This is a genomic window from Streptomyces sp. NPDC005141, from assembly GCF_053599975.1.
On sequence record NZ_JBSFYW010000025.1, the window covers coordinates 1 to 114,359 of the forward strand.

Genomic DNA, 114,359 nt, shown 5'->3' on the forward strand with positions numbered 1-114,359 from the left:
GGCCCGCCTGGTGGAGGAACTCGGCATCGAGCCGGGACCCGCCGTGCGCAGGGCACACCTGGAGATCTTGCGGGTCGGCCGCTCTCCTCGGCAGGGCACGGCGACCGCGCGAACGGGGGCGGACCCGCTACGGCGTCAGGCGCTGGGCGGCCAGCGACGCGTCCAGGGCGGTGGCGCCCCGCGGCTCCGGGGCATGGCGCAGGCCCGCTTCATGGGCGTACGAACGCAAGTACGTGACCACCGTGTTGGTCACCGCGACCAGCGGCACCGCGACGACGGCTCCGCCGATGCCGGCGATCATGCCGCCCGCGGCGACCGAGAGGACCACCGCGAGGGGGTGGACTCGGACCGCGCGGCCCAGGATGAACGGCTGGAGGATGTGACCCTCGATCTGCTGGACGGCGAGGACCACGGCGAGAGTCATGAGGGCGGTGAAGACGCCCTGCGTCACCAGCGCGACCACCACCGCGAGCGCCCCGGAGATCACCGCGCCCACCAGCGGGATGAACGCGCCGAGGAAGATGAAGACGGCGAGCGGCACGGCCATGGGGACGTCGAGGAAGTAGATGCCCAGGCCGATGAAGATCGCGTCGATCAGAGCGACTATCACCGTGCCGCGGACGTACGCCGTGAGCGTGCGCCACGCGCGCGGACCCGCGCCCGCGACCCCGGTCCGGGCGGCGGCCGGAACGAGCTTGAGCGACCACTCCCAGATCCGCTTGCCGTCGTAGAGCAGGAAGAGGGTCGAGAACATCGTGAGCAGGATGCCGGTGAGGGCCTCGACGATCACCGTCACGCCCTGCAGGCCCGCCGAGGTGATCTGGTCCGTGTTGGCGCCGATCGCCTCGCGGAGGTTCTTCGCGATCTCGTTGATCTGCTTGTCCGTCACATGGAACGGGCCCTTGAGGAGCCACTTGCGCAACTCGTCGATGCCGTCCTGGATCTGACCGGAGAGGTTGTCGATGTTCTCCTGGACCTGCCAGACCACGAACCAGCCGACCAGCCCCATGATGACGAAGCCGAGGATCGCGGTGAGCGCGGTGGCGAGCCCGCGCGGCACCCCGTAGCGCGTCAGCCGGGCCACCGTCGGCTGGAGCAGCGCGGTGATGAGCAGCGCGCTCACGAACGCCAGCACCACCAGTTGTACGGCGCTGATGACCCGCATCAGCACCCAGACGGTGCCCGCGAGGATCAGCAGCCGCCAGCCGGCCTCGGCGGCGACGCGCACCCCCCACGGCACGGCGAGCGCGGGGTCGGGACGCTGGGGCGTCAGCACGTACGCGGCTGTCGTGGCCGTCTCCTCTGAGGGGCGCTGGACCGGCAGCGCGGACGGCTCCGCGTCCGTCACCGGGTCCTCCGGAGGCTCGGGAGCCTCCGGGGCGCCGGATGCGTCGAGGGACTTCCGCCCCTCGGGAACGCCCTCGTCGTCGAGAGAGCCCTGTGACTCCATCTCGACCTCGGCGCGGCGTTCGTCCAACCGCTCCCCCAGCTCGGTGAGTCCGGCGCCGAGCCGGCCGAGCCACCCTGGTACTCGCGACATGATGCGTCCTTTTCCCCCGTTGCTCCCCACCACTCCCCCCAGGAGTCGTCGGATCCGACCGTACATGGCCGAAGCCCCTCCCCCTATGACGGGGAGGGGCTTCGGAAGGTTGAGCGGCCGGCGTACGGCGCGGAGCTCAGTACCAGTTGTTGGCCTGCCAGAACGACCAGGCGTCACACGGGCTGCCGTAGCGGCTGTTCATGTAGTTGAGGCCCCACTTGATCTGCGTGGCCGGGTTCGTCTGCCAGTCGGAGCCGACGGACGACATCTTGGAGCCGGGCAGAGCCTGGAAGAGACCGTAGGCACCCGAGGAGGCGTTGACCGCCTTGTAGTTCCAGCTCGACTCGTGATTCACGATGTTGCTGAAGCACTGGAACTGACCGCTCGGGACCATCGAGCGCGCCATCGCCTGGATCTGGGCGACGGTGTACGAGGACTGGACGGAGAAGCTGGAGGCGTCACGGGTCGCGGAACGGCTGGCCGCTTCCGCGGCGGCCTCCTTGCGCGCCTTGGCGTCCTTCTCGGCCTTCTCCTCCGCAGCCTTCTGCTTCGCGACGGCGTTGTCGGCCGCCTGCTTGCGGGCGGATTCCTCCGCGTCCTTCTTGGCGCTCGCGTCCGCGGCGATGGCCTGGGCATCGGCCTGCTGCGTCAGGGACGCGGTCTGCACCTGGGCCTGCTGGCCCGCAGGTATGTCTGCGAGGAGGGTCGAGTCGCTCGCCGTCGCCTCGGCGTCGTTCGAGGGCTGAGCGGTGCTGCCCGAGGCAACTCCGACGACGCTTCCGACAGCGGTGACCGCGGTGGCCGAAGCCACTGCGAATCCCCGGACCGAAATCCGGCTCACACGGTTTCCTTCCAGCATCGCCCGCTTAGGTGACCCTCGCGGACGCAATCGTGCCCCTCGGCGCTGGCCTCCCAACTGCGGGGTCACAGGGAGGCACGGGCCCGGTGGGCAACTCCCGCTGGGGGAGCGCCGCGTGGTGCGCGGGCGGCATACGACGGCTCTATGGAGTTCTGAGGTTCCGGTGTTGCCGTACCGCTGGGGATACAGCTGTGTCGTATGCGGGGCCTGACAGGAGTGAGACTCTAGCCGTATCCCGACGCCGCAAGGCAATTCCGCGTCGCGTGTGAAAGCTCACATCTCGTTTGCCTCGACTGTTTCCCGGAAACCTGGGCGCAGCAAGACGCCGCCCGGCTAGGCTTTTCGCCTTTGCCGGACGGCGCCAACCAGTGTGTATCCACCACCCTTTGACCAGGTGGGGACAGTCAGGATCAGATCTGCCCGTCCTCCAGCATTTCGGTCACGAGTGCCGCAATCTGGGACCTCTCCGAACGATTCAGCGTGACGTGCGCGAAGAGCGGATGGCCCTTCAACTTCTCCACGACGGCGACCACTCCGTCGTAGCGCCCGACACGCAGATTGTCCCTTTGCGCGACATCGTGGGTCAGAACGACCCGCGAATTGGCGCCGATCCGGGACAGAACCGTCAGCAGGACATTCCGCTCCAGGGACTGGGCCTCGTCCACGATCACGAACGCGTCGTGGAGCGAGCGGCCACGGATGTGCGTGAGCGGCAGAACCTCCAGCATGCCGCGCGCGGTGACCTCCTCGATGACCTCGCGGCTGGTGACCGCGGAGAGCGTGTCGAAGACCGCCTGGGCCCAGGGGCTCATCTTCTCGGACTCGGAGCCGGGCAGATAGCCGAGTTCCTGCCCGCCCACCGCGTACAGCGGCCGGAAGACCATCACCTTCTGGTGCTGGCGGCGTTCGAGGACGGCCTCCAGGCCCGCGCAGAGCGCGAGCGCGGACTTGCCGGTGCCGGCCCGGCCGCCCATCGACACGATCCCGATGTCCGGGTCGAGCAGCAGATCGAGCGCGATGCGCTGCTCGGCGCTGCGGCCCTTGATGCCGAACGCCTCACGGTCCCCGCGTACGAGCCGGACGTTGCCCTCGGAGGTGACACGGCCGAGGGCCTTGCCGCGCTCCGACTGGATCGTCAGGCCCGTGTGCACGGGCAGGTCGGCCGCTTCCGGGACGTACGCGTGTCCCTCCTCGAAGAGGAGGTCCACCTGCTCGCCGGGCAGGGTCAGTTCGGACATTCCGGTCCACCCGGAGGAGCCCGTGATGGCGAGCTCCGCGCGGTACTCCTCGGCGAGGAGACCCACGGAGGACGCCTTGATCCTGAGCGGCAGGTCCTTCGAGACGACGGTGACGTCGTAACCCTCGGCCTGCAGGTTGCGGGCGACCGCGAGGATGCGGGAGTCGTTGTCCCCCAGGCGATACCCGCTGGGCAGGACGCTGGGGTCCGAGTGATTGAGCTCGACGCGTACCGTCCCGCCGAGGTCCCCGACCGGAATCGGGGAATCGAGGCGGCCGTGCCGGACCCGGAACTCGTCGAGCAGGCGCAGCGCCTGCCGGGCGAAGTAGCCGAGTTCGGGATGATGCCGCTTGGCCTCCAGCTCCGTGACCACGACGATCGGGAGCACCACTTCATGCTCGTCGAAGCGGCTCAGGGCATTGGGGTCGGCCAGCAGGACGCTGGTGTCGAGAACATAGGTGCGCCGGTCTGGCATACGGCGCTTTGTGCTGGTCACCACGGAAGGACGTACCCCCTCGGATGAGGTCGGGGAGCGACGAAGGAGATCTGGGCCGGTCTCGGGCACCGATGCGCGGGCCGAAAACCGGCCCTCCGCTTCGTCCGTACTGACCGCACGGTCGGGCTGGTGCAAAGGGCCTCCCGGGCGGACGGCCCCGTGCCGTCCGCTGAGATCCGACACCCGTGGTTCGGGTGTCGACCTGCAAGGCTTATGCCCTCGAACGAGCCAAGCCATGCCAGGGCATATGACGGCGCGTTCGTTAACTCCCGATGACGTACGTCCCCGCAGGGTGCCCCGGGTGACGCGGGGCACCCCGGAATTCAGCCTCCGTAACGGCGGTGTCGCGCGGCGTAGTCACGCAGGGCGCGCAGGAAGTCGACCTTGCGGAAGGCGGGCCAGAAGACTTCGCAGAAGTAGTACTCGGAATGAGCGGTCTGCCAGAGCATGAATCCGGACAGCCGCTGTTCGCCGCTGGTGCGGATCACCAGGTCCGGATCGGGCTGGGCGCCGGTGTAGAGGTGCTTGCCGATGAGGTCGACGTCGACGCGGTCCGCGAGGTCCTCCATCGAGGTGCCCTTGTCGGCGGCGTCGAGGATCATCGAGCGCACGGCGTCGGCGATCTCCTGGCGGCCGCCGTAGCCGATGGCGACGTTGACGACTATCCCCTCGACATGCGCGGTGGCTTCCTCGGCCTCCTTGAGCGCCGACCGCATCGGGGAGGGCAGGATGTCCCGCGTGCCGACGTGGTGCACCCGCCAGCGGCCGTCGGCGGCGAGGGTGCGGACGACGCCCTCGATGATGCCGAGCAGCGGGCCGAGTTCTTCCTGCGGGCGGTCGAAGTTGTCGGTGGACAGCAGCCACAGGGTGACGACCTCGACATCGGTCTCGGAGCACCAGCCGAGGAATTCCCCGATCTTGTCGGCTCCGGCCCGGTGGCCCTGGGCGGTGGTGGAGCCCGCCGCCTTCGCCCAGCGTCGGTTGCCGTCCATGATGACCCCGATGTGCTTGGGCACCTGGTCGTGATCGAGGTGGCCTTCCACCCTGCGTGCATAGAACCTGACCAGCAGGCGGCGCAGGTTGTCGCGCAAGGTCACGTGTTGTCAGCCCCTCCGTGCGAATCGGACAGACGCGCCCGAGCACAGTCCCTGTCCATATGGCGGTCCCCCGGGGCGAAGCCTACCCCCGTGAAACGTGGGGGCTGCCGAGGGGTGCGTGCACCCTGGCATAGGTTCGATCCCATGAACGACCCCTCTCTGTACCGGGCCGCGACGGAGCGGTACGACACGATGGAATACCGGCGCTCGGGCCGCAGCGGCCTCAGGCTGCCCGCGATCTCGCTCGGCCTGTGGCACAACTTCGGCGACGACCGCTCGCTGGACTCCCAGCGCGCGATCCTGCGCCGCGCCTTCGACCTCGGCGTCACACACTTCGACCTCGCCAACAACTACGGGCCGCCGCCCGGCTCGGCGGAGCTCAACTTCGGCAAGCTGCTGAAGCAGGACTTCGCCCCCTACCGGGACGAACTGGTCATCTCGACCAAGGCGGGCTACCTCATGCACCCCGGCCCCTACGGCGAGTGGGGCTCCCGCAAGTATCTGCTGTCCTCCCTGGACGCCTCGCTGCGGCGGATGGGCGTCGACCACGTCGACATCTTCTACTCGCACCGCTTCGACCCGGACACCCCGCTGGAGGAGACGATGGGCGCGCTCGCGTCCGCCGTCCAGCAGGGAAAGGCGCTGTACGTCGGCGTCTCCTCGTACACCAGTGAGCAGACGGCGCAGGCGGCCCGGATCCTCACCTCGATGGGCGTCCGTCCGCTCATCCACCAGCCCTCGTACTCGATGCTCAACCGCTGGACCGAGGAGAGCGAAGCGAGATCGGGGTCCGGAGGAGGACTGCTCGACACGCTGGAGGCGGCCGGCATGGGCTGCATCTCCTTCGCGCCCCTCGCGCAGGGCCTGCTGACGGGCAAGTACCTCCAGGGCATCCCGCAGGGCTCGCGCGCCACCCAGGGCAAGTCACTGGACCCGGATCTGCTGAGCGACGACGTCGTGCGCCGGCTGAACGGGCTGAACGACATCGCGGCCCGGCGCGGCCAGTCCCTCGCCCAGCTCGCGCTCACCTGGGTGCTGCGCGACGAGCGGATGACCTCCGCCCTCATCGGCGCGTCCAGCGTGAAGCAGCTGGAGGAGAACGTGGCGGCACTGTCGGCCCCGAAACTCACGGACGAGGAGCTGAAGGAGATCGACACGTTCGCGGTGTCGACGCCGGGCACGAACATCTGGGCCGGACGCCACTGAGTCACCGGAATCCCCCGCCGCACGAGGCGGCCGGACCGGGGGGCGCACGGGGGCGCCCGCCTGACCGGTCGTCGCGGGCACAAAAAAACGGGCCGGTCCGTGGGGGGGAGACGGACCGGCCCGAGGGGGGGTTTCCACCATAACCCTTCGTAAGTGATGCTGCGTGCATCCGCGTGCCACAACTACTCTCCGAAGTCGCCCGACAACGCCGAGATGAGTGCGGAACCATCGATTCCGGGTGTGATCATGGCCGAATCGCAGCTGATTCAAAGGGAATCGCGGAGGATCGATGGAGATCCAATGGGTCTGCGCCCGCTTGTGGGGCGTGGCGCCGACTTGTCCCGGGGTACTCCGGGAGAGTGACGCGCGTGGCGCGCTCCCCCTTGACGCCGCCGCTAACTTCGCACCCATGGCCACGTTCACGACGGACACGGTGGAGGGGGCGGGCGGGCCGGTGCGGCTGGAGCTCGCCGCGACAGCGCGCTCCCGGCGGCGCGGACTGCTCGGGCGCGAGGGGATCGAGGGCGCGCTGCTGCTGACACCGGCGAACTCGGTACACACGCTGGGGATGCGGTTCGCGATCGACGTCGCCTACCTGGACCGGACGTCGCGGGTCCTGGCGGTGCGCACGATGCGTCCGGGCCGGCTGGGACTGCCGCGACCTCGGGCCCGGCAGATCCTGGAGGCGGAGGCCGGTGCGATGGAGCGGTGGGGCGTGCGACGCGGGGTGCGGATCGCGGTCCAGGACGGCTGACAGCACGTCACCCCGGGGAAGGCAGCACCGCGCAGCCCCCTCCTCTGCGCGGTGCCACACGCGCAGCTTTGCTGACGCGAATTACCTTGGTCTGAACTTACGTGAGCCGAACGGACTAGGCGACCCACCCTCGATAACGATGTGGAAAACGCGTGCAGATATGCGGCAGACCTCCCGCACACCCGCCGGCCCGCGTCCGCCATCCGGGCGGACATCTCACGCCGAGCACCCCTCATTGGGGTGTTTTCGGTCAATCGTCTCGCGCGGGCGCCGAGCACCCCGTCCGCCCGCGTGGCAGCACTCCCGAGACCTCCGCACAGCGGACAGGAACCGACCTCATTCCCGTCTAGCGTCGGCCGCATGACCTTGAGGATCACATGGGACGAGGCGAGCGCCCGGCGCCTGGAACGGCAGTTCCTGTCCCTTCCCGCGCGGGCCGGGACACCGGTCGCCGAGGTGGTCGGCGCGATGCTCGGCGCCCACGCGCAGGTGCTGTCGGCGGCCGAGGTGTCGGTGGGCGTACGGGCCGAGGGCGTGACCCGGGCGGACGTCCGCGCGGCGCTGTGGGAGGAGCGCTCGCTGGTGAAGACGTACGGCCCGCGCGGCACCCTCCATCTGCTGCCGGCCGCCGGACTCTCCTTCTGGACCGCCGCTTTGACGGCGATTCCGACCGGTCCGAGCCCGTTCGCGCAGAATGCGCGGATGACCGCGGCGCAGGCCGACGAGGTCGTCGCCGCGATCGCCGACGCCCTGGCCGGCACCTCGCTGACCATCGACGAGCTGAGCGAGGCGGTCGTGGCGCGCACCGGACCGTGGGCCGGGGACCTGGTGATGCCCGCGTTCCAGGGGATGTGGCCGCGCTGGCGGCAGGTGATGCACCGGGCGGGTCAGCGGGGCGCCCTGTGCCTCGGCCCCAACCGGGGGCGCAAGGTGACGTACACCCGGCCTCCGCGCTTCCGGCCGATGGCCGCCGACGAGGCACTCTCCCTGCTCGTACGCCGGCATCTGCGCGCCTACGGTCCGGCGACGGCGGCGCACTTCGCCCAGTGGGCGGCGGCTCCCCGGGCCTGGGCACGCGACCTGTTCGCCGGGCTCGCCGACGCCGGGGAGATCGAGGAGGTCGACTTCGCGGGCGGACCCGCGTGGGTGGCGGCGGGCGACACCGCCTTCCCGGGTGAACCGGCGCGCGGCGTACGGCTGTTGCCGTACTTCGACGCGTACGGCATCGGCTGCCGCCCGCGTGAACTGCTGTTCCCCGGGGCCGCCTACGAGCGGGCGCTGGCCGGCGGCCAGGCGGGGAACCATCCGGTGCTGCTCGTCGACGGCGTGGTGTCCGGTGTCTGGCACCAGCGGCGCAGCGGACGCCGTACGACGGTCACGGTGGAGCCGCTGATACGGCTGACGGCGGCGCAGGAGAGGGAGTTGGCACGGCAGGTGGACCGGGTGGGCGACATCCTGGAGGCGACACCGGAGTTGGTGGTGGGGAAGGTGACATCGGGACCGCACGCGTGACGACGGAGGGCGCCGCGCGCGCGGCCGGCCGCGCGGTGCTCACGGGGCGGTTCCCGCAATGGTCGCGGGCGACGCTATTTCCCTGGCGGGTGATGTCAGTGGCCGCTGCTACTTTCCGGACATGACGACGAATCCGGGAGCCGCGCCGACGCCGTACACCAGCGGCGAGAGGGAAACCCTGCGCGCCAGTCTCGACCGGCATCGGGACGCCGTGCTGTGGAAGCTCCAGGGCCTGGACGACGAACAGGTCAGACGGGTGATGACCCCGTCCGGCACCAACCTGCTCGGGCTGGTGAAGCACCTCGCGTCCGTCGAGTACGGCTGGTTCTGCTCGGCCTTCGGCCGCGAGGTCGAACCGCTGTGGTTCGACCCCTTCTCAGACGAGGACATGAGCGCGGGCCAGGGCGAGACGACGGAGCGGATCGTCGAGTTCTACGGCCGCGCCCGCACCGCCGCCGACCGGACCGTCACCGAGCTGTCGCTCGACGACGTGGGCACGACGTGGAACGGCCGGACGGTCTCGTTGCGCTGGGTGCTGGTCCACATGATCGAGGAGACGGCACGGCACGCGGGCCACATGGACATCGTGCGGGAGCTGATCGACGGGGGAACGGGAGATCACCGGCCGGGATGACCGGTTGGGCGGACCGGTTGGGCTGACCAACCGGGCTGACCGGTGGGGCTGACCGGTGGGGCAGCCGGCCCGGTTGGGCCGGTCGGGCACCTCCGTCACGACCGGCCGGACGGGTCCCGGGGGAGCAGCGGGCGCACCTGTCCGGCTGCGAACCGGACGAACCCCTCGGGGTCCGGCTCGTCCGCGGTGGGCTGGAGGACCACCGTGTCCGCACCGGCCTCCGCGAGACGCCGGACCGCCTTGGCCACCGTCTCCCCGTCGCCCGCGACACCGTGTTCCGGGACGGGGTTCTCGCCGTTGGCCTCGATCTCGGCGCGCAGCCGGGCGGCCGCGTCGGCCCCGGTGGCGGTGTGCAGATAGACGATCACCCGGTGGTGCCCGGCCGTCCGTCCCGCCGCCTGCCGTCCCTCGTCGATGAGCCGGCGGGCCCGCCGTACCCCGTCGAGGGTGGTCGACGCGGTGAGGACGGTGCCGTCGGCGGCCTCACCGGCGAGCCGGAGCGTGCGGGGCCCGGTGGCGCCGGTGAGGATCTGGGGCACCTCGGCGGGCGGCCAGTCGAGGGCGACGCCGTCGAGCTTCACGTACCGCCCGTCGGTGGTCACACGTTCTCCGCGCAACAGGGCGCGCAGCGCGTCGAGATGCTCACGCAGCAAGGTCACGGGCGACTCGGCCCGCGCCCCGACCTGTTCCATCCACTCCTGTACGCCGTGACCGACCGCGAGGACCGCTCGCCCGGGGAACAGCCGGTGCAGGGTGGCGGCCTCCATCGCGGTGACGGCGACGTTCCGCAGCGGGACGGGCAGCAGGCCCACGCCCACCTTGAGCCGCTCGGTCCAGGCGAGTGCGGCCGCGGCGGCCGAGATGCCACCTTCGAGGAAGCAGTCCTCCCACAGCCACAGTTCCTCGAGACCCGCCTCGTCCGCCTCGCGCGCCAGGGCGCGCAGCCGCTCGGGAGGCAGTTGGGGCCGGAAGACAACACCGAGTGACGTCATGCCGCCTTCCTATCGACGCAGTCGTGCACGGACAACCGCTTTACGCGTCATCGGTGCCTGCGGTGCCGGTGGTCTCGGTCGTGTCGGCGTTGTCGGTGGCGGCGGCGGTGTCGGTGTCGGCGGTTCTGTCCCGCTCGTAGCGCAGGAGCACCACGCCGTTCCCATAGCGCCGGGTCTCGGTGAGGCGGAGATCGGTCGGGGCATCGGACTCCGCGAAGAGCGGCTTGCCCCTCCCGATGAGCACGGGGTGCACGTTCAACCTGATCTGGTCCACGAGGTCGTGCCGCAGGAACTCCGCGGCGAGACCGGCGCCCGAGAGCGCGAGGTCGCCGCCCGACTGGGCCTTGAGCGCCCGGATCTCCTCGGGCACGAACTCCCTGACGACGGTGGTGTGCCAGTCGGCGTGCTGAAGCGTCCGGGAGAACACCACCTTGGGGATGTTCCGCCAGATCCTGGCGAACTCGACCATCTCCGGAGTGCTCTGCGGGTCCTTGTCGGCCGTGGGCCAGAACCCGGCCATGAGCTCGTGCGTCACCCGTCCGGAGAGCAAGGCGCCGTACTCCCTGATCTCCTCGTTGAATTGCCGGAGCATCTCGGCGTCGACCCGGTGCCAGTCGATCTCACGGTTCGGGCCCTCGATGAATCCGTCGAGGGACACCGACGACATCAACACGATCTTCCTCATGACGGACTCCACCGACCTCGTGCGCGACCAATTCGTCGGGGGAATGCTGCCAGGCGGCCCGGCGCCGGAGAAGGTGACGCGCTCGTCAGGCCTTGTCCCCTGTAGCCGATCCCCTCGGGAAGGTCACCTCCACACGGCGGTTCTTGCGACGGCCCTGTTCGGAGGTGTTGTCGGCGATCGGGTAGTCCTCGCTGTAGCCCCGCACCTCGAAGGTGATGTCCGTGGAGCCGAGCGCGGCGGCCAGCCGGTCGTGGACCTGTTCCGCGCGCTTCTTGGAGAGGGTCAGGCCGTGCGCGTACGAGCCGAGGTTGTCGGTGAAGCCGAAGACGCGGACGGTCGTCGCGTTCTGGGCCTTGATCTCGTCCGCGATCGCCTGGATGCGGGACTGGGCGTCCGGGTTCAGTTTCGAGCTGTCCTTCGGGAAGAGAACCTCCGCCTGGAGCGCGAACGTCACATCCGAGTTGGTGTCCTCCCGGCGCTCCTCGCCTCCCAGGTCCTCCACGACCGACTTGATGTCCAGCACCTTGGCGGGCGCCAGCGTCGCGCCGTCGGCGAGCTTGAGCCCGGGGCTGTTGGCGTCGAGGTCGGGGGGCGGGGAGGTGGTGACGCTGCCGGGCGGGGCGCTGGGGTCGTCGTCGTCCGCGTACGCGGGTCCCGGGAGACCGAGGGTGATCAGCACGGCGAGGGCCGTGAACGTCGTCGCGGCGCCGCGGGTCGGGAGGGCCATGGCTCAGCCCTCGGAGATCTCGATGGAGGCGGGAGGCATGGAGCCGACCTGGAAGTCGACGGCCGTGGTGTCGGCGGGGGGTGCGGGGAACTGGGCGAACCAGTCAGCCGCTTGACCGGCCTCCACGCCACCGCCGTTGAACTTGGTGCACAGGCAGCGCCCCTGAGTGTCCCGCAGGACCAGGTACTTCTTCTTGCCCTTGCTGTCGACCAGGGAGGCTCCCGCCAGGGATGCGCCGTTCCTGCTCAACTCGCGCTCGTCCCCACGCCAGTTCGAGGCGACCCAGAACTGGCCGCCGCCGTTGGTCACCTTGCCGCTCACGGTCACGAATCCACCCCCGTCCCGCACGGCCGAGGTGATCGCGAGCGTCACGTCGTCGCCCTTGACCTCGGCCAGCACTTGGTCCTGGCTCGCTGTCGGCGACTCCTGCTTCGCGCCGTCCCCGCCCCCCTTGCCCGACGAGGAGGAGGACGATGTCGTCTTTGGCTTGTCGTCGCCGTCTCCCCCGCCGCACCCGGACACCGTGAGGAGCAATCCAGTCGTGATCGCCACCGCGGTCATTGCCCTGCGGCCCTTCATGGTGTGCCGGAGATCCATCGGTACGGCTTCCTCTCACTCGGCCAGATGCACAGAGAACAGCACGGACGGGTCGGGGAAGTCGTCCAAATTGAAATCTTCGGGATCGATGTCCACGAGGTCCCCGCCACAGTCCAACTGCACGAGCTTCGTGGGATCCGCGTCGTCGGCGAAGGTGCAGCGCGGCTCGATGACCGCCGTCGCCTGGGCCTTGGCATGTCGGTTCTCCGTGCCCGGGATGATCGAATCTCCGACCGTGTAGCGGGTTTCGATCGCCACGTGATACCCGGGATATCCGTTCACAACGGTGCGCTGCGCACCGCCTTGCACCGTCGAGTCGTTCACATCTGCCAGCCGGTCGGCTGCGGCGGATGCCCCCGCTCCGTCGAACTTTTCGCCGTTGAGCCAGTCCAGCCATTGGTCGTCCGTGCCGATGGCTCCCGTGAGCCCGTCCACCAGCTCGTCCCGGGCGTCCTGTGCCGCCGCCAACGCCGCAGCGTCCGCCGCGGATTGAGCTCCATTCCGGGCGGACGCTGCTTGGGCGAAGGCGAAAAAGGCGAACGCGGCGAAGAGCAGAATCCCCGTCAGCCAGATGTAGATGGGGAGGGTCTGCCCACGATCGCCACGGACCTGCCGGCTCAGCCGCCGGTCACCTGGGTGACAGCAGTCCTGATCGCACCCGAGATCAGCCCGTCCAGGCCGATCTGGTCGATCAACGTGAAGATCCCCGCAATGATGATCATCAGGCCCGCGTACTCCACGAACCCCGCTCCCGCGTCCCGGTTCGTGCCCCGCATGCGGGAGACCACGGTTCGTGTCCACACGGTGAACCTGCTCATCAGCACTGCCCTCCCACCAGACGCCACTAACGACCCGAGCACCGTACGTGAGAAGTCGCCTACTCCGGGTGGGCCCAGGGGCCCAACTTCCGGGCCGTGGAGTCATCGGCTCCACCCCCCGTGGGCCGTGCCCAGCCAGTGGGCGATCGCTTCGCTGCGCGAAGAACTGTGCAGCTTCGCGAAGATGCGGTTGATGTGATTCTTGACGGTCTTCTCGGTGATGAAGCAGGTGGCGGCGATCTGGCGGTTGTTCATGCCTGCGGCGATGAGGTCCATCACCTCCACCTCCCTTGAACTCAGGCCGAAATCGGGCTGATGGAGCGCGCGGCGGTGAAGTCCCGCCGCCGGCACGGGCCGAGCCTCCGACGACTGTGCCACAGCTGATTGCAGATGCGAAGAGGAAGAGGGCGGTTGGTACGAAAGTCCGAGTGAATCCGGGACAGTCGGGCGTCCGTGGCGGACGTCCCGCACCGCGGCGATCAGTTCGGCCGCCGTGAACTCGCCATGGACGAGATAGCCGCACGCGCCTTTGCGCAGGGCTTCCGCCACGACCTCGGGTTCGCGGCTGTAGGTCAGCATCATCACCGGGGCGATCCTGGACAGTTCGGGCAGCGCGGTGAGGCCGTCGGTGCCCGGCATGCGAACGTCGAGAAGGACCACGTCCGGGGTGAGGCGGGCGGCGCAGGCCAGCGCCTCCCCGCCGTCCCGCGCCGCCGCGACGACCGTGATGTCGGGGTGCGCGTCCAGCAGCGCGCTCAGGCCGGCCCGTACGACCGGGTTGTCGTCGGCCACGAGAACACGCAGGGGCGGGCCGGAAAGTGCCTGGTCAGGCATGTGCGGCCTCCTCTTGGGGAGTGGGGGAAGAGGGAAGGGCGGCCGATGGGAGCGGGAGGGTCAGACGGACCTCGGTGCCCCCCTGCGGGGATCGGTCCAGCGCGATCAGGCCGCCGATGCACGCGGCCCGTTCCGTCATGCCGAGCAGGCCGAAATGGCCGGATCTCGTCCAGGCGGCCAGCGCGGCGGGAGTCGCCGCCCTCGGCAGTCCCGCTCCGTCGTCCCGTACCCGCAGCGCGAACTCGTCTGCCGACAGGTCGAGTTCCACCGTCACCGCGCTCGCACCCGCGTGGCGGTGGGCGTTCTCCAGCGCCTCGGACACGATCGCCAGGACATGGTGGGCCGTGGTGCAGGGAAGGACGGGGTCCGCGCCCCGGTGCCGTACGACTGCGGGAAGGCGGGTGCGGGTCTCGAAGTCGGATGCCACGCGACGGAGTTCGGGGAGAAGGTCGGTGTCGGGGGCGGTCAGGTCCGTGTGGCGCCGCAGGTCCGTCAGGAGAGTGCGGGACTCCGTGGCGGCGAGGCGCGCCGCGTCGGCCACGGCCGTCGCCTGGCGTTTGAGTGCCTGCGGGTTCGCGCCGTCCGCCGTGGCGGCCAGGGCCTCCGCGGCCAGCGCGAGGCCGTGCAGGGTCTTGGCCACCGAGTCGTGCATCTCCCGTGCCAGACGGGCTCGTTCGGACTCCACGGCCTCCGCGACGGCCAGCCTGCTGGTCGCCTCGGACAGCGCCTGGCTGGCCGTGCCGAAGCGGAACATCAGATTGCGCAGGGTGACGCCGATGATGCCGGCGCCGATGCAGAAGCCCGCGACGAGGAGGGTGTTGGCGCCCGCGCCCGGCCGGTGTTCCCAGGCCCGGAAGACCGTGAGCAGGACGATGAGCTGGAGTCCGGTGAAGACGCCCGCGCCGCGCCAGCCGTACAGCAGGCCCGACAGGAGCGGGGTGCAGACGGTGGCGTAGGCGAGGGGGGAGGCCGGGGACGCGGTCAGGAGCAGGACCGCGCCGAAGGTGAGGTCGAGGGCCATCAGGGTCGGGTGGGCCAGGAGGCGGGGGCCGAAGCGGTCCCAGTCCCTGAGCATGGCGTAGGAGCCCATGACGCCGAGGACGGCCGCGGCGAGGACGGCGTAGCGGGCCAGGCCGTCCGTCGCGTTCGTCATCGCGAAGGGGGCGCCGATCGCGATGGCCGCGAGGCGGACGGCGAAAGCCTGACGGCACAGGGCCTGGAGGGCGTTGAGCTGAAGGCGGATGCCGCCGGGGGCGGGGGCGTCGTCCGCCAGGTAGCCGGTGGGCCGTTCGCGGCTTCGCCCGAGCAGTGAGGACCACCGTCGGACCGTGTCACCGGCGCGCCCCGAGTGGCGCGGGATGGCGTCCATCAGCGCCCCAGGATCGAGCCGAAGTTCGTCCCCGAGCCCAGGAACATGCCCGTCGCGATCAGGATCATCGTCGCCGGGAGCATGAAGACGAGGGTGACCATCGTGGCCTTGGGGATGGTCTTGGCCGCGCGGCGCCGGGCGTTCTGGGCGTCGGTCCGGCGCATGTCCGTGGCCAGCTGGATGAGGGTCTCGGCGATCGGGGAGCCGAGTTCCTCGCCCTGCTGGAGGGCCGAGACGAACTGGGCCACCTGCTCGGAGGAGTTGCGCCTGCGGAGTTCGTCGAAGGCCTGGCGGCGGCTGACGCCCATGTCCATCTGGCGCAGGGTGATGCGCAGTTCGTCCGCCCAGGGGCCCTCGTACTTCTCCGCGACGCGGTCCAGGGCCTGGCGGAAGCCGAGGCCCGCCGAGACGACGACCGCGAGGACGTCGAGGAAGTCGGGCAGGGTGCGGTCGATGACCTCCTTGCGTTCACGGACGGCCTGCCAGATGAGGGCGTCCGCGGCGATCAGGCCGAAGACCAGCGTGAGCGCGGCGAAGAGGAGCTGGCCGTTGGAGAGGAAGACGAGGCCGAGGACGACGCCGAAGATGCCGTACACCGCGCGGCGGGCCGCGTACCGGTTCAGGGTCAGGCCACCGGGGTTGCCCGCCATGTCGATGCGGCGGCGTTTGGCGTCCACGCGCCGGGGGCCCATCAGACGCAGGACGGTCGGCGCGAAGCGCATGCCGAGGCGGTCGACGGCCGAGTCCGCCGTGGAGACCCGGGTGCCGCCGACCTCCAGGGCGAGCTGGAGGTCGCTGGGGAGTTTGACGTCGGCGCGGATCATCCGGACGCCCAGGAGGACGCCCGCGACGGCCGCGCCCATCAGGACGGCGAGCAGCAGCGGCAGCAACGTGACCCCTCCCTCACACTTCGATCTTGCCGAGCCTGCGGATGACGAAGAAGCCCACGGTGTAGAGGCCGAGGGCGAGCAGGACCAGGCCCTGGCCGAGCGGGGAGCCGGTGACGCGGGCGAGGGCCCCCTCGTTCGAGGAGTTGATCAGGACCAGGGAACCGATCCCGAGGAAGGGGACCGTGAAGGCGGTCGCGTTGACCTCGGAGAGCATCGTGCGGACCTCGCGGCGGGTCTCCTTGCGGTCCTCCAGGGTCTGGGTGAGGTTGCGCAGGGAGCTGACCACGGAACCGCCCGCCTTGTTGGCGAGGACGAGGGTGGTGACGAGGACGATCAGCTCGCGGGAGGGCAGGCGCTCGGAGAGCTCGCCGAGGGCGTCGTCGATGGTGCGGCCCAGCATCAACTGGTCAGCCACATGGGCGAGTTCCTCGCCCGCCGGAGCCTCCAGCTCTTCCGCCGCCATGGCGAGTGCCGTACGCAGGGCCAGGCCGGCCGCCGTCGCGTTGGCCAGCAGGCGTGCCACGTCGGGGAGCTGGTTGATGAATGCCTCGATGCGTTTCTGGCGCTGCCAGTTGAGGAAGACGGCCGCGCTCCACACTCCGAGGACGGCGGCGATCGGACCGAAGAACGGAGCGAGCGTCGCGGCGGCGATCAGCCACAGAGCGACGACCACGGCGGTGACATAGGTGAAGAACTCCCCTGCCGTGAGGTCGAGTCCGGTGGCCGACAGCCGCAGGTGGATCGTGCGGCCGAGGCGGGTGCGGCGCAGTCGGCGGTCGACACCCGCGAAGCGGCGTACCCTGCCCGCCGCCGTGCGCAGCGGACCGCCGCCGGAGAGGCGGTCGACGAGTGCCTGCCGCTGGGCGCGGCCCGAGGCGTACGAGTGCACGCCCGCGACGGCGAGTGTGCCGCCGAGGACGGTCCCGCCGAGGGCGAGGAGGGCGGGGTCGTTCACGGCTGCCTCCTTTCGGAGGTGGGCGGCTCGGAGACGGGCGGCTCGGGCGTGGGCGGCGTCATCCGATGGCCTGCCTCGTGTTGAGGACGTCGATGGCCTCGGCGACGCCGAAGGCGGGCGGCGGCGGCTCGTTGGCGACGTACAGCTTCTCGGCGACCGAGCGCGGGAGCGGGAGATGCTCGAAGTGGCCCCGGACGACGCGGTCGGCGCCGACCGGGCGGGGCACGAACCGGGTGACGGGGGCGACGCGGAACTGTTCACGGCCGTGCGAGACGAGCAGCGCGATCTCCGTGACCTTGCGGGATCCGTCGGCGTGCCGGGACAGCTGGACGACGACGTCGACCGCGGAGTTGATCTGGTCCTTGAGCGCCTCGAAGGGGATCTGGACCTCGGACATCGAGCCGAGGGTCTGCAGACGCATGAGGGCGTCCTCGGCGGAGTTCGCGTGGACGGTGGCGAGCGAGCCGTCGTGGCCGGTCGACATCGCCTGGAGCATGTCGAGGGTCTCGCCGCCGCGGACCTCACCGACGATGATGCGGTCGGGGCGCATGCGCAGGGAGTTGCGGACCAGGTCGCGGATGGTGATCTGGCCCTTGCCCTCCACGTTCGGGGGGCGGGACTCGAGGCGGATGACGTGCTCCTGCTGGAGCTGGAGTTCGGCGGAGTCCTCGATGGTGATGATGCGCTCGTGCGACGGGATCAGCCCGGAGAGCGCGTTCAGCAGGGTGGTCTTGCCGCTGCCGGTGCCGCCGCTGACGATGACGTTGAAACGGGCCCGGACGAAGGCCGCGAGGAGCATGAGCATCTGTTCGTCGAGCGAACCGAGGCCGATCAGTTCCGGGAGCGTGTACGCGCGCGGGAAGCGGCGGATGGTGAGGGTGGGGCCGGTCAGGGCGAGCGGCGGGATGATGACGTTGACGCGCTCGCCGGTGGGCAGGCGGGCGTCGACCATCGGGTTGGACTCGTCCACGCGGCGGTTGACCGTCGAGACGATGCGCTCGATGGTCTGCATGAGCTGCTCGCTGGACGCGAAGCGGAGCGGCAGCTGTTCGACGCGGCCGGCTCGTTCCACGAAGATCGAGTCCGGGCCGTTGACCATGATCTCGGTGATCGAGGCGTCGGCGAGGAGCGGTTCGAGGACGCCGAGCCCCAGGGCCTCGTCGACCACCCGGCGGATCAGCTGGGAGCGCTCGGCGGTGGAGAGGACGGGGCCCTCGCGGCTGATGATGTGGCCGAGGACCCGTTCGAGACGGACCCGGCGTTCGGCCGCCGCCAGGCTCGACATCTCGGCGAGGTCGATCTCCTCGAGGAGTTTCGCGCGGTAGACGGCGACGAGGTGTCCATCCTCACGGGCGGGTCCCCCCTCGTCGGGGGCGGCGATACGGGAACGCAGGCTCATGGTCTCGGCTCCTCCCGGTCAGTCGTCGGTGGGCATGGTGGCGTGGCGGGTCACGGTGTAGGGGCCGAGCAGGGGAATGACCCCGGGGACGGTGACCTGGACGGTGGCGGTGGTCAGGTCGGGCCCTTCCCCGGGCGTCACGCTCGGGTTCAGCCATCCGCTCACCGCCGCCTGCCCGGCCGCCGTGCCGTCGCCTCCCTGCGACTGGACCCGCGCGGCGGCCCGCGCCCCGGAACCGGCCTGGTTGACTCCGTACCCGATGAGACCGAGCTGGATGGCCGCCATCCCGATGAGCAGCAGAATGGGCAGGAACCCGGTGAACTCCAGGATGGAGACACCCCGGTCGCCCCGGGGCCGGGGCAGGGCGCGGAACCTGCTCGACGGGCGGAGCCCGCGCCGGAGGAGCGTCCTCATCAGTCGTCCCCCTCCAGTGCCGCGCCCGCGGTGCCCCGTACGTGGAATCCGGCGTCGAATCCCGGGAAGAACAGCGGGACGTCGACCTCGACGGTGGCCCTCATGACGGAGCCTGCCGGACCGCAGTCGATCTCGGCGCCGCTCCAGGCCCCCGGCAGATGCTCGCTCCCCGCCGCCGCGCACGCGCCCGCGACGTCTTCGTCGACCGCGTACGCGGCGGTGGCGGCGCGTGCCGCCTCGTCCGCAGCGTTCCCGGCGAGCGAGTACGAGTAGCCGTACAGCACGCACTGCCACAGGATCGTCATGACGACGAGCAACAGCGGGAACATCCCGGCGAATTCGAGGGTGACCGCTCCCCGGTCGCCGCCCCTGCGCCGCAGCGAGAGCGCGCCCCGGTCCGACGCGGACGCCTTACGACGTCTGCCGCCGCCCCCGCCTTCCTGGGCGACCACGAGACCCAGCTCGCCGGCCAGCGCCCACAGCGCCTGTTTGACGGTCGAGCGGGCGTCCAGGTCCTGCAGCCGTCCGGCGTCGACGACCGACTGGAGTTCCTTGAAGGCGGCGGGGACCGCGGAGCGGGCGACCTTGGTGCCGGTGACACGCTCGACGAGGGACGGCTGGATCTCCGTACCGCGGGCGAAGCGGTTCACGACCGTCGTGGTCTCCTCCGCCTTGCGGATCTGGAGGCGGTCCCACATACGGACCATGCGCTTGGCGGCGCGGACGGCGATGACGTCGGGGGTGACGAGGAGCAGGGCCTGGTCGGCCATCTCGACGGCCGCCGCGGTGGCCGAGTTCATCTGGGAGCCGCAGTCGACGATCACCACGTCGTGGCGGGAGCGCAGCGCGCCGAGGACCTGCCGGGCCACGCGGTCGGTGACCTCCTCGCCCCGTTCGCCCTCGGCGGGGGCGAGGAGCAGGGCGATGCCGCTGTCGTGGGTGTAGACGGCGTCCTGGAGGACGCGCGGGTTGATGTCGCTGATGGCCGCCAGGTCGGCCACCGAGCGGCGGAACTGCACGTCGAGGTACGACGCCACGTCCCCGGACTGGAGGTCGAGGTCGAGCAGCGCCACGTTGCGGCCGGACGCCTGTGCGGCGAGAGCGAGTTGGACCGCTGTCACCGTCGCGCCGACGCCGCCCTTCGCACCGGTCACCGTGACGACGGTGCCGCCGGGGCCCGCGTACAGCTCGGGCGCGCCGCTGTGCAGGTGGCGGCGCATGCCGGCCGACCAGGCGGCGGCGGCCTGCACGCGCTCGGCGAGGGCGTCGTAGCCGAGGGGCAGGCCGATGATGCCGCGGGCACCGGAGTCCATGGCGGCGGTGAGGACGCCGGTGCTGGTGTCGGCGGTGATGAGGACGACTCCGACCGCGGGGAAACGCATGACGAGGTCGCGGATCAGATCCAACGCCGTTACGGGGCCTATGCGTTCATGGACCAGGACCACTTCGGGCAGCTCGTCGAGGGACTCGGCGGCGAGCCGCGCGAGCGTGTCGAGAAGCGCCGTCGAGTCGGGTACGGGCGGAGCGGGTTCGGTGTCGGCGAGCTGGCTCAGCAGGGTGGTGAGCGCGCGGGCCGAGTCGATGTCGCCGACGGCGGGAAGGATGCGGACGGTCATCGGCCCAGCCCCTCTTCCACGCGCCGGGGACCGGCTCCTGGGCCCGGCACCCCGTGGAGGCGCCATCGAGCCCCGGACGACCGGTCCGGCCGCCCGTCCGCCTGCCGCACGCCGGGGCCTCGGCCCGATCCTCCGAGCGTGATCCGCACTTCGGAGCACCGGCCGGGCACCCCGCGGACCCGCCGCCGGGCTCCGGAGCACCGGCCCCGCTCCCCGCGGGACGGCGACTCGACGGGCCCTCCGTCCCGTCCGCCGCGCGTCCGGCGGGGCGACGTCGCCGGCCATCGGTCCTGACCCGTACGCCTCGGCCTCGTACGCGACCCTCGGCACCGCCCCGTGGGCATGGACCTCATGCGCGGCCTCCTACTTGTCCTCGTCGAGGGTGTACGTACGGTCGCCGGGCGCGACGGCCGCGTCGGAGCCGCCCGCGACCAGGGCGAGCCGGACATGTTCGGCGAACGACTCGGCGTACGCGACACGTTGGGCGTCGGCGGTGCCGAGGGCGAACGTGATGGGGACGGCCTGGTTGGCGCTGCTGCGCCGGTCGGAGCTGGACTGGCCGGGGTCCAGGGCGGTGAGCTTGCCGACGTCGATGACGCGCGCGTTCTCGACGATCACCTTGGACTGGTCGGTGCCCTTGTCGTTCTCCGCCTTGAAGGTGGCGTAGATGTTGACCCGCGAGCCGGGGTTGATCTTGCCCGCGACACCGGTGGCCGCGTCGATCATGATGGCGATCTCCTGCTGCCCGGCCGCCAGTCGGGGCCGGTCCACGATCATGTCGGCCTGCAGCAGGGAGCCCTTCTCCAGGCGGGTGACGGCGATCTTGCCGCGGATCCGGGAGAGGCTGGTGACGGCGGTGGACGACAGCCACCGCTCGGGCATCGAGATCTTCTCGAACTGGTCGGCCGACAGCTCCTTGTAGGGCGCGATGTCGTTCTTCAGGCGGTACGCCGTGACCTCCGGGCCGACCTTGGAGTTCACGTCGCGGATCACCGAGAGGACTCCGGCGAAGGCGCCGAGGGCGCACAGGACCGAGAGGACCAGCAGGATGACGCCGCGGCGCTGGCGCGAGTTCACTGAATCTCACCTCGTGGGGCGGTACCGGGGACTGGACCGAGCTGTCTTTCCTGCCGGGGAGCCGGGGGGTGTCCCCCGGGATGATGCAGCATGTTCCGGACAACCTCGATCTACGGCGGACGGCGGGGTCGAGCGGTCGTGCCTGGTGCTGTTCAGATGTGCCCGAGGGGCCTATGTGGCGCCTCGGGGCAGAGCGCGTACCGAAGAGGCTGCCCGGACGACGGTGGCCGGAAGCTCCTGTGCGGAAGGCGGCGGCAAGGGCGCGGCGCAGAACCCGCAGCGGTCACCGATGAGTTCGAGGCCGCACCAGTGGCACTGCTCCCGCCGGACGGACGAGACGAGCTGGTAGAGGACGGAGACGTCGTACAGTCCGGCGGCGAATTCGACGAGCCGTGACGTCCCCCACCAGCGGGCCGATTCCTCGGGCAGCGGGACGGTCGCGACGCCCTGGACGCGCCAGGCGGGTGCGAGTGTCTCGGTGACCCAGTCGGAGGGCGGCTGGCCCGCGGCCCAGAGCAGCCGGGTGCCGAACTCCGGTCCGGGCAGCTCATCCTGGCCGACTCTGATCAGTTCGGGCCGCGGGTTGGCGAGTACGGCGAACTGGGCACTCGGAACCCACGACTTGGCGTGCGACTTCAGCGAGACCGGGACCCGGTCGAGCTTGGCGACGGAGCCGAGCAGGGCGCCGGCGTAGATGTAGTGGGCGAGCAGCCGGGCGGCGGAGGCGAGCACGCCGGGGCTGAAGTCGCAGACGGAGAGCTGGCGCAACTGCTGGGCCAGCAGGGCGACTCCGAGCGGCGGCAGGTCGATGCCGAGCAGTGCGATGCGGTCGCTCTCCAGGACGGAACGGACGGTGTGCAGCCGCTGGGTGACGGCGCCCTCGACGGAGGACGGGTAGAGGGAGATGACATACCCGTGCTGTTCGATGAGCGCGTGCATCCCGGTGAGGGAGTTCTCCAGGGTGTCGAGCGGCTGGACGACCGCCGGCGGGGTCTGCCGGTCGTGCGGTGGGAGCACCAGATCGGGACTGGTGACGGCTATCGCGGTCGGCACGCTGCACACACCCCGTTCGCTGGGGCGGGGTGGTCAACCACCGCCTCAGATCGCCCCTTTTATCGCCATGGAGCATCACGGACGACCACAAACGGCCGCAGATCGTCACTGTGACGTCCTCTTGCATCAGCACCATATCCACGGCGTGGCCCGCTCAACACCGAATCTCCGAGATCATCTCACCGAAGGTGCGGGCGTGATCAACGGAGAGTGAGCCGGGTGATCACAACTCAACGCCCCGGTAAGGCTGTTGAGAACTCCAGAGGTCTTGACAACCCGATTGGTCTGGACCAACTTGTATCCACCGGCGGTGGCCACCGTTCCGTTCCCCCTCCCCCACCTCTCCCCGGAGGACCCAGTGGACCGCGTCACCCGTATGCCCAGGCGGAGATGGGCGGGAGCCCTCGCCGCCGCCGTCACCGCGTCCGTCCTCTCCCTCACCGGCCTGGCCGGCCAGGCCCAGGCCGCCGACGTCAACAACGCCAAGAACGGCGGCTACGAGTCCGGCCTGAGCAACTGGACGTGTTCGGCGAGCAGCGGTGCGACCGTCTCCTCGCCGGTGCACGGCGGCTCGGCCGCGCTGAAGGGCACGCCCGCGGGGCAGGACAACGCCAAGTGCACGCAGTCCGTCGCCGTCAAACCCAACTCGACGTACACGCTGAGTGCTTGGGTGCAGGGCGGCTACACCTACCTCGGGGCGACCGGCACCGGGACGACGGACGTGTCGACATGGACGCCCGACTCCTCCTCCTGGAAGCAGCTGACGACCACCTTCACCACCGGTGCCTCGACGACGTCGGTGACGGTCTACACGCACGGCTGGTACGGACAGACCGCCTACTTCGCCGACGATCTCTCGGTGTTCGGTCCCGACGGCGGCGGTGGCGGCGACCCGGCCCCGACGGTCCCGGCGACCCCGGCCGGACTCTCCGCGCCCTCCACGACCGCCTCGTCCGTCTCCCTCGCCTGGAACACGGTGTCGGGCGCGACCGGCTACAACGTGTACCAGGGCGGTTCCAAGGTCCAGTCGGTGACCGGAACCTCCGCGACCGTCTCGGGACTCGCCGCCTCCACGTCGTACTCGTTCCAGGTCAGCGCGACCAACTCGGCCGGTGAGTCGGCGAAGTCGTCGGCCGTCACCGCGACGACGGCCGCCTCGGGCGGCGGCGGGGGCGGCGGAACCGTGCCCGCGCACGCCGTGACGGGCTACTGGCAGAACTTCAACAACGGCGCGACCGTCCAGAGGATCTCCGCCGTGCAGTCGCAGTACGACATCATCGCCGTCGCCTTCGCCGACGCCACCAGCACGCCGGGCGCCGTGAGCTTCACCCTCGACTCGGCCGGGCTGGGCGGCTACACCGTCGACCAGTTCAAGGCCGACATCAAGGCCAAGCAGGCCGCGGGCAAGAAGGTCATCATCTCCATCGGCGGCCAGAACGGCACCGTCTCGGTGAGCGACTCGGCGTCGGCCACGAACTTCGCCAACTCCGTCCACTCCCTGATGCAGACGTACGGCTTCGACGGCGTCGACATCGACCTGGAGAACGGACTCAACGCGACCTACATGTCACAGGCGCTGCGATCCCTGTCCGCGAAGGCCGGCTCGTCCCTGGTCATCACGATGGCCCCGCAGACGATCGACATGCAGTCCACCTCGAACGCCTACTTCCAGACCGCCCTGAACATCAAGGACATCCTCACCGTCGTCAACATGCAGTACTACAACAGCGGTTCGATGCTCGGCTGCGACGGCAAGGTCTACTCGCAGGGCTCGGTCGACTTCCTGACGGCACTCGCCTGCATCCAGCTGGAGGGCGGTCTCTCCCCGTCCCAGGTCGGCCTCGGCCTCCCCGCCTCCACCAGCGGCGCGGGCAGCGGCTACGTCTCCCCGACGATCGTGAACAACGCCCTCGACTGCCTGACCAAGCTCACCAACTGCGGCTCGTTCAAGCCCTCCAGGACCTACCCGGCCCTGCGCGGCGCGATGACCTGGTCGACGAACTGGGACGCCTCGGCGGGCAACGCCTGGTCGAACGCGGTGGGCCCGAAGGTGCACGGCCTGTAACCCCCGGCTCCCTCCACGATCCGCTCCACCGTCGCTCAGCAAAGGAAGGATCCCGGCCCCGGCTGCCCCGCAGCCGGGGCCGGGCCACGTCCGCCGACGGGACAGGCCACCGAGCGGCCGTTCCCACCCCGGACGGGAGGCCCGACCCAAGGGAACGCGGGGTAGTGCGCCACCCGCGCCCCCGGTCGGGACGCCCTTACGGCCGATTCGCGCCACCGGCTCCCCGACGCGTCTTGACCTGCTCATGCCATGGGCCCACCATGAGCGCCACACCCATACCAGGCACGTCGCCATGGACCACCCCCCGCTCCACTCCCCACCTTCCGGAGATCCCGGAATTCCTGGAGAAACAAGGAGACTTCATGCGACTTCGCATACGCGGCAGCGGCCGCGGCAGCACCGACGGCAAGGGCAGAGGCGGCCGGCGCGGCGCCGCCCTCGCCGTCCTCGCGGCCCTCGCCCTCGCCGCCCCCCTCACCGCCACCGCCACCGACGCCACGGCGAACGGGGCCAAGGCCCCCGCGCCCTCGGCCGACGACATCAGGCAGTACGAGATCCACCAGAGCTCGACTCCCGTGTCCCGTACGGCGATCCAGCAGTCCGGCGTCACCGTGGACGAGGCCGACGAGGAGACCGTCGTCGTCTCGGGCCGCGCGGACCAGATCGGCAAGCTGCGCCGGCAGGGCTACGACGTCTCCCTGCTGGGCTCGGCGCCCGACCGTGCCGCCGGCGCCTCCGACGTGCGCCTCTTCGACTTCCCGACGGCGGACGCGAAGTACCACAACTACGCGGAGACGAACACGGAGATCGACCAGCGGCTGGCCGCCTACCCGAGCATCATGAGCAAGAGGGTGATCGGCAAGTCGTACCAGGGCCGGGACATCGTCGCGATCAAGGTCAGCGACAACGTCGCGACCGACGAGAGCGAACCCGAGGTCCTCCTCACCTTCCACCAGCACGCCCGCGAGCACCTCACGGTGGAGATGGCGCTGTACCTGCTGCGTGAACTCGGGGCGGGCTACGGCAGCGACTCCCGCGTCACCAGCATGGTGAACAACCGCGAGATCTGGCTCGTCCCGGACCTCAACCCGGACGGCGGCGAGTACGACATCGCGAGCGGCTCCTACCGCTCCTGGCGCAAGAACCGCCAGCCCAACTCCGGCTCCTCGTACGTCGGTACGGACCTGAACCGCAACTGGAACTACAAGTGGGGCTGCTGCGGCGGCTCTTCCGGTTCCACGTCCTCGGAGACCTACCGCGGAACGTCGGCCGAGTCGGCCCCCGAGGTGAAGGTGGTCGCCGACTTCGTACGGGGCCGGGTCGTCGGCGGCAAGCAGCAGATCAAGGCCGGCATCGACTTCCACACCTACAGCGAGCTGGTGCTGTGGCCGTTCGGGTACACGTACTCCGACACCGCCACGGGGATGACGGCGGACGACTACAACGCCTTCAAGACCGTCGGCCAGAAGATGGCCGCCAGCAACGGCTACACGGCCGAACAGGCCAGTGACCTGTACATCACGGACGGTTCGATCGACGACTATCTCTGGGGAAGCCAGAAGATCTTCGACTACACCTTCGAGATGTATCCGTCGTCCAGCTCCGGCGGCGGCTTCTACCCGCCCGACGAGGTCATCGAGCGGGAGACGTCCAGGAACCGGGACGCGGTGCTCCAACTCCTGGAGAACGCCGACTGCATGTACCGGTCCATCGGCAAGGCGGCCCAGTACTGCGCCTAGGAGGCCGACCGGTCGGTGACCGGGGAACCGCGCGCCCCGCGTGACCTGGCGCGCGGTTCCCCGTACCGGTTACGGCTTTTCGCCCTTGTCCTTCTTCTCGGACGCGTCGGACTCGGACTCCTCGGGCGCCTCGGACTCGGACTCCTCGGACGCGTCGGAAGCCTCCGTGGCCTCGGACTCGTCGTCGGAAGCGCCGGGCGCCTCGGAGGTCTCGGACACCCCGGCGGACTTGGCGTCCTCGGCGTCCTCCGTGTCGTCCCCGTCCTCGAAGTAGGCGTCCAGGACGGCGTCCAGCTGCTCCTCCCACTCCTTGAAGCGTGACCGGGCGCTCGCCTCGATCTCGAGGGGATACCAGCGGCGGTCCGGCGTGTGCACCGTGATGGTGAACCTCTTGCCGAAGCGCGGCGACTCCGTCTCGACGGCGCCGATCTCGTCCCAGCGGAACTCCGCCTCCTGGTCGTCCAGGCGGAGGCGTACGCCGCTGTGGTCGGCCGTGATCGAGGCGCGCCGGTCGGAGGCCTCGAAGACGGGACCGTCGGGGGCGGGGCCGACTTCCGGTTCCGTCCGGGACTCCTGTTCCGTCCCGGCCTCGGATTCCTCTTCGGACGCGGGCTCCTTCGGGGTCTCGGCGGCGGGCGCCTCGTCGGACGCCGCCTCGTCGGACGCCGCGTCGTCGGAGACCGTCTCGTCGGAGACGGTCCCCTCGGCGGCGGCCTCCTCGGACTTCTCGACCGCGTCCTTCGGCTCCGCCGGCACGGGTGACGTAAGCCCGGGGATGTACGCCGGGTTCACCGCGGCGGCGTCCAGGGGCTGGCTCTTCGAACCTATGCGCTGCTCCACAGCGGGAAGTATGGTCGAAGATCCTGTGTCGGACACAGCCAGCCCCTACTTAGCTATGCCTCTGTTACACGAAGAGGCCCGCCACGGCTAGACGAAGACACTGACCGCGGCGGCCACGACGAACCCCGCGACGGACAGCACCGACTCGAGAACGGTCCAGGTCCTGAGGGTGTCGCGCTCGCTGATGCCGAAGTACTTGGCGACCATCCAGAAGCCGCCGTCGTTGACGTGCGAGGCGAAGATCGAGCCCGCCGAGATCGCCATGATGACCAGGGCTACGAAGGCCTGGGAGTGGTCGCCCTCGACGAGCAGCGGGGCGACGATGCCGGCCGTGGTGACGATCGCGACCGTCGCCGAGCCCTGGGCGACCCGCAGGACCAGGGAGATCAGATAGGCCAGGACGATCACCGGGAGGCCGACGTCGTTGAAGGTGTCCGAGAGGGCCTGGGCGACTCCGCTCGCCTTCAGCACGGCGCCGAAGACGCCGCCCGCACCGACCACCAGCAGAATGTTGCCGACCGGCTTCAGGGACGAAGTCGACACGGTCTCCAGGGACTTGCGGGACCAGCCGCGCCGGATGCCGAGCAGGTAGTAGGCGAGGACCAGGGCGATCGTGAGGGCCACGAAAGGGTGGCCGAAGAACTCGATGACCGAGCGCGGAGTGGAAGGGTCGAGGGCGATCGAGGAGAAGGTGGCCGCGAGGATCAGCACCAGGGGCGTACCGATGATGCCGAGGACCGTGCCGAGCGGCACCGGCTTCTCCCGCGGCTCGGCGCCTTCCTCCGGACTCCCGGCTTCCTCCGGACTCCCGGCTCCGCCCGGCCGGAGGGTGCCCGCGGCGCGCTGTTCCTCGACGACGGCCCGCTTGGCCTCGGCGGCCGCCTCGACCATGTCCTGCGGGACGGGGACGAAGATCCGCTTGCCGATCCAGGCGGCGTAGACCCAGGCGGCCAGTACGGCGGGGACACCGCAGACGATGCCCATGAGGATGACCCAGCCGAGCTGGACGTGCAGCAGTCCCGCGGCGGCGACCGGACCGGGGTGCGGCGGCAGGAAGGCGTGGGTCATCGACAGGCCGGCGAGCAGCGGCAGGCAGTAGAGCAGGATCGACTTGCCGGATCGCTTGGCGGCGGCGTAGACGAGCGGCGCGAGGACGAAGATGCCGACGTCGAAGAAGACCGGGATGCCGAAGATCAGGCCGGTCAGGCCCATGGCGAGCGGGGCCCTCTTCTCACCGAAGAGGTTGAGCAGCCGGGACGCCAACACCTCGGCGCCACCGCTGACTTCGAGGATCGCGCCGAGCATGGTGCCCAGGCCGATGATGATCGCGACATGGCCGAGGATGCCGCCCATGCCGGTCTCGATGACCGACACCGCGGTGGACTTCTGGACCGTGCCGAACAGTTCCGTGACCGAGAGCCCGGCGGCGAGGCCGACGGCTATGGAGACGGCGAGCAGGGCGACGAACGGCTGGAGCCTGATCTTGATGATCAGGAAGAGGAGGAGCGCGATACCGAGGGCGGCGACCGTGAGCAGTCCGGCCGTGCCGTCGAGGAGAAGCAGGAGACCACCGGTGTGGGGTGGGGTCTCCGGGGCCGGGGCTGTCGCTGCGAGCGGGTACGACGACATGTCGGGGGGCCTCGTTTTCGTAGATCCATGGAGCTTTCGGGCAGGGCGGATCGCGGTGCGGCGCCGCAGGGTGGCGGTCGCCGCACCGTGATGACGTACGGGATGCGGGAGTTGAACGGGCGTCAGCCCGGAGGGAGGGCGTCAGCCCGGAGAGCGGACGTCAGCCGAGAACGGCGAGTACGTCGATCTCGACGAGGAGTCCGGCCGGCAGGCCGACGTAGACCGTCGTGCGGGCGGCGGGGGGCGCGGTGAGGCCCTGCTCCTCGAAGTACTGGTTGTAGATCTCGTTCATCTCGGCGAAGTGGCCGGTGTCCGTGAGGTAGACGCGGATCATCATCGCGTCGTCCCAGCCGGAGCCGCCCTCTTCGAGGATCGCCTTGACGTTGGCGAGGGTCTGCAGCGTCTGCTCGCGCAGGGTCGGCCCGGCGGGCGTCGGGGGCCTGCCCTCCTCGGCGGGCAGGAAGCCGACCTGACCGGCGACCTGGAGGATGTTCCCCTTCCTCACGCCGTGCGAGAACTTGGCGGGCGGGGTGGTGTGGGTCTTGGGGATGAGGGCGATCTTGTCGGTCATGCGGTGATCATTCCTTCGTGGGGGCTTTGCCGGAGTAGTCGCGGCTGATGGCGTCCGCCGTACGGCGCACCAGCGGGAGCAGGCTGAGCAGTTCGTCGGCGGTGACGACGACGTTGGGCGCGGAGACCGACATGGCGGCACAGACGCGTCCGTCGGCGCCGCGGATGGGGGCGGCGACGCAGTTGATGGATTCCTCGTGACCACCGAGGTCGGTGGCCCAGCCCTGTTCGCGCACCGTCGCCAGCTCCTTCAGGAAGGCGGGGGCGCTGGGGATCGAACGGGCCGTGTACATGGGGTAGTCGAGCTTGTCGGCGAGGGCGCGGCGCTCGGCCTCGGGCAGGTCGGCGAGGAGCAGTTTGGCCACCGCCGCGACGGTGATGGCGACGGGCTTGCCGATCCGCGAGTACATGCGCACCGGGTAGCGGCTCTCCACCTTGTCGATGTAGAGGACCTCGTTCTCCTCGTGGACGGCGAGGTGGACGGTGTGTCCGCACTGTTCGTTGAGGCGGACGAGGTGGGGGTGGGCGATCTCGCGGACGTCGAGGTTCTCGACGGCCTCCTGCGCGAGGGCGAAGAGGCGGGCGCCGAGACGGTAGCGCTGGTCGGACTGGCGGTGGACCAGGCCGTGCTCGTGCAGGGTGCGCAGCAGGCGGAGCGCGGTGGACTTGTGGACGCCGAGGCGGTCGGCGACCTGTCCGAGGTCGGCGGGGCCCTCGGCGAGCAGGGGCAGAATGCTCAGCGCTCGGTCGACGGTCTGACTCATGGCGTACGAACCTCCTCCGCGGCCCGTGCGTCGGCTTCGGTCCAGCCGGGGCCGAGACGAAGTGTCTCCCACGCACGGTCGTCGAGAGCGGCTAGCCGGTCGGCGTGCCCGCGGGCGGGCGGCTCGGCGAGGTCGCCCGGGACGGTGAGTGCGGCGGCGGCCATCAGGTGGCCGTGGCGCAGCCGGTCGCGGACGGGGAGGCCGCGGAGGGTGGCGGAGAGGAACCCGGCGGCGAAGGCGTCGCCGGCGCCGACGGCCGCGACGACGTCGACCCGCAGGGCACGGACGAAGGTGGCGGTGCCGGTGGCGTCCTCGGTCCCCTCGGGGGCGTCCTTGTCGAACACGACGGCTCCGCCCTTGCCGTACTTGACGACCAGGACGTCCGGTTCGGGCAGTGCCTCGCGGATCGCGCGCGCCCCGCGCAGCCCCCAGGCCTCGCGGGCCTCGTCGTCCCCGACGAAGACGATGTCGGCGCCGCGCGCGAGGTCGAGCAGGACGCGCGGCGCTTCGGGGTCGCGCCACAGCCCCGGGCGGTGGTTGACGTCGAAGGAGACCAGGGGGCGGCCGGGCCGCGGGGCGGTCAGTTCGCGCATCAGCGCGAGGCAGCCGTCGGACAGCGCGGCGGTGATGCCGGACAGGTGCAGCACGCGGCCCGAGCGGGCGGCGGCCAGGTCCACGTTCCGTGCGGTCATCGCGGAGGCGGCGGATCCGGCACGGTAGTAGGCGACTTCGTGGGCGTCGGTCGCCCGGTCGCCCGCGGTGCGGAAGTAGACGCCGGTCGGGCGGTCGGGGTCCCGGCGTACGGCGGAGGTGTCGACGCCGTACGCGGCGATCGCCTCCAGCAGGTGATCGCCGAACCCGTCGGCGCCGACCCTGCCGACCCAGCGGGCGGAGTGACCGGCACGGGCGAGCACGCACGCCACGTTGGACTCGGCGCCGCCGATGCCCCGCTCGAACGACGGCACGTCGGCGAGGCGCCCGGCCCGGGTGGGCAGGAAGGTGACCATGGACTCGCCGAGCGCCACCACCTCGACGGTGTCGAGGTCGGCGTCGGAGGACGCGGCGCCTGCGGGTCCGTTGCTGGTCACGATGGTCGGGGCTCCTCGCTCTGGCGGCCGACGGCGGCGAACGGCACCGTTGACCCTGCGTTGGCTGGGATGTTAGACAGCAGTGCGCGACATACGCAATGAGCGTTGCGCAGTGTGCAACGCATCCGGGAAGTCCAAGGAGGCCCCATGAGTGCCGACACCGCCGCCGCACCGCTGGCCGCTCTCGCGGCGGACCGCGTCGACCACCGATTCAAGGGCCTCCCCCCGGACGCGGACGGCCTGAGCGTCGGCGAGTTGGCCGCCCAGCACCGCAACCTCTTCACGGACGGCTTCACCACCCCCGTCCTCGCTCTCTCCGCCGAGCGCCTGACCCACAACCTCGAACTCATGGAGACGTACGCCACCCGGCACGGCCTCGCGTTCGCCCCGCACGGCAAGACGTCCATGGCTCCGCAGCTGTTCTGGAGGCAGATCGAGCACGGCGCCTGGGGCATCACCCTCGCGGTCCCCCACCAGGTGCGCGTGGCGCGGAAGTTCGGCATCGACCGGATCTTCCTGGCGAACGAACTCGTCGACGCGGCGGCGCTGCGGTGGATCGCCACCGAGCTGGCCGGGGACCCGGACTTCCGGTTCATCTGTTACGTCGACTCGGTGCGCGGTGTGGAGCTGATGGACGCCGCGCTGCGCGGGAGCGCCCGCCCGGTGGACGTCGTCGTCGAACTCGCCGCCGGCGAGGGCGCCCGTACCGGCGTGCGTACGGAGGCGCAGTGCGCGGCGGTCGCGGACGCGGTGGCGGCGACGGCGACGCTCCGGCTGGTCGGCGTCGCGGGGTACGAGGGCGAGGTCCCGGACGCGAATCCCGGACGGGTGCACGCCTGGCTGCGGCGGCTGACCGCGCTCGCGGCGGAGTTCGACGGCGCCGGACGCTTCAAGGGCGTCGACGAGGTCGTCGTCAGCGCGGGAGGCAGCGCCTGGTTCGACGCGGTCGCCGACGTCTTCGCGGAGATCCCGGAACTCTCCCTCCCCGTGCTGAAGTTGCTGCGTTCGGGCGCGTACGTCTCGCACGACGACGGCCACTACCGCAAGCTGACCCCGTTCGCCCGCGTCCCGGAGGAGGGCGCCCTGCACCCGGCGTTCCGCCTCTGGTCGCAGGTCGTCTCCCGGCCCTCGGCCGAGCAGGCCTTCAGCAACGCGGGCAAGCGGGACGCGGCCCACGACCTCGACCTCCCCTTCGCCCAGGTCGTGCGCCGGGACGGCGCCGAGCGCCCAGCGGTCGGCATCGAGGTCAGCGGACTCTCCGACCAGCACGCCTGGCTGCGTACGGCACCGGAGGCGGATCTGGAGGTCGGCGACTGGCTCGGCATGGGCCTGTCCCATCCGTGCACGTCCTTCGACAAGTGGCAGCTGATCCCGCTGGTCGAGGCGGACGGCACGGTCGTCGACTACATCCGCACGTTCTTCTAGAAGCCGGAGACGCCCCATGGATCACGCCGACCTGGTCATCCAGGACGTGGACGTCGCCGACGGCAGCGGCGCCGCCACCTACCGCGCCGACGTGGCCGTCAAGGGCGGCCGGATCGTCGCGATCGTCAAGGAGGCCGCGGCGGCCGGCTGTCAGCGGCCGCGCGGCACACGCGAGCTGGACGCCGAGGGTCTCGTCCTCTCCCCCGGCTTCATCGACATGCACGCGCACAGCGACCTCGCGCTGCTGCGGGACCCGGACCACAGCGCGAAGGCCGCCCAGGGGGTGACCCTCGAAGTCATCGGCCAGGACGGCCTGTCGTACGCCCCGGTCGACGACCGTACGCTCGCCGAGGTCCGCCGGACGATCACCGGCTGGAACGGCCACGGCGACGACATCGACTTCACCTGGCGTTCCGTGGGCGAGTACCTGGACCGTCTCGACCACGGCTTCGACGGCGAGGGCATCGCCGTGAACGCCGCCTACCTCGTCCCCCAGGGCACCGTCCGCATGCTCGCCGTCGGCTGGGAGGACCGCGAGGCGACGCCGCGGGAGCTGGACCGGATGCGGCGGCTGGTGGCGGACGGGCTGCGGGAGGGCGCGGTCGGCATGTCCTCCGGACTGACCTACACCCCCGGGATGTACGCCAAGGACGCCGAACTCACCGCCCTGTGCCGGGTGGTGGCGGAGCACGGCGGCTACTACTGCCCGCATCACCGCTCCTACGGGGCGGGCGCCCTGGAGGCGTACGCGGAGATGGTGACCCTCACCCGCGAGGCGGGCTGCCCGCTCCATCTCGCCCACGCCACCATGAACTTCGGCGTGAACGAGGGGAAGGCGCCGGACCTCCTCGCCCTGCTGGACAAGGCGCTGGCGGAGGGTGCGGACATCACCCTGGACACCTATCCCTACACCCCCGGATGCACCACCCTCGTGGCGATGCTGCCGAGCTGGGCGGGCGAGGGCGGGCCGGAGGCGGTTCTCACCCGGCTGCGGGACGACGCGACCGCCGAACGCGTCCGGCACCACATGGAGGTCGTGGGCGCGGACGGCTGCCACGGTGTCCCCATCGAGTGGGACACGATCGAGATCTCGGGGGTGAGCGACCCGGGGCTCGGCCGGTACGTCGGCCGCACCGTCCAGGAGTCCGCCGACCTGCACGGCGAGGCCCCCTGGACCACCGCCCGCCGTCTGCTGGTCGAGGACCGTCTCGGCCCGACGATCCTGCAGCACGTCGGTCACGAGGAGAACGTCCGGGCGATCATGCGGCACCCCGTGCACACCGGCGGCTCCGACGGCATCCTGCGCGGCGACAAACCGCACCCGCGCGCCTACGGCACCTTCCCGCACTATCTCGGCCGGTACGCGAGGGAGTTGGGCGTCCTCTCGCTGGAGGAGTGCGTCGCCCATCTCACCGGCCGCCCGGCAGCCCGGCTGCGGCTGCCCGACCGCGGTCTCGTCCGCGAGGGGTACCGCGCCGATCTGGTTCTCTTCGACCCGGCCACGGTCGCGGCGGGCTCGACGTTCGCGGCGCCGCGCACTCTGCCGACCGGCATCCCGCACGTCCTGATCGACGGCCGTTTCGTCGTCGAGGACGGGCGCAGGACGGACGTACTGGCGGGACGGGCGGTCCGCCGCGCGGCGTGACCGCCCGCCCTCCCGCGGCACTACGGCTTGGGCAGGACGCACCCGCTCGCGCTCAGATCGAGCTTGTTGCCGGTCGTGAAGCAGGCCGGTATCTGATAGGTCTCCTCGGCGTAGTTGATGCCCTGCCGGACGGTGACGTTGCCGCTCGCGTCGACCTCGCACGGGTTGTTGACCGTGCAGCGCTCGCCGTCCTCGTTGCCGGTGTTGTTGACGGCGACGACCTTGCCGGTGGACTGGTCGACGACCGGCGAGCCCGAGGTGCCGCCGATGGTGCTGCAGGCGGAGGTGTAGCGGACCGAGTCCTTCCAGGTCCAGCCGCCCTCCTTGAGGCGGTACGCGAAGCCGTCGATGCTGCAGTTGTAGAGCCGCTTCCAGTAGCCGGAGGCCACGGTGATCGCGGTTCCGGCGGTCGGGTGCGTGTTCTGCACGGTCAGCGCGCTGATGCCGTACGAGTTCTTGATGGTCGTGTAGGTGCTGGTGAGCTGGTAGATCGTGATGTCCGTGTCGGTCATCGTCGAGTACGCGACCTTGTTGGCGCGCAGGGTCGCGACCCTGGTGCCCGCAGAGTTGAGCAGACCGAAGGTCCGGCTGGAGGCCTGGCCGACGATCACTTCACCGGGGTCCGGGAAGCCGGTCTCCAGGCAGTGGCCGTTGGAGAGCACGAGCGCCGGGTCGGTGTCCGCCGAGTTGGGGAAGCGGATGACCGAGCCGGAGCAGTTGCTGAGCGCGACGGTCCCGGCCAGGCTGACGGCCTGGAGCGTGGGCGCCGCCGCCTTGGTGTCCGCAGGAACGGCTCTGGCCGACAGGTGCGTGGGGGCGGACTCGGGCGCGGGTGCCGCGACCGCGGGTGCCGCGCCCGCCCCGGCGATCACCAGGGCGAACAGAGCGGCGACGAGAGGCTTTCTCATGTGGGGGTCCCCTCTTGCGACTTGGGGCGACCGAAGGTCATCCGGTCACCTTCCGTTGACCGGAGGTCTTCCGGCCATCCTTTTGTCATGTGCATTGTGAGGGGGGAGGGAAAGACGGACAAGGAGCGGTTTCCGGCCTAGGGCGTGCCCGCGAAGTCCCGTCGTCCGCGCGGAGGACGGGCCCTTGGTCGTGTCCTGGGGCGTGTCCTGGAGCGTGTCCTCTGGCGCGTCCTGGGGCGTGTCCTAGAGGGCGGCCTGTTCGTAGGCTTCCTCGGCGTAGCGGAAGAGCAGCGCGCCGCTCGTGGCGACCCGCGCGTCGAGCGCCCCGGCGCGGGTCTCGCGGTTCGGGGTGGTGCGGCTGGTGAAGAAGACGGCGGGTCCGAGATACCGCTCGCTCTCGCGCCAGCCGCGCAGATCGGTGAGTCCCGCCTCCCGGTCCAGCCCGCGCTGCACATCGGAGATGAGCAGGTCGATCCGGGTGACACCGAGGACGTGCTCGGCACGGTCCCGGTCCGTGGCCACCCAGACGCGGGCCCCCTGCGCCTCCAGCAGTTCGGCGAACTGGGTGTTGCGCTCGGGGTGGTCGTCGATCCAGAGAACCTGCATCCCGGCGTACGGCGGGCGGGCGGCGCCGGGCGGCACCGGACCGGGCTCCGGCGGCTCGTCCGGCCGAGCCGCCGCGAGCAGGGGCGCCCCCTGCTGCAACTGCCCCACCAGGTCGTCCACCTCGGTCAGCGCCATCAGCTCCTCGATGAGCCGGCCGAAGTTCTGGTCGAGCGCCAACTCCGGGAAACCGGTGGGCAGATACTCCTCCAGCCGGGCGAGCAGCGTGCCCCAGTCCTCGGGCCGGTCCGGCTCCGGCACGACCAGGTCGTACGCGAGCAGACAGCTCACCGCGACCGGCCAGGCCCCCTCCGCGGGCTGGGCGAAGGGCTGGCTCAGCACCCGCCGGGCCGAGCGGTAGCGGAGGAACTCCCGGGCCGCGTGCACATCGGCGCCGTCGCGGGCGAGCAGCACCCGGTAGAAGTCGGGGTACAGCTGCTGGAGCAGCAGGACCCGGATCACCGCCTCCGCGCTGAACGACTCCCAGACGGGGTTGAGCGCGCACTCCAGGCCGAAGCCGTTGATGAGCCTTTTGATGCGGCGCGGGTTGCGGGCGGAGCGCAGGGCGATCAGCTCGGCGAGGTGGTCGCCGAGCAGGTCCTGGATGCCGGAGCGCTCCGCGCACTCGTCGACGTACGCCCGGATCCTGGCGACCGCCGGGACCGGCACCCGGTAGCTGGTCTGGAAGATCTTCTCCATGAACGCCGACCCGGCCGGCGACAGATCCCGCAGCAGCCCGCTCGGCCCCAGCGCCGACCGGTCGCACCCGACGACGAAGGCGAGCCCCGGCACGTCCAGGTACACCTTCACCGCCTCGCACACCGCGAGCACGGTCTCCTCGGAGCAGCGGTCCAGGTCGTCGATGAAGACGACGAGCAGGCGCCGGGTGTCGTACGGCGCGGACTCGACCCAGTCCGCCGTCAGCTCGCGCAGCGCGTCACGCATGGCGTTGCGGGACTGGGCGTCGACGGAGAGGTCCCGCCAGAGCCGGTCGACGAGGGCGGCGATCCCGAGCGGGCCGGCCACGAGCGTCAGCGCCGCCCGGAACACGCCGACGAGTGCCCGCTGCTCCGACACCCGGTGCAGCGCCCGTCGCAGCACTCGCCGGTCGAACCGCATCAGGACGGACTTGATCAGGCCTTCCAGCGCGTCGGCACCCGTCGAGGTCCAGGCGTTGTACCAGACGGTGTGCACGCCCTCCTTGGTCCGCAACTCCGCGTCCACGAGCCGCATCAGGCTGCTCTTGCCCATGCCCCACCCGGCGTCCACCGCGAGGGTGAGGGGGGTCGCGGCGCGCGAGTCGTGCAGCAGCCTGGCGAGTTCGCGGGCGGCCCGGCCGGTGCCCAGCAGATCGTCACCCGGTCCGGCCACCGGCTCGTCGTTCAACAGCGAGAATTCCATGCCCTGCCTCCCCCGTGCGGCAGGGCCAACCTACTGGGACCGGCTGCCGGTCGGGCCGCCTTCAGCCTCCTCGCCCGTGCCCGTGCCCAGGCCCGTGCCCATGGCCGCCGCTGGTGCCACCGGTCGCCGAGGCGGTCGCGGTGGGGGACGCGGAGGACGGGGGCGCGGTGGACGCGGGGGGCGTGGAGGGGGCGGACGGCGCCGGGGCCGTGGAAGAGCCCCCCGCGGTCGTGGTCGCGCCCGGCGAGGCGGCGCCCGTGCTCCCGGACGCGGTGGCCGAGGCGGCGGCCGACGCCGCCGCGGACGTGGTCGCCGGCCCGGTGGCCTGCGGCTGGGCCGACGTGGCCGCGGTGGATCCCTCGGCCGACTGCGCGGGTCCCGTCGCGAGGTGGGCGGGCCCGGCCGTCCTCACGGGCGTGCCGCCCGTCCCGTCGGCCGCCCCGGAGTCGAACGCCCCCACGACGACGACGCCGAGGACCACGACGCACGCCGCGCCCCCGGCCACGGCCAGCCGCCGGGTCAGCCGGGCACGTCTGCGGCGCCGCAGACGCTCGTGCCGCCCCGCCGGGTCACCGGGCACGATGTCCAGGACCGCGGTCTCGTCTCCGTCCGCGTACGCCTTCCGCCAGCCGTGCGCCTCGGCCGGATCGGTGTACGTCTCATAGGCCGGAGGAGTCTCCCCGTCGCCCTGTGGGAGGTACACCTTCGGCCGGGCTTCGGGATCTCCGGTCTGCCAGGACATGATCGCGCATTGTAGGGACCACCAGGGCTTACGGAGTAGCGAGCGGACAAAGAGACCCGAACCGTCACGTCTCACGTGGTGAAAAACACGCCCCGATGTGCGTTACACGGCCGTAAGCTCACGGACATGCAGGTGATCCAGTCCACGAAGCTCGCCAACGTCTGCTACGAGATCCGGGGTCCGGTTCTTGAGGAGGCGATGCGGCTCGAAGCGGCCGGTCACCGCATCCTCAAGCTCAACACGGGCAACCCGGCGGCCTTCGGGTTCGAGTGTCCGCCCGAGATCCTCGAGGACATCCTCCGCAACGTCTCCTCGGCGCACGGCTACGGCGACGCCAAGGGGCTGCTCGCCGCCCGCCGCGCGGTCGTGATGCACAACCAGACCCTCGGCATCGAGACGGACGTCGAGCACGTCTTCATCGGCAACGGCGTCTCCGAGCTCATCGTGATGGCGATGCAGGGCCTGCTGGACGACGGCGACGAGGTCCTCGTACCGGCCCCGGACTACCCCTTGTGGACCGCGGCGGTCTCCCTGTCCGGCGGCACGGCCGTGCACTACCGCTGCGACGAGCAGTCCGACTGGATGCCGGACCTCGCGGACGTGGAGCGGAAGGTCACCGACCGCACCAAGGCGATCGTCATCATCAACCCGAACAACCCGACCGGCGCGGTGTACGACGAAGCCATGCTCCGGGGACTCACGGACATCGCCCGGCGGCACAACCTGCTGGTCTGCTCCGACGAGATCTACGACAAGATCCTCTACGACGACGCCACGCACACCGCGACCGCCAAGATCGCCCCGGATCTACTCACCCTCACCTTCAACGGCATGTCGAAGGCGTACCGGGTGGCGGGCTACCGGGTCGGCTGGATGTCGGTCTCGGGACCGCGCGCGCACGCGGAGTCCTACATCGAGGGACTGACGATCCTCGCGAACATGCGCCTGTGCGCGAACATGCCGGGGCAGCACGGGGTGGTGGCGGCGCTCAGCGGGCGGCAGACGATCAGCGACCTGGTCCTGCCGGGCGGGCGCCTGAAGGAGCAGCGGGACGTCGCGCACGAGCTGCTGACACAGATCCCCGGCGTGACCTGCGTGAAGCCGAAGGGGGCGCTGTACCTCTTCCCGCGTCTCGACCCGAAGGTCTTCAAGATCAAGGACGACCGGCAGATGGTGCTCGACCTGCTGCGCCGCGAGAAGATCATGGTCGTCCAGGGGACGGGCTTCAACTGGCCCGAGGCGGACCACTTCCGCGTGGTCACCCTGCCGACGGTCGGGGACCTGACGGACGCGGTGACCCGGATCGGCACGTTCCTGGACGGCTACAGCCAGCCGTGACGCCCTCGGGTGACGCGGCGCGCGCTCACCCTGCGTACGCGCCGCGCCCCATTTCACGAACCGGCTCAACTTTAGACGAAATCCAAGCTAGGATGGCTTCCTGTCAGGCACAGGAGGCCATCCCATGTACGAACCGATCCGCACGAAGTCGGTCCACACGATGGCCGGCGCCCCTTCCTCCGACTTCCCCCACCGGTCGCGCGAGGAGGAGCTGGACATCCAGCTCGCCGGTCACCTCGCGGCACTGCTCGCCGTGACGGACGAGATCCGCGCGCTCGCGCCGTCCGCGGACCTGGACGCCGGCGCCGACCGGCTCACCGAGCAGGTGACACGACTGCGCGGCGGTACCGCGCCGGTCCGCGCCCAGGCCGCCGCGGCGCCTCACACATCCCGCCTCGTGACCCTTCACCGTCGCGCCCACGCCCTCGCGGGGCGCGCCCTCGTCGTGGCGGCCTCCCGCGCCGACACGGCCGCCGCGATCCTCTCCGCCGAGCGCATGGACGCGCACGCCCTGGCCGTCGAACCCCGCGAGCTGGCCACCCACTGAGCCCCGGGCTCCCCGAGCCCGAGGCCCCCTTGTACGGCCCCGGTCCGCGCGCTCCCGCAGCGACGCGCGGACCGGTGCCACAGCCGCCGCAACCGGCCCTCCACGCCCCGGACGTGCCCTGCGAGCGCCCTGCACGCGCTCTGCACGCGCCCGCGTAGCGGCGGTCCTCCCTCCGGTTGCGTACCGGGACCCGGTGGTCACCCCGTGTTCACCCCCCGAGACCGGGAACGTTGGATTCCGAGGTGCACGCTCCAGGCGTGAGACGCATCGCAGGAATCGTCCTGGCGGTCCTGTTGATCGGCGGAGTGGCAGCAGCCGTCGTCGCAGGCCGCACTGGTCAGGACAAGGGCACGGCAACGAAGACCGTGCAAGGAGTGATCGGTTCGGAGAAGGCGGAGTTCTTCGCCGACCCCGACGTGGTGAAGGCCCTCGCTGCCAAGGGCTACACCGTGAAGACGGAGACCTCGGGGTCCTGGGCCATGGAGGGCCTCGACCTCAAGGGGTACGACTTCGCCTTCCCCTCCAGCCAGGCACCGGCGGACGAGCTCGCGGACAAGTACCACGTGCGCCAGCCGCTGCCCCGGCCCTTCTACTCGCCCCTCGTCGTGGTGGCCCACCGGAGCGCGGCCCAGGTCCTCGCCGCCAATGGACTCGCCACCCTCGACGAGCACAGCGGGACGCTGAGGATGGCCGCCTATCTGGACGCGGCCCGGCACGACCGGACCTGGCAGCAGCTCAAGGGCGCCAAGGCGCACGGTGAACTGACCGGCACGCTGTACATCGCCAGCACCGACCCGGAGACCTCCAACTCCGGTGCCCTCTACCTCGCCGCCGCCTCCTACGTCGCCGACGGCGGGCGCGTCGCCGCCGACGACGCCGCCGTCGACCGCACCGCACCCCTGATGCACCAGCTCGTCAGCGTCCAGGGCGCCCAGCAGTCCAGCACCGACGCGGAGTTCCGGGACTTCGTCAGCGGCGCCGGCAATCCGCTCGTCCTCGTCTACGAGTCGCAGATCGCCGCCCTCCTCGCCGAGGGCCAGGACACCGGCGACCTCACGGTCCTCTACCCGGACACCACCGCGAACAGCGACCACACGGTCGTACCGCTCACGCCCGAGGGCCGCGCGCTGGGCGAACTCCTCAGCAACGAGCCGGCGTTGCGCAAGCTCGCCGTCCGGCACGGGTTCCGGCCGCAGGGCGCCACCGGCGAGTTCACGGCGGCGACCGCCGCCCACGCCACGTATCTCAATCAGAAGCTGACCGGCGTCCGGCAGGCGCCCGTGCCCGCCTCCAAGGTGCTGCACGAGATGGCGCGCCGGGCCGGGAACCAGGGGGAGAGCAAGTGACCACTGAAGACACCTTCACCCTCACACCGCCAGAGGCCGTCGCGCCCGTGCCCCGTGAGAAGGCCGGCGGACTCGTCCCCGTCGACCCCGGTGTGCGGGACGAGATGGCGCGACGCGCCGCGGAGTACGTCGGCGGACTCGCCCACCTGGACGCCCGCTCACCCGAATTCGCGGGCAAGGTCGGGGAGATCACCGGTCTGGGGTCGAGCGAGATGCGCGGCGCCGCCGCCCAGTCCAACCGCATGCTGGAACGGACGATCCGCAGCCTGCCCTCCAAGGGCGAGGACGCCCAGTCGCACGTCGCGGGCTCGCTCGTCGAACTGCGGCGCGTGGTCGAGGACCTGGACCCGCGGGACCTGTCCGCGAGCAAGGGGCGGAAGTTCCTGTCCAAGCTGCCGGGCGGCAACAGGCTGCGCGACCACGTCGCCAAGTACGCCTCCGCGCAGGGCACGTTGAACAAGATCGTCGGCTCGCTGCGCGGCGGCCAGGACGAACTGCGCCGGGACAGCGCGGCGCTGCAGACCGAACGCGTCCGGCTCTGGGAGACGATGGGAAAGCTCCAGGAGTACGTCGTCCTGGCCCAGGCCCTGGACACCGCGGTCGAGGACCACATCGCGGGCGCCGAGGCCGCGGACCCCGCGCAGGCGGACACGCTCCGGTCCGACGTGCTCTTCCCGGTCCGGCAGAAGCACCAGGACCTGCTCACCCAGCTCGCGGTGTGCGCCCAGGGCTATCTGGCGATGGACGTGGTCAGGCGCAACAACGAGGAACTCATCAAGGGCGTCGACCGCGCGGCCACCACCACCGTCTCCGCGCTGCGCATCTCCGTGATGCTCGCCTCCGCGCTCGACAACCAGCGCAAGGTCGTCGACCAGGTCAACGCCCTGCGCGGCACGACCGAGGACCTGATCCGGGGCAACGCCGAGATGCTCGCCGGCCAGAGCGGCGAGATCCAGCGCATCGCCGCCGACCCGGCCGTCGGCGCCGAGACCCTCCGCAACGCCTTCCAGCAGATCTACCGCACCCTGGACGCGATCGACACGTACAAGGCGCGGGCGACCGAGACGATGGCCGCGACCGTGGAGTCCCTGACCACCGAACTCCAGCAAGCCGGTGCCCACTTGGAGCGCAGCCGCTCACAGGGCGCCTTGGAGGACGGGTTCTGATGAGAACCGTCCGACGGGCGGCCTGCGCCGTCGTGGCCCTGCTCGCGGTCACCGCGTGCACGGCCCAGGAAGAACGGAAGCCCGGAGCCGACGCCGCCCCCGAGCCCGGCACCCTCCGTGTCCTCGCCTCCAGCGAACTCGGCGACATGAAGCCGGTGCTGGACCGGATCGAGCGGGACACCGGCATCACGGTCAAGCCCGCCTACATGGGCACCCTCGCCGCCGTGGACCTGATCGCTCGGGGCACGGCGGACGACAGGTTCGACGCCCTGTGGCTCTCCTCCAACGCCTATCTGCACCTGCGCCCCGACGCCGCGAAGAAGGTCGTCTCGGAGACACCGGTCATGTCGAGCCCGGTGGCCATCGGCGTCAAGGCGACGACGGTGAGCAGCCTCGGCTGGAAGCCGGACGACGTCACCTGGTCGCAGGTGGAGAAGGCCGTGGCGGACGGGAAGCTGACGTACGGCATGACCGATCCGGCGCGCTCCAACTCCGGTTTCTCCACGCTGATCTCGGTGGCCTCCGGACTGTCCGGCGCCCAGTCGGCGCTCACGGACGCCGATGTGGACAGGGCGACGCCCCAACTGCGGGAATTCTTCGAGGGGCAGCGGCTGACGTCGGGTTCGTCGGGCTGGCTGGCCACCGCCTACCAGCGCCGGGGCACCGTGGACGCCCTGCTCAACTACGAGTCCGTCCTCAAGGGCGTGCGGGGCCTGACGGTCATCCGCCCGCGCGACGGCGTGGTGACCGCCGACTATCCGCTCTCCTCCCTCGCCGCGTCCTCCAAGGACACCCGCGAGACCGTCCGGCGCCTCGCCGAGGCACTGCGCGCGCCGGCCACCCAGAAGCGGATCACCGAGTTGACGCACCGCCGCCCGGTCGTCGCCTCGGTCGCCCCTGCGGCCGGCCTCGACACCGGACGACGGCGTGAACTCCCCTTCCCGGGAACCCGGTCCGTCGCAGACCGGCTCCTCGACTCCTACGAGAACAAGCTGCGCCGACCGTCCAGGACGGTCTACGTCCTCGACACCTCGGGCTCGATGGACGGCGACCGCCTCGACCGGCTGAAGAAGGCACTCGGCGATCTGACCGGCGACTTCCGCGACCGCGAGGAAGTGACCCTGATGCCGTTCGGCTCACAGGTCAAGAGCGTCCGCACGCACGTCGTCCGCCCCGGGAACCCGAAGGCCGGGCTCGACGCCATCCGCGAGGACACCCGCGCGCTGAGCGCCGAAGGCGACACCGCCATCTACACCTCGCTGGAGAAGGCGTACGAGCATCTGGGCGCCGACGACGACACGTTCACCTCGATCGTGCTGATGACGGACGGCGAGAACACCAAGGGCGCGGGCCCGTCCGACTTCGACGACTTCTACGGCCGGCTGCCCGGCGGGCAGCGGCAGATCCCCGTCTTCCCCATCCTGTTCGGCGACTCCGACCGCGGCGAACTCCAGCACATCGCCGACCTGACCGGCGGCCGTCTCTTCGATGCCCGGAAGGGCTCGCTCGACGGCGCCTTCGAGGAGATCCGTGGCTACCAGTAGGCTCGTCGGCTTCCTCGAGTCCCGCAAGAACCTCACCGGCAGCGCGTGCGGGATCGCCGGACTCGCGCTGACCTTCGCCGGGGTCGCGGGCCCTGACTGGCCGGTCGTCGTCGCGGGCCTGTACGGCGCGGGCGCGCTGATCGCCCCGCCGGAACGCCCGGCCCTTCCCGACTTCCCGGACCCGTCGGCTCAACTGGAGGAACTCCGTGCCGACTTCGGCACACTGCGGACGTACCTGGACGGGGTCGAGCTGCCCCCGGCGGCCGCGGGCCGGCTCACCGAGCTGACCGAGGTCCTCGCCGCCCTGCTCGATCCCGGCTGGGTCGCCGAGGTCCTAGCCCAGGACCCGGAAGGCGTGCACGCCCTGTCGCGCGCCGTACGGCAGGACATCCCCGAGGCGGTCGACACCTTCGTCCGCACCCGGTGGTGGACCCGCCTGACCCCGGGCACGGAACCCCCGGAGCGCCACCTGGAACGTCAGCTCGGCCTGCTGCACGAGGAGTCGGAGCGGCTCGCGACGGCCCTGCGGGAGACGGAGGCACGCCGCCAGGAGTCGCACACGCGGTACCTGGAGGAGCGCGGCCGCTCGCAGTGACCGCGGCTCACGCGTTCGCCGCGATCACCACCAGGATCACGACCACCAGGATGAGCAGCGCCACCTTCAGCGCCGCGGGCCAGGGCTCACCCGGCGTCGGTGCCTGCGGCGGCGCGCTCCGCGCCGGCACCGCGGCGGGCCCGTTGAACACGTCGTGCCCGGTGAGCGCCGCCCGGGTGCACCAGGGGCACGCGGTCAGATGCGAGCCGAACGCGTGCAGCGGGCGGCCCGGGCAGACCCGTACCAGCGCGCGCTCCTTGTCCAGGGCGCGCAGCCACGCCTCCGCCGGGGGCCGCGTGGCGGGGTCGTGCACGCCGGCACCGAAGGCGGAGCGGGCCAGGGCGAGGAGTTCGGGCGGGAGCACGGAGGGGTCGATGGTGCCGCGCGGGATGACGACCCGCTCGGGGCGCACCACGTACGAGCAGCTCGCGGCGATGTTGTCCTTGACGGTCGACTCGGAAGCACTGTCGTGCGGGACGCCGCCGAAGGGGTGGTTGCCCGCGGTCAGCAGCTGGTAGACGAGGACCGCGAGCGCGAAGTCGTCGGTGGCGCGGGTGGCGGGGCCGCCTGCCTGCCGCTCGGGGGACGAGTAGTCGGTGGTGTGCATCAGGCAGGGGAAGAGCTCCCCGGTCACCGGGTCGTCGAAGGCGATGGAGTCGCAGTCGAGGAAGGTGACGAAGCCGTTGGCGTCGACGACGACGTTGCTGCTGGAGAAGTCGCCGATGACGAGGTTGTCGTAGTGCATACGGGCGGTCATGAACGCGAGGTTCCAGGCGACGCCGAGCAGAAAGCGCCAGTCGGCCCGGTCGGCGAAGAGCTTGAGGCGCTGGGCCCGGGTGAACAGGCCGATCAGCTGGACGTGCTGGGGTTCGCCGAAGCGGCGCATGGCGTAGCCGAGGAACTCGCCCTGGGGACCGCGGGCGAGGGCGGTCGGCCAGGCCAGTTCGGGCGGCTGGGAGGCGTCGGTGGGGCGGGCCGCGAGCGGGGACATGGTCAGCATCCGCGTCAGCCGGCGCTCCTGCTCGGGGCCCGGGGGTTCGCGGTACAGCTTGACGACGATGCCGTCGTCGCCGACGACGGGGAAGACGGCCGCCTGGCCGCCGCCCTTGAGGGGCAGCTCGGCGAGGGTGACCGGCTTGCCGTCCAGGAACACGGTGAGGCCGCTCATGGGCGCGCCTTGAGCACGGCCCGCAGCAGGGTCTTGTCGTCGGCGTTGAGGGCGGTGAGCCGGTCCGACCGGAGCAGGGTCGCGAGGCCCTCGTGGGCGCTGTCGCTCACCGGACCGGGAACGTCGAGGGAGCGGAAGACGGCCTCGGCGAACGACGCGTTCGGGGACAGCGCGCCGCCTCCGGAACGATTGAGCGCGGCCTGCGCCAGTCCGTCGGTGGACAGCAGCACCCCGTCGATCCCCTCGTCGGACACACAGTCGGTGTGCACCCAGCGAGCCGCGTCCGGCGACGTCAGGAAGACCGTCTCGTTGCTGTACTCGCTGGCCGCCGCCGGCTGCGGCAGCAGATGGAACTGCCGCTCCCCGTCCTCCGTACCGGCCCGCAGGACGACGAAGCCGTCGCCCACGGTCAGATGGCCGAGCCAGCCCCGCGCGAGCACGACCACGGTGAGCGTGGTCGCGAAGTCCGCCGCGTCGGCACCCGTCCGGTCCAGGAACACCTTGCAGACGTCGTGGAAGGCGTCCTCCAGAAGCTCGTGCACGGCCTCGCCGGGACGGCGGTCCGCCGCGGTGGCGGCCCGGCGCGCGAAGTGCTCGGCGGCCAGCTCGACCGCGAGGCGCGAGCCCTCCTCGGAGCGCGGTCTGCTGCCCGCGCCGTCCGCGACCGCGAGGACCGCCACGGACGCGGTCACCGCGTACGCGCAGGCGTCCTGGCAGGGCAGTCCCTGCCGGCGGTGCCGGTAGCCCTCGACACTCATGCCGTGGATCCGCCACGGCGTCTCCCGCTCGTCGACTCCGGTCATCAGTCAGGAATCCCATCCGGTCATCGGTCACGATTCCCAGGCCGGGCGCTGCGTCTTGAACTGGCTGAAGATCTTCTCGAAGACCTCGTCGCCCGCGCCCTTCTGCTCGGCGTTGGCACTCGCGGACATCATCTGGAGCAGCTCGCGGAACGGGAATCCCTGCAGCCGGGCGTTGAACTTCGGCGCGAACGCCTGGAGCACCTGCTCGCCCCTGTCCGTGATGCCGCCGACGCCGATCGCGTACAGCCGGAAGCGACGGGCACGCTGCTCGTCCGCGAGCACCGGGATCAACCGGTGCCAGGTGTCGGTGAGATGGCCGGTGGCGTCGGTCGGCAGTCCGTCGGTGACCAGACAGATCTGCGGCCGGTAGTACTGGAGTCCGGAGGCGCGCAGCTCGGCCTTGCGGGCGGCGACGATGTGCATGGACAGTTCGAGGGCCTCGGTCATCAGGGTGACCCCGGCGGCGGCGAGCTGCGGCGGCTGGAACATGTGCGCGGGCACGAAGGGACTCACCGGGGCGCGCGGGGCGAGGAGTTGGGGCCCGCGCCAGGCCGCGACGCCGTTGCCGCCGAAGGTGACCACGGCGACCTCGACGCTGTAGCTGAGGCTGACGTCGTCGTGCAGTTCCCGGGTCCACTCCGCGAGCGCGTTGTTGAGCGTCTGGATGGGCTGACCCGCCATGGAGCTCGAGATGTCGAGGCAGAGCACGAGCGGCAGTCGCTGCGCGTTGTTCTCGAACTCGATGTCGGCGTACTCCGCCGGCAGGGTGGGCGGGTATTCGCTGTACATGGGGATCTCTCCTGGTCTCAGGGCCGGCCGGCTTTGGCGTGCCGTCCGGCGGTCGGCGGAAACGCGTAGAGGACGTCGGAGTCCCGCTCCCGTGCGTCGGTGACGTCGACGAGTCCGCCGGGTGCGGGCGGCGGGCGGCCCGGCTCGGCCCACACCGCCCGGTACAGCACGTGGTCGACCTCGACATAGCCCTGCGGGTGCAGTTCGCTGCGGACGACGGCGGACCGGGCGGGTCCCGGTACGTTGCCGACCCGCCGTCCGTGGCGGGGCGTCGGCGTGACCCTGAGGCGGGTGGTGGCCTCGTCGGGCGCCCGGGTGCGCGGCGCCGCGACGGTCGTCGGTACGGCACCGACGCCCGGCACGGCGAGCGCGCGCCGGGACAGGGTGCCGACGGCGTGGGAGGAACGGCGGATCAGGAAGAGGAGCAGCCCGAGGAGGAGGACGAGCACGGCGCAGAGGACGGCGAGCACCTGGGTGGCGGTGTCCCAGCCGGAATCGGCGACGGGGTCGGGGCCGGGTCCCGGATCGGGGGGGACGACCTTCCCGGTCTTCTCGTTCCGGTCGTCCTTGCCGGAGGTGGTGGTCCCGGTGGGAGCGGGCGTGCCGGCCGAGGTGCCCGCGGGGCCGCTGATGGCGTACGTGTGCCGTGAGAGGTCGACGGCCATGTCGGCGGCGACGAATTCACCGCCGCTCAGGGGGCGGCCCTGACGGAGCGGGGCGCAGAGGTCCTTGCCGTCCTTGCCGCTCCTGCCGTCCTTGTTTTCGCAGGCCCCGAGGGAATCCAGCTCGGCCAGGACGTCGTCCGGCAGCGCGTCGATGGTGGCGTCCTTCGCGACGAGCCTCGCCTTCGGGTCCGCCAGCATCAGGAGTGCTGTTCCACCCGCTCCGGTGTGCACGCCCCGCGGCACCTCGACCACGAGTCCCGGGTGCCCGGCCAGCAGGGTCCGTTCGAAGCCCTCGCGGTTCTCGGCGGTGCCGTCGAACCGCACCTCCTGGTCGAGGGTGACGTGAACCGTCCCCTCGCCGACCGACCGGGCCCAGCACCGGAGCCGCTCGTCGAAGTGCGGGCCGCACGATTCCTCGGCCGCCACCGGCCCCGCCGGAGCGAGTGCGACCAGCAGTCCGGCAAACACCATCAAAGAAAGCCAACGCCGCATCGACAACCCCCCGTGGCCCAAAGCAGCACCCCCGCGGCCCTGAAAAGCACTTGCCCATAGTGGCGGAAACCGGCGCGCGTTTGTAAGGGTTTGAGTCACGCAACAGGCATATCTTCTACAACTCGAACACCTGATTGCAGCGGGTGAACATCTGTCTCGCCCGTTCCACCCAATCGCTGGCCAAAGCATCGAAATCCGTTTGCGTCATTCGACAGGTCAGGGGAAGATCGCACACCCCTGCGAGACAGGGGCGCGGCCCCCGCACGTCCCACACGGACAGCATGGGGTTCAGTTGTTCGGTATTCCACGCGTTCGACGCGGCCGCGGCGACGGCGAGTTGATCCCGGCGCAGAAAATGACCGTCGGTCGCGAAGGCGACCAGCAGTCTCTTGGTCGTCATGAATCGCACCGTGATCATCCGGCCCGTTTCCTCCAGGTCGAATTGCATGGAGACGGAAACGGTGTCGGTCGCGGTGTGGAAATTCCGTCTGGCCACCCAGTTCTGCACCAGCTGCCGCCAGTGCGTACCGATTTCCAGGATCTCGTGCCCGCGGCCGGAAACGGACTCAGGCGTCGCCACGGGCCACCGCCTCGGCGACCATCGCATCGGTCAGCCCGGCGTCGAGCAGCGCCTGGGCGTGCGACAGCAGACAGGAGGGTACGGACACGCTGCTGCTCTCCTTGCGGCGTTTCATCAGATCCCGGGTGCGCGCCTTGATGCTGTGGGCCACCGTGGGCGGCGGCCAGACCGCCTGCCGGGGTTCCTGCTCCAGCAACCCGGCGAGAAGATCGTCCAGTTGGGGCCGGTCCTCGGGCCGCTTGGCCAGACAGCGCGCGACCAGTTCCCGCATCGGCCCGGATATGCCGTCGAGTTCGGGTTCGGCGAGGACGACCCGGTAGCGCACCGCCTCTCCGCTGCCGTGCGGAGGGCGCCCGGTGAGGGCGTACACCAGGACCCCGCCGAGAGAGAAGACGTCGCTGGGCGGGCCCACCGCGGCTCCCTTGATCTGCTCGGGCGACATGAAGGGCGGAGTACCGACGACGACGCCGACCTGGGTGAGGCCGGGCGCGCCGTCGACGCGGGAGATCCCGAAGTCGATGACGCGCGGCCCGTCGGAGGCGAGGAGCACGTTCGCCGGTTTGAGGTCGCGGTGCACCACGCGTGCGGCGTGGATGGCCTGGAGCGCCTCGACCAGGCCCGCGCCGAGCCGTCGTACCTGCGGCTCGGGCAGGGGCCCGTCGGCGTGGACCGCCTCGGCGAGCGAGGGGCCGGGCACGTACAGGGTGGCCAGCCAGGGCAGTTCGGCCTCGGTGTCGGCGTCGACGACGGCCGCGGTGTAGGCGCCGCTGACCACGCGCGCCGCCGCGACCTCGCGCGCGAAGCGCTCCCGGAACTCGCCCTCCGCCGCGAGTTCGGGCCGCACCACCTTCACCGCCACCTCGCGCCCGGCGGGCGAGCGGCCGAGATACACCCATCCCATGCCACCGGAGCCGAGCCGCCCCACGATGCGGTACGGACCGATCTTCATGGGGTCACTGACAGGCGTGCGCACCCCGCCCACCTCATTTCGGGGTTCACCGGAAGATGTCAGGAGTGTCCCGCGAAATCCTCGCTTTTTCAGCCGTTCCGGCGCGGGCAGGGGTGGAGGGGACGAAAAAGCCGGGGTCCCGCACAGGTGTGCGCGGGACCCCGGCGGGGTGCTGTCACCGCGGCCGACCTCCGCAACGGTCGCAGGTCAGGGCAACTCGGTCGGCCGCGGAGTCACAGGGGGTGTCAGCCCAGGCGCTGCACCAGCGCGCGGTACTCGTCCCACAGTTCCTTCGGCGTGTGCTCGCCGAAGGTGTTGAGGTGCTCGGGGACCAGGGCGGCCTCCTCGCGCCAGACCTCCTTGTCGACCGTGAGCAGGAAGTCGAGGTCGGCGTCGGCCAGTTCGAGACCGTCGGTGTCGAGGGACTCCCGGGTCGGCAGGACGCCGATCGGGGTCTCGACGCCCTCGGCCTTGCCGTCGAGGCGCTCGACGATCCACTTCAGGACGCGGCTGTTCTCGCCGAAGCCGGGCCACACGAACTTGCCCGCGTCGTTCTTGCGGAACCAGTTCACGTAGTAGATCTTCGGGAGCTTCGCCTGGTCCTTGTCCTTGGCGACGTCGACCCAGTGGCCCATGTAGTCGCCCATGTTGTAGCCGCAGAACGGCAGCATGGCGAAGGGGTCGCGGCGCAGCTCGCCGACCTTGCCCTCGGCGGCGGCGGTCTTCTCGGAGGCGACGTTCGCGCCGAGGAAGACACCGTGGTTCCAGTCGAAGGACTCCGTCACCAGCGGCACGGCCGTGGCGCGGCGGCCGCCGAAGAGGATCGCCGAGATCGGCACGCCCTTGGGGTCCTCCCACTCGGGCGCGATGATCGGGCACTGCGAGGCGGGCACCGTGAAGCGGGCGTTGGGGTGCGCGGCGGGCGCGGCGGACTCCGGCGTCCAGTCGTTGCCCTTCCAGTCGGTCAGGTGTGCCGGGGTCTCCTCCGTCATGCCCTCCCACCAGATGTCGTTGTCGTCGGTGAGCGCGACGTTGGTGAAGACGGAGTTGCCCCACAGGGTCTTCATCGCGTTGGCGTTGGTGTGCTCACCGGTGCCGGGCGCGACGCCGAAGAAGCCGGCCTCGGGGTTGATCGCGTACAGCTGGCCGTCCTCGCCGAACCGCATCCAGGCGATGTCGTCACCGATCGTCTCGACCGTCCAGCCGGAGATCGTGGGCTCCAGCATGGCGAGGTTGGTCTTGCCGCAGGCGCTCGGGAAGGCGGCGGCGACGTACTTCGACTCGCCGTGCGGCGGCGTCAGTTTGAGGATCAGCATGTGCTCGGCGAGCCAGCCCTCGTCCCGCGCCATGACGGAGGCTATGCGCAGGGCGTAGCACTTCTTGCCGAGGAGCGCGTTGCCGCCGTAGCCGGAGCCGTACGACCAGATCTCGCGGGTCTCCGGGAAGTGCGAGATGTACTTCGTGGAGTTGCACGGCCACGGCACGTCCGTCTCGCCCTCGGCCAGCGGTGCTCCGAGCGTGTGCACTGCACGCACGAAGAAGCCGTCGTTGCCGAGTTCGTCCAGGACGGGCTGTCCCATGCGGGTCATGGTGCGCATCGACACGGCGACGTAGGCGGAGTCGGTGATCTCGACGCCGATCGCGGAGAGGTCCGAGCCGAGCGGGCCCATGCAGAACGGGACGACGTACATCGTCCGGCCGCGCATCGAGCCGCGGAAGACGCCACCCTCACCGCCCTGGCCCTGGAAGATCTCCCGCATCTCGGCGGGGGCCTTCCAGTGGTTGGTCGGGCCCGCGTCCTCTTCCTTCTCGGAGCAGATGAACGTACGGTCCTCGACCCGCGCGACATCGGTCGGGTCGGAAGCGGCGTAGTACGAGTTGGGGCGCTTGATCGGGTCGAGCTTCTTGAAGGTGCCCTTACGGACGAGCTCCTCGCTCAGTCGCTCGTACTCGGCCTCGGATCCGTCACACCAGACCACACTGTCCGGCTCGGTCAGTTCGGCGATCTCGTTGACCCACGAGATCAGTTCTTTGTGGTTGGTCGGGACGGGAGCCGCGATGTCGCGCGCCACGATTGCTCCTAAATGAGGGGTTTTGTTGTTGTGCCCCGTGGGGGCTGCGACCCGGATGCTTCACGGTGATTGAACCCCTGGCGCTCATCCGGTGCCGACCGCACTCATTTGATGATCCGACTGAGCCGCGCATATGTCCAGAGGGCCTCACACCTGAGCGGAGTGAGCATCACCACTCGCCGGAGGGTTTCCCCCCGCTCGCTCCGGGTTCACCGCAAGCGCCCCCGCGACGCCCGGCCATCCGCGTGAGATCATGGCCACTATTGCGGTTCACTTACGCGGTACTGACGCGTAACTTACGGTTCCGTAGGTACGATTCGGCCCATGACTGCGTCCGTCCCCGACGCGCCCACGGACACGCCGGCCGCCGGCCCCGCGTCTGTCGCGCACTCACTGTCGGAAGAGATCAAGCCCAAGCTCCGCGGCTGGCTGCACCTCGGCATGTTCCCGGCCGCCCTCGTCTCCGGACTGGTCCTCACCGCGCTGGCGGACTCGACCCGTGGCCGCATCGCCTGCGGAATCTTCGCCCTGACGGCCTGCCTCCTGTTCGGGGTGAGCGCCCTCTACCACCGCGGCAACTGGAGCCCGCGGATGGACGGCGTCCTGCGCAGACTCGACCACGCGAACATCTTCCTGATCATCGCGGGCACCTACACGCCGCTGACCATGCTGCTGCTGCCGGAGGCCAAGGGGCAGTGGCTCCTGTGGAGCATCTGGGCGGCCGCGACGGCGGGCATCATCTTCCGGGTCTTCTGGGTCGGCGCCCCGCGCTGGCTCTACACGCCCTGCTACATCGCGATGGGCTGGGCGGCCGTCTTCTTCCTTCCCGACTTCATGCGGACGGGAGGCATCGCCGTCCTCGTCCTGGTGATCGTCGGCGGTCTGCTCTACAGCGCGGGCGGAGTGATCTACGGGATCAAGCGCCCCAACCCGTCACCGCGCTGGTTCGGATTCCACGAGGTCTTCCACTCCCTCACCCTCGCGGCGTTCATCGTGCACTACGTCGGCATCTCGCTGGTGGCCTACCGGCACGGCTGACCCACCCCTCCCCCCTCCTCTTCAGTGGCCGCGGCTCCCAAGCCGCGGCCACTGCGCGTTTCCGGCACCGCGAACGCCGCCTCAGCCACCCCTTCCCGCGAACTGATAGTCCCGATGAATTGACAGCATTTATCTTTTGATAGTTACTTTCAATTTATGGAGACTTCCACGCACGACGACGCCGCTCGGCGCGACCCCCGCCGCTGGTGGGCCCTCGGGGCCCTGGTCGCGAGCATGCTCGTACTCGGCTTCGACATGACGATCCTCAATGTGGCGCTGCCGACGATGGCCCGGGACCTGGGCGCGTCCACCGGGGCGCAGCAGTGGATGGCGGACGCGTACGTCGTCGTCTTCGCCTCCCTGATGCTCCCGGCGGGCCTGCTCGGCGACCGCTTCGGACGGCGCCGCATGCTCATCACCGGCCTCGGCGTCTTCCTCGCCGGCTCCCTGGTCGGCGCCCTCGTCGACGACGTCACCTGGGTGATCGCCGCCCGCGCCCTGATGGGTGTCGGCGGCGCGCTGGTGATGCCGCTCGCGCTCGCCGTCCTGCCCTCGCTGTTCGGACCCGACGAGCGCACCAAGGCCGTCGGAGCCGTCTCCGCGGCCTCGGCGCTCGGCCTGCCGCTGGGCCCGATCATCGGTGGCTGGCTGCTGGACCACTTCTGGTGGGGCTCGGTCTTCCTGGTCAACGTGCCGATGGCCGCCATCGGCATCACCGCCTGCGTCCTCCTGCTCCCCGAGACCCGAGACCCGGCAGCGCCCAAGGTCGACGCGGTCTCCACCGCGCTCACCGCGGTCGGCCTCAGCGTCCTGATCTACGCCATCATCGAGGCTCCGACCCACGGCTGGGGCGACCCGCTCGTCCTCGGCTGCTTCGCCGCCTCCGTCCTCCTGATCGCGCTGCTCGTCGTCCGCGAACGCCGCAGCCCCCGCCCGATGCTGGACCTCTCCCTGCTCGCCCAGCGCGGCTTCCTGCTCAACACACTCGCCGCGACGCTCGTCATGTTCGTGCTGTCCGGCCTGATGTTCGTACTGCCGCAGTACCTCCAGGCGGTGCTCGGACACGACGCGCTCGCGACCGGCGTGCGGATGCTGCCGATGATGGGCGGCCTGCTGATCGCCTCCCGGGGCGCTCAGCCGCTGCTCGCCCGGTTCGGGGCGCGCGCGGTGATCAGCGCGGGTCTCGTCGTCCTCTCCTTCGCCGCGTTCCTCGGCAGCCGTACGACCGTCGACGACGGGTACGGCGTCACCGCCCTGTGGCTGTCCATCGCCGGGCTCGGTTTCGGCTTCGCCGTGGTGCCCGCGATGTCCGCCGCCCTCGGCGCACTCCCCCGCGACCGGGCCGGCAGCGGCTCCGGACTGCTGATGACCGTGCGCCAGGTGGGCAGCGCGATCGGCATCGCCCTGCTCGGCTCACTGCTGGCGAGCACCTACGCCGACCGCCTCGGCACCTCCGCGCTGCCGCGCGCCGCCGCGGACGTCGCCGCCGACTCGGTGGTCGGCGCCCATGTGGTCGCCGACCGGCTCGGCGACCCCGCCCTCGCCGCCTCCGCGAACGCCGCGTACATCCACGGCATGGACCTGGTCCTGCTGGTCAGTGGGGTCGCGTCCCTGCTCACCGCCCTGCTGGCGGCGGCCCTGCTGCCGAACCCCCGGCGGTCCGCCCCCGTACCGGAGGAGGACACCGACATGGCCCCGGCCCCGGCTGATGCCGGACAATGAGGACCATGGCCGCCACCGCACAGAGTTCCACTCCCGCCACGGAGCCCCAGCCCGGGCTCCGTGAGCGGAAGAAGATCAAGACCCGCATCGCGATCCGCGAGGCGACGTACCGGCTGATCGAGGAGCAGGGGTACGACGCGACGACGATCGAGCAGATCGCGGAGGCGGCCGAGGTCTCCCCGTCCACGGTGTTCCGCTACTTCCCGACCAAGGAGGACATCGTCCTCACGGACGAGTACGACCCGCTCCTGGAACAGGAGCTGCGGGAGCGCCCCGCGGACGAACCGTGGTTCGAGTCCCTGCGCCATGTGCTCAGGAAGGCCATCGGCATCAGCAACTCCGAGGACCCCGAGGTCACCCGGCTCCGGACGCGGCTGATGGTCGAGGTCCCCGCCGTGCGTTCCCGGATGATGGAGAGCATGTCCGTCACCGGGCGGCTGCTGAGCCGGGCCATCGGGGAGCGCGTCGGGCGGGACCCGGACAGCCTGGAGGTCCGTGTCTTCGCGATGTCGCTGATCGGCGGTCTGATGGAGACCTCCCTGTACTGGGCCGAGACCGGCCAGGGGGACGACTTCGCGGACCTCGTCGAGCGCGCCGTGAACGTCCTGGAACACGGTCTGCAGCCGGGAAACCCGGAGGCCGCGGGTGCGCCCCGCATGACATCCTGACCGCGTGAACGGACCGGAGATCCACATCGAATTCGCCCCCGAACTGGGGCTGTTCGTCCCGCAGACACGCCGCACGGGAGTCACCCCCGTCGGCACCGACGGCTCCTCCACCCTCGGTCATGTCGTCGAGTCGCTCGGCGTCCCGCTGACGGAGGTCGGCACCCTGGTCGTGGACGGGCGTGACGTGCCCTTCTCGCACATCCCGGCCGCGGGCGAGTCCGTGCGGGTCCGCCCGGTCGAACGCCCGCAGCGGGTCCCCGGCGCCCCCCTGCGCTTCCTCCTCGACGTCCATCTCGGCACCCTCGCCCGCCGGATGCGCCTCCTCGGCGTCGACACCGCGTACGAGTCCACCGACATCGGCGACCCGGCTCTCGCCGCCCGTTCGGCGGCCGAGCGGCGCGTGCTGCTCAGCCGCGACCGCGGACTGCTGCGGCGCCGCGAACTGTGGGCGGGCGGCTTCGTCTACAGCACCCGCCCCGACGACCAACTCCGCGACGTACTGGGCCGGTTCGCACCCGAACTGAAGCCCTGGACACGCTGCACCGCGTGCAACGGCCTGCTCGGGAGGGCCACCAAGGAGCAGGTCGCGGACCAGCTGGAGAGCGGCACCGAGCGGTCGTACGACGTCTTCGCCCAGTGCGAGGAGTGCGGGCGCGCCTACTGGAAGGGCGCGCACCACGACCGGCTGGAATCGGTCGTGGAGCGCGCCCTCGCGGAGTTCGGGACCGGTCGGTGAGCTCCGCGAGTACGGGACCGGCCATCCGACCTGACGGGCCGCCGGCCGGGGTCGTCCCCCGGCCCCGGCCCCGGCCCCCGCTCCCGCTCTAGCGCCTGATCAGATCCTTCGCGCCGCAGGCCAGTCCGTCCCTGCTGGGATCGAGTCCGAGCGGATCGTCCTTTCCGTTGATCCTCAGCCGTCCGTAGTCGTTCTTCTTCAGCCACGCGCAACGGGAGGCCGTCGTCTTCCGCACCCCGTCCGGGAAGGCCGTCGGCACACAGACGTTGACGGTGCCGTAGTGGCGGTCGCAGCCGGAGATGGTGGTGGACACCTTCTGGGAGGTCCGCTTCCTGCCCGGCTCCGTGACCGTTCCCTCCAGGGAATCGGCGAAGGAGTGGACATGCGCCGAGGCGGTGTCCGCGGCGAGTGCGGACGGCCCCTGGAGGTGCACCCACTTGGCCACCGACGGAACCCCGTTGGCGTCGACCGCGAAGAGCATGTACCAGCCGGGCGGCGCCATGTTGGGGTTGCTCGTCACATTGAGGTCGATGTTGTTGCCGTCCACGCTCAGCGGCAGGTCCACGAACCGCTGATTGGGGTCGGACGAGTGCGTCACCGCGGCGGGCCGGATCAACTCCGCCTTCACGATGGGCCGGTCGACGGTGATGCGCTGCGTGTCCCCGTACACCCACTCGCTGTCGATCACCGAAGTGATCGTCGGGCGGGCGCCCTTGAGGAGGTACGGCGGGGTGTAGATGGACACGTTGTGGTTCCAGGTGCCGTTGCCCGGGTTGTCACCGGTGGCCATCACCCGGCCGTCGGGCAGCAGGAACGCGGAGGAGTGATAGCCCCGCGCCTCCGGGTCGGCGGTCACCGGGTCGAACGTCGAGGTCGCCGGGTCGAAGACCGACGCCTCGTAGACGGGGTCGGCTCGGTTGTGCAGTCCGCCGCCCGTCTCCAGGACCTTGCCGTCGGGCAGCAGTACGGCGGAGACGTACATCTTCCCCTGGGCGCCGGTCTGCGCCACCTTGCCGTTGCCGAGGTCCACCGTGCCCTGCGGGATCTGCGGGCCCACCGTGTACGCGGGGCCGGCGGCCTTGAGGTCGATGATGTCGGTGAGCCGGTTGGCGGCCGGGTTCGAGTCGATGTTGCCGCCGCCGATGGTCAGGACCTTCTGGTCCTGTGCGGGAGGCAGCAGCACGCTCGCGGACTGGTCGCGTTCGTCCTTGTTCTGCAGACCGGGGACCGCGGTCGTGGTGTTGGCGTCGTAGTCGTAGATCGCCGAGCCGGTGCCCGGGGTGCCGTTGCCGAAGACATGGCTGCCCGAGTAGAAGAGCCGGCCGTCCTGCATCAGGATCATCGACGGGTACAGACCCCAGAACGACCACGTCTGGTTGACCTGCCACAGCGGCAGCCACTGCTGCTGGGCGTTCGACCACCGCTCGGCGGTCACCGAACCCGAGGAGTCCTCGCGCAGACCGCCGAACGAGATGATGTCACCGTTGCCCAGCTCGGTGGCCGACGGATACCAGTGACCGTCGTTCAGGTCGTTCGTCCTGCTGTACGTCTCGGTGACCGGGTCGAAGATGTACGAGTCCTTGTAGCCCTCGTACCCGTGCCCGCCCGCGACCGGGAAGGCCTTGTTGCCGCTCATCACCAGCACCCGCCCGTCGGCGAGCTGGACGTGCCCGGCACAGAACATGTCCTTGGGCGTGGGGATCACCTTGTACGAGCCGGTCGCCGGGTTGTAGACCGCCGACGTGAACGTGCCCGCGTCGAAGTTCTCCTCGCTGTTCCCGGAACCCGCGATCAGCAGCACCTTGCCGTTCTTGAGGACGACGGAGTGCATGGAGCGCACGGGGTTCTGCGTCGGCAGGACCGTCCACTTCCCGTTCGCGCACTCCTCGGCCGTACTCGTGCAGGTGGCCGGCGGAACGGGGTCGGCGACCTGCTCCATCGTGTAGTCGTCGGTCGTCGCGGAACCCGTGCCGTACACGGACACGCCCCAGGTGATGCGGTCGGTGCCCGCCGGGACGGCCGGAGTGCGCACCGTCGCCTGCGTCCAGGCCGCCGCCATGTCCAGGGTCTTGAGATCGGTCCAGTACTGCCAGCCCGCCGTCGTGTCGTGCCGGAAGAGCGTGATGGCCGCGTCGGGGGTGGTCGTCTTGTAGTAGAGCCCGAGGTCGTACTGCTTGCCCGCGGTGACCACCGGCGCGCACGCGGCGGACTCGGTGATCAGCGCCTTGCGGTCGCCGTCGACCCGGCGGGTCAGCGTGACCTTCATGGCCTTGGAGCCGGAATGGGCGTCGCTCACGGTCGCGAAACTGAAGTCGTTGTCGCCCCAGCCGGACTTCTCCCAGCAGGACGGCATGCCGTCCGTTCCGCCGGTCTCGAAGCCCGGGTTGGTGACGAGGTTGGCGGCCGACGCGGGCTGCGGTGACACGAGCAGCAGCCCGGCCGCGAGGCCCGTCACGGCCAGCAGTGCGGTTCTCCGACGTGGTCTCACCCGGAATTTCACGCGGTTCTCCTTGCTGTGCGTTCGCGGCCGCGGCTCCCGCGTCCGCTCGGGCTGCTGCGGCGCGGCAGATAGACCAGCGCTTCGGTCCCGACGAAGCGCAGAACGAAGGTCGTCACCAGAGCCAGCGCCGTGGCGGACAGGGCGCTCATGCCGAAGCGGTGGACGAAGAGCGCGATCAGCGGGATGCGCAGCACCAGATCGGCGTTGGCGAGCAGCGCGAACCGGCCCAGGCGGTCCCACCGGTTGCGGTGCTTGCGGCGCTCGCGGAACAGCAGATGCTCGATGAGCAGGAAGTTCCAGGCCACGCCCAGCTGGTTGGCCAGGATCTCCGCCGGAACGTAGTGCACTCCGGCGGCGGTGAGCGCGTACAGGCCGAGCAGGTTCGGCACGAAGCCGGTGGCGCCGATCAGCCCGAAGACCACCATGCGGGCGACCGGCGAGGCGGTGCGCAGCCCGACGAGGTGGCGCAGGAACCGGAAGCCCTCCTGGGCGCTCGACTTGGACTCGCCCGCGAACCGGTCCTGGAAGACGAAGGGCACCTCGGTGACCTGGCGGGGGCGGCTGCGCACGGCCAGTTCGAGAAGGATCTTGTAGCCGAGCGGCTGCAGGACCTCGGCGGTGACCGCGCTGCGGCGGATCGCGAAGAATCCGCTCATCGGGTCGCTGATGCCGCGCAGCTTGCGCGGGAAGAGCGTCTTGGTCAGCCAGGTCGCACCCCGCGACACGGCGATGCGGTAGCCGCCCGCGAGTCCTTCCCTGCTGCCGCCCTTGATGTAGCGGCTGGCGACCACCAGGCCCGCGTTCGCCCGCTCACCGGAGGCCACCAACTCCGGTATCAGGGACGCCGGATGCTGGCAGTCCCCGTCCATGACGACGATCCACTGGGAGCTCGCCGCCTTGAGTCCCTCGACGACCGCGCCGCCGAGGCCGCCCTCGGGCACGTCGCGGTGCAGCAGGGTCACCGGGAACGGGCAGTCCTGCGCGGCCTGGAGAATCACCTCGGGGGTGTCGTCCGTGGAGTCGTCCACGAAGAGCACCTCGCAGGGCAGTCGGGCCGGCACCGACTCGGCGATCTGGCGCAGCAACTGCCGTATGTTCGCCGACTCGTTGAAGGTCGGTACGACGATGGTGACGGCACCGGGTTCCGCGACCTCGGCGGCGCGTACCGCCGGGTCGCCCAGTTCGCCCGGGACAGTGCTCTCGAAGCTGCTCATCGACTGCCTCCGGAACGGGCCGTGGTGGTGGTCTCGTTGCTGTCGTCGATCCGCCGGATCTCGATGCGGTCCTCGCCCCTGCCGAAGGTGGCGACCGCCGTGGAGTGCTCGATCGCGGCCTTCACCGTGGGCAGGTCGACCGCGTCGCGCCGTACCGTCGGGGAGGCGACCACGTAGTCGAGGTCCTTCCAGCCGTGCGGCATCGTCCTGGTGACCGCGGGGTCGAGGTCGGCCTTGTAGAACCAGATGGCGCCGAGGCCCGGCCGGTAGCCGTCGTGCACGAGGTCGAGCCAGAGCGCGTCGTCGACCAGGACCCGGGTGTCCTCCGGGTTCCTCACCTCGGTCCTCAGCCATGAAGAGGCCGCCCGGTAGGGGGCGTTGGCGTCGGCGGTCACGGCCGTGCGATCACCGTCGTACCAGCGGGGCACGACATAGGCACCGGCGGCCACCACGAGCACCGCCGCCAGCCCGCGGCGCCCCCACGTCACGTACGTCTTCTCCTCGGCGGTGCGCCGTCTGCGCAGCACCGCGTGGGCGACGCTCGCGGTGCCTCCGGCGAGGACGAGGGCGAGGAAGGGAAGTGCCTGGATGACGTACATCGCGGGCAGGTAGCCGTTCGGGCGCAGGGCCACCAGGGCGAGGATCGCCACGGTGAGCGCGGGTCCGGCCAGGGCGCGCGCGGTCACCGACCAGCGGAAGGTGACCAGGAGGAGCAGCGCGCCCGCGAGTCCGCCGAGCGGCAGGACACGGTCGTAGTACAGCCAGGACTGCAGGACGCCGTACGAGCCGGTACCTCGCTCCAGGATGAACCCGGAGCCGGGGCGGCTCATCTGGTAGGTGATGCCCTCCCAGAGCGAGACGTGTCCGCCCCCCGGGAACAACTCGCCCTTCAGCAGGGCGAAGAGCGGGTACGCGGTGCCGATCAGGACGCACGCGGTGACGGCGCCGGTCAGTGCGAACTTGCGGGTGTCACGGTGGCTGTGCCGCCACATCGTGATGAACAGCGCGGGCAGGATGACCAGCATCGTCTCCTTGGTCAGCACCGCGGTGGCGGCCGCGAGGCCCGCTCCGAAGTGGTGCCAGAGATGACGGCTCGGCGAGGCGGCCAGGCAGAACGCGAGCAATGTCCACATGACCGCGATGTTGTCGAGGAAGATCTCCCGCTGGAGCACGACCGAGAGCGGGGAGAGCCCGAAGAGGACCATCGCGAGGCCGGCCGCCCACCGCGGCAGCGACAGACGGCGCGCGAGGACGTACAGCAGGACCGCGCTCACCGCGCTGACCACGAGCATCGCGAAGCGCATCGAGCCGACGGTCATCAGCGACGGGCTGATGTGCGCGGGAATCCAGGTCAGCAGGGCGATCTGGATCCAGCCGAGCGGCGGGTGGTCGTACCAGTACGTGTAGTGGGCCAGGCCCTTGCCCTGCTGGACGGCCCAGGCCTGGGCGAGGTAGGTGCCCTCGTCGTCGCTGAGGGTCGGGTAGGCGGCGATGTTCCAGCCCTGCACGACGAGGATCGCCGCGAGCAGCACCGCGCACAGGATCAGATCGGAGCGCGAGCTGCGAAAACGCGGGTCACGAAGGGACGCCGGGACGATTTTGGGCGCAGGAGGCCGCTGCGCGGGGACCGTGGGTGTGGTCGCCGCGGGAAGGGTGGAGGTCACGCAGGAACGTCCTCTCGGATCACTTCGGTGAGATGCGCACCGACATGACTGGTCAACTCCCAGTCGTTGCGCCCCCGTTGCTCGCGCCAGACGGCGCGCACGGCGGCACCCGCGAGCAGCACCTGATAGAAGGGACCGCCGACGATGAGCTTCAGGTAGTGCACGAAGCGGACGCGAAGCCCGTACTGCTTACCGAAGTCGTGCAGTCCGACGAGTTCGAAGACGAAGGTGACCAGAGCGGTCACGGCCGGCAGGAACGTGATGAAGGCGATCCCGACGGGCACGTCGAGGAGGAGCGCGACCGCCACGTTGAGCGGGATGATCACACCTGAGATCGCCTGGAGGTACGGCGTCATCAGCGTGTAGCGGGCGAGCAACCGCTGCCCGAATCCCGGCAGTTGCTTCCAGTCGCGCTTGCGGTAGACCTGCAGGAAGCCCTGGTTCCACCGGGTGCGCTGCTTGAGCAGCGACATCAGGGAGCCGGGCGTCTCCTCCTTGGTCACCATGTCGGAGTCGTACGCGACGACGACCTTCTTGCCGACACTGGACAGCCGGACGCCCAGGTCGCAGTCCTCCGCGAGACAGTCGGGGTCCCAGCCGTCGGCCTCCCGCAGGACCGTCGTCCGTACGAAGACGGTGTTGCCGCCGAGCGGGATGAACCCTTTCTGCGCATGCAGATGGAGGCGCGAGCGGAACCAGAAGAAGTACTCCAGGCAGTTGCGCAGGCTGTACCAGCTGGAGTGGAAGTTGATGAGCTGCACCCCGCCCTGGACGACGTCCGCCCGTGTCGTGCGGAACGCGTGGTCGACGTGGGCGAGCAGCTCCGGATGCACCTGGTCCTCGGCGTCGAAGACCCCGACCACATCGCCGCGGCAGTGCGGCAGGGCCGTGTTCATGGCCTTCGGCTTGTTCTTCTTCTCGTGATGGTCGACGACGACACGCACACGTGGATCGCGCGCCTCCGCACTCCGGGCCACCGCGGTGGTCTCCGGGTCGTCGTGCCCCACGATCACGATGATCTCGAAGTCGGTGTGGCTGGATTCCAGCAGTCGCTGGATGGTGTGGTCGAGCACCGCCTGCTCGTGCCGCGCGGGCAGCAGCAGCGAGAAGGACAGGCTCTCACCCCCGTCCGGACGGCTGAAGCGGGTGGAAGCGAGCACTTCGGGCGTACGCCACGCGTGCATCTGCCACCACAAGGTGAAGGCCGCCATCCAGAAGAGCGCCAGTGAAACGGCAGCGATGAAGACAGACGTGAGCAACGGATCCCCCCAGATCACCAAAAACCCCCAGTCGCGACAGCGCGTCACTGCTGCCGCGGCACCGTCCAGAGGCTATGGGTGAACTGTGAAGCACACGGGTTGTCCTGGTGAAGAGCGTGTTTCATCACGCTCGGTCGGCTTCCTGGACAATCGGCACGCTAGGGGCGTTTGGGCCGGTTGAGGGTCACACGTTTCGGCCGTTCAGAGCCGTGCGAAGTCGGTCAGGATCGGTCGTCGGGGCGTCACACGCGAAGTTACGGCAGACGTACGCGGCCGGCTTGCCGTCCACCAGAGGTCGGCCGGAAAGCAGCGGGAGCTCGTCACTCTCCGGCACCCCCACCGCCACGACGGCACCCGGCGCGGTCCCCAGAAGTGCCGCCCGCCGCAGGGCCCTTGTCGCCGGGTCGGCCCCCTCTCCCACCACCGCGACCTCCCGCGGACCGTCGAGCAGCGCCTCGGCCACCGCGAGCCCCCACCCGATGAAGCGGGGCGCCCGCGGCCCCAGCGCCTTCACGACACCCAACGCCGTTTCTGCGGCGGTGCGATGGGGCTCCGCACCGGTCTGCGCGGAGTACGACAGCAGCGCTCCGGCCGCCGCGCTCCATCCCGAGGGCGTGGCGTTGTCGGTGGGGTCCTGCGGACGGCGGATCAACCGTTCGGCGTCGGCCGCCGTGTCGTACAGCGCACCCGACTCGGCGTCCGTGAACTGCGCCAGGACATGGTCGAGCAGGAACCCGGCGAATTCCAGCCAGACTCCTTCCCCGGTGACGGAGGTCAGCGCGAGGAAGCCCTCGGCGACGTCCGCGTAGTCCTCCAGCACCCCGGCATGGGCGCCGACCCGGCCGTCCTTGCTGGTACGGGCCAGCCGCGCCCGGTCGTCCATGTGCAGCCGTACGAGGAGGTCGGCGGCGCCGATCGCGGCCTCCACCAGGTCGGGGCGGTCGAAGTAGGCGCCGGTCTCCGCGAGAGCGGCCACCGCGAGGCCGTTCCAGGCGGCGACCACCTTGTCGTCGCGTCCTGGGGCAGGCCGCCCGGCCCGCACCGCGAGCAGCCGCTCCCGCAGGGAGGTGACCTGCGCCGCGTCGAACACCTCTTCCTGCCGGGGAAGTTGGAGTACGGAGGCCCCTTCCTCGAAGGTGCCCTCCTCGGTGACCCCGAAGTACTGGACCGCGAGTTCGGCGTCCGCGTCCCCGAGCACCTCACGCAACTGCGCGGGTGTCCACACGTAGTACGCGCCCTCGACATGCCGGCCGGTGCCGTCGTCACTGTCCGCGTCGAGGGCGGAGGCGAACCCGCCCTCGTTGGTCCGGAGTTCGCGCACCATGAAGTCGGCGGTCTCCAGAGCGACCCGCCGGCCGAGCTCGGATCCGGTGGAACGCCAGAGGTGGGCGTAGACGCGGCAGAGGAGGGCGTTGTCGTAGAGCATTTTTTCGAAGTGGGGTACGACGAACTCACGGTCGACGGAGTACCGGGCGAAACCGCCGCCGAGCTGGTCGTAGAGGCCGCCGCGCGCCATCCGCTCGCAGGTGTCGACAGCCATCTGCAGAGCGCCCTCGGAGCCGGTCCGCGCGTGGTGGCGCAGCAGGAACTCGATCACCATGGACGGCGGGAACTTGGGCGCCCCGCCGAATCCGCCGTGCGCGGCGTCGTACTCACGGGTGAGTCCGAGCAGTGCTCCGGCCAGCTCCTCCTCGCCCGGCACCTGGCTGTCCCCGAAGGAGATCTCCCGCTCGGCGAGATCCCGCGTGATCTTCCCCGCGACCTCGGCCACCTCGTCCCGCCGGTCGGTCCAGGCGCCGGACACCCCCTCCAGCACCTGCCGGAAGGACGGCATGCCGTGACGGGGCTCGGGCGGGAAGTAGGTGCCGAAGTAGAAGGGCTCGGCGTCGGGGGTGAGGAACACGGTCATCGGCCAGCCACCCTGACCGGTGGCCGCCTGGACCGCCTCCATGTAGACGGCGTCGACGTCGGGCCGTTCCTCCCGGTCGACCTTGATGCTGACGAAGTGCTCGTTCAGATACGCGGCTGTCGCGTCGTCCTCGAAGGATTCGTGGGCCATGACATGGCACCAGTGGCAACTGCTGTACCCGACGCTCAGCAGAACGGGCCGGTTGCTCGCACGGGCCTCGTCGAAGGCCTCGGCCGACCAGGGCCACCAGTGGACGGGGTTGTCGGCGTGCTGGAGCAGGTACGGGGACGTCTCATGGGCCAGTCGGTTCACCTTTCCACTCTCCCACGGCGTCCGGGACGGCGGAGAAGCGCAGAGCGCCGGGCGTGCCCCCTCGGGGCATCTTCACGAGGGTGGCCGTACGGTCGAGCGGGACGCGGTCCTCCCGCGGGGCGCCGGCGGAGGCTCCGCTCGTCCGCGGGGGCGGGAGTGCGTCGAGCGGCCCGGGAGCCCGCGGGTCTCCCGGCGGGGAGCGGCCCGCCGGGTCCGTCGCGTGTGAGCCCCGGCGGGATTGATCGTCGGCCCTCTCGCGTTCGCGTCCTCCCCGAAGGACACTCATAGGCCAGGGAGTTGCTGCCGGAGGGGGACCTGACATGCGGGACAGCCATCGGGCGGAGGCCGAGCGGCTGTTGGCCCGGGCCGTCGAGGAGGAGGTGCGCCGCTCCGGAGGGCGCGTGGACGGCGGCGTGGTGCTGTCGCGGGCGCGGGCCGCGCTCGACGCGATGGCGGAGACGGCCGCCGAGGAGTACACGGCGTACACCCGCGCCCTGGACGAGTCGGAAGAGGGCCGGCAGACCTTCGGGCAGCGGTATGCGCGCGAGGGGGCCGGAACTCCCCTGCTGGTGGCAGCCGTTGGCGCGCTCGCCGCCGTCGTCGCCGACCTGGCCCTCGGCACCGGCGCGGGCACGGCCGTCGGCACCGGCGCGACGGTGGCCGTGGCGGGCGCCGCGGCCACCGTCCTGAAGGTGACGGCCTCGCACGTGCCCGCCGCGAGCCGCCGGGCCGGCGCCCTGGGGCAGCCCGGCGGTCCCGAGCAACTGCGTCTGCAGTGGCTGACGGCCCTGGAGGTACGGGGCATCCGTCCGTTCCTCGACCAGCAGCGCGTCCTCAACGCCTCCACCGGGGCCAAGAAGGGTGCGCCCCAGCTGCGGCGTACCGACAAGAGCGCGGCGGCCCGTCGGCGCAGCGTCCTTGAGCAGTCGTTCGGTCAACTGCCTGAGCCGGACGGCCCGTTCACCGGAAGGAGAGCCGAGCTGTCGCGGGTCGCGCAGTGGGTCCACGCGGCTCGGGCGAGCACGGAGACGAAGCCGACGGTCGTGGTGCTGCACGGCGCGCCCGGCTCCGGCCGCAGCTCGCTCGCGGTCCGGGCGGCGCACGCGCTCAAGGACCAGTTCCGCGGCGCGTGCGTGGTGGACCTGCGCGGCGACAGCCCGGACGACTCGCCGCTCACCACCCGTGACGCGCTGCTCCACCTGCTGAACCGGCTCGGCGCCCCCCGCGAACAGCTTCTCTTCCGCGAGCGATCCTCGCAGGACCAGCAGGTCAGACGGCTGAGCGAGCTGTATCACCAGCATCTGACGGGCTTGCCGGTGACGATCGTGCTGGACGACGCGAGCGACGTCGAGCAGGTGCGCACCCTGGTCCCCGAGCGCTCGGAGAGCCTGGTCCTGGTCACCGCGCGCAAGCCCCTCGAACTGCCCGCCGAACTCGCCGCCTGGGTGCACCAGCTCCCTGTCGAGGCGCTGGACCCGGCGGGCTCCGAGGAGCTGCTGACCGCGGCGGCGCAGGACGCGTCCGGCCCGTACGACGCCGAATCCACCGACCAGGTGCGGGAGTTGTGCGGCGGCCTGCCGCTGGCCCTGCGCGTCGCGGGCTCCTCGCTCGGCCCCCGCACCCCCCGTCAGCTGGCCACCGACCTCGCGGCGTACGGCCCGGTGGAACCCGTGGAGCGGGTGCTGTGGCTGCGCTACACGGACCAGTCGGACATGGCACGCCGGCTGCTGCGCCGGCTGGCCCTGGCCGGCCGTGCCTCGCTGGGCGCGGCCGCGGCGGCGTCGCTGCTCGCGACGGACGAGCCCGAGGCCGTCCGTCATCTGACCGCGCTCTCCCGGGCGGGCCTGATCGACCACGTGCGCGGCAGCCGCTACCGCCTGCACGATCTCGTGCGGGCCTTCGCCGCGGCACGCCTCCTCGACGAGGAGGAGCCCTCGGAGCGCACGGCGGCGCAGGAACGCCTGATCGTGAACTACGCGGAGCTCGCCGACTCGGTGATCCGTCTGGTGGACGGCAAAACGTCGACCCGCGCCGACCAGTTCGGGCCGCACGGCTTCACCTCCCTCGACGCCGCGCTCCGCTGGCTGGATGACGAGTCGAGCTTCATCACCGCGGCTCTGCGGCACGCGGAGGGGGTGAACCAGGCGGCGGTACTGCACCTGCTGGGCGCTCTGTGCGACTACTGCCTGCTGCGCGGGGACCTCTACCGCCTGGGCGAGATCAGCGAGTTGACGCAGGCCGTCGACCAGGGCCTTCTTGTCCGCTCGGTGCAGTGGCGTACCGGCATCGCGGCCCGCCAGCTGGGCGAGCTGGACAAGGCGCGGACGACCCTGGCCTCGGTGGTGGACCTGTATTTCGAGGCCCATCACGACGCGGGGGCGGCCAGGGCGCTCTGCTCCCTCGGCATCACGCTGCACCATCAGGGCAACCTCGTCGAGGCCGCGGCCAAGCTCCAGGAGGCGATGGACCTCCAGGCATCTCCCGAGCTGGCGGCCGACCGTGCCTGGACGATGCACGCGCTCGCGGCGGTCGAGCGCGACAGGTCCCGGCTCGGCCAGGCCCTCGACCTCCTCACCCGGTCGCTGGTCCTGCACCGCGAGAGCGAGTCGGTGCACGGCGAGGCCTGGGCCCACTTCCAGCTCGGTCAGCTGGGCCTGCGGATGGGCGACGTGCCGCGCGCCGAGCGTGAGCTGCGCGAGGCACTCGACCTGTACGGCCGTACGCGCGACGCCCGGGGCGAGGCGTGGGCGCTCACCCAGCTGGCCCGCGCCCGGCTCGTCGAGGGCGATCCGTCCTCCGCGGTCGACGGGCTGCGCCAGGCGTCCTCCCGTCACCGCGAGAACGAGGACGCGCGCGGCGAGGCCTGGACGGTCTACTACCTGGGGCAGGCCCTGGAGGAGACCGGCGATCTGAACCAGGCGGTGCGCGAGCTGGAGCGCTCCCGGACGATGTTCTCCCGTATGCGGGACGTCTACGGCCTGGCCTGTGCCCGCCACCACTCGGCCCGCGTGACCCGCGACCAGCGCGCCGCGCAGACGGGCTCGCTGAGGAATTCGGGCTTCGCCCGTCAGCTCCTCGTGGACGCGCGCGCGGACTTCCAGCGCATCGGGGTGGCCCACGGCGAGGCGTGGACGTGCCTGGAGCTCGCCGTCGTCGACGCGGGAAACGCCCGTACCCAGCAGGCTCTGTCCCTGTGCGACGAGGCCGCCGGGCTGTTCGCCTCGTACGGCGACCATCGCGGGGAGGACTGGGCCCGTTTCCTGCGGTGCACCCTGCTCCCGTACGCGGCCCCGGGGGGCTACGAGGTGGGCGCCGCGGTGGCCCAGGAGGAACTGTCGCAGCTCTCCCGCACCGGCCACTCGACCCGCGACGGCAGGCTCGACGACTTCATCGAGGCGTATCAGCTGCTGCTGGAGCGGGGAGTGGACCTGGACGCCGGGTGGCAGGCCTGGCGCCTGGGCATGGTGCCGGGACGGCACGCGCGCGATGTGATGGGCGTGACGGTGGTGGCGTGAGGTGGTGGCGTGAGGGCTGGTGGGGGTCCTCACGCCGGGGCGCCGGCCACGGGACGGAGGTCCGGCGGTGGCCGGCCATGGCTGAAGCGCCCGTGGCGGCGCCCGCCGGCGACCGCCACGGCTGGCGCTTCCGGGGGCTCCGGCCACGGCGGAAAGTCCCGCGGGGCCGGTGACCCCGCGGGTGCGGGGTCAGCCCTTCGCGGGTGCGGCCTTCCCCCCGGAGCCGGAGCCGGTCCGCTCCGCGCCCCCGGAGCCCGCCGCCTTGTCCTCGGGGTCCTGCTCGAAGGTGACCTTGCCCATGTGGCGGTTCATGGACTTCATCAGGCCCCAGACGGCCAGGGCCATCACCGCGAAGACGATGAAGCCGAGGACGCCGGGGGTGACCTTGTTCTCGTCGACCTCCTTGGCGAGGGGGACGAGGTGCGTCAGTGCCAGGCTTGCGCTCATGTCAGGCATTGTCGCGGATGCCCGCAAAGAGGTCGTCCTCGGGGAGGGATGTATCGACGAGGGACTTCGCGAGCTCGTACTCCTCGGTCGGCCAGACCTCCCGCTGGATGTGCATGGGGACCTTGAACCAGCCGCCGTCGGGGTCGATCTGCGTGGCGTGCGCGATCAGCGCCTTGTCACGGATCTCGAAGAAGTCCGCGCACGGAACGTGCGTGGTCAGCGTGCGCTCGGTGCGCTCGAACTCGCTCCAGCGCTTCAGCCAGTCCCCGTACGGCGACTCCAGGCCGCGGTCCAGGAGCGCGTTGTGCAGCGCCTCGGTGCGCGGGCGGTTGAAGCCCTGGTTGTAGTAGAGCTTCTGCGGCTGGAACGCCGGTCCGAACTCGGACTCCGGGTACTTCTCGGTGTCCGTCGCGCCCTCGAACGCCACCATCGAGATCTTGTGGGTCATGATGTGGTCGGGGTGCGGGTAACCACCGTTCTCGTCGTACGTGGTGATCACCTGCGGGCGGAACGAGCGGATCTGCTTGACCAGCTCACCGGCCGCCTTGTCGATGTCCTCCAGGGCGAAGCAGCCCTCGGGGAGCGGCGGCAGCGGGTCGCCCTCGGGCAGGCCCGAGTCGACGAAGCCGAGCCACTCCTGCTCGACGCCGAGGATCTCGCGGGCCTCGTCCATCTCCTTCTTGCGTACCTCGTGGATGTGCTCCTCGATGTACTTGTCGCCCTGAAGCTTGGGATTGAGGATGGAGCCGCGCTCCCCGCCCGTGCAGGTCACGACCAGCACGTCCACCCCCTCGGACACGTACTTCGCCATGGTGGCCGCGCCCTTGCTCGACTCGTCGTCGGGGTGGGCGTGCACGGCCATCAGTCGCAGCTGGTCAGTCAAGACTCAATCCTCGGTCAGTCGGCTGTCGCCTGAGTAGGTCGGCTGTCGGCGCCCGGCGTGAATCAGCGCTGTGGGCGGCTTCTATAGTGACGGAATCGGGGGGCGAATAATTCCGGGGTCCTCCCTCACGGACCTCAGCCGAGAGGACGATCATGAGCACGGCGAGCACGCAGCTGCCCGAGGGCCGGTACGGCCGCTCCGCGGACGAGCGCGCCGACCGGAAGCTCAAGATCATCGGTGGTGTCCTGGGCGTCGCCCTCATCGCCGTGGTCGGCTGGTTCGGCTACGACTACATCGGCGGGACCGAGATCAGCGCTCAGGTGATCAGCTTCAAGCCGGTCTCGGACAGCGCGGTCGAGGCACACCTGGAAGTACGCAAGGACGCGGGCGTGAGCGGCTACTGCACGCTGCGTTCGCAGAGCGCCGAGGGCGTCGAGGTGGGCCGCGCCGACTTCCGCTTCGACCAGGACTCCTCACGCGTCGACAAGGTGGTTACCCTGCGTACGACGGCCCGGGGCTCCACGGCGGAACTCCTCGGCTGTCACTCGGGCTGAGCGGCACCGCCCACCCGCATCCGACGGCATCGACACAGGTCGGCATCACTCCCGGCAACCAGTGACTGACCTGCATCGATGTAATTCTGATGTCTTATGTCCTCCCCTCCGAGCCACTGAATTGTTAGGCTCGTGGTTTCGCCCACCCGTGAGAGAACATGCTTCAGGGTAGGGCGATGCTTTGTATTCCCAGTACCTACGAGGAGCACCTGTGACCCAGACCAGCGAGAACGTCACCTGGCTGACCCAGGAGGCGTACAACCAGCTCAGGGCCGAGCTGGATCACCTGTCTGGTCCTGCGCGCACGGAGATCGCCGCCAAGATCGCGGCCGCGCGCGAGGAGGGCGACCTGCGCGAGAACGGCGGGTACCACGCGGCCAAGGAAGAGCAGGGCAAGCAGGAGCTCCGTGTGCGCCAGCTGACCCAGCTCCTGGAGAACGCCAAGGTCGGCGAGGCTCCCGCGGCGGACGGCGTGGTCGCACCGGGCATGGTCGTGACCATCGCCTTCGACGGCGACGAGGACGACACCCTGGACTTCCTGCTCGGCTCGCGCGAGTACGCGAGTTCCGCCATCGAGACGTACTCTCCGCAGTCCCCGCTGGGCTCCGGTGTGAACGGCAAGAAGGTCGGCGAGGACGCCCAGTACGAGCTGCCGAACGGCAAGCTCGCCTCGGTGAAGATCCTCAAGGCCGTGCCGTACCAGGGCTGAGCCCAGGACCAGAGACGACGACGGTGCCCCCGGCCGCACGCCGGGGGCACCGTCATGTCTGTGCCTGTGTCCGTGCCGGCGTTACGCCGTCGTCGAGCGGTACTTGCGGACCGCGAGCGTCCGGAAGATCAGCACGATCAGGACCGAGTAGATCACCGAGGCCCAGATCGAGTGCCGCATGGGCCAGGCGTCGGACGGCGACACCCCGGGGTTGGCGAACAGGATGCGGCACGCCTGCACGGTGGCGCTGAACGGGTTCCAGTCCGCGACATGCCGCAGCCAGGGCGTCATGTTGGTGGTGTCCACGAACGCGTTCGAGATGAACGTGACCGGGAAGAGCCAGATCAGTCCGCCGGAGGTGGCCGCCTCGGGCGTCCGCACGGACAGGCCGATGAGCGCGCCGATCCAGGTGAACGCGTATCCCAGCAGGAGCAGCAGCCCGAAGGCTCCGAGGACACGGAACGCGTTGGTGCTGCCGTACGAGCCGACCCGCCAGCCGACCATCAGGGCGACCACCGCGAGGACCAGCAGGGTCAGCGCGGTCTGCACGAGGTCGGCCAGGGTGCGGCCGGTCAGCACCGCGCCGCGCGCCATGGGCAGCGAGCGGAAGCGGTCGATGAGGCCCTTGTGCATGTCGTCGGCGATACCCGCGCCGGCACCCGCGGTGGCGAAGGTGACCGTCTGCGCGAAGATGCCCGCCATCAGGAAGTTGGTGTAGGCGTCGGCGCTGGTGCTGCCGCCGATCTTCATGGAACCGCCGAACACATAGGTGAACAGCACCACGAACATGATCGGCTGGATCAGTCCGAAGATCACCATCTCGGGGATGCGGGACATCCTGATCAGGTTCCGCTTGGCGATGACCAGGGAATCCCGGATCGACTGGCTCACCGGGTTCGAGGGCGCCGTTACATGCACGGCGTCGGTGACGGCGCTCACTTCGTGGCCTCCTTCTTGCGCTTGTCGGTCTTGCCGTCCGCCGGCAGGCCGTTCTCCTCGGCCTTCTCCTCCGCCACGTGGCCGGTGAGGGAGAGGAAGACGTCGTCGAGGGTGGGGCGGCGCAGACCGATGTCGTCGATCTCGATGCCGCGGGAATCCAGCTCGCGGATCACCTCCGCGAGGAGCTTCGCGCCGCCGGCGACAGGCACGGTGAGCTTGCGGGTGTGCTCCTCGACCGTGGTCTCGCCCTTGCCGAAGCCGCGCAGCACCTCGGATGCGGTCTCGATGCGCTCGCGCTCGTGCACGACGACCTCGACGCGCTCGCCGCCGGTCTGCGCCTTGAGCTCGTCGGCGGTGCCACGGGCGATGACGCGGCCGTGGTCGACCACACAGATGTCGTGCGCGAGGTGGTCGGCCTCTTCGAGGTACTGGGTGGTCAGCAGCAGCGTCGTACCGCCGGAGACCAGCTTCTTGATGACGTCCCACAGCTGCTGGCGGTTGCGCGGGTCGAGGCCGGTCGTCGGCTCGTCCATGAACATCACCGGAGGTGACACGACCAGGGCCGCCGCGAGGTCGAGGCGCCGGCGCATACCGCCCGAGTACGTCTTCGCGGTGCGGTCGGCGGCGTCGGTGAGGTTGAACTGCTCCAGGAGCTCGTCCGCGCGGGCCTTCGCGGCCTTCGCCTTCATCTGGTAGAGCTGACCGACCATCTGAATGTTCTCGCGGCCGGTCAGATACTCGTCGACCGCCGCGAACTGCCCGGAGAGGCCGACCCTGCGCCGTACCGCGTCGGGGTCCTTGAGCACGTCGATGCCCGCGACGACGGCCTTGCCGCTGTCGGGGCGGAGCAAGGTGGTGAGACAGCGGACCGCGGTCGTCTTGCCCGCGCCGTTCGGCCCGAGCAGACCGAGCACGGTGCCTTCCGGAACATCGAGGTCGACGCCGTCCAGAGCCCTTACGTCACCGAAGGTCTTCACCAGGCCTTCGGCGTAGATGGCGCCCGGCATGAGAGTTCTCCACGTCGTTGGGGATTTTCGGTCTTTTTACGCAATGAGCATATTTTGCCGGTTCGACCCCACTCGGGCGCCGACCGAGACGCGCACACCCTAACGCGATGTATCGCGTCGTTCAATGGATTTTCCCTACACGGGACGACCGGGACCGTGACGGCGGATCCGGCCTCAGCCGATGACCGTGTAACCCGCCTCGCGCAGCGCCAGAGTCACCTCGGCGCAGTGCTCGGGCCCCTTCGTCTCCAGGTGCAGTTCGACCTCCACCTCCGTGAGCCCGAGCCGTGGATCGGTCCGTACGTGGCTCACATCGAGGACGTTAGCGTCCGCCACTGACAACACCCCGAGAAGTGTCGCCAGGGCGCCGGGCCGGTCGGTGAGCCGCAGGGTGACCGCCAGATAGCGGCCACCCGCCGCCATGCCGTGCCGCAGGATGCGCTGCATCAGCAGCGGATCCACGTTCCCACCCGACAGCAGCGCCACCACCGGGCCCTCGAAGGTCCCCGGAGCGCGCAGCAGCGCAGCGACGGAGCTCGCGCCGGCGGGTTCGACGACCAGTTTGGCGCGCTCCAGGCACAGCAGCAGCGCGCTGGAGAGGTTGTTCTCGGAGACCGTACGGACCTCGTCGACCAGCTCCTCGACGAGGCGGAACGGCACGTCGCCGGGACGGCCGACCTTGATGCCGTCGGCCATCGTGGCCGGGTTCTCGATCGCCACCGGCCGTCCGGCCGCCAGCGAGGGCGGGTACGCCGCCGCGCCCTCCGCCTGCACCCCGATGATCCGTACGTCCGGACGCAGCGACTTCACCGCGAGGGCGACGCCCGCCGCCAGCCCGCCGCCGCCGATCCCCAGGACGATCGTGCGCACCTCGGGGCACTGCTCCAGGATCTCCAGGCCGACCGTGCCCTGGCCCGCGATGACGTCGGGGTGGTCGAAGGGATGGATGAACACGGCGCCCGTCTTCGCCGCGTACTCCTGCGCGGCGGCCAGTGTCTCGTCGACCACCTGCCCGTGCAGCCTGACCTCGGCGCCGTAGTCACGGGTCGCCGCGACCTTCGGCAGCGGGGCACCGGTCGGCATGAACACGGTGGACCGCACCCCGAGCAGGGAGGACGCGAGCGCGACGCCCTGCGCGTGGTTGCCGGCGCTCGCGGCGACGACACCCGCGGCGCGCTCCTCCGGAAGCAGGCCCGCGATCCGCACGTACGCGCCGCGCAGCTTGAACGATCCGGTCCGCTGAAGGTTCTCGCACTTGAACTGCACCGGTGCGCCCACCAGCTGGGACAGGTACCGGCTGCCCTCCATCGCGGTCACCCGCGACACACCCGTGAGCATCTTCTGCGCGCCGCGTACGTCGTCGAGGGTCACGCTGGGAAAGGAGTCAGCCGTGCTGTAGCTCATGACCACCAGTCTCCCAGTTCACGCGGGCGCACTCCCGTGGTGACCACGCTCCGAGACCAGGTTTGCGCAGCCCCGGTACGGCCCGCGCCCCGGCCGCGTAACCTGTCCCCCAACCCAGCTCCCCACGCATGAATTGAGCCCCCGGCCATGCCCACAACACCAGAAATGTCGATGGACATGACGACCGTCGGTGACACCGGTCTTCTCGAAGCCCTTCAGCACGAGGTCGCGGTCTTCGCGCGCCGTGCGGAACAGACCCGGCTCGGCGGGGTGGGGCAGGTGCGCAACTCCATGGACCGTGCCGCGTACCTGCTGCTCAACCGCCTCGACAAGGAAGGCCCGATGGGCGTCAAGGCGCTCGCGGCAAGCATGGGGATCGACTCCTCGACCGTCACCCGGCAGGTCGCCCCGCTGGTCGACACGGGGCTCGTCAAGCGCACCTCGCACCCCGAGGACGGACGCGCCGTGGTGCTCCAGCTGTCCCCGCGCGGCCAGTCCCGCCTGGACGAAGTGCGCACCTCCCGGCGTCAGTTGATGGCCGAGCTGACACACGAATGGGCGCCGGAGGAGCGCGAGGCGTTCTGCGCGCTCCTGACGCGCTTCAACAGCGCGCTCTCCGCCCGCCAGGCGGCCCAGGGCATGCCGGCGCCGGAGTCCGAGCCCGCCTCCTGAACCACGCGGGAACTGTCTGCCGGACCCGGTGACCTCGGGCCTCCGTGCCCTCCGCGTCCTTCCACGCGCGCGTGCATGTGCGCCGGACCCTTGACCGGAAGGCGGCACCTGGCCTCATATGAGACCGGGTCCTCGTCGTACGCGGTGCGGCGGGTCGCACGCGGCCGCGGACCCGTTTCCTCAGGTCACCCTCAGGGGGGAGGCGTGGTGCGAGAACGGCGTGCCTCCCAAGGCGTCCGCCGGGCCCGGGAGTTCAAGGCATTCGTCGCGGGCGCGGCCGGGCGGCTGCTGCACGCCGCCACGCTGCTCACGGCGGAACCCCGGGACGCCAACCCGCGCGCGCGGAAGCTGCTGACGCTGGCCCTCGCCCACACCTACGCCTCCTGGGACCGGCTGCACGGTGAGGACCCCTACGACAGCGCCCGCCGGCAACTGGCGGTGCGCTTCCAGCGCACCGCCTGGCACCAGTACGGCGGCTTCGGGCGACTGCGCCCCTCCCCCGACAGCGTCCTGGCCCGCCTCACCCCCCAGGAACGGCTGGTCCTCGTCCTCAGGCTGTACGAGGGGGTCGCCGAGGAGCAGACGGCGGCCCTGCTCGGCCTCCCCACAGAACGTGTCCGGGTGATCTGCGCCCGGGCGATGGCGACGCTGCTGCACCCGCCGAGCGGCCCGGCGCCCACCAGGGTGGAGGTGGCATCGTCATGAACCTGCCGGAGCGCGAAGCGGCCGTACGACGGATGCTGGAGCAGACCCCGCCCCCGGTGCCGCACGACCTGTACGGCGAAGCCGTACGCCGCGGAGGGCGCATGCTGCGCCGCAGGACGGCGGCCCGGCGGCTGCTGTGGCTGCTGCTGTGCACGGCAGCCGTCGCCTTCGTCGTCTGGGCGACGATGGCCCGTCCCTGGGTGGAGCCGCCGTCCGAGACGACTCCACCGCTGACGGGCTGGTGACCCTCCGGCCGGACGATCGCCCGCTCCTAGCCCAGAGCCTGCTGAAGGTCCTCGAGCAGGTCGTCGATGTTCTCGATGCCCACGGAGATGCGGACGAGGTCGGCGGGGACCTCCAGCGCCGAACCTGCCACCGAGGCGTGCGTCATGCGTCCCGGGTGCTCGATCAGCGACTCCACACCGCCCAGGGACTCACCGAGAGTGAACACCTTGGCGCGGTTGCAGACCTCGACGGCCGCCTCCTCGCCGCCCTCGACCTGGAACGAGACCATGCCGCCGAACGCCTTCATCTGCTTGGCCGCGATCTCGTGACCGGGGTGCTCCGGGAGGCCCGGGTACAGAACACGCGTCACACGCGCGTGCCGGGTGAGCATCTCGGCGACCCGGCCCGCGTTCTCGCTGTGCCGGTCCATGCGCACGGAGAGCGTCTTGGTGCCGCGCAGCACCAGCCAGGAGTCGAAGGGCCCGGCGACCGCGCCCATCGCGTTCTGGTGGTACGCCAGCTCCTCACCGAGTTCCTGGTCGCCGACGATCAGCGCACCGCCCACGACGTCCGAGTGGCCGCCCATGTACTTGGTCAGGGAGTGCACGACGACGTCCGCGCCGAGCGCCAGCGGCTGCTGGAGGTAGGGCGTCGCGAAGGTGTTGTCGACGACGAGACGGGCGCCCGCCTCGCGCGCGATCTGCGCGACCGCGGCGATGTCCGTGATGCCGAGGAGGGGGTTGGAGGGCGTCTCGACCCAGACCGCCTTGGTCTTCGGGGTGAGGGCGGCCCGCACCGAATCCGGGTCGCTGGTGTCGGCCACCGACCACTCCACGCCCCACCGGGAGACGACCTTCGCGAACAGCCGGAAGGTCCCGCCGTACGCGTCGTTCGGAATGACCACGTGATCGCCGGGGCTCAGCAGCGTACGCAACAGGCAGTCCTCGGCCGCCAGTCCTGACGCGAACGCGAGGCCGCGGCGGCCGCCCTCGAGGGCGGCAAGGTTCTCCTCCAGGGCGGTCCTGGTCGGGTTGGCGCTGCGGCTGTACTCGTAACCGCCGCGCAGCCCGCCGACGCCGTCCTGCTTGTAGGTCGAGACCTGGTAGATCGGCGGGACGACCGCGCCGGTGAGGGGATCCGCGGTGTTGCCCGCGTGGATCGCGAGGGTCTCGAAATGCTGACTGATGTGCCTGTCGCTCATGAGTCCCGAGCGTAGTGCTCCCCCGGGGCTCATGACGGCGTACACCCCTCCGGCGACGGCCCGCCCTGCCTGGAGCGGGCCGCGGGCCGCTCCGGATGACCGATGCCGAGGCCGTGGCGGGAGAACGGGAGTGATGACAGGACCGATGCCGAGGCCGTGGTGGGAGCGGCGACAGACCGATGCCGAGGCCGTGACGGGAGCGGTTGCGAGACCCGTTGTGGGACCGGTTGGCCAATTGTCGGACCCGTCTGGTTCGCTTGAGCCATGGAGATTCTCTGGATCCTGATGGCGCTGGCCCTGTTCAGCCTGGTCCTGCTGCCGGTGTTCCGGCGCAGGCGCACCGGTGTACAGCTGGTCTCGCCCGGGGACCCGGACGCCGCGGACCCGGCGAACTACGGGTTCCTGCGGCAGGAGGAGCTGGACATCCGCATGCCGGGCCCGGACGCGGATCTGCTGAACGTCCTGGACGTGGTGCAGCAGACCCAGGACTACCGCGCGGCCTCGCAGCTGCTGGCCGGCACGGAGATCGAGGGCGAGACCCGCTGGCAGCGGATCCAGGCCTTCGCGGGAGCCGCGTCGCTGGAGCTTCAGCAGCGCCCCGGCGGGGTCAGCGAGACACCCGGCGGGCAGTGGCTGCGGGTGTGGCGCGCCGAGGCCCCCAAGGACGCGGGCGGTGCGGCGGTGCACGCCGAGTTCCTGGTGCAGCAGGCCTGGCGGACGTCGACGCCGGGGACCGACGACTTCCGGATCATCATGGAGGAGGCGCGGGCCGCGTGCGGCGAGGCGGCGCTGCTGTCCCCCGGTGACCCGGTCCCGTACATCGTCGAGCTGTCGGTGGCCCGTGGACTGGCCTACTCCCAGCCGGAGTTCGAGAAGCTCTGGATGAAGATCCTGGACCGCGCGCCCTCCCACATGGGCGCGCATCTGGCGGCCCTGCACTACTGGTGCGAGAAGTGGCACGGCTCGCGGGAGACGGCGTACGCGTTCGCGGAGGCCGCGGCGGCACGCGCGCCGCAGGGCTCCCTCCTCGCGGCGATGCCGCTCTTCGCGGTCTTCGAGCACCTCCCCGAGGTGAACCTGGTCCGCAGCTTCTACCAGAGCGAGGTCGTGACCAAGGCCGTCCACGGCGCGCTGTACGCGGTCCACGCGGCCCGCCCCGACGACCCGATGCTCGCCCACGTCCGCCACCTGCTGGTCTTCTTCCTCGTCCGCGGCGAGCGCTGGTCCGAGGCGATGAACCAGCTGGTGCACGTCGACGGCCACGTCGGCGCCCTGCCCTGGACCCTGACCCACGATCCGGCCGCGGACTACGCGATATACCGCGCCCTGGCGGTGGCGGGCTACGAGGCGAACGGCGGAAACCCGGCGACGCTGTCGCACTGAGCGAGCGACGAAGGCATTCCGCGGGGCGCCCCTGGCCGGCGGGACGTGAGAGCGGGCGCCCCGCGGAATGCCCGTCCACGCACAAGCGTTGGACTGACCGACGCCCCGCCCGCCCTGCGACCGTGACCCCATGTCGTGGTGCCCCGGGTCCTGGTGTCCCCGAGCCTCTGGCCCCGAGGCCCGGGCCCTGTGTCCTCACACCCCGTGGAGAGCGCATGTTCCCGGAAAGCCGTACGCCTCGGCTCCCGACCGCCGAGGAGGCGCTGCGCGGCCGCCCCGAACCGTTCTTCACACTCCCCGACCGGCACACCGTCCTCGGTACGCCGCTGCGGGGTCCCTACCCCGACGGCCTGGAGATCGCCGATTTCGGCATGGGCTGTTTCTGGGGCGCCGAGCGCGCGTTCTGGCGGCTCCCGGAGGGTGTGTACACGACGCTGGTCGGCTACCAGGGCGGCTTCACCGAGCACCCCGCGTACGAAGAGGTCTGCTCCGGCCTGACCGGCCACACCGAGGTGGTCCGCGTGGTCCACGACCCCGGGCTGATCACGTACGAGAGGCTCCTCCAGGTCTTCTGGGAGTCCCACAACCCGACCCAGGGTTTCCGCCAGGGCAACGACGTGGGCACCCAGTACCGCTCCGCCATCCACACCCACACCCCGGCCCAGGCCGAGACGGCGACCGCCTCCCGCGAGGCCTACCAGAAGCTCCTCACAAGGTCCGGCCACCGCACGATCACCACAGAAATCCTCCCCGCGAAAACCCGCCCCTTCTACCCGGCAGAGGGCTACCACCAGCAGTACCTGGACAAAAACCCGGGAGGTTACTGCGGAATCGGCGGGACTGGAGTGTCCTGCCCGATCGGTGTCGCGAAGGCGGATGGGTGAGCCCCGCCCCCGCCCTGCTGGCAAGGCTGTGGCAGGAGCGACGGCCGTCGGGTGCTCCCGTAGCCCACATGTTCCGCGGTACATACGCGGACCGCTGCGACACGGAACCACGACGCATCCAACATCCCTACGACGGCGGCGCGGACGTCATCCTCACCACGCCCGCAGAGCGAGACCGACTGCGCGGGCAGTGCACCGAATGGCTCCCCCAGCAACCCAGCCGGCCTCTGAAAGAGAAATTGACCGTGTCAGCCGTCGAACTGGGCCCACTCCACCGCGGCCTCGGCCAGCGGGGCGAGAGCGCTGCGGTCGGTGGCGCCGGCCCAAATGCTGAAGCTGTCGTCACCTTCGTCCGAGATGTGCAGGACAAGCCCTGGGGCGACGTAACGCGTGGGGGCCCACGGCCGGAAGGGGCGCAGCGGCACGGGTGAAGTCCTTCGGTGAACCGGTCCACCTGCTGTGCGGTATGTCGGCCGGACAGCGCCACATGGCCGGCGCCCATCGCAGCCTGACCACCACACCGATGGTGTCCGTCAAAGCGGGGATCAAGCTCACCTCGGAGCCCTGCCGGCGCAAGCATATGGTCCCGGCCCCGGGCCTGAGGCCCGGGGCCGGGACCATCTATCGGCCGGCGACTTCGCGTCGGCCAGGACTTCAGAAGGCGCTGTTGTTGCAGCCCATGGTGGAGCCGATGTCGGTGGACTGGGCACCAGGGTTGCCCTCGCCGCCCAGCAGGTTGCCGCCCAGGCCGTTGAGCAGGCCGACCTGGCCGAGGACGTCCACGTTCAGGTCGTGCGACTTGCAGGTGGAGTGCTGCTTGATGTCGAACTCGTCACCGTGGCCGCCGGCGTGGGCCGTGCCGCCCACGAGTCCGATGCTGCCGATCGCGGCGATCAGGACGGCCACGTTGCGAAGCTTGCGCATGTCATCTCCGATGGAGTGAGTGGGTGCGATCTGCGGAAGATCGACTTTTACAATTCCGGGAGATTAGTTCGGAATATGCCGAAACGGGCAGTGGCGCGCCGGGTCTCATGATCGCGCAGCAGAAGCACCCGAAAGCCTTAGCGCATGCGAACGGGCCCGTCCGTGGCCACCGGGCCGGCAGGCGGTGGCGGCCGGTGCTCACGATCCGCACGGCAACAGAGAACAACCGCAGGCCGCAAGGGCCTTCGGGCCGGAAGCGCGGAGCGCGTCGACGAGACGGGAGACCGTCGGATCGGAAGCCACCGGGCCGGACACGCCCGGCTCGGCCCGCAGCACGCCGATGCCGGCCAGGCAGTCTCCGCCGAGCGCTACGGCCAGGGCGAGGGACATCCTGGAAATGGAGAGGTCTGTGAGCGAGGGCCGACATGGATCATCATGCCGCGTTCACAGACGAAGTGGTCCCGAGCCGTGGGCACCCCCTTCGCTGCAGGCGTCTGCCTTCACACGCCGAGCGCCGCCATGTCACTCCTGTCGAACCGCCGAGCCGAGAGGAACGGGAGAGTCGCGGACGGAGACCGGGAGGAGGAACATCGGAGTCACGGAGGCAAAGTGGTGCTTATGGGGATGCCGTCGATGCATTTCAGTGAGAGTCCGGAGGATCCGTTCGCCCTGGGGCATGCCGCTTCGGCCGTGCTCGACGATCACGGCACAGTGGTCGGCTGGAGCGCACGTGCGCAGGAGCTGCTGGGCTACCGCGCCAAGGAAGTGATCGGACGGGCGTGGCGGGACCTCCTGGTCGATGCCCGTGACCTGCCTGTCGCGCGGTCCGTCGTCGTGGACGCCATGAGGGCAGAGGGCTGGTTCGGAGTCCTGCCCGTCCGGCACCACGACGGACGGCGTGTGGAGATGGGTTTCCGGGCCCGTGCGATCACCCGCGACGGAGATCGTCAAGAGTGGTTCCTGGTCGGCGCCCCTGCCACGGAAGTCGTTGCCTGGCAGCGGGACCGTGCGCTGCTGGACGGCCTGTACCGCCGGTCCCCGATCGGTCTGGCCATCCACGGCCCGGACAGGAAGGTGATCCGGGTCAACCGTGCGATCGAGAAGGCAAGCGGCATCACGGCCGAGGCGCTGGTGGGCCGTAGTTCCGGTGAATTCCTGGTCGACGAGGACGCGGGTCCGGCCGAGGAGCGGGTACGACACGTCTTGGAGACCGGCGAGCCGTTGATCTTCACGGAGCAGTCGGCGCGCACACGCCATGCTCCGGGGCGGGAACGGATGGTGTCCGTCTCCGCGTTCCGGATGGAAGACTCCTCGGGCCGGGTTCTCGGCGTGGCGGAGACGATCGAGGACGTGACCCAGCGCCACCGAGCCCGCCGCAGGCTCACTCTGCTGAACGAGGCGAGCGCCCGGATCGGAACCTCGCTGGACGTGACGCAGACGGCCCGGGAGCTGGCCGAGGTGGCCGTCTCCGGCTTGGCCGACTACTGCTCGGTGGACCTCCTGAAGCCGGTGGCACTTGGTGACGAACTGCCCTTGGACATGGCTGGTGCGCTACTGCGAGTGGCCTTTTCGCCCCCAGAACCACGGGTCCCGTTCCAGGAGGGCGACGTGGTCCCGCTCCTTCCGGAGTCTCCGCAGGCGCGGTGCCTGGCCGAGCGTCGCCCGATTCTCGAGCGGCTGCTGTCCCTCCGCCCCGAGTGGTACGCCATGGACCGGCGGCGGATCGAGGTCGCCCTGGGTCTCGGCGTTCATTCCCTGATCGCGGTGCCCCTGATGGCACGCGGCCTGGTACTGGGCGTAGTGAGCCTGTGGCGGGTGCGCCATTCGGAGCCTTTCGAGGACGACGATGCCGCAGTGGCCCATGAGTTTTCCTCGCGTGCGGCCGTCTGTATCGACAACGCGCGCCGCTTCACCCAGCAACAGAGCGCCGCTCTGACTCTGCAGCGCAGTCTGCTGCCGGGCACGGTGTCCGACCTGCCGGCCGTCGAGGTGGCCTGCCGGTACCTGCCGGCGAGCGGTGAACCGGGCATCGGTGGTGACTGGTTCGACGTGATCCCGTTGTCAGGGGCCCGAGTCGCCCTCGTCGTGGGAGACGTGGTCGGCCACGGAATCCACGCTGCGGCCTCGATGGGGCGCCTGCGCGCCGCTGTGCGCACCCTGGCCAGCCTCGACCTGGAACCGGACGAGGTGGTGGCCCGGCTGGACGATCTGGTCAGTCTGCTGGCCGCCGAGGTGGAGGCGAACGCCGAGGGCAACCAGTCGGCGATCGAGCAGGTGCTCGGGGCCACGTGCCTCTACGCGGTCTACGATCCGGTCTCCCGGCAATGCTCCCTGGCACGCGCCGGCCACCCTGCACCCTTGGTGTCCACACCGGACGGCCAGGTGACCGTGCTCGACCTGCCCGCGGGTCCACCGCTCGGCCTGGGCGGACTGCCGTTCGAGATGTACCACCTGGACCTCCCTGAGGGCAGCCTGCTCGCGCTCTACACCGACGGCCTCCTGGAGGCGCGCGACGGCGACATCGATGCCGCGCTGGAGAGCCTGGAGGAATGTCTCGCCCACAGTGCCGACGCTCTGGAGCGCACGTGCGACGGGGTGGTCGAAGCGCTGCTGCCCACGGACCGCCGCCCCACCGACGACATCGCGCTGCTCATGGCCCGTACCCGGGTACTGCCGCCGGAGAACTTCGCCACCTGGCACCTGCCTCTGGAGGTGACCGCTGCTGGCCGCGCCAGGGAGCTGACCACGGCGAAACTGGCCGAATGGGGGCTGCCGGAAATGGCCTTCACCACCGAGCTGGTCGCCAGCGAGCTCGTGACCAACGCCTACCGGTACGCGGACGGCCCCGTCACCCTGCGCCTCATCCGTACACACAGTCTGATCTGTGAGGTGTCCGACGCCAGCCACACGTCCCCTCACCTCCGAAGGGCCCTCAGCACGGACGAGGGCGGACGCGGGCTCTTCCTGGTCGCGCAGCTCACGGAGCGGTGGGGTACGCGCTACACCCACGACGGCAAGACAGTCTGGACGGAGCAGCCTCTGCCGCCCTCCTGACCACCCGCGGCCTCCACGACTTCCACGTCTTCCACGACTTCCACGTCTTCCACGACCACGGCCCACCGCGACAGCCGACTGGCCGGCGGAAGGGGCCGCAGCGACGGCCCCGCCGTAGTTCGCGGGTACGGGCGATGCCGAAGCGGATGGCGAGCGATGGGCGTTGAACGCCTCAACTCGCCCCCAGGGTTGGGAACGGGCCGGCTGACCCGGAACCGTGGCGGTCCGGTCAGGTCCGGGTCGCCGAACCGTGTGGCCCCGATCGAGTGGACTCGCCGGAACGCGGATCGGGCAGGGGGTCTCGCCGAGGGGCCGGGTGGTCGTGTTGCCGCCTGCTCCCCTGACCCGGAAGAGGCGCCCCGACATGCGACGTACCACCTACCGCCGTCCGTTCGCCGCAGCCCTGATGGTGGCGTCCGTGCTGGCCCCGTTGACAGCGACCCCCGCCGCGGCCGTCCACACACCGGCCGTCCACACACCGGGCGCCCCCACAGCGGCCCTCCGCACAGCGGGCGCCGACCGGTACGGCGAGGACGACCGTCCCCGGCACGGTCTCGGCCCCGAGCTGACCGCCCGGCTCGACAAGGCGATCGAGGACGTCCGCCGCGAGGCGAACATCCCCGGTGTGGTCGCCGGACTGTGGATGCCGGGCAAGGGGAGCTACGTCCGCGCGACCGGTGTCGCGAACACCGCCACCCGCGAGCCGATGGCGGCCGACTCCTACGTCCGGATCGGCAGCGAGACCAAGACCTTCACCGTCACCGCGCTGCTCGAGCTCGTCGACGACCATCGGATCGGGCTGGACGACCCGATCTCCGACTACATCCAGGGCGTGCCGAACGGCCGCCACATCACGCTGCGTCAGCTCGCCGAGATGCGCAGCGGCCTGTTCCCGTACACCGCCGACCCGGACTTCATCCATGACCTGCTGAGCAATCCGCGGCGCACCTTCACCCCGCGGGAAGTGCTCGCGTACGGCTTCAGGCATCCGAACACCTCCGCGCCCGGCGCGGAGTTCCAGTACTCCAACTCCAACCTCATCCTGCTCGGCCTGGTGATCGAGAAGGTCAGCGGCCACAAGCTCGCCGACTTCATCGACAAGCGGGTCCTCCGCCCGGCTCACCTGCGCCACACGCTGTTCCCGAAGGGGAACGAGTTCCCCGAGCCGCACCCGCAGGGCTACACCGACCAGACGCTGACCGGCGGTATCGCGAACGCCACCGACTGGAACCCCAGCTGGGCCTGGGCGGCCGGAGCGATGATCTCGAACCTGCACGACCTGCGCCGCTGGGCCAAGGTCGTCGCCACCGGCACACTGCTCAGCCCCGAGACCCAGGCACAGCGCCTCAAGACGCTGCCGACCGGCTTCCCCGGAACGAGCTACGGCCTCGGCATCTTCAACGCCGGCGGATGGATCGGGCACAACGGCTCTCTGCCGGGATACGAGACCGTGACCGTCTACCTGCCGTCGAAGAAGGCCACCCTCGTACTCATGCTCAACACCGAAGCCTCGCACGACGGCCAGGAGCCGTCCACGCTGCTCGCCAGGGCCATCACAGAGATCGTCACCCCGAACAACGTCTACGCCGGGAACATCACCCCGAACTAGGCACCCCGTCCGGAGAGGCCGGAGCACGGCCGGAGAGCCGGCGGCCGGAGCACGGCAGGGGATACAGGGGCGCGGCAGGGGCTGTCACCCGCTCCCGGTCGTGCCCCTGCCGCGTCGGCTGCCGACCGTTCAGAATCCCGCGACCATCCCCGCCACTCCCCCGGCGAGCGCGCTGAGCAGCATCGCAGCGCTCAGCGCGCCGAACAGCACCAGCAGGCCACGGGGTGTCCGACGCTCACCCGACCTGCCGCGGGCGCCCAGAAAACCCAGGAACAGCACCATCAGGCCGAGCAGGGAGATCGCCAGCCACCCGCACGAGGCGGCGACACCCGGGTGCTCGTATCCGGCGGAAGCCGTCCGCTGCAACGCGACCGAGGTGCCGACGGGCAGCCTCGCGTCGATCGTGGCATCCGCGTCCACGACGGTCCCGTCGGAGGAGCGGAAGACGCCGATGCAGTGCCGATAGCGGTGGCCGCCTCCGGCAGGGTCCCAGACGCATCTCTCGACCCGGAGATGCCCCGGCGTGCCCGCCAGACCCGTGGCATAGCCGAGATGGGTCGCCGCGAGCCAGGTCACGACGGCGCCCGCGGCGAACAGGCCGGCGATCAGGAGCAGCGGCAGGCGCCCCGCCGGCCCTCCCGCCCGGCGCCGGCCCCAGCGACTCACCCGTCCCTCCGACGTTCTCCGACGTTCTCCGGCGATCTCCGGCGATCCCTGACCGATCCCCGACCGGGACGCCGGCTCGGCTCCCGAGCAGGATGGCCGACCCGGCTCCCGCTCGGGACGCTGACCCGGCTCCCGCTCGGCGTCGTTCATGCCCCGGCAAAGAACGCGTGCGGGAGTCCGCCTACTCCACCACGATGCCGAAGTCCCGCACGAGTTCCTCCAGACCGCCCGGGTAGCCCTTGCCGCCGAGGACGAACTTCCAGTCGCCGTTGGCCCGTCGGCGGAAGGAGCCGAGTACCAGGGCGGTCTCGCGCGGCCGGCCGTCGGAGACGTCGAGCCGGTCCAGTTCGGCCAGGCCCGGATCGAGCAGCCGGATGCCGGCGTCCGTGAAACCGGAGAGGTCGGCGTCCGGGTTGATCTCGGGGTCGACGGCGGCCACGAGTACGAACCGGTCGGCCTCCGCCGGCAGCCTGTCGAAGGAGACGCGGATCGCGGCCTTGTCGGGCGCCGCCGCAGCCAGTGCGCGCACCGAACCGTCCGGTGTCCGGGGGTTGTTGAAGAAGACGAAGTGATCGTCGCTGAGGACACGGTCGCCCCGGCAGACGAGCGCGCAGATGTCCAGGGCGACGTTTCCGGTCCACGACATTCCCAGGATGTTGTAGACGTCGGGCAGCCGGGGATCCGGCTCCGCCGACGGAACCGACGGAACCGACGGTGCCGACGGTGCCGACGGCGCCGCGGCCGGACGGCCGCCCTCGCCCAGTCGCCCGCGCAGTCCGTGCCGGTGCAGCAGGTCGACGAGTTCAGGGCCCGGTATGAGCTCCAGGGGCTTGCCGTTGGCGAAGGCGTGCGAGCCGGGACCGAACGCCGACGTCGTCACGAGCACCCCCTTGTTGGCGCCGGCGTCCTGCACCGTCCCGTACAAGTCGCGTACGGCGGTGGGCGGCACGGTGTTGCGGTAGCGCTTCACCTGCACGACGATCTTGCCGCCCCGGATCGGGGTCGGGTCCAGCGCGTCGACGTCCACGCCGCCGTCGTTCGAGCGCTGGGTCGTCACCGCCTGCATCCCCATGGCCCGGAAGAGATCGGCGACGAGCTCCTCGAACGCGATCGGATCCATGGCGTACAGGTCCGGATCCTCGTCGCCGCCGTGGGCGACGACGCGGTTCCCGACATCCTGCGGACGCCGGCTCGGCCGTACGGGAGTGAGCTGGCCCGGCCGGGCCGAGAGCTGCCCGCGCAGTCCGTCGGCCAGGCAGCTGCCCGCGTCCACCTGCGCCAGGTGCAGTTCGAGGAACGAGGAGCGGGAGGCCATGACCGTCGTGAGGAAGATGTGGCCCGGCCTGCCGGTCGTGGGGTCGTGTCCGTCCACGAAGCCGTTCAGGACCACCGACTCGAGCGCGCCCTGTTCATCCGCCGAGAAGATCTCGTGCAGCACGAGCAGGGCGCACTGCGCGAGAACCTCCCGGTACAGGCTCCGGCGCTGGGTCACCGGACGCGGCGTCTCCTTGTCCTGATCGGTCCCGGACAGGTACCGGACGGACTTCACCTCGGGGACGACGCTGTAGGCGGGCAGTTCCCAGTCCAGCACCAACTGCCGGGACGCGGCGTCGTAGGCGGCGGCCATCTGCCGCGGAAATCCCTCCGGCCATGCGGACGAGGAGTACAGGGCGGCGGAGAAGTACTCGATCACGGAGTCGGGGTCCTTGCGGCGAACCCCTTCGGACACTTCGGCGACACCGGCGTTGTGCCGTCGTACGTCCGCCAGCTGGGCATCGGCCCACTGCTGGTACTCCCGCTGGTAGGACGCCAGTTGCCGCAGCCGGTGCGCCTCCGCGGCCTGGGCCGCGTGCCAGTCCCGCTCGAAGCGCGCCTGCGCCTCGGCCTGCGTGTGTGCCCGGCGGCTCGCGGTCCAGCCGCTCTGCGTCTGGTACTGGCCGATGTCCGGCATGGCCACCGGCTGCGCCAACGGCCCGGGGGCGAACGGCTGGATCTGCTCCGGGCGCATGAGCGAGGCGGCCCGGAAGGCGGGAGCCCGGCACCCCGAGGCGAGAAGACCCTGCAGCGAGGCGACCTGTGCGTCCAGTTCCTCGGTACGGTGTTGCGCCTCCGCCTGCCGGTACTCCCGGTACTCCTGGGCGGCCCGCCGCTGGTGGGCCCGCGCCTGTTGAGCTTCCTGTCTCCGCCGTCTGGCCTCGAGCTCCTGCTGGCGCTGCTGTTGCCGTTGCACCTCGGCCCAGACGCCGACAAAACCGGCAGAGCGACGACTCATGTGCTGCAGGCCCTCCCCAGGTGTCGGCAGCCGAACGGCCCCTTGGTTGTCCCCACAACCATGTGTAAGGAGGCGACTCTATCCAGTAATCGACGTCCCGCACATCCACTCTGCGAGGCCCGTCCACGCGGGGCATCGACGCAGGTCACATGACTCGGACGGCGCGCGCCCGCGCCGGAAGCACGAAGGCGCCGTTCCGGTCGTACGACGGGAACGGCGCCCGGAGGCCATGCGTATCCGGCCGGTCAGGACTGCAAGGTCGATCAGTTGACTGCCAGAGCTGCCAGGCCGGTCAGGACTGCCAGATCGGCCAGATCGATCAGGACTGCTAGATCGTGGCAGTGTCGATCACGAAGCGGTAGCGGACGTCGCTCGCGAGCACCCGCTCGTAGGCCTCGTTGATCTCGGACGCGCTGATCAGCTCGATCTCGGCGCCGAAGCCGTGCTCGGCGCAGAAGTCCAGCATCTCCTGGGTCTCCTGGATGCCACCGATGCCGGAGCCCGCGAGGGTCTTGCGGCCGCCGATCACCGAGAAGAGGTTGAGCCGGACGGGCTCCTCGGGCGCGCCCACGTTCACGAAGGCGCCGTCCGTGCGCAGCAGGGCGAGGTAGGCGTCCAGGTCCAGCGGGGCGGAGACGGTGGACAGGATCAGGTCGAAGGTGCCGCGCAGCTCCTCGAAGGTCTTCGGGTCGCTGGTCGCGTAGTAGTGGTCGGCGCCGAGCTTCAGCCCGTCGTCCTTCTTGCGCAGCGACTGGGAGAGGACCGTGACCTCGGCGCCGAGCGCGTGCGCGATCTTGACGCCCATGTGGCCGAGACCGCCCATGCCGAGGACGGCGACCTTCTTGCCGGGGCCCGCGTTCCAGTGCTTGAGCGGGGAGTACGTGGTGATGCCGGCGCAGAGCAGCGGCGCGGCCACGTCGAGGGAGATGCCGTCGGGAATGTGGAGGGTGTAGTTCTCGTCGACGACGATCTTCTCGGAGTAGCCGCCGTAGGTGGGCTCGCCGTCCTTGCCGACGGCGTTGTACGTGCCCACGCCGCCGCCGGTGCAGTACTGCTCCAGTCCGGCCTTGCAGTTGTCGCACTCGCGGCAGGAGTCGACCAGGCAGCCGACGCCCACCCGGTCGCCGACCTTGAACCTGGTGACGCCGGAGCCGACCTCGGAGACGATGCCGGCGATCTCGTGGCCCGGCACCATCGGGAAGATGGCCTCTCCCCAGCCCTCGCGGGCCTGGTGGATGTCCGAGTGGCAGATGCCGGCGAACTTGATGTCGATCAGGACGTCGTGCTCTCGGACCTCACGACGCTCGATGGTGGTGCGCTCCAGCGGAGCCTTGGCGGCGGGAGCGGCGTACGCGGCGACAGTGGTCATGCCGGGGTTCTCCTCGGGAGGGGGGTGGACCGTGCCCGGCTGTCTTCCGTCGGGCACGGCATTCAGCCTGCCCGATCCCTCGGCGTTCACCCAGGTCACGGCTCTGCGTATGTCCGCTGGTCCTACTACTGGCGGGGTCAGGCTCGGCAGCGTACGACCGTGAATACTGGATGGATGGATGAACAGCCCTCTGTGGGGCCCGCCGGTGAGGCGGCCCACCCGCTGGACCGGCGCGCCGAGCTCAGCGAGTTCCTGCGCAGCCGCCGCGCCCGGCTGAAGCCGGAGGACGTCGGCATGCCGGATTTCGGGCGGCACCGCCGGGTGCCCGGGCTGCGCCGCGAGGAGCTGGCCCAGCTGGCCGGGGTGTCCGTCGCCTACTACACGCGCCTCGAGCAGGGCAATGGACGCAATGTGTCGGCGGAGGTGCTGGACGCGATCGCGCGGGCGCTGCGCCTGACGGATGCCGAGCACAACCACCTCACGCACCTCGCGAAGCCCAAGCAGCACAAGAAGAAGCAGGCGGCCCGGCCGCAGCAGGTGCGGGGTGCCCTGCGTCAGCTGCTCGACACGTTCGACGGCGTTCCCGCGTACATCACCGGGCGGCGCTCGGACGTGCTCGTCTGGAACCGGATGGCCGCGGCCGTCTTCGGGGACTGGTCGGAGCTGCCGCCGCAGGAGCGGAACTGGGCGCGGATGGTCTTCCTCAGGCCCGAGTACCGGGACCTGTTCGTGGAGTGGGAGCAGAAGGCGATCGACATCGTCTGTCTGCTGCGCATGGACGCGGGCTGCCATCCGGACGATCCGCGGCTGGCCGCGCTGGTCGGTGAGCTGTCCGTGAAGAGCGAGGACTTCCGGCGGCTGTGGGCCACGCACGACGTGAAGGAGAAGAGCCACGGGGTGAAGCTGCTGAGGCATCCGCTGGTGGGCGACCTCGCGCTGCAGTTCGAGTCGTTCCGGCTGGTCGGCGATGCCGAGCTGGCACTGGTCACCTATCACGCGGAGCCGGGGTCGAGTTCGGCGGAGGCACTGCGGCTGCTGGCCTCATGGGGGACCGACGCGACCCGCGCGGGCACTTCCTCACCGCAGTAGACGTCACCCCCGGCAGACGTCACCCTCGGCAGACGACACCCCCAAGTGACGTCACCCCCGCGTCAGCCCGGCAGGCCTCACCCCGGTACGCGTCACCCCGGCAGGTCTCACCGGGTACGCGTCACCCCGTGGCCGTGCCCCGGCGGCCGTCGTCCCGCCGCCGCGCCGGGTGGGGCGGGCCGTGGCCCGGCGGTCGCCCCGCCGCACCGGTGAGGGGCGACGGGGCAGACGCCGGGGCCCGGGCTGGGGGTCACGGCTGGTACGGCGGCGCGGCCCCCCAGGTCCACTTCGGTACCGGCTGCTCCGCCGGCGGCTTCGCGTCCGGGCCGGAGAAGTAGACGGCCAGGCGCGTGCCCCACTCGGTGTACGCGAGGAAGGCGGAGCGGAACTCGGCGTCGGTGGGAAGTCCCGCGTCGTCGGCTGCGTCCTGGAGCAGATTGACCCAGCGGCGGCGCTGCACCTCCGTGATGCCCTTGCCCAGGTGCTTGGCGACCATGTGGCCGTGGCCCCCCTGGGTCTCGGAGTAGGCCGGCGGTCCGCCGAAGACCTCGCCGAGCCAGAGGGCGACATGAGCGGCGTGCTCGGGGGCGAGGCCCGCGAACACAGGCGCGAGGAGGTCGTCCTTGAGGACCTTGTCGTAGAACGCCTCGGTGAGGCGGGTGAAGGCCTCGGCGCCGCCCGCCCAGGCGTAGAGCGTGGGCACGGAGGCGCCCCGGCCGCGCACCGACGTCGGCTTGTAGTGGCGCATCTCCTCGATGTCGCCGATGAAGGGGCGGATCTCGGCGAGGAAGTCGGGGAAGAGCTCGGAGTTGCGGAAACCCTCGACGTGGTCCTCCGTCGAGGTCCAGGTGATCCTCAGGATGAAGTGCTCGAAATCTTCCTCGCAGCGCGCGAGTTCGTAGTCGACGCACTGCGGGGCCGCGGCGAGCTGGACCGCGGCCCGGGTATAGGCGGCGAGGAACTCCGCCGACTGCTGCTCGGAAATCCGGTAGCGGATGTATTCGACTGTCGAAACGGTCATGCCCCACACAAACACGAACGGGCCACCGGAAGCCTTCTTTCCGGTGGCCCGTTCGCTCCTGGCACATCTCCCCCGCCCGCGTCGCGGACGGAGGGGATCGGCCCGTCCCGGCTACGCTCCCGCGTTCTCCTTGACGGTGATCTTCCCCTTGCGGATGGTCGCGACGCGCGGGGCCTTCTTCGCGATCGAGGAGTCGTGCGTGACCATGATGAAGGTGAGCCCGTGCTCCTTCCACATGGCTTCGAGTACGTCCATGATCTCGTCGCGCATGGACTCGTCGAGGTTTCCGGTGGGCTCGTCGGCGAGCAGCACCTTGGGCTGCTTGACCAGGGCGCGGGCGATCGCCACACGCTGCTGCTGGCCGCCCGACAGTTCGGCGGGCAGATGTCCGAGCCGCTCGGCGAGCCCCACGGACTCCAGTGCCGCGGCGGCCCGTTCACGCCGTTCCTTCGCCTTCACACCGAGCGGTACGAGCGCGGTCTCGACATTCTCCTTGGCCGTGAGCGTGGGGATCAGGTTGAAGCTCTGGAAGACGAAGCCGATGTTCTCGCTGCGCACCCTGGTGAGTTTCGCCTCGGACAGCTTCGCCATGTCGGTGCCGTCGAGTTCGACGCTGCCCGCGGTGGGACGGTCGAGCCCGCCGAGCATCTGGAGCAGGGTGGACTTGCCGCCACCGGTGGGGCCCTGGATGACGAGCCGGTCGCCGTCGCCGATCGTCAGGTCGATCCCGGCGAGCGCGTCGATCGTTTCCTTGCCCCGGGTATAGCGCTTGGTGACGCCTCTGAGTTCGTACATGGTGCAACTCCTGGGATACGTAAGTACGTAAGGGGCGGGGCTTATTCGACGCGGCGCAGGGCGTCCGCGGGGCGCAGCCGGGAGGCGCGCCAGCCGCCGAAGGCGCCGGCGATCAGGCCGCCGGCGACGGCCAGGGCGACCGCGACGACGATGGTGTTGACGCTGACGGGCGCGGTGAGCGCGACGTCGAGGGCCTTGGACGCGGTCTGCCGCGCCGGGCCGCCGAAGCCGCCGCCGCCTGGACCGCCGCCGCCCGGGCCGCCGCCTCCCGTGTTCCCCAGCTGTGCCTGGAGGTTGGGGCTGATCTCGGTGACGACGTAGGCGCCCGCGAGGCCGAGGGCGATGCCGAGGGCGCCGCCGACCAGGCCGTTGACGATGGCCTCGCCGACCACCTGGCGGGTCACCCGGCTCGACTTCCAGCCGAGCGCCTTGAGGGTGCCGAACTCGCGCACCCGGCGGGAGACGGCGGAGGAGGTGAGCAGGCCGGCGACCAGGAACGCGGCCACGAGCACCGCGATCGACAGCCACTTGCCGACGTTCGAGGCGAGGTCGGAGGCGGTGGACAGAGAACCGGAGACGGTGTCCGCGAGGTCGGCGGAGGTGGTGACCGTCGTGCCCGAGATGTTCTTCTGGATGGTGCTCTTGACGCCGGCGATCTGCTGCGAGTCGGACGCCTTGACGTAGATCGTGGTGACCTTGTTCTTGGAGTCGCTGAGCGTCTGCGCCTGCTTGAGCGGGATGTAGAGGTTGGCCGCCGCGTCACCGCTGTCGGGCGTCGCGATCCCGATGATCTTGTACTTGACGCTCTTGACGGTGACGGTGCCACCGAGCTTGAGCTTCTTCTCCTTGGCGTACGACTTGTCCGCGACGACGACCTTGGCGTTCGTCTCGGAGGTCTTGAACGTACGACCGCTGGTGATCTTCGACGAAGTCAGCGGGCCCAGGGCGGGCTTGGTGACGTCGGTGCCGTAGACCGAGTAGTTGTTGACGTCGAAGTCGGCGCCGCCGCCCTTGACGGTGCCCTGCGGCGAGGGCTGGGCACCGCCGCCGCCCCGACCGCCCTGCTGGTTACCGCTGCTGGGGTCCTGCTGGAACTGACCGCGGGTGAACTGGCCGTTGACCCGGATGACTTGGAGGCTCAGTCCGCCGACGGAGTCGGCGACGCCCTTCTGGGAGTCGACCTTGGCGACGGTCGAGGACGCCAGGGTCTGGAAGCCCTGGACCATGACCCGGTCGCTGCTCTGCTCCTTGTCGGAACCGCTCTCCCTCGCGTCGAAGTTGAAGCGCGGGCGCTCGCTGGTGCTGGTGGCCGGCGCGGCGGCCTTGGTGACCGTCATGTCGGTCCCCAGTCCGTACAGCGACTGGAGGACCTTGCCCTGGGCCTTCTCCATGCCCGAGGACACGGAACTGACCACGATGACCAGGGCTATGCCCAGGGCGAGCCCGGAGGCGACGACGAGGGCCGCCTTTCTGCGGCGGCGCAGTTCGCGCCTCAGGTAGGTGAAGAACATGGCCGCAAGCTAGGTACGGCGCGTGATGAAGGCATAAGGCCGAAATAAGAGAATGATGAGAAGGCTGTGGCCGGGCCCAGAAATCTTTGAGAAACGCCGATGCGGCGGCGGCCCGTGGGGGCCACCGCCGCATCGGCGTCGGGTCGTATCTCGGTCTCGGACCGTCAGATCGAGTCTCGGTCCCGGACCGTCAGGTCGTGCGTCGGTCTCAGACGGCCGAACCGGCCTTCCAGGCCGCCCAGTCGAGGTTCCAGCCGTTGAGGCCGTTGTCCGGGGCGATGGTCTTGTCGCCGGTGTTCTTGACGACCACGACGTCACCGAGCAGCGTGTTGTTGTAGAACCACGCGGCGGGCGTGTTGGCGTCGTTGGCACCCTTGGTGTCGGACAGGCCGACACAGCCGTGGCTGGTGTTGACGGAGCCGAAGATGGACTTCGCGCCCCAGTAGTTGCCGTGGATGAAGGTGCCGGAGTTCGACAGCCGCATGGCGTGCGGCACGTCCTTGATGTCGTACTCGCCCTTGCCGTCGTCCTTCTTGAAGCCGACCGTCGAGCCGTCCATCCGGGTCTCCTTGAACTTCTCGGAGATCACCATCTGACCCTGGTAGGTCTTGTTCTCGGGCGAACCGGCGGAGATCGGGATGGTCTTGATCGTCTTGCCGTCCTGCGTGACCTTCATCGTCTTGGTCTGGGCGTCGACGATGGAGACCTGGTTGCGGCCGATCTTGAACGTGACCGTCTTCTGCTGCACCCCGTACACGCCGTTCGCGCCCTCGACACCGTCGAGGTTCAGCTTCAGGGTGACGGTGGAGCCGCCGGTCCAGTAGCTCTCGGGCCGGAAGTCCAGGCGGTTGGCGTTGAACCAGTGCCCGACGACCTCCTGGCCGCTGCTGGAGGAGACGGAGATCCCCTTCTGCACCGCGGCCTTGTCGGTGATCGCCTTGTCGAAGTTGATCGAGACCGGCATGCCGACACCGACGGTGGAACCGTCCTCCGGCGTGAAGTTGCCGATGAAGCTGTTGGACGGGGAGACCGTGGTGAACGACGCGTTCTCGTGGGCGGTGCGGCCCTCGGAGTCGGCGGCCTCGGCGGCGATCTTGTACGCGGTGGCGCGTTCCAGTCGGTTGAGGGGCTTCCAGCTCTTCTTGTCCGCTGATATCTGACCGGCGACGGCGGTGCCGGTCGCGGTCTTCATCGTGACGGACGTGAGCGAACCCTTGCTGACCGTGACCGCGGTGCCGTTGTTGATGGAGGCGTTGTCGGAGCCGTCCTTGGGCGTGATCTTGATCTGGGCTTCGGAGGTCTTCTTGGCCGCGGCCTCGTCGACCTTGGCCTGCGACGTGCTGTCGCCGCCGTCCGATGCGCTGGACTTGTCGTCGCCTCCGCCGCACGCAGAGAGCACCAGCACCCCGCCGAGCAGTGCGGACGCGGTCATCAGACGCTTGCGCCGCTTACTGTTCGTCATCACACGCTTCTCCATCGTTGCCGAATCCCGAAAAGACACGAGAGCCCCGTAAGGATCTCCAACGCCAGGACCGGTTCGTCCCGTTCCACTTCTCGCGAAAGTGTGGTCCACGCCACGTCCGGGCGAACGGGACGGGAGTGACGCGAGGCGGCCTGTGCGTCTCATGAGACGAGGAAACCCCGGCGACGGTTGCCGACCGGGGTCACGAATTTCCCAGGCCGCGTCAGCCGCGTACGTCTTCCTCGTCGTCCTCGTCGGCATCATCCTCGTCGAGGTCCCATTCCGGCGAATCGGGGTCGTAGTCGATGGGCTCGCTGCTCCAGGACGCCTGGGCGAGCTCGATCCCCGGCACCTCGCTGACCAGGTCGAACGGGTCGACGAGATAGGCGAGGGCCTCGGCCGTGTCTTCCGTCACTGCGCCCTCGGCGTGCGACCGCTCGTCGGCCGGCATGGCCGCGTCGTCGCCGATCCGGCGCAGTGCCGCCTTGGTGACGGCGTCGGCGTCGTCGATCTCCAGCACCAGTTCGACCCGAAGTCGGACAAACCGTGATGTCTCAGAGGTACTCATGAGAGGGAGCGTACGGCCCACGCGATGCGCGACTTTCCCACGACCCGCGCCTTTCATTAGCATCGCCCCACACGGCCAATTCGCCAGCGCCACAAGGGGATCGATATTTCGTGTCCGCCGCACGTCGATCGTTGCTGACCGCCACCGCAGCGGGGACCCTCCTGGGTGCCCTGTGGTTCGTCCCGTCCGCCAACGCGACCCAGGACGTACCCGCTCCGAGCGGGTCGGCGCCTGCGTCCGCACCGGCGGGTACCACCGCGACACGGATCTCCACCGAGTCGGACACCGCGCCGGACACGGAGTCCGACGGTGATCAGACCCTGCTCGCCGACACCGGCAGCATAGATACGACGCCGTATCTCGTCGGCGGCACGCTCTTCCTCGGCCTCGGCGCGGGATTCGTGACGTATTCCGTGCGCCGTGAGCGCACGATGGCCTACTGAGCGCACCGACCGCACTCCGGACAGACAACCCACAGCACAGGGAAGCCATGCGAGAGCTGAGCGAGCTGACCGACGTCGAGGAACCTGCCTGGCCCCTGCTGTCGAAGGCACTCGCCGCCAGCGGCGTGTCCATGGAAGTACTTCCGGTGGACCCCGATCTGGGCCGCGCCAGCCTGCTGCAGCTCCAGATCACCGCACGGTCCTGGCTGGGCGGGATGGTGCTCAACTGCGGTGGGGTGGTGCTGGACAGCGGGTGGCTGCGGATCTACGGCAGTCCGGCCGAGGACCTGTCCGCGGGGCTGCCCGGTGGCTCGACGGACCTTCCCTCGCTGGCCGAGGTCAACGAATTCCCCGAGCGGTTCGATCCGGCCTGGCGCCCCCGGGACGGCGGGCTCGTCGTCGGTCACGACGTGCTGGGCGGGGTGTTCGTGCTCAACGGCGCCGACCCGGAGTCGGTGGGGCGCCCCGGACATCCCGGCGAGGTCGTGTACTTCGCGCCGGACTCACTGAAGTGGGAAGCGCTCGAAGTGGGCCACGGGGCCTGGCTCCAGTGGCTCCTCAGGGAGGGCACGGACCACTTCTACGACACGCTGCGATGGCCCGGCTGGCGGGCGGAGTCCGGCGCCCTGACAGGCACGCAGGGGCTGTCCGTGATGCCCTTCCTGTGGTCGGCGGAGGCACGGCGCGACCTCATGTCGACGAGCCGCCGCGCGGTGCCGCTGGCCGAACTCCTCGCCCTGCACCGCGACTTCGGCCTGAAACTGGACAAGGTGGACCCGGGGTTCCTCGGCGACATCTGAACCCACCGGGTGGCACGGCGTCCACGCACGGCGACCGTCGGGTCACATGCCGCGACCGGACACCCGTAGCGCTCTGACGTCTTCGGGCGCTCCCGCCCCGCCCTGTGCCCCGGGACGCCCACGCGGCACGCTCGGCACGTCACCGACAGCGATCGGGAGGCCGGACCGCACGCGCCGCCCCGGGTGCTGAGTCTTGTCCACGCCCCGCGTCTCGCGCCCCGCGCCCCACGCCCCGCGACGGGACCACCGTGTGTCGCCCCGCGGAGGGGACCGACGACGGACGGGCGCCGGGCCGGACATGCCGCGGCCCCGCGCCCCGAAAGGGGTGCGGGGCCGCGGCGAGGCCGATCGGGTCGTGCTTACGCGGCCCTGCGGCCGCCACCGCTCTGGCCGCCGTTCTGTCCGCCGCGCTGCGGAGCGCGCCCACGCCCGCCGGAGCGACCGGTGCCCGCGCCGCCGCCGGCTTCCGTACGACGCCCCGCGCCACCGCCGCCTTCCGTGCGACGGCTCGCGCCGCCGCCTTCCGTACGTCGGCCGGCGACCGCTCCGCCGGTGCCCGTGCCCGTGCGGCGGCCGGTGGCCGCGCCACCCGCCGCGCCACCCGTGACCGGACGTCCGCCGCGCTGCTGGCGCCCCTGGCCGTCCGACCCGCCGCCCGTGCGCGTGCCGGTGGCGGCGACCGACGGCCGCCTGGCCCCGCCCCCGGTGGCACGGCGCGCCTTGGGCCGCGACTTCGGCTGCTCGGCCTGCTGCGGGACCTCGATGACGACCGGCACGCCGGAGGGCTCGCGGGCGCCGGTGAGGCGGGCGAGCTCCTCGTCGCTGGACTTGACGCGGGCGGTGTTCGGCGTGATGCCGGCGTCCGCCATCAGACGGGTCATCTCACGCTTCTGCTCGGGGAGCACCAGGGTGACGACGCTGCCCGACTCTCCGGCGCGGGCGGTACGGCCGCCGCGGTGGAGGTAGTCCTTGTGGTCGGTCGGCGGGTCGACGTTGACCACGAGGTCGAGGTCGTCGATGTGGATGCCGCGGGCCGCCACGTTCGTGGCGACGAGCGCGGTGACCTGACCGTTCTTGAACTGGTCGAGGGTGCGGTTGCGCTGCGGCTGGCTGCGCCCGCCGTGCAGGGCCGAGGCCCGGACACCGCTGGCGAGCAGCCGCTTGGTGAAGCGGTCGGCGCCGCGCTTGGTGTCGACGAAGAGGATGACCCGGCCGTCGCGGGCGGCGATCCGCAGAGCGACCGCCTTCTTGTCCGTCTCGTCGGCGACGTGCAGCACGTGGTGCTCCATGGTCGTCACCGCGCCCGCGGACGGGTCGACGGAGTGCACCACGGGGTCGGTGAGGAACATCCGGACGAGCCGGTCGATGTTCTTGTCGAGCGTCGCGGAGAACAGCAGTCGCTGGCCGCCCGGCTCGACCTGGTTGAGCAGAGCGACGACCTGCGGCATGAAGCCCATGTCGGCCATCTGGTCGGCCTCGTCGAGCACGGTGATCGCGACCTGGCCGAGGGCGCAGTCGCCCCGCTCGATGAGGTCCTTGAGCCGCCCGGGGGTGGCCACGAGCACCTCGACGCCGCGGCGCAGCGAACCGGCCTGCCTGCCGATCGACATCCCGCCGACGGCCGTGGCGACGCGGAGGTTCACGGCGGTGGCGTACGGCGTCAACGCGTCGTCGACCTGCTGCGCGAGTTCGCGCGTGGGGACGAGGACGAGGGCGAGCGGGTTCCTCGGCTCGGCGCGGCGACCGGCCGTGCGGGCCAGGAGGGCGAGCCCGAAGGCCAGCGTCTTGCCCGAACCGGTGCGGCCCCGGCCGAGCACGTCGCGCCCGGCGAGGGAGTTGGGCAGGGTGGCGCCCTGGATCGGGAAGGGCTCGGTGACGCCCTGGGCCGCGAGGGTCTTCGTCAGGGCGGCCGGCATGTCCAGCGCGTCGAAGGACTCGACGGCGGGCAGCGCGGGTGTAATGGTCTCGGGCAGGGAGAACTCCTGCGGCGGGGCGACCTTGCGGGCGCCACCGCGGCCCGCGCCCCGGCCGGTGTTGCGGCCGGCGCTCTGCGCGGAGCCGCCGGTCTGTGCGGCGCGTGCGTTTGCCGGCCGCTTACGGACGGGACGTTCGGATCGAGTCATGCTGGATCTGGATTTCCTTCCTGGGCCCCACGGACTGCACACACAGCGCTCACCACCTGCATGAGCTGTCACAGCGCGAGCCGGGCCCGCACCCGAAGGCGCGGGACCCGGCTCTGGAAAAGCGCGCTCGAACTAGGCGGGGAGAATGTTCTCCGCCTGCAGGCCCTTCTGGCCCTGCGTGACCTCGAAGGAGACCTTCTGGCCCTCGACGAGCTCACGGAAGCCGGAGCTGGCGATGTTCGAGTAGTGGGCGAAGACGTCGGGGCCGCCGCCGTCCTGCTCGATGAAGCCGAAGCCCTTTTCCGAGTTGAACCACTTCACGGTGCCAGTAGCCATGTTGTTCTCCTGAACAGGTAGTGGGCCCCCATCCGGAGATGCACCGGGTAATGCCGGAGATGCCGGTAAAACAAAACGCGCCTGCGGAGGATTCCGATCAGGCGCACAAAGTAAATGGGTACCAAAAACGTATCAATGAGACAGTAGCACACCCTGGGACGGGGGTGCGAGGCGGGATACGTGGGCCGGGGTTGCCCGGCCCACGTACGACGCCATGCTGTCGGGACAGGTCCTAGGCGAGCGGGCCGGTCACCGGTTCCACCGCGGCCACCACACGGCCCGCGCGCACGAACGCGTCCGCCGCCTCCAGGTCGGGAGCGAGGAAGCGGTCCGGGCCGGGGCCCTGGACGCCGGCCGCGCGCACGGCGTCGATTACGGCCCGCGACGCCGGGGCCGGGGTCAGGCCCTCGCGCAGTTCGATCGCGCGCGTGGCGGCATACAGCTCGATCGCCACGATGCGGGTCAGGTTGTCCACGGCGGTGCGCAGCTTGCGCGCGGCCGACCAGCCCATGGAGACGTGGTCCTCCTGCATGGCGGAGGAGGGGATGGAGTCCGCGGACGCCGGTACGGCGAGCCGCTTCATCTCGCTGACCAGCGCGGCCTGCGTGTACTGGGCGATCATCAGGCCCGAGTCGACGCCGGCGTCGTCCGCGAGGAACGGCGGCAGACCGTGCGAACGGTTCTTGTCGAGCAGCCGGTCGGTGCGGCGCTCGGCGATCGAGCCGAGGTCGGCGGCGGCGATGGCGAGGAAGTCGAGGACGTAGGCGACCGGGGCGCCGTGGAAGTTGCCGTTCGACTCGACGCGGCCGTCGGGCAGCACGACCGGGTTGTCGACGGCGGAGGCCAGCTCGCGCTCGGCGACCGTTCGGGCGTGCGCGAGGGTGTCCCGGCCGGCGCCGGCGACCTGCGGGGCACAGCGCACGGAGTAGGCGTCCTGGACGCGCGGGGCGTCGTCCTGGTGGTGGCCCGTGAGCTCCGAACCCTTCAGTACGGCCAGCATGTTGGCGGCGCTGGCACCCTGGCCCGGGTGCGGGCGGATGGCGTGCAGCTCGGGGGCGAGGACCTTGTCCGTGCCGAGCAGCGCCTCGAGGGAGAGCGCGGCGGTGACGTCGGCCGACTTGTAGAGCGTCTCCAGGTCGGCGAGGGCCATGACCAGCATGCCGAGCATGCCGTCGGTGCCGTTGAGAAGGGCGAGGCCCTCCTTCTCGCGCAGCTCGACGGGGGTGATCCCGGCCTCGGCGAGCAGTTCGCCCGCGGGCCGCACGACACCGTCGGGACCCTCGGCGTTCCCCTCGCCCATCAGAGTCAGGGCGCAGTGGGAAAGGGGTGCCAGGTCACCGGAGCAGCCGAGCGAGCCGTACTCGTGGACGACCGGGGTGATGCCGGCGTTCAGGATGTCCGCCATGGTCTGCGCGACCTCGGGCCGTACACCGGTGTGCCCGGAGCAGACGGTCTTGAGCCGCAGGAACATCAGCGCGCGGACGACCTCGCGCTCCACCCGCGGGCCCATGCCGGCGGCGTGCGAGCGGACGATATTGCGCTGCAGCTGGGCACGCAGCTCCGGGCTGATGTGCCGGCTCGCCAGGGCGCCGAAGCCGGTGGAGACGCCGTAGACGGGCTCCGGCTTGGCGGCCAGCGCGTCCACGATCGCGCGGGCCGCGGCGAGGGCCGTCACCGCCTGGTCGGAGAGCTCGATCCGGGCGCCGTCGCGCGCCACGGCGAGAACGTCGGACGCGGTCACTCCGGACGTCCCCACCACCACAGTGTGCATATCCATATTCAGGAGCGTACGCAGTGAATTCGATGATGTCACTAGCGGGTGGCCGGTTGACCCCTTACCTCGGCCTACGTCACAGCGGACACCCGTGCGGCCTCACGGGCGGGCCGCCCGCGCCGTCTCACGGGCCGGGCCGCCCGTGCCGCCCCCGGAACCTGCGGCGTTCGCCCGCCGCGGGGGACGGCGCGTCCGCGAGGCGTACGACGGGATCGTCGGGGCCCTCGCGCCCGGCGACCACGGGTTTCGCGGCCCGGACGGCCTTCGCCCGGTACTGGGCCGCGTCCGCCAGCCGGAACAGCCGGCGCGCCGACCGCACGGGGCCGATCGGGTCCTCGGTCGAGGCGACCCCGCACGCCACCCCCTCCCCCAGCTCCAACTCGGCCGCGCGGCGGCAGAGTTCGTCGGCGATGCGGACCACCTCGTCGGCCGGCGGACCCACCGCCACCAGACAGAACTCGTCGCCGCCCAGCCGCGCGGCGAGGGTGCCGGGAAGCATGGCCCCGCACAGCGAGAGCACCGACCCGAACCGTTCCAGGAGCCGGTCTCCGACGGCGTGCCCCCGGGTGTCGTTGACGCGCTTGAGCCCGTTGAGGTCGCAGACGACGAGGCTGACCACGGACGCGTCGCTCTTGTGCCGCTCGACGGCCTCGTCGAGCCGTACGTCCACGGCCCGGCGGTTGGCGAGTCCGGTCAGGGCGTCGGTGTAGGCGAGGCGCCGGGCTTCCTCCAGGCGCTCGGTCTGGGCGATCCCGGCGGCGACGACGGAGGCGAGGACGGTCGCGAAGTCGGCGTCGGCCGGGCCGAAGACGGGGGCGCCGGCCGAACGGGCCACGTAGAGCTCGCCCCACGCCCGCCCGTGCAGCACGATCGGCGCGACGACGCAGCAGCCGCGCCCGCGTCTGCGCAGGGCGGCCACGCGCTGGTGGCAGTACCCGGCGGGGCCGGCCGCCGGGCCGTCGGCGGTCTCGACCCAGGCGTTGGGCTCGCCGCCGCCCGCCCACCGCTCATGGAGGAACTCGGTGATCTCCGGGAACTGGTGCACCGGGTAGGCCTCCCCGTCGGGGAACTCGTCCTCGTCCGGGGCGCGGTCGCCCACGTTGGCGAGCACCCGCAGCCGGCCGAGTTCACGCTCCCACACGGAGAGCGCGGCGAAGCTCCCGGTCAGCGCGTGACACGCGCCGAGCGCCGCGGCCCGCCACGACTCCCGCGGAGTGTGCGCCGCCGCCATCCCCTGAGCCAGCGCCACCACGGCCCTCAGCCGACTGTCCTCACCCATCACCCCAGGCTAGGGATATTTGCCCATATTTGGGACATTGGCATGGCGAACAGGGGTCCGGACCCGGAGGGCCGGAAGGGCCGGGCCGGGGACGGCGCGGCGCGAGGCCTACTCCCCCGGCCACTCCGGCTTGCGCTTCTCGTTGAAGGCGGCGACGCCCTCGGCCCGGTCCCCGGAGAAGGCGACGGACCGCCAGGCGGCGTCCTCGACCTCCAGGCCGGCCCGCAGGTCGAGTCCATGACCGAGACGCAGGGCACGCTTGGCCGCGCGCAGCCCGACCGGGGAGTTCGCGGCGATCCGGGCGGCCAGGGCGAGTGCCTCGGCCCGGTCCTGCCCCGCCTCCACCAGCTCGTCGACCAGCCCCAACTCCCGCGCCTCGCCCGCCTCCAGACGCCGCGCCGAGAAGATGAGCTCGGCTGCGCGCGCGGCACCGACCCGGCGCGGCAGCAGCTGCGTACCGCCGCCGCCGGGGATCACGCCGACGGACACCTCGGGCAGCCCGACGACCGCCGTGCGGTCGGCCACGATCAGATCGCAGGACAGCGCGAGCTCGAACCCGCCGCCCAGCGCGAACCCGTGAACAGCGGCGACGGTCGGCATCGGCAGCTCCAGGACACCGGTGTACGCGGCTCGCGCGACCGGCCGCTGACGCACCAGCTCGGCATCGGTGAAGGAGTTCCGCTCCTTCAGGTCGGCGCCGACGCAGAAGGCGCGCTCATGGGTGGACGTCAGCACGACCACCCGGACGTCCCGGTCGGCGGCGAGGGCGTCGCAGGCACCGGCGATCGAACGTGCCATGTCCGTGGACACGGCGTTCATGGCCTTGGGCCGGTCGAGGACGAGCTCGGCGACGTACCCGTGCCGCCGTACGGCGACGAACTCCCCGAACCTCCGCTCGCCCGGCTCCGTCCCCTGCTCCGCGCCTCGCTCCGCCCCTTGCTGCGCCATGACACCCTCCCGGTTAACGCGGGTTAACAATCGACGCCCCGATCATCGCAGCCGAGGCCGTTCGACGAAACCCGCCCCCTCGCCCCGTACCTCCTCGTTCGAGTGACATCCCGCCCAACTCCGGTTCGCGGCCCTCAAAGCGCGCATAACCTGCGCACCGCCACAGCGCATTCGGGACGCCGGCACACCGGGGAGGGACGACCATGACGAACCGCGAGACACCGCAGGCCGGCAGCACCCGGCCGGACCCACGAGCCACAGCCATCGCCACGCGGCCGATGGCCCCGAGACAGTCCGGGGCGACTCCGCCCGACACCTCGCCCGGCTGCCCGCCCCCGGCCGGCACGGCGGGTTCGGCGCCGTCCCTCTCCACGAAGGTGGGCCCTCCGCGGTCCGGCTCCAGGACGACCGGGGCCACGGCGACCGGGGCCGCCGCGGCAGCCGCCGCACCGGCCGGTTCCCGGTGGGTCCGCGTCAAGCCGCTCAGCAAGGCGATGCCCGCCCCCACGCCGTTCAGCGCCACCGCGTACGGCGCGCTGAACGCGGGCGCCGTGACGACAGCCACCGTGGCGACGGGAGCCGCCGGGGCCGCCGCCCCGAAGGACGGCGTGACGCCGGCGCGGTCCGCGACGGCCGACTCCGCGAAAGCGAGCGGTGCCGACGCCGGGGCCACGACGGCCGCACCCGCAGGGACCGGGCACGTGGCCCCCGGAGCCGAGGCGACAGGGTCCACCCCGTCGGCGGCCACGAAGACCGGGCCCACGGGGACCCGGCCGACACCGGCCGCGGACGCCGGCAGCGCCACGTCCGCGACCGTCGGCAACGGGAAGAAGGACGGGAGCGCGAACGCGGAGGCCGCCCCGCCCGGAGCCACAGGGACCGCCGGTACCGGGAGGATCGGACCCACGGCCGTCGGTGTCGCGAGGACCAGTGCTCCGGACACCCTCGCCGCGGCGGCCGGAGTCACGGAGCCCGGCTCTGTGGCGGCCGGGTCCGTGGCGGCCGCCTCCGCGAACGCCGGGGCCGTACCCCACAGGGCCGCGAAGATCTGGGGCACCGCACCAGGGGTGGTGACGCCCGAGGGCGCGGCGGGCACCAGGACACGGGGAGGCGGGGCCGCGGCAGGCGCCCGAACGCGCGGAGCCGAGGCCACGGCGGGCGTTCAGGTGCCGGAGGGCGGGGGGAATCCCGCTGCTCAGGCGCGAGGGATCGTTCCGGCGCCGCGGTCGGCCGGCGTCCACGGGCCCGTGGACGCACCCGGCGACAACGACCCCGCTCCCGTCCGGCTCCGTACGGTCCGGGGGAGGCACCGCCGGCCCCGGCCGCGACGCGTGCTCTTCGCCGTCGGGGGATTCGCGCTCGCGGCGGGAGTGCTGAGCTTCGCCCGGATGACACCGGAGTCGATGATCGGGGGCGGCGGAACCCCGGAGACGGAGCCGGCCGCGACGGCCACGGACACGGCGGGCGACGCCGTCAACGCCGTCGAGACCGCGCCCCCCTCCGGACACCCCGGGACCGCCCAGGGGAGCGCCACGGGCGCCACGGGGAGCGCCGTGATGGGCGGGGAGAGCCTGGCACCCACCTCGGGCGTGAGCGTGAACCCGACGCCGTTCCCGACGGCACCCGCCGCGATCCCGGCGGCCCGCGGCGACGCCCCCGTCACCACCGCGCCGGACACCACCGGTATCCCCACGGCCGCCATGACGACTCCACCGCCACCGGCGCCGACGTCCGCCCCCACCACCACGGCCCCGCGGCACACCACCCCGTCCCCGACGGCCCCCGCACCGGCGCCGTCGCACCAGCCGCCGAACGTGTGCGTACCGATCGTCGGCATCTGCGTGAACGGGCTGCTGTCACCCGGCCACCAGTGACGACCCGGGCAGGGCGGCACCGGGCAGACGCGCGCCGGCCGTGTGCGCACGGCCCGGCTCGCCCGGCCCCGGATCGGCCGGGCGCGGGGTCCCGCTAGGTCTGGTTGTCGCGGCGGGCCAGCAGCCACGGTTCGATGACGCCGAGTCCGCGGACCGGCCGCTGCCACATCGGCTGGAGCGCGAAGCGGTACGAGGGCGGTTCCTCGCCCTCCTTCTCCGCGGTGGCCGCGGCCTCGGCGGCCTCCGCCTCGGAGGCCGGAGCGTCGCCGGTACGGGTCAGCTCCTCCGCCAGGGCGCCGTCGACGAGGACGGCGTCGCGCGGAGCTATCGACGTGAGGCGGCTCGCCAGATTCACGGTCGTACCGAACACGTCGCCCATGCGGGTGGTCACCGTGCCGAAGGCGATGCCGACGCGCAGCTCCGGCATCGTCTCGTCGTTCGCCATCGTCTCGATGAGCCGCAGCGCGATCTCGGCGGCGACACCGGCGTCGTCCGCGGAGTAGAGCACTTCGTCGCCCAGGGTCTTGATGAGCCGTCCCCCGTGGGCCGCCACCAGGTCCGCCGCCGTGGTCTCGAAGGCCTCGACGAGCTCGCCGAGCTCCTCCTCCTCCATGCGGCGTGTCAGCCGGGTGAAGCCGACCAGGTCGGCGAAGCCGACAGCGAGACGGCGGTCGACCATCTCCTCGTCGTCGGCGGCCTGCACGACCCGGCCGGTGGCGGCGGCGAGCTGGCGGCGCCAGACGTAGACGAGGAACTCCTCCAGCTCGGGCAGGAGCAGTTCGATCAGCGGGTACGTGACCTCGGTGCGCGTCATCCCCGGTTCGGGGGGCTCGGTCAGACCCTCCAGGAAGGAATCGATCTGCCATTCGGCCAGACGGGCGGTGGTCTGCCCGGTGGACCGGGCGACCTGGACGGCCATGGCCTCGCTCAGCAGGCCCGCCTCGACGAGACCGGCGAGGCGTCGCAGAGCGAGCACGTCCGCCTCGGTCAGCGCCTTGGCCTGGCCGATGTCGGCGAACCCCATCGCCCGCCAGAAGCGGGAGGCCAGCTCCATGGAGACGCCGGCGCTGCGGGCCGCCTGGAACGGGGTGTAGCGGCGCTCCGCGCCGAGGATGAGCCCCTCCAGACGCAGCGCGAGCGGGTCCTCCCCGGAGTCCGGCTCGGCCTGCGGGTCCACCCGGCCGTTCGCCTCGTGCCGAGCGTCGGGCCGGACGTCCGGTCGTGCGTCGGGCCGGTCGTCCCTGTGGATGTCGCTCCCCACGTCGGAGTGGTCGTCCCTGCGGATGCCGGTTCCCGCGTCCGAGCGGTCTTCCGGGCGGAGGTCCGGGCGGTGCTCCGGGCCGGTGCCGGTCCCGGTGTCGGGACGGTCGTCCTGCCGGGTGTCGCCGTCCGCGGCGGCCCGTGCGGGTGTCGCGTCCGTGACCGGCCCGGCGGTACGGCCCGGCTCGCCGTCGGGGGCGGGGTGGGCACCCGTGCCGGAGCCGGTGTCGTCGACGGTCACGCCTGCTGCCCTTCCGATCTGCCGTGGTCAGGTATCGACCGCGCTCAACTCTACGGCAGGTGTGCGCTGGCTCACTCCCGATGCCGGGACCGAGGTCGGGGACGGTGCCGAGGTCGAGTGCACCACGTCGTTCCGCCCTCCGGCACACCATGTCGCACCGCCGGCGGACGCACCACGTCACACCACCCTCGGCCCCGTCGCGTCACACCGCCCGCCGGCCCGTCGCCTCGCACCTCCGCCGGCCCGTCACGTCACTCCGCCCGCGGACCCATCGCGTCGCTCCGCCCGCGGACCCACCTCACACCGCCCGAAGGTGCACCACGTCTCCGGCGCCCACCGGCTCCTGCACGCCTTCCTCCGTGGCGATGACGAGCCGCCCGTCCCCGTCCACGGCCACCGCCTCCCCGACGATCGACCGGCCTCCGGGCAGCTCGGCCCGCACCTCGCGCCCGAGGGTCGCGCACCCGGCCGCGTACGTCTCCTGCAGGCCGGAGGCTGCGGGGTCGCCGCCCACGGCGCGCCAGCGCTCGTACCACTGCTCCAGGGAGCGCAGCACGGCCCGCAGCACGGTGTCACGGTCCGTGGTCGTCGCGCCCGCCAGCGCCAGCGATCCGGCGCCCGGCACAGGCAGTTCGTCCTCGCGCAGCGAGACGTTGATGCCGATGCCGACGACGACCGCGTCGGTGCCCGCGCGCTCGGCGAGGATGCCGCCGGCCTTGCGCTCCTCGCCGTCCACGGTGACCAGCAGGTCGTTGGGCCACTTGAGTGCCGTGTCGACCCCGGCGGAGCGTGAGAGCGCCGTCGCGACGGCGACGCCGGTGAGCAGCGGCAGCCAGCCCCAGCGTTCGACGGGAACACCGGTGGGCTTCAGCACCACGGAGAAGAAGAGGCCGGAGCGGGCCGGCGCCGTCCACTGGCGGTCCAGACGGCCGCGCCCGGCGTTCTGTTCCTCGGCGACGAGGACCGCGCCCTCCTCCGCCCGTTCCTTGGTCACGAGGCCGACCAGATCGGAGTTGGTGGACCCGGTGCGCTCCACCACCTCCACGTCGCTCCACAAGCCGTCGTCACGGACCAGTGCCCGGCGCAGGGCGGCCCCGTTCAGCGGCGGACGGTCCAGGTCGGACCACCGATTGTCGTTCGCGTCTGCTGCATCTCGCGGCGTCATGCAACCCACCCTAGGTGTGGTAAACGCCGCACTGCCGATCGGTAGGCACACCACTACGCTACGGATGAGTAGCAAGCCCCCCTTCTGAGCACCTCACTCTTACGTCCCCTTAGAGCAGGCAGGGAGCCGCACCCCGATGTCCGAGCCGGAAGAGCTGCAACACCCCGACATCCACACCACCGCGGGCAAGCTCGCGGATCTGCAGCGCCGCATCCAAGAGGCGACGCACGCCGGCTCGGAACGCGCCGTCGAAAAGCAGCACGCCAAGGGCAAGTTGACGGCTCGTGAGCGCATCGAACTGCTGATGGACGAGGGTTCCTTCGTCGAGTTCGACGAGTTCGCGCGGCACCGGTCGACCGACTTCGGGCTGGAGCAGAACCGCCCGTACGGCGACGGCGTGGTCACCGGCTACGGCACGGTCGACGGCCGCCCGATCGCCGTGTTCTCCCAGGACTTCACCGTTTTCGGCGGTGCCCTCGGCGAGGTCTTCGGCCAGAAGATCATGAAGGCGATGGACTTCGCGCTGAAGACCGGCTGCCCGGTCATCGGCATCAACGACTCGGGCGGCGCGCGGATCCAGGAGGGCGTCAGCGCTCTCGGCATGTACGGCGAGATCTTCCGCCGGAACACGCACGCGTCGGGCGTCATCCCGCAGATCAGCCTGGTCGTCGGACCGTGCGCGGGCGGCGCGGTGTACTCCCCCGCCATCACCGACTTCACGGTCATGGTCGACCAGACCTCGCACATGTTCATCACAGGTCCGGACGTCATCAAGACGGTGACGGGCGAGGACGTCGGCTTCGAGGAGCTGGGCGGCGCCCGCACGCACAACGCCGTGTCGGGCGTGGCCCATCACATGGCGGGCGACGAGAAGGACGCCATCGAGTACGTCAAGCAGCTGTTGTCGTACCTGCCGTCCAACAACCTCAGCGAGCCCCCGGTGTTCGCGGAGGAGGCGGACCTCGCCCTCACGGACGAGGACCGCGAGCTGGACACGATCGTGCCGGACAGCGCGAACCAGCCGTACGACATGCACCGGGTGATCGAACACGTCCTGGACGACGCCGAGTTCTTCGAGACGCAGGCGCTGTTCGCGCCGAACATCCTCACCGGCTTCGGCCGGGTCGAGGGCCACCCGGTGGGCATCGTCGCCAACCAGCCGATGCAGTTCGCCGGCTGTCTGGACATCGACGCGAGCGAGAAGGCCGCGCGCTTCGTGCGGACGTGCGACGCGTTCAACGTGCCCGTCCTCACCTTCGTGGACGTGCCCGGCTTCCTCCCGGGCGTCGACCAGGAGCACACGGGCATCATCCGCCGCGGCGCCAAGCTGATCTACGCCTACGCCGAGGCGACGGTCCCGCTGATCACGATCATCACCCGCAAGGCCTTCGGTGGCGCGTACGACGTCATGGGCTCCAAGCACCTGGGCGCCGACCTCAACCTCGCCTGGCCCACCGCGCAGATCGCCGTGATGGGCGCGCAGGGCGCGGTGAACATCCTGCACCGCCGCACCATCGCGGCCGCCGAGGACCAGGAGGCCACCCGGGCCCGGCTGATCCAGGAGTACGAGGACGCGCTGCTGAACCCGTACGCGGCGGCCGAGCGCGGCTACATCGACGGCGTGATCATGCCGTCGCAGACCCGCTCCCACGTCGTGCGCGGACTGCGTCAGCTGCGCACGAAGCGGGCATCACTGCCCCCGAAGAAGCACGGCAACATTCCGCTCTAGTCCCCGCAGACCCGGATCCTGGGAGCAGACATGACGATCAAGGTCGTACGGGGCAATCCGACCCCGGAGGAGCTGGCCGCCGCACTGGCGGTGGTCCGCGTACGCGCCGCGGCGGCGGCATCCGCCCCGTCCGGCGCGTCCGGGTCGCGCGACTCCTGGTCCGACCCCGCCCGCATCGCCGCGCACCGGCTCCCGCGGCCGGGGCCGACGACCTGGGGCCGCAGCTACTGGCCCGGCTAGGGCGTGACCGGGGCCGACAGGCCCTGAAGCACCGTCGCGACGGCTTCGGCCATCACCGCGTACCCGGCGTCGTCGGGGTGCAGGTGGTCGCCGAAGTCGTACGCCGGGTGCAGCCCGTCCGGGTCCGCCGGATCGGCCAGGGCGCGGTTCAGGTCCACGACCGCGTCCCATTCCCCCCGCGCCGGGTCGCGGATCCACGCGTTCACCTCGTGGCTCACCTTCGCCGCGTGCTCGCCCCAGTGGTCGGAGCCGCCGAAGGGCAGCAGAGTCGCGCCGATCACCCGGAGCCCACGGGCGCGGGCCGCGTGTATCAACGTCCGGTATCCGGCGATGAGTTCATCGGCCTCGACCACCGGAGCCGGCCGGTAGGTCGGCTGTTCGTCCGTCTCGCTGAAGCCGATGTCGTTGACGCCCTGGAGTACGACCAGTGTGTCCACGCCCGGGTGGCCGAGGACGTCGCGGGCGAGCCGGTGGACGCCCTTCTCGCCGTACCAGGCGGAGTCGTTGAGCAGCAGGTTCCCGCCGATGCCGGCGTTGAGGACGGGCCTTCCGGTGCGTTCGGCGAGCGCGTCGGTCCAGCGCCGGTCCGCGCCCGGGGTGGAGCCGAAGCCGTCGGCGATGGAGTCGCCGAAGAGCGCGATCCCGTCCCCGCGTCCGCCCGCGTCGACCTCGACGGCGGACAGGAAGTACCAGGATTCGGTGTCCTGCGTGAAGCCGTGCCCTTCGAGGTCGTGGAGGCGGTCCCCGGCGCCCCGGTAACTGGTCGCGAAGGCCTGTGCGTGAAACGTCGCGGGCCCCGTGACGGCGTCGAAGTGCAGGGTGACGGTCACTGATTCCAGTGATTCCAGGGGAAGTTCGGCGGGATCACTGACGAGATGGCCGTGCGCCGGGATCTCGGCGGAGGCGGACCCTCGAAAGGTGAGCCGCCGCACCGAGCCCGCCTCGACGGCCGCCCCGCGCGCCGTACGGGCGACGGTGGCGCCCGCGATGCGCAGCGGCGAGGTGCCGTACGCGTTGGAGAGCCGGACGCGGAGCCGGTCGCCGCCCGCGGTGAGGCGGACGACCTGGCGGAGCGACTGGCGCCAGAAGCCCTCGCGCGACCAGTTGGGGGTGAAGCCTTCGCTGGGGAGCTGGGGCGATGCGGTCCAGGCGGTGGTGAACATGGCGATTCCCTCTCCTGCCACTCAAACGGGACTAGAGTTCCTTTAGTGACACCCATGACCGTAGCAGGCCCTGTCGCACTAAAGAAACCCCAGACCCGTTTACACAGGATGCCCGCAAGTTGAGTACGCGTACTCAGGCGCCCGGCCGTCCCGCCGTCGCACGATCGAGGACATGCTGTGGTCCGATCCGGAGAACGAACCTCCCAAGGAACTCCGCGACATGCAGGACATGTTGCGGCGCCTGGGCGTTCTCATGGCGCTGGCCATGGTGGTCGCGATGATCCTTCTGGGCGTCCGCTGACCCCGTCGGCATCCGCGGCGCTACCCCGCGTCCGACGGTCGGCCGACCGGGATTCCCGCCGGTCCGGTCCGCAGTCGGCATCGGACGGTCCCGAACCGCCCGCATGGAGCGAACGGCGGCCGAGGCAAGGGCCGATCGGCGCCGATACCCTGACCCCATGACCGATCAGCCGCGCCGCCGTCTCGTGCTCGCCTCGCAGTCCCCCGCCCGACTCAACCTGCTGCGGCAGGCCGGACTCGCCCCCGAGGTGATCGTGAGCGGGGTCGACGAGGACGCCGTATCCGCACCCACCCCCGCCGAACTCGCCCTCGCGCTCGCCGAGGCGAAGGCCTCCGTCGTGGCGGCACGCCCCGAGGTCCAGGGCGCGCTGGTGATCGGCTGCGACTCGGTGCTGGACCTGGACGGCGAGGCCCTCGGCAAGCCCGCGGACGCCGAGGAGGCCACCGCGCGCTGGAAGGCGATGCGGGGCAGGGCGGGCACACTCCAGACGGGACACTGCGTCTGGGACACGACACAGAAGCGGTGGGAGTCCGCCACCGCCTCGACCGTGGTCCGCTTCGGCGAGCCGACCGACGCGGAGATCGCCGCTTACGTCGCCTCGGGCGAACCCCTCCACGTGGCGGGCGCGTTCACCCTCGACGGCCGCTCGGCTCCCTTCATCGAGGGCATCGACGGCGACCACGGCAATGTCATCGGCATCTCGCTGCCGATGGTGCGCAGGCTGCTGGGCAAACTGGGCGTCGGCATCACGGAGTTGTGGACGCCCCGGGAGAAGTGAGAACCGCGGGGGCGACCGGGAGGCCGAGGGAACACCCGAACGGCCGGGGTAACGAGCCCTCAGCCGGGACGCGTTGACGGCCGCACGACCGGAACGGGAACGCCCGGCCGACCGGGAACCCTCGGGCCGACCGGAAGACCGACCGGCCGGACGAGAGGGCCGGGCGGCCAACAGGGCTCCGCCGACCGACCCGGAGGGCTCAGCAGGTCGGAGCACCGGTCGGTCGGCACGAAGGGCTCACCGGCCATGAAGACGGCCAGCCGGGCGAGGAGGCTCGACCGACCGAGAGCGCCTGGCCGACCGACCCGGAAAGCGCAGCCGACCGAGAGGCCGACCGGACGGACGAGAGGGCCGGCCGGGGCGTCGCTCGACCGGCCCGGAAGGCTCGGCCGGCCGGTCGGGGCGTCGGTCGATCCGCTCGGTGAGTTCGGCTCGCCGGGAGGGGCGTCAGGTGGTCGAGGGGGCGGGCGGCGGCGTGACGGCGGCTTCCCCTTCACCGACCCTCTTCGCGTCGGCACCCTTCCCCAGGTCGGCACCCTTCCCCAGGTCGACACTCTTCCCCTCGTCGGCACGATGGCCCTCGACAGGTTGACCCGCGTCGACGGGCCGGCTCGCGTCGACGGGCTCCCCCTCGTCGACACCCTCCCCTTCACCGTCGCCGTTCCCGACACCCTGCGGCGCGGCGTCGACGGGCCCGGTCTCCCGGCGGTCGTACGCCAGAAGGGTGAACACGATCAGGCCGAGCACGACCATCATGAAGGCGAAGGCGCCCCAGCCCACCAGACCGACCGTGAAGGCGCCGAGCAGGGCGTGCACCACGGCCGCGCTGACCAGCAGGACACGCCCGAGGAGACCCGGCGCTCGATCGCGGAGCGCGACCAGCAGTGCGGACACCGCACACGCCGCGAAGTAGAGCCCGAAGACCAGTCCGCCGACCTTCGAGGACACCGACATCATGTCGGAGTCGAGCCCCGCCAGGGACATGTCCTGGCGGTCGACGACCACTCCCAGGAACCAGTTGAGGAGTGCGATACCTATCGCCTCCACGAAGAGCACGATCGCCGCCACCCATGCCACCGGTCTGCGCACCACCGGCCCCACCCACTTCCGCGTGCTGTTACCCCAAGTACGTTCGAGACATCCCGAACGCTACTAACGGGTAAACCCCGGGACAAGGGTTCTGCCGAGGGCAAAGAATCGTTGGGCCATTCGTAGGGACTCGACAAAGAATCGTTGTGGGCCGCAGCACGGAGTCACAGAGACCTTGGCCACACCGGAGGGCTAGGGTTCAGGGAGGGATTCCCGCGTGCCTTGGCACGACAAGGGATTTCGCGGGTAGGGCGAGCCTCGTATCACGCTCCGTGTGGGCAAGCTCACCACTGGGGACGGGTCGAAACGTCGTGTTGGCTGTCCCTAAACTCGGCTTGTTTCAAGGAGGGAGCCATCGTGCGCAAGGTGCTCATCGCCAACCGTGGCGAAATCGCTGTCCGCGTGGCCCGGGCGTGCCGGGATGCCGGGATCGCGAGCGTTGCCGTGTATGCGGAACCGGACCGGGACGCTCTGCATGTCCGTGCGGCGGACGAAGCGTTCGCATTGGGCGGTGACACCCCGGCCACCAGTTACCTGGACATCGCCAAGGTGCTGCAGGCCGCCAAGGACTCGGGCGCGGATTCCATTCATCCGGGCTACGGCTTTCTTTCGGAGAACGCGGACTTCGCGCAGGCCGTTCTCGACGCGGGGCTGATCTGGATCGGTCCGCCGCCGCAGGCGATCCGGGACCT

General features: G+C 70.8%; 100 protein-coding genes and 3 pseudogenes. 38 read left to right on the plus strand and 65 right to left on the minus strand.

Annotated features, from left to right (window positions below; translation table 11 throughout):
- Positions 1-127 precede the first annotated feature (127 nt).
- The 4 genes from ACWD68_RS20710 to ACWD68_RS20725 form a co-directional block, all read right to left on the minus strand.
- Positions 128-1,540: an AI-2E family transporter gene (locus ACWD68_RS20710; RefSeq protein WP_451807877.1), complete on the minus strand. Its 1,413-nt coding sequence runs from the start codon at positions 1,538-1,540 to the stop codon at positions 128-130.
- Positions 1,541-1,676: 136 nt separating this feature from the next.
- Positions 1,677-2,399: an aggregation-promoting factor C-terminal-like domain-containing protein gene (locus ACWD68_RS20715; protein WP_451807878.1), complete on the minus strand. Its 723-nt coding sequence runs from the start codon at positions 2,397-2,399 to the stop codon at positions 1,677-1,679.
- A 410-nt stretch (positions 2,400-2,809) separates the two neighbouring features.
- The gene (locus ACWD68_RS20720; protein ID WP_451807879.1) at positions 2,810-4,135 is read right to left on the minus strand and encodes a PhoH family protein; all 1,326 of its coding nucleotides are present in this window, start codon (positions 4,133-4,135) and stop codon (positions 2,810-2,812) included.
- Positions 4,136-4,455: 320 nt separating this feature from the next.
- Complete coding sequence (locus tag ACWD68_RS20725; protein ID WP_451807880.1) at positions 4,456-5,229, minus strand: isoprenyl transferase; 774 nt, start codon at positions 5,227-5,229, stop codon at positions 4,456-4,458.
- Positions 5,230-5,373: 144 nt separating this feature from the next.
- Here ACWD68_RS20725 and mgrA point away from each other — a divergent pair, with 144 nt between their 5' ends.
- From mgrA to ACWD68_RS20745, 4 genes are all read left to right on the plus strand, one after another.
- Complete coding sequence (gene mgrA / locus ACWD68_RS20730; protein ID WP_451807881.1) at positions 5,374-6,435, plus strand: L-glyceraldehyde 3-phosphate reductase; 1,062 nt, start codon at positions 5,374-5,376, stop codon at positions 6,433-6,435.
- Between the two features lie 409 nt (positions 6,436-6,844).
- A complete protein-coding gene (locus ACWD68_RS20735) occupies positions 6,845-7,189 on the plus strand; it encodes a DUF192 domain-containing protein (protein ID WP_451807882.1) in 345 nt (114 codons plus the stop codon).
- A 360-nt stretch (positions 7,190-7,549) separates the two neighbouring features.
- Positions 7,550-8,701: a winged helix DNA-binding domain-containing protein gene (locus ACWD68_RS20740; RefSeq protein ID WP_451807883.1), complete on the plus strand. Its 1,152-nt coding sequence runs from the start codon at positions 7,550-7,552 to the stop codon at positions 8,699-8,701.
- A 121-nt stretch (positions 8,702-8,822) separates the two neighbouring features.
- Positions 8,823-9,335, plus strand: coding sequence for a DinB family protein (locus ACWD68_RS20745; protein WP_451807884.1), 513 nt, complete (start codon positions 8,823-8,825; stop codon positions 9,333-9,335).
- Between the two features lie 95 nt (positions 9,336-9,430).
- Here ACWD68_RS20745 and ACWD68_RS20750 read toward each other — a convergent pair whose 3' ends face one another.
- From ACWD68_RS20750 to ACWD68_RS20820, 15 genes are all read right to left on the minus strand, one after another.
- Positions 9,431-10,327, minus strand: a complete 897-nt coding sequence (locus ACWD68_RS20750; protein ID WP_451807885.1) for an LLM class flavin-dependent oxidoreductase — start codon at positions 10,325-10,327, stop codon at positions 9,431-9,433.
- Between the two features lie 40 nt (positions 10,328-10,367).
- Positions 10,368-11,012, minus strand: a complete 645-nt coding sequence (locus ACWD68_RS20755; protein ID WP_451807886.1) for a dihydrofolate reductase family protein — start codon at positions 11,010-11,012, stop codon at positions 10,368-10,370.
- A gap of 85 nt (positions 11,013-11,097) precedes the next feature.
- On the minus strand, positions 11,098-11,739 hold the full coding sequence (locus ACWD68_RS20760; protein ID WP_451807887.1) for an OmpA family protein: 642 nt from the start codon (positions 11,737-11,739) through the stop codon (positions 11,098-11,100).
- Between the two features lie 3 nt (positions 11,740-11,742).
- Positions 11,743-12,336, minus strand: a complete 594-nt coding sequence (locus ACWD68_RS20765) for a hypothetical protein (RefSeq protein ID WP_451807888.1) — start codon at positions 12,334-12,336, stop codon at positions 11,743-11,745.
- Positions 12,337-12,351: 15 nt separating this feature from the next.
- Complete coding sequence (locus ACWD68_RS20770; RefSeq protein ID WP_451807970.1) at positions 12,352-12,957, minus strand: pilus assembly protein TadG-related protein; 606 nt, start codon at positions 12,955-12,957, stop codon at positions 12,352-12,354.
- Positions 12,954-13,154, minus strand: coding sequence for a hypothetical protein (locus tag ACWD68_RS20775; protein ID WP_451807973.1), 201 nt, complete (start codon positions 13,152-13,154; stop codon positions 12,954-12,956). The genes ACWD68_RS20770 and ACWD68_RS20775 overlap by 4 nt, the downstream gene beginning before the upstream one ends.
- A 102-nt stretch (positions 13,155-13,256) precedes the next feature.
- Entirely contained in the window at positions 13,257-13,988 is a 732-nt protein-coding gene (locus tag ACWD68_RS20780) for a response regulator (protein ID WP_451807889.1), read from the minus strand.
- The gene (locus tag ACWD68_RS20785; RefSeq protein ID WP_451807890.1) at positions 13,981-15,357 is read right to left on the minus strand and encodes a sensor histidine kinase; all 1,377 of its coding nucleotides are present in this window, start codon (positions 15,355-15,357) and stop codon (positions 13,981-13,983) included. Before ACWD68_RS20785 ends, ACWD68_RS20780 begins: the two co-directional genes overlap by 8 nt.
- The gene (locus tag ACWD68_RS20790) at positions 15,357-16,247 is read right to left on the minus strand and encodes a DUF5936 domain-containing protein (protein ID WP_451807891.1); all 891 of its coding nucleotides are present in this window, start codon (positions 16,245-16,247) and stop codon (positions 15,357-15,359) included. The genes ACWD68_RS20785 and ACWD68_RS20790 overlap by 1 nt, the downstream gene beginning before the upstream one ends.
- A gap of 13 nt (positions 16,248-16,260) precedes the next feature.
- The gene (locus ACWD68_RS20795) at positions 16,261-17,202 is read right to left on the minus strand and encodes a type II secretion system F family protein (RefSeq protein ID WP_451807892.1); all 942 of its coding nucleotides are present in this window, start codon (positions 17,200-17,202) and stop codon (positions 16,261-16,263) included.
- Between the two features lie 58 nt (positions 17,203-17,260).
- Positions 17,261-18,601 (minus strand): CpaF family protein, encoded by a 1,341-nt coding sequence (locus ACWD68_RS20800; protein WP_451807893.1) that lies wholly within the window; start codon positions 18,599-18,601, stop codon positions 17,261-17,263.
- An 18-nt stretch (positions 18,602-18,619) separates the two neighbouring features.
- On the minus strand, positions 18,620-19,015 hold the full coding sequence (locus tag ACWD68_RS20805; protein ID WP_451807894.1) for a TadE/TadG family type IV pilus assembly protein: 396 nt from the start codon (positions 19,013-19,015) through the stop codon (positions 18,620-18,622).
- Positions 19,015-20,631, minus strand: a complete 1,617-nt coding sequence (locus tag ACWD68_RS20810) for an AAA family ATPase (protein ID WP_451807895.1) — start codon at positions 20,629-20,631, stop codon at positions 19,015-19,017. Before ACWD68_RS20810 ends, ACWD68_RS20805 begins: the two co-directional genes overlap by 1 nt.
- Positions 20,632-20,994: 363 nt before the next feature.
- Positions 20,995-21,708 (minus strand): Flp pilus assembly protein CpaB, encoded by a 714-nt coding sequence (cpaB, locus tag ACWD68_RS20815; RefSeq protein WP_451807896.1) that lies wholly within the window; start codon positions 21,706-21,708, stop codon positions 20,995-20,997.
- Between the two features lie 171 nt (positions 21,709-21,879).
- Positions 21,880-22,761, minus strand: coding sequence for a hypothetical protein (locus ACWD68_RS20820; RefSeq protein ID WP_451807897.1), 882 nt, complete (start codon positions 22,759-22,761; stop codon positions 21,880-21,882).
- Positions 22,762-23,137: 376 nt separating this feature from the next.
- Between ACWD68_RS20820 and ACWD68_RS20825 the strand changes: the two genes are divergently transcribed.
- Complete coding sequence (locus ACWD68_RS20825; RefSeq protein WP_451807898.1) at positions 23,138-24,826, plus strand: chitinase; 1,689 nt, start codon at positions 23,138-23,140, stop codon at positions 24,824-24,826.
- Positions 24,827-25,188: 362 nt separating this feature from the next.
- Positions 25,189-26,565, plus strand: a complete 1,377-nt coding sequence (locus ACWD68_RS20830) for a M14 family metallopeptidase (protein WP_451807899.1) — start codon at positions 25,189-25,191, stop codon at positions 26,563-26,565.
- Positions 26,566-26,634: 69 nt separating this feature from the next.
- On the opposite strand, the gene ACWD68_RS20835 is transcribed toward ACWD68_RS20830, so the two are convergent.
- From ACWD68_RS20835 to ACWD68_RS20855, 5 genes are all read right to left on the minus strand, one after another.
- On the minus strand, positions 26,635-27,405 hold the full coding sequence (locus ACWD68_RS20835; RefSeq protein WP_451807900.1) for a hypothetical protein: 771 nt from the start codon (positions 27,403-27,405) through the stop codon (positions 26,635-26,637).
- 87 nt (positions 27,406-27,492) lie between these two features.
- Entirely contained in the window at positions 27,493-29,034 is a 1,542-nt protein-coding gene (locus ACWD68_RS20840) for a GntP family permease (RefSeq protein WP_451807901.1), read from the minus strand.
- A 160-nt stretch (positions 29,035-29,194) separates the two neighbouring features.
- Positions 29,195-29,605, minus strand: a complete 411-nt coding sequence (locus ACWD68_RS20845) for a RidA family protein (RefSeq protein ID WP_451807902.1) — start codon at positions 29,603-29,605, stop codon at positions 29,195-29,197.
- A 7-nt stretch (positions 29,606-29,612) separates the two neighbouring features.
- On the minus strand, positions 29,613-30,368 hold the full coding sequence (locus tag ACWD68_RS20850; protein ID WP_451807903.1) for an IclR family transcriptional regulator: 756 nt from the start codon (positions 30,366-30,368) through the stop codon (positions 29,613-29,615).
- Entirely contained in the window at positions 30,365-31,456 is a 1,092-nt protein-coding gene (locus ACWD68_RS20855) for a sugar kinase (protein ID WP_451807904.1), read from the minus strand. Before ACWD68_RS20855 ends, ACWD68_RS20850 begins: the two co-directional genes overlap by 4 nt.
- A 147-nt stretch (positions 31,457-31,603) precedes the next feature.
- On the opposite strand from ACWD68_RS20855, the gene ACWD68_RS20860 reads away from it, so the two are divergent.
- Complete coding sequence (locus ACWD68_RS20860) at positions 31,604-32,881, plus strand: amino acid deaminase (protein WP_451807905.1); 1,278 nt, start codon at positions 31,604-31,606, stop codon at positions 32,879-32,881.
- 16 nt (positions 32,882-32,897) lie between these two features.
- Positions 32,898-34,526, plus strand: a complete 1,629-nt coding sequence (locus ACWD68_RS20865) for an N-acyl-D-amino-acid deacylase family protein (protein ID WP_451807906.1) — start codon at positions 32,898-32,900, stop codon at positions 34,524-34,526.
- Positions 34,527-34,546: 20 nt separating this feature from the next.
- Here ACWD68_RS20865 and ACWD68_RS20870 read toward each other — a convergent pair whose 3' ends face one another.
- From ACWD68_RS20870 to ACWD68_RS20880, 3 genes are all read right to left on the minus strand, one after another.
- A complete protein-coding gene (locus tag ACWD68_RS20870; protein WP_451807907.1) occupies positions 34,547-35,434 on the minus strand; it encodes a S1 family peptidase in 888 nt (295 codons plus the stop codon).
- Between the two features lie 243 nt (positions 35,435-35,677).
- Positions 35,678-37,438 (minus strand): P-loop NTPase fold protein, encoded by a 1,761-nt coding sequence (locus tag ACWD68_RS20875; protein ID WP_451807908.1) that lies wholly within the window; start codon positions 37,436-37,438, stop codon positions 35,678-35,680.
- 61 nt (positions 37,439-37,499) lie between these two features.
- Complete coding sequence (locus ACWD68_RS20880; RefSeq protein ID WP_451807909.1) at positions 37,500-38,180, minus strand: hypothetical protein; 681 nt, start codon at positions 38,178-38,180, stop codon at positions 37,500-37,502.
- A 126-nt stretch (positions 38,181-38,306) separates the two neighbouring features.
- On the opposite strand from ACWD68_RS20880, the gene ACWD68_RS20885 reads away from it, so the two are divergent.
- The 6 genes from ACWD68_RS20885 to ACWD68_RS20910 all read left to right on the plus strand — a co-directional run bounded on the left by ACWD68_RS20885 (position 38,307) and on the right by ACWD68_RS20910 (position 44,716).
- Entirely contained in the window at positions 38,307-39,518 is a 1,212-nt protein-coding gene (locus ACWD68_RS20885; protein ID WP_451807910.1) for a pyridoxal phosphate-dependent aminotransferase, read from the plus strand.
- A gap of 124 nt (positions 39,519-39,642) precedes the next feature.
- Entirely contained in the window at positions 39,643-40,065 is a 423-nt protein-coding gene (locus ACWD68_RS20890; RefSeq protein ID WP_451807911.1) for an SCO4983 family protein, read from the plus strand.
- Positions 40,066-40,322: 257 nt separating this feature from the next.
- Entirely contained in the window at positions 40,323-41,411 is a 1,089-nt protein-coding gene (locus ACWD68_RS20895) for a hypothetical protein (RefSeq protein ID WP_451807912.1), read from the plus strand.
- A complete protein-coding gene (locus tag ACWD68_RS20900; protein ID WP_451807913.1) occupies positions 41,408-42,577 on the plus strand; it encodes a toxic anion resistance protein in 1,170 nt (389 codons plus the stop codon). Before ACWD68_RS20895 ends, ACWD68_RS20900 begins: the two co-directional genes overlap by 4 nt.
- On the plus strand, positions 42,577-44,121 hold the full coding sequence (locus tag ACWD68_RS20905; protein ID WP_451807914.1) for a substrate-binding and vWA domain-containing protein: 1,545 nt from the start codon (positions 42,577-42,579) through the stop codon (positions 44,119-44,121). The genes ACWD68_RS20900 and ACWD68_RS20905 overlap by 1 nt, the downstream gene beginning before the upstream one ends.
- Positions 44,108-44,716, plus strand: a complete 609-nt coding sequence (locus ACWD68_RS20910; protein ID WP_451807915.1) for a hypothetical protein — start codon at positions 44,108-44,110, stop codon at positions 44,714-44,716. Before ACWD68_RS20905 ends, ACWD68_RS20910 begins: the two co-directional genes overlap by 14 nt.
- Before the next feature lie 7 nt (positions 44,717-44,723).
- Here ACWD68_RS20910 and ACWD68_RS20915 read toward each other — a convergent pair whose 3' ends face one another.
- The 7 genes from ACWD68_RS20915 to ACWD68_RS20945 form a co-directional block, all read right to left on the minus strand.
- The gene (locus ACWD68_RS20915; RefSeq protein ID WP_451807916.1) at positions 44,724-45,884 is read right to left on the minus strand and encodes a hypothetical protein; all 1,161 of its coding nucleotides are present in this window, start codon (positions 45,882-45,884) and stop codon (positions 44,724-44,726) included.
- Positions 45,881-46,687: a PP2C family serine/threonine-protein phosphatase gene (locus tag ACWD68_RS20920; protein ID WP_451807917.1), complete on the minus strand. Its 807-nt coding sequence runs from the start codon at positions 46,685-46,687 to the stop codon at positions 45,881-45,883. Before ACWD68_RS20920 ends, ACWD68_RS20915 begins: the two co-directional genes overlap by 4 nt.
- A gap of 27 nt (positions 46,688-46,714) precedes the next feature.
- On the minus strand, positions 46,715-47,476 hold the full coding sequence (locus ACWD68_RS20925; protein WP_451807918.1) for a vWA domain-containing protein: 762 nt from the start codon (positions 47,474-47,476) through the stop codon (positions 46,715-46,717).
- A 17-nt stretch (positions 47,477-47,493) separates the two neighbouring features.
- Positions 47,494-48,612: a hypothetical protein gene (locus ACWD68_RS20930; RefSeq protein ID WP_451807919.1), complete on the minus strand. Its 1,119-nt coding sequence runs from the start codon at positions 48,610-48,612 to the stop codon at positions 47,494-47,496.
- A 136-nt stretch (positions 48,613-48,748) separates the two neighbouring features.
- Complete coding sequence (locus ACWD68_RS20935) at positions 48,749-49,213, minus strand: hypothetical protein (protein WP_451807920.1); 465 nt, start codon at positions 49,211-49,213, stop codon at positions 48,749-48,751.
- Entirely contained in the window at positions 49,200-50,162 is a 963-nt protein-coding gene (locus ACWD68_RS20940; RefSeq protein ID WP_451807921.1) for a serine/threonine-protein kinase, read from the minus strand. Before ACWD68_RS20940 ends, ACWD68_RS20935 begins: the two co-directional genes overlap by 14 nt.
- 245 nt (positions 50,163-50,407) lie before the next feature.
- Positions 50,408-52,234, minus strand: a complete 1,827-nt coding sequence (locus ACWD68_RS20945; RefSeq protein WP_451807922.1) for a phosphoenolpyruvate carboxykinase (GTP) — start codon at positions 52,232-52,234, stop codon at positions 50,408-50,410.
- Positions 52,235-52,558: 324 nt separating this feature from the next.
- Here ACWD68_RS20945 and trhA point away from each other — a divergent pair, with 324 nt between their 5' ends.
- From trhA to ACWD68_RS20965, 4 genes are all read left to right on the plus strand, one after another.
- A complete protein-coding gene (gene trhA / locus ACWD68_RS20950; RefSeq protein WP_451807923.1) occupies positions 52,559-53,272 on the plus strand; it encodes a PAQR family membrane homeostasis protein TrhA in 714 nt (237 codons plus the stop codon).
- A 156-nt stretch (positions 53,273-53,428) separates the two neighbouring features.
- Positions 53,429-54,994, plus strand: a complete 1,566-nt coding sequence (locus tag ACWD68_RS20955) for an MFS transporter (protein ID WP_451807924.1) — start codon at positions 53,429-53,431, stop codon at positions 54,992-54,994.
- Positions 54,991-55,662 carry a TetR/AcrR family transcriptional regulator gene (locus ACWD68_RS20960; protein ID WP_451807925.1) on the plus strand — a complete coding sequence of 224 codons (672 nt, stop codon included), beginning with the start codon at positions 54,991-54,993 and terminating at the stop codon, positions 55,660-55,662. Before ACWD68_RS20955 ends, ACWD68_RS20960 begins: the two co-directional genes overlap by 4 nt.
- A gap of 4 nt (positions 55,663-55,666) precedes the next feature.
- Positions 55,667-56,398, plus strand: coding sequence for a Mut7-C RNAse domain-containing protein (locus ACWD68_RS20965; protein WP_451807926.1), 732 nt, complete (start codon positions 55,667-55,669; stop codon positions 56,396-56,398).
- A gap of 88 nt (positions 56,399-56,486) precedes the next feature.
- Here ACWD68_RS20965 and ACWD68_RS20970 read toward each other — a convergent pair whose 3' ends face one another.
- The 5 genes from ACWD68_RS20970 to ACWD68_RS20990 form a co-directional block, all read right to left on the minus strand.
- Entirely contained in the window at positions 56,487-58,751 is a 2,265-nt protein-coding gene (locus ACWD68_RS20970; RefSeq protein ID WP_451807971.1) for a galactose oxidase-like domain-containing protein, read from the minus strand.
- Between the two features lie 143 nt (positions 58,752-58,894).
- Complete coding sequence (locus ACWD68_RS20975; RefSeq protein WP_451807927.1) at positions 58,895-60,112, minus strand: glycosyltransferase; 1,218 nt, start codon at positions 60,110-60,112, stop codon at positions 58,895-58,897.
- Entirely contained in the window at positions 60,109-61,776 is a 1,668-nt protein-coding gene (locus ACWD68_RS20980) for an ArnT family glycosyltransferase (RefSeq protein ID WP_451807928.1), read from the minus strand. The genes ACWD68_RS20975 and ACWD68_RS20980 overlap by 4 nt, the downstream gene beginning before the upstream one ends.
- Positions 61,773-63,035 carry a glycosyltransferase gene (locus ACWD68_RS20985; protein ID WP_451807929.1) on the minus strand — a complete coding sequence of 421 codons (1,263 nt, stop codon included), beginning with the start codon at positions 63,033-63,035 and terminating at the stop codon, positions 61,773-61,775. Before ACWD68_RS20985 ends, ACWD68_RS20980 begins: the two co-directional genes overlap by 4 nt.
- Positions 63,036-63,219: 184 nt before the next feature.
- The gene (locus tag ACWD68_RS20990; protein WP_451807930.1) at positions 63,220-65,256 is read right to left on the minus strand and encodes a thioredoxin domain-containing protein; all 2,037 of its coding nucleotides are present in this window, start codon (positions 65,254-65,256) and stop codon (positions 63,220-63,222) included.
- A gap of 320 nt (positions 65,257-65,576) precedes the next feature.
- On the opposite strand from ACWD68_RS20990, the gene ACWD68_RS20995 reads away from it, so the two are divergent.
- A complete protein-coding gene (locus ACWD68_RS20995; protein WP_451807931.1) occupies positions 65,577-68,771 on the plus strand; it encodes a tetratricopeptide repeat protein in 3,195 nt (1,064 codons plus the stop codon).
- A 189-nt stretch (positions 68,772-68,960) separates the two neighbouring features.
- Here the strand turns inward: ACWD68_RS20995 and ACWD68_RS21000 are convergent, their stop codons facing one another.
- Together ACWD68_RS21000 and mca are read right to left on the minus strand one after the other, a co-directional pair.
- On the minus strand, positions 68,961-69,227 hold the full coding sequence (locus ACWD68_RS21000; RefSeq protein ID WP_451807932.1) for a hypothetical protein: 267 nt from the start codon (positions 69,225-69,227) through the stop codon (positions 68,961-68,963).
- Positions 69,220-70,101, minus strand: a complete 882-nt coding sequence (gene mca, locus ACWD68_RS21005; protein WP_451807933.1) for a mycothiol conjugate amidase Mca — start codon at positions 70,099-70,101, stop codon at positions 69,220-69,222. Before mca ends, ACWD68_RS21000 begins: the two co-directional genes overlap by 8 nt.
- A gap of 152 nt (positions 70,102-70,253) precedes the next feature.
- Here mca and ACWD68_RS21010 point away from each other — a divergent pair, with 152 nt between their 5' ends.
- Together ACWD68_RS21010 and greA are read left to right on the plus strand one after the other, a co-directional pair.
- On the plus strand, positions 70,254-70,655 hold the full coding sequence (locus ACWD68_RS21010; protein ID WP_451807934.1) for a DUF4307 domain-containing protein: 402 nt from the start codon (positions 70,254-70,256) through the stop codon (positions 70,653-70,655).
- Positions 70,656-70,866: 211 nt separating this feature from the next.
- Positions 70,867-71,364: a transcription elongation factor GreA gene (gene greA / locus ACWD68_RS21015; RefSeq protein ID WP_451807935.1), complete on the plus strand. Its 498-nt coding sequence runs from the start codon at positions 70,867-70,869 to the stop codon at positions 71,362-71,364.
- 81 nt (positions 71,365-71,445) lie between these two features.
- Here the strand turns inward: greA and ACWD68_RS21020 are convergent, their stop codons facing one another.
- The 3 genes from ACWD68_RS21020 to ilvA all read right to left on the minus strand — a co-directional run bounded on the left by ACWD68_RS21020 (position 71,446) and on the right by ilvA (position 74,714).
- Positions 71,446-72,303, minus strand: a complete 858-nt coding sequence (locus tag ACWD68_RS21020; RefSeq protein ID WP_451807936.1) for an ABC transporter permease — start codon at positions 72,301-72,303, stop codon at positions 71,446-71,448.
- A complete protein-coding gene (locus ACWD68_RS21025) occupies positions 72,300-73,310 on the minus strand; it encodes an ATP-binding cassette domain-containing protein (protein ID WP_451807937.1) in 1,011 nt (336 codons plus the stop codon). Before ACWD68_RS21025 ends, ACWD68_RS21020 begins: the two co-directional genes overlap by 4 nt.
- Before the next feature lie 174 nt (positions 73,311-73,484).
- Positions 73,485-74,714, minus strand: a complete 1,230-nt coding sequence (gene ilvA, locus ACWD68_RS21030) for a threonine ammonia-lyase (RefSeq protein WP_451807938.1) — start codon at positions 74,712-74,714, stop codon at positions 73,485-73,487.
- A 165-nt stretch (positions 74,715-74,879) separates the two neighbouring features.
- On the opposite strand from ilvA, the gene ACWD68_RS21035 reads away from it, so the two are divergent.
- From ACWD68_RS21035 to ACWD68_RS21045, 3 genes are all read left to right on the plus strand, one after another.
- Positions 74,880-75,386: a MarR family winged helix-turn-helix transcriptional regulator gene (locus ACWD68_RS21035; RefSeq protein WP_266848293.1), complete on the plus strand. Its 507-nt coding sequence runs from the start codon at positions 74,880-74,882 to the stop codon at positions 75,384-75,386.
- A gap of 207 nt (positions 75,387-75,593) precedes the next feature.
- On the plus strand, positions 75,594-76,091 hold the full coding sequence (locus ACWD68_RS21040) for a sigma factor-like helix-turn-helix DNA-binding protein (RefSeq protein WP_451807939.1): 498 nt from the start codon (positions 75,594-75,596) through the stop codon (positions 76,089-76,091).
- Complete coding sequence (locus ACWD68_RS21045) at positions 76,088-76,336, plus strand: hypothetical protein (protein ID WP_451807940.1); 249 nt, start codon at positions 76,088-76,090, stop codon at positions 76,334-76,336. Before ACWD68_RS21040 ends, ACWD68_RS21045 begins: the two co-directional genes overlap by 4 nt.
- 26 nt (positions 76,337-76,362) lie before the next feature.
- Here ACWD68_RS21045 and ACWD68_RS21050 read toward each other — a convergent pair whose 3' ends face one another.
- Positions 76,363-77,517, minus strand: a complete 1,155-nt coding sequence (locus ACWD68_RS21050; protein WP_451807941.1) for a cystathionine gamma-synthase — start codon at positions 77,515-77,517, stop codon at positions 76,363-76,365.
- A gap of 264 nt (positions 77,518-77,781) precedes the next feature.
- Between ACWD68_RS21050 and ACWD68_RS21055 the strand changes: the two genes are divergently transcribed.
- The 3 genes and pseudogenes from ACWD68_RS21055 to ACWD68_RS21065 all read left to right on the plus strand — a co-directional run.
- The gene (locus ACWD68_RS21055) at positions 77,782-78,900 is read left to right on the plus strand and encodes a hypothetical protein (RefSeq protein ID WP_451807942.1); all 1,119 of its coding nucleotides are present in this window, start codon (positions 77,782-77,784) and stop codon (positions 78,898-78,900) included.
- 215 nt (positions 78,901-79,115) lie between these two features.
- Positions 79,116-79,784, plus strand: a complete 669-nt coding sequence (gene msrA / locus ACWD68_RS21060) for a peptide-methionine (S)-S-oxide reductase MsrA (protein WP_451807943.1) — start codon at positions 79,116-79,118, stop codon at positions 79,782-79,784.
- A 68-nt stretch (positions 79,785-79,852) separates the two neighbouring features.
- Positions 79,853-79,984: pseudogene (locus tag ACWD68_RS21065) on the plus strand (DUF3885 domain-containing protein); the annotation flags it as partial.
- 48 nt (positions 79,985-80,032) lie between these two features.
- Here ACWD68_RS21065 and ACWD68_RS21070 read toward each other — a convergent pair.
- The 3 genes and pseudogenes from ACWD68_RS21070 to ACWD68_RS21080 all read right to left on the minus strand — a co-directional run.
- Positions 80,033-80,209, minus strand: a complete 177-nt coding sequence (locus tag ACWD68_RS21070; protein WP_451807974.1) for a hypothetical protein — start codon at positions 80,207-80,209, stop codon at positions 80,033-80,035.
- Positions 80,210-80,438: 229 nt separating this feature from the next.
- Positions 80,439-80,708, minus strand: a complete 270-nt coding sequence (locus ACWD68_RS21075) for a hypothetical protein (protein WP_451807944.1) — start codon at positions 80,706-80,708, stop codon at positions 80,439-80,441.
- A gap of 231 nt (positions 80,709-80,939) precedes the next feature.
- Positions 80,940-81,098, minus strand: a pseudogene (locus ACWD68_RS21080) (IS1380 family transposase); the annotation flags it as partial.
- A gap of 243 nt (positions 81,099-81,341) precedes the next feature.
- Here ACWD68_RS21080 and ACWD68_RS21085 point away from each other — a divergent pair.
- Positions 81,342-83,762, plus strand: coding sequence for a SpoIIE family protein phosphatase (locus ACWD68_RS21085; protein WP_451807945.1), 2,421 nt, complete (start codon positions 81,342-81,344; stop codon positions 83,760-83,762).
- Positions 83,763-84,126: 364 nt separating this feature from the next.
- Complete coding sequence (locus ACWD68_RS21090) at positions 84,127-85,371, plus strand: serine hydrolase domain-containing protein (protein ID WP_451807946.1); 1,245 nt, start codon at positions 84,127-84,129, stop codon at positions 85,369-85,371.
- A gap of 129 nt (positions 85,372-85,500) precedes the next feature.
- On the opposite strand, the gene ACWD68_RS21095 is transcribed toward ACWD68_RS21090, so the two are convergent.
- From ACWD68_RS21095 to ACWD68_RS21105, 3 genes are all read right to left on the minus strand, one after another.
- Positions 85,501-86,037 (minus strand): hypothetical protein, encoded by a 537-nt coding sequence (locus ACWD68_RS21095; RefSeq protein ID WP_451807947.1) that lies wholly within the window; start codon positions 86,035-86,037, stop codon positions 85,501-85,503.
- A gap of 181 nt (positions 86,038-86,218) precedes the next feature.
- Positions 86,219-88,309, minus strand: a complete 2,091-nt coding sequence (locus ACWD68_RS21100; RefSeq protein WP_451807948.1) for a restriction endonuclease — start codon at positions 88,307-88,309, stop codon at positions 86,219-86,221.
- Positions 88,310-88,637: 328 nt separating this feature from the next.
- Positions 88,638-89,678, minus strand: a complete 1,041-nt coding sequence (locus ACWD68_RS21105; RefSeq protein ID WP_451807949.1) for an NAD(P)-dependent alcohol dehydrogenase — start codon at positions 89,676-89,678, stop codon at positions 88,638-88,640.
- Between the two features lie 174 nt (positions 89,679-89,852).
- Between ACWD68_RS21105 and ACWD68_RS21110 the strand changes: the two genes are divergently transcribed.
- Positions 89,853-90,767: a helix-turn-helix domain-containing protein gene (locus ACWD68_RS21110; RefSeq protein WP_451807950.1), complete on the plus strand. Its 915-nt coding sequence runs from the start codon at positions 89,853-89,855 to the stop codon at positions 90,765-90,767.
- Between the two features lie 250 nt (positions 90,768-91,017).
- Here ACWD68_RS21110 and ACWD68_RS21115 read toward each other — a convergent pair whose 3' ends face one another.
- The 5 genes from ACWD68_RS21115 to ACWD68_RS21135 all read right to left on the minus strand — a co-directional run bounded on the left by ACWD68_RS21115 (position 91,018) and on the right by ACWD68_RS21135 (position 96,124).
- Positions 91,018-91,788 (minus strand): globin domain-containing protein, encoded by a 771-nt coding sequence (locus tag ACWD68_RS21115; RefSeq protein ID WP_451807951.1) that lies wholly within the window; start codon positions 91,786-91,788, stop codon positions 91,018-91,020.
- 111 nt (positions 91,789-91,899) lie between these two features.
- On the minus strand, positions 91,900-92,583 hold the full coding sequence (locus ACWD68_RS21120; RefSeq protein WP_451807952.1) for an ABC transporter ATP-binding protein: 684 nt from the start codon (positions 92,581-92,583) through the stop codon (positions 91,900-91,902).
- Between the two features lie 41 nt (positions 92,584-92,624).
- Positions 92,625-94,094, minus strand: coding sequence for an ABC transporter permease (locus tag ACWD68_RS21125; RefSeq protein ID WP_451807953.1), 1,470 nt, complete (start codon positions 94,092-94,094; stop codon positions 92,625-92,627).
- Between the two features lie 208 nt (positions 94,095-94,302).
- Positions 94,303-95,571: a L,D-transpeptidase gene (locus tag ACWD68_RS21130; RefSeq protein WP_451807954.1), complete on the minus strand. Its 1,269-nt coding sequence runs from the start codon at positions 95,569-95,571 to the stop codon at positions 94,303-94,305.
- A 208-nt stretch (positions 95,572-95,779) separates the two neighbouring features.
- Positions 95,780-96,124, minus strand: coding sequence for a hypothetical protein (locus ACWD68_RS21135; RefSeq protein WP_451807955.1), 345 nt, complete (start codon positions 96,122-96,124; stop codon positions 95,780-95,782).
- 110 nt (positions 96,125-96,234) lie between these two features.
- Between ACWD68_RS21135 and ACWD68_RS21140 the strand changes: the two genes are divergently transcribed.
- Together ACWD68_RS21140 and ACWD68_RS21145 are read left to right on the plus strand one after the other, a co-directional pair.
- A complete protein-coding gene (locus tag ACWD68_RS21140) occupies positions 96,235-96,567 on the plus strand; it encodes an LPXTG cell wall anchor domain-containing protein (protein WP_451807956.1) in 333 nt (110 codons plus the stop codon).
- Between the two features lie 47 nt (positions 96,568-96,614).
- Positions 96,615-97,367 carry a DUF2625 family protein gene (locus ACWD68_RS21145; protein WP_451807957.1) on the plus strand — a complete coding sequence of 251 codons (753 nt, stop codon included), beginning with the start codon at positions 96,615-96,617 and terminating at the stop codon, positions 97,365-97,367.
- A 359-nt stretch (positions 97,368-97,726) separates the two neighbouring features.
- On the opposite strand, the gene ACWD68_RS21150 is transcribed toward ACWD68_RS21145, so the two are convergent.
- From ACWD68_RS21150 to ACWD68_RS21170, 5 genes are all read right to left on the minus strand, one after another.
- Positions 97,727-99,490 (minus strand): DEAD/DEAH box helicase, encoded by a 1,764-nt coding sequence (locus ACWD68_RS21150; protein ID WP_451807958.1) that lies wholly within the window; start codon positions 99,488-99,490, stop codon positions 97,727-97,729.
- A 132-nt stretch (positions 99,491-99,622) separates the two neighbouring features.
- Positions 99,623-99,826, minus strand: a complete 204-nt coding sequence (locus ACWD68_RS21155; protein ID WP_261702157.1) for a cold-shock protein — start codon at positions 99,824-99,826, stop codon at positions 99,623-99,625.
- 232 nt (positions 99,827-100,058) lie between these two features.
- Positions 100,059-101,597 (minus strand): histidine ammonia-lyase, encoded by a 1,539-nt coding sequence (gene hutH, locus ACWD68_RS21160; RefSeq protein WP_451807972.1) that lies wholly within the window; start codon positions 101,595-101,597, stop codon positions 100,059-100,061.
- A 127-nt stretch (positions 101,598-101,724) separates the two neighbouring features.
- Complete coding sequence (locus ACWD68_RS21165; protein ID WP_451807959.1) at positions 101,725-102,879, minus strand: diguanylate cyclase domain-containing protein; 1,155 nt, start codon at positions 102,877-102,879, stop codon at positions 101,725-101,727.
- Positions 102,880-102,987: 108 nt separating this feature from the next.
- Positions 102,988-103,827: an enoyl-CoA hydratase/isomerase family protein gene (locus tag ACWD68_RS21170; protein WP_451807960.1), complete on the minus strand. Its 840-nt coding sequence runs from the start codon at positions 103,825-103,827 to the stop codon at positions 102,988-102,990.
- 203 nt (positions 103,828-104,030) lie between these two features.
- Between ACWD68_RS21170 and ACWD68_RS21175 the strand changes: the two genes are divergently transcribed.
- Positions 104,031-105,701: a hypothetical protein gene (locus ACWD68_RS21175; RefSeq protein ID WP_451807961.1), complete on the plus strand. Its 1,671-nt coding sequence runs from the start codon at positions 104,031-104,033 to the stop codon at positions 105,699-105,701.
- A 94-nt stretch (positions 105,702-105,795) separates the two neighbouring features.
- On the opposite strand, the gene ACWD68_RS21180 is transcribed toward ACWD68_RS21175, so the two are convergent.
- Complete coding sequence (locus ACWD68_RS21180) at positions 105,796-107,202, minus strand: adenylate/guanylate cyclase domain-containing protein (RefSeq protein ID WP_451807962.1); 1,407 nt, start codon at positions 107,200-107,202, stop codon at positions 105,796-105,798.
- 298 nt (positions 107,203-107,500) lie between these two features.
- On the minus strand, positions 107,501-108,367 hold the full coding sequence (locus ACWD68_RS21185) for a biotin--[acetyl-CoA-carboxylase] ligase (RefSeq protein WP_451807963.1): 867 nt from the start codon (positions 108,365-108,367) through the stop codon (positions 107,501-107,503).
- A gap of 136 nt (positions 108,368-108,503) precedes the next feature.
- On the opposite strand from ACWD68_RS21185, the gene ACWD68_RS21190 reads away from it, so the two are divergent.
- Complete coding sequence (locus ACWD68_RS21190) at positions 108,504-110,096, plus strand: acyl-CoA carboxylase subunit beta (protein ID WP_451807964.1); 1,593 nt, start codon at positions 108,504-108,506, stop codon at positions 110,094-110,096.
- Positions 110,097-110,126: 30 nt separating this feature from the next.
- A complete protein-coding gene (locus ACWD68_RS21195) occupies positions 110,127-110,336 on the plus strand; it encodes an acyl-CoA carboxylase epsilon subunit (RefSeq protein ID WP_451807965.1) in 210 nt (69 codons plus the stop codon).
- On the opposite strand, the gene ACWD68_RS21200 is transcribed toward ACWD68_RS21195, so the two are convergent.
- A complete protein-coding gene (locus ACWD68_RS21200) occupies positions 110,333-111,499 on the minus strand; it encodes an SGNH/GDSL hydrolase family protein (protein WP_451807966.1) in 1,167 nt (388 codons plus the stop codon). The genes ACWD68_RS21195 and ACWD68_RS21200 overlap by 4 nt on opposite strands.
- A 172-nt stretch (positions 111,500-111,671) precedes the next feature.
- Here ACWD68_RS21200 and mmpB point away from each other — a divergent pair, with 172 nt between their 5' ends.
- Positions 111,672-111,800, plus strand: coding sequence for a morphogenic membrane protein MmpB (gene mmpB / locus ACWD68_RS21205; RefSeq protein ID WP_451807967.1), 129 nt, complete (start codon positions 111,672-111,674; stop codon positions 111,798-111,800).
- A 157-nt stretch (positions 111,801-111,957) separates the two neighbouring features.
- Positions 111,958-112,578, plus strand: coding sequence for a Maf family protein (locus ACWD68_RS21210; protein WP_451807968.1), 621 nt, complete (start codon positions 111,958-111,960; stop codon positions 112,576-112,578).
- Positions 112,579-113,196: 618 nt separating this feature from the next.
- Here the strand turns inward: ACWD68_RS21210 and ACWD68_RS21215 are convergent.
- Positions 113,197-113,670: pseudogene (locus ACWD68_RS21215) on the minus strand (hypothetical protein); the annotation flags it as partial.
- A gap of 354 nt (positions 113,671-114,024) precedes the next feature.
- Between ACWD68_RS21215 and ACWD68_RS21220 the strand changes: the two are divergent.
- Positions 114,025-114,359, plus strand: a 335-nt coding sequence (locus ACWD68_RS21220) for a biotin carboxylase N-terminal domain-containing protein (RefSeq protein ID WP_451807969.1), incomplete at its 3' end; no start/stop codon positions are given.

What these genes read in the sequence shown, in the direction of transcription:
- ACWD68_RS21150 (WP_451807958.1), bottom strand. Translation starts at nt 99,490, where the DNA reads ATGACTCGATCCGAACGTCCCGTCCGTAAGCGGCCGGCAAACGCACGC.
- msrA (WP_451807943.1), top strand. Translation starts at nt 79,116, where the DNA reads ATGTTCCCGGAAAGCCGTACGCCTCGGCTCCCGACCGCCGAGGAGGCG.
- ACWD68_RS20925 (WP_451807918.1), bottom strand. Translation starts at nt 47,476, where the DNA reads ATGTACAGCGAATACCCGCCCACCCTGCCGGCGGAGTACGCCGACATC.
- ilvA (WP_451807938.1), bottom strand. Translation starts at nt 74,714, where the DNA reads ATGAGCTACAGCACGGCTGACTCCTTTCCCAGCGTGACCCTCGACGAC.
- ACWD68_RS20905 (WP_451807914.1), top strand. Translation starts at nt 42,577, where the DNA reads ATGAGAACCGTCCGACGGGCGGCCTGCGCCGTCGTGGCCCTGCTCGCG.
- mmpB (WP_451807967.1), top strand. Translation starts at nt 111,672, where the DNA reads ATGCTGTGGTCCGATCCGGAGAACGAACCTCCCAAGGAACTCCGCGAC.
- ACWD68_RS20915 (WP_451807916.1), bottom strand. Translation starts at nt 45,884, where the DNA reads ATGAGCGGCCTCACCGTGTTCCTGGACGGCAAGCCGGTCACCCTCGCC.
- ACWD68_RS20930 (WP_451807919.1), bottom strand. Translation starts at nt 48,612, where the DNA reads ATGGTGTTTGCCGGACTGCTGGTCGCACTCGCTCCGGCGGGGCCGGTG.
- ACWD68_RS21170 (WP_451807960.1), bottom strand. Translation starts at nt 103,827, where the DNA reads ATGGCGCAGCAAGGGGCGGAGCGAGGCGCGGAGCAGGGGACGGAGCCG.
- ACWD68_RS20775 (WP_451807973.1), bottom strand. Translation starts at nt 13,154, where the DNA reads ATGAGCAGGTTCACCGTGTGGACACGAACCGTGGTCTCCCGCATGCGG.
- ACWD68_RS21000 (WP_451807932.1), bottom strand. Translation starts at nt 69,227, where the DNA reads ATGCCTGACATGAGCGCAAGCCTGGCACTGACGCACCTCGTCCCCCTC.
- trhA (WP_451807923.1), top strand. Translation starts at nt 52,559, where the DNA reads ATGACTGCGTCCGTCCCCGACGCGCCCACGGACACGCCGGCCGCCGGC.
- ACWD68_RS20875 (WP_451807908.1), bottom strand. Translation starts at nt 37,438, where the DNA reads ATGGAATTCTCGCTGTTGAACGACGAGCCGGTGGCCGGACCGGGTGAC.
- ACWD68_RS21025 (WP_451807937.1), bottom strand. Translation starts at nt 73,310, where the DNA reads ATGCCGGGCGCCATCTACGCCGAAGGCCTGGTGAAGACCTTCGGTGAC.
- ACWD68_RS20750 (WP_451807885.1), bottom strand. Translation starts at nt 10,327, where the DNA reads ATGACGTCACTCGGTGTTGTCTTCCGGCCCCAACTGCCTCCCGAGCGG.
- ACWD68_RS20760 (WP_451807887.1), bottom strand. Translation starts at nt 11,739, where the DNA reads ATGGCCCTCCCGACCCGCGGCGCCGCGACGACGTTCACGGCCCTCGCC.
- ACWD68_RS21115 (WP_451807951.1), bottom strand. Translation starts at nt 91,788, where the DNA reads ATGACCGTTTCGACAGTCGAATACATCCGCTACCGGATTTCCGAGCAG.
- ACWD68_RS20825 (WP_451807898.1), top strand. Translation starts at nt 23,138, where the DNA reads ATGCCCAGGCGGAGATGGGCGGGAGCCCTCGCCGCCGCCGTCACCGCG.
- ACWD68_RS21075 (WP_451807944.1), bottom strand. Translation starts at nt 80,708, where the DNA reads ATGCGCAAGCTTCGCAACGTGGCCGTCCTGATCGCCGCGATCGGCAGC.
- ACWD68_RS20765 (WP_451807888.1), bottom strand. Translation starts at nt 12,336, where the DNA reads ATGGATCTCCGGCACACCATGAAGGGCCGCAGGGCAATGACCGCGGTG.
- ACWD68_RS21110 (WP_451807950.1), top strand. Translation starts at nt 89,853, where the DNA reads ATGGATGAACAGCCCTCTGTGGGGCCCGCCGGTGAGGCGGCCCACCCG.
- ACWD68_RS21120 (WP_451807952.1), bottom strand. Translation starts at nt 92,583, where the DNA reads ATGTACGAACTCAGAGGCGTCACCAAGCGCTATACCCGGGGCAAGGAA.
- ACWD68_RS20940 (WP_451807921.1), bottom strand. Translation starts at nt 50,162, where the DNA reads ATGAAGATCGGTCCGTACCGCATCGTGGGGCGGCTCGGCTCCGGTGGC.
- ACWD68_RS20970 (WP_451807971.1), bottom strand. Translation starts at nt 58,751, where the DNA reads ATGCCGTCCTGCTGGGAGAAGTCCGGCTGGGGCGACAACGACTTCAGT.
- ACWD68_RS20995 (WP_451807931.1), top strand. Translation starts at nt 65,577, where the DNA reads ATGCGGGACAGCCATCGGGCGGAGGCCGAGCGGCTGTTGGCCCGGGCC.
- ACWD68_RS20870 (WP_451807907.1), bottom strand. Translation starts at nt 35,434, where the DNA reads ATGAGAAAGCCTCTCGTCGCCGCTCTGTTCGCCCTGGTGATCGCCGGG.
- ACWD68_RS20885 (WP_451807910.1), top strand. Translation starts at nt 38,307, where the DNA reads ATGCAGGTGATCCAGTCCACGAAGCTCGCCAACGTCTGCTACGAGATC.
- ACWD68_RS21055 (WP_451807942.1), top strand. Translation starts at nt 77,782, where the DNA reads ATGGAGATTCTCTGGATCCTGATGGCGCTGGCCCTGTTCAGCCTGGTC.
- ACWD68_RS21155 (WP_261702157.1), bottom strand. Translation starts at nt 99,826, where the DNA reads ATGGCTACTGGCACCGTGAAGTGGTTCAACTCGGAAAAGGGCTTCGGC.
- ACWD68_RS21105 (WP_451807949.1), bottom strand. Translation starts at nt 89,678, where the DNA reads ATGACCACTGTCGCCGCGTACGCCGCTCCCGCCGCCAAGGCTCCGCTG.
- ACWD68_RS21085 (WP_451807945.1), top strand. Translation starts at nt 81,342, where the DNA reads ATGCATTTCAGTGAGAGTCCGGAGGATCCGTTCGCCCTGGGGCATGCC.
- ACWD68_RS20880 (WP_451807909.1), bottom strand. Translation starts at nt 38,180, where the DNA reads ATGTCCTGGCAGACCGGAGATCCCGAAGCCCGGCCGAAGGTGTACCTC.
- ACWD68_RS20830 (WP_451807899.1), top strand. Translation starts at nt 25,189, where the DNA reads ATGCGACTTCGCATACGCGGCAGCGGCCGCGGCAGCACCGACGGCAAG.
- ACWD68_RS21185 (WP_451807963.1), bottom strand. Translation starts at nt 108,367, where the DNA reads ATGACGCCGCGAGATGCAGCAGACGCGAACGACAATCGGTGGTCCGAC.
- ACWD68_RS21010 (WP_451807934.1), top strand. Translation starts at nt 70,254, where the DNA reads ATGAGCACGGCGAGCACGCAGCTGCCCGAGGGCCGGTACGGCCGCTCC.
- ACWD68_RS21210 (WP_451807968.1), top strand. Translation starts at nt 111,958, where the DNA reads ATGACCGATCAGCCGCGCCGCCGTCTCGTGCTCGCCTCGCAGTCCCCC.
- ACWD68_RS21045 (WP_451807940.1), top strand. Translation starts at nt 76,088, where the DNA reads ATGAACCTGCCGGAGCGCGAAGCGGCCGTACGACGGATGCTGGAGCAG.
- ACWD68_RS20745 (WP_451807884.1), top strand. Translation starts at nt 8,823, where the DNA reads ATGACGACGAATCCGGGAGCCGCGCCGACGCCGTACACCAGCGGCGAG.
- ACWD68_RS20860 (WP_451807905.1), top strand. Translation starts at nt 31,604, where the DNA reads ATGAGTGCCGACACCGCCGCCGCACCGCTGGCCGCTCTCGCGGCGGAC.
- ACWD68_RS20810 (WP_451807895.1), bottom strand. Translation starts at nt 20,631, where the DNA reads ATGACCGTCCGCATCCTTCCCGCCGTCGGCGACATCGACTCGGCCCGC.
- hutH (WP_451807972.1), bottom strand. Translation starts at nt 101,597, where the DNA reads ATGCACACTGTGGTGGTGGGGACGTCCGGAGTGACCGCGTCCGACGTT.
- ACWD68_RS21090 (WP_451807946.1), top strand. Translation starts at nt 84,127, where the DNA reads ATGCGACGTACCACCTACCGCCGTCCGTTCGCCGCAGCCCTGATGGTG.
- ACWD68_RS20850 (WP_451807903.1), bottom strand. Translation starts at nt 30,368, where the DNA reads ATGAGTCAGACCGTCGACCGAGCGCTGAGCATTCTGCCCCTGCTCGCC.
- ACWD68_RS21125 (WP_451807953.1), bottom strand. Translation starts at nt 94,094, where the DNA reads ATGTTCTTCACCTACCTGAGGCGCGAACTGCGCCGCCGCAGAAAGGCG.
- ACWD68_RS20955 (WP_451807924.1), top strand. Translation starts at nt 53,429, where the DNA reads ATGGAGACTTCCACGCACGACGACGCCGCTCGGCGCGACCCCCGCCGC.
- ACWD68_RS20735 (WP_451807882.1), top strand. Translation starts at nt 6,845, where the DNA reads ATGGCCACGTTCACGACGGACACGGTGGAGGGGGCGGGCGGGCCGGTG.
- ACWD68_RS20710 (WP_451807877.1), bottom strand. Translation starts at nt 1,540, where the DNA reads ATGTCGCGAGTACCAGGGTGGCTCGGCCGGCTCGGCGCCGGACTCACC.
- ACWD68_RS21130 (WP_451807954.1), bottom strand. Translation starts at nt 95,571, where the DNA reads ATGGAGAAGCGTGTGATGACGAACAGTAAGCGGCGCAAGCGTCTGATG.
- ACWD68_RS21035 (WP_266848293.1), top strand. Translation starts at nt 74,880, where the DNA reads ATGTCGATGGACATGACGACCGTCGGTGACACCGGTCTTCTCGAAGCC.
- ACWD68_RS21175 (WP_451807961.1), top strand. Translation starts at nt 104,031, where the DNA reads ATGACGAACCGCGAGACACCGCAGGCCGGCAGCACCCGGCCGGACCCA.
- ACWD68_RS20840 (WP_451807901.1), bottom strand. Translation starts at nt 29,034, where the DNA reads ATGTCGTCGTACCCGCTCGCAGCGACAGCCCCGGCCCCGGAGACCCCA.
- ACWD68_RS21050 (WP_451807941.1), bottom strand. Translation starts at nt 77,517, where the DNA reads ATGAGCGACAGGCACATCAGTCAGCATTTCGAGACCCTCGCGATCCAC.
- ACWD68_RS20800 (WP_451807893.1), bottom strand. Translation starts at nt 18,601, where the DNA reads ATGAGCCTGCGTTCCCGTATCGCCGCCCCCGACGAGGGGGGACCCGCC.
- ACWD68_RS21165 (WP_451807959.1), bottom strand. Translation starts at nt 102,879, where the DNA reads ATGGGTGAGGACAGTCGGCTGAGGGCCGTGGTGGCGCTGGCTCAGGGG.
- ACWD68_RS21190 (WP_451807964.1), top strand. Translation starts at nt 108,504, where the DNA reads ATGTCCGAGCCGGAAGAGCTGCAACACCCCGACATCCACACCACCGCG.
- ACWD68_RS21200 (WP_451807966.1), bottom strand. Translation starts at nt 111,499, where the DNA reads ATGTTCACCACCGCCTGGACCGCATCGCCCCAGCTCCCCAGCGAAGGC.
- ACWD68_RS20755 (WP_451807886.1), bottom strand. Translation starts at nt 11,012, where the DNA reads ATGAGGAAGATCGTGTTGATGTCGTCGGTGTCCCTCGACGGATTCATC.
- ACWD68_RS20975 (WP_451807927.1), bottom strand. Translation starts at nt 60,112, where the DNA reads ATGAGCAGCTTCGAGAGCACTGTCCCGGGCGAACTGGGCGACCCGGCG.
- ACWD68_RS20805 (WP_451807894.1), bottom strand. Translation starts at nt 19,015, where the DNA reads ATGAGGACGCTCCTCCGGCGCGGGCTCCGCCCGTCGAGCAGGTTCCGC.
- ACWD68_RS20715 (WP_451807878.1), bottom strand. Translation starts at nt 2,399, where the DNA reads ATGCTGGAAGGAAACCGTGTGAGCCGGATTTCGGTCCGGGGATTCGCA.
- ACWD68_RS20780 (WP_451807889.1), bottom strand. Translation starts at nt 13,988, where the DNA reads ATGCCTGACCAGGCACTTTCCGGCCCGCCCCTGCGTGTTCTCGTGGCC.
- ACWD68_RS20865 (WP_451807906.1), top strand. Translation starts at nt 32,898, where the DNA reads ATGGATCACGCCGACCTGGTCATCCAGGACGTGGACGTCGCCGACGGC.
- ACWD68_RS20785 (WP_451807890.1), bottom strand. Translation starts at nt 15,357, where the DNA reads ATGGACGCCATCCCGCGCCACTCGGGGCGCGCCGGTGACACGGTCCGA.
- ACWD68_RS21195 (WP_451807965.1), top strand. Translation starts at nt 110,127, where the DNA reads ATGACGATCAAGGTCGTACGGGGCAATCCGACCCCGGAGGAGCTGGCC.
- ACWD68_RS20920 (WP_451807917.1), bottom strand. Translation starts at nt 46,687, where the DNA reads ATGACCGGAGTCGACGAGCGGGAGACGCCGTGGCGGATCCACGGCATG.
- ACWD68_RS20845 (WP_451807902.1), bottom strand. Translation starts at nt 29,605, where the DNA reads ATGACCGACAAGATCGCCCTCATCCCCAAGACCCACACCACCCCGCCC.
- ACWD68_RS21100 (WP_451807948.1), bottom strand. Translation starts at nt 88,309, where the DNA reads ATGAGTCGTCGCTCTGCCGGTTTTGTCGGCGTCTGGGCCGAGGTGCAA.
- ACWD68_RS21145 (WP_451807957.1), top strand. Translation starts at nt 96,615, where the DNA reads ATGCGAGAGCTGAGCGAGCTGACCGACGTCGAGGAACCTGCCTGGCCC.
- ACWD68_RS20740 (WP_451807883.1), top strand. Translation starts at nt 7,550, where the DNA reads ATGACCTTGAGGATCACATGGGACGAGGCGAGCGCCCGGCGCCTGGAA.
- ACWD68_RS21135 (WP_451807955.1), bottom strand. Translation starts at nt 96,124, where the DNA reads ATGAGTACCTCTGAGACATCACGGTTTGTCCGACTTCGGGTCGAACTG.
- ACWD68_RS20960 (WP_451807925.1), top strand. Translation starts at nt 54,991, where the DNA reads ATGAGGACCATGGCCGCCACCGCACAGAGTTCCACTCCCGCCACGGAG.
- mgrA (WP_451807881.1), top strand. Translation starts at nt 5,374, where the DNA reads ATGAACGACCCCTCTCTGTACCGGGCCGCGACGGAGCGGTACGACACG.
- ACWD68_RS20890 (WP_451807911.1), top strand. Translation starts at nt 39,643, where the DNA reads ATGTACGAACCGATCCGCACGAAGTCGGTCCACACGATGGCCGGCGCC.